Raw genomic sequence first — 106,609 nt, 5'->3', positions numbered from 1 at the left:
TCAAGTTCCTGCATGATCTTGCCGTTACCGCGCACCGGGCCATCGAGGCGCTGCAGGTTGCAGTTGACCACGAAGGTCAGGTTATCGAGCTTCTCGTTGGCGGCAAGCTGGAGGAAGCCACGTGATTCTGGCTCGTCCATTTCGCCATCGCCCAAGAAGGCCCAGACGTGCTGGTCACTGGTGTCCTTGATGCCACGGTTCTGCAGGTAGCGGTTTGACTGCGCTTGGTAGATCGCGTTAGCCGGACCGATGCCCATCGAGACGGTGGGGAATTCCCAGAAGTCCGGAAGTGAGCGCGGGTGCGGGTAAGACGGAAGTGCATGGCCCTTGCGGGACTTTTCCTGACGGAAGCCATCCATGTCTTCTTCCGAGAGACGACCTTCAAGGAAGGCTCGGGCATACATACCCGGTGAAGCGTGGCCCTGGAAGAAGATCTGGTCTCCGCCGCCTTCATGGTTTTTACCACGGAAGAAGTGGTTGAAGCCCACTTCGTACAGGGTTGCGGCGCCGGCATAGGTGGAAATGTGTCCGCCTACCCCAACTCCCGGGCGCTGGCCGCGGTGCACCATGACCGCTGCGTTCCACCGCGCAAAGGCACGGTAGCGACGCTCAATGGCCTCATCGCCCGGGAACTCTGGTTCCTGATCAACCGGAATGGTGTTCACATAATCGGTGGTGTGCACCAGCGGCAAACTCACGCTTGCCTGTCCGGCTCGGCTCATCAGCGAGGTCATAATGCCTTCGGCAGTCTGGGTGCCGCGAGCCTGAACCATTGCGTCGAACGATTCGAGCCATTCGGAGGTTTCTTCCGGGTCGAACGAGGACGCTTGGGAGAACGCATCAACGAGGGTCATGGGTGTTTCCTTCGGAGGTGGGACGGGAGTTGGGTGGCCGGTAAGGAGCACCCTCAAAACAAGTAGATATTCCGCTATACGAAACTCTTCTCTCGCATACTAAGATTAAGTGAACGCTGTCACAAGCCCGAATGTCAATCTTGCGTCATCTAACCAGCGTTCATCGACACCCCGCAAGAAACAAGAAGCCAGTAAAGAAACTCGATGAGCACCTTCCTCACCTCTCCACGTCACTCACCTGCACAAGGCTGTGTTCGGGCACTATGCTCATGATCAATCAGCGAACCCGCAATCCATTGGTTCAGCACTTGCGCCAACATGAGAATCCCGTATCGACAAGGAGCATCAGCCATCATGAGTTCACCACTAGTCCCCAGCCCAGCCCCCATCAACGAGCCACGAACCATTGTTGTGACCGGGGCCGGATCGGGCATTGGTCGGGCGGTTGCCACACGCTTGCTCAGTCATGGGTGGAATGTTGTGTTGGCGGGGCGAAAGGTTGAGCCCTTACGTGAAACCGCTGCGCAACATTCAGCTGCGCTTGTCGTTCCCACAGATGTCACCGATCCCAAAGCGGTCGAGCATCTCTTTGCACAGGCAGTGCGCCATTTTGGTCGGATAGACGTGTTGTTCAATAATGCTGGGGTCTTTGGGCCGGCGGCAAACATTGGAGAATTATCGCCCGAGCAATGGCAGGAAGTATGCGCGGTCAACCTCAGCGGCGCGATGTACTGCGCAGGTTCGGCGTTCAGGCATATGCAGCGCGCCGGTGGCGGTCGAATCATTAATAATGGATCGATCAGCGCCCAGGTTCCGCGCCCGGCGACGGTTGCCTATGCGGTGACGAAGCACGCGATCACGGGATTGACCAAGTCAATTGAACTCGATGGTCGCGAGTATGGAATTACCGCCTCGCAAATCGATATTGGCAATGCGGCTTCCCCCATGATGGCAGATGTCGGAGCAACCTCGGGAGCCTTGCAGGCCGATGGCACGCGGAAGGTGGAGCCCACCTTTGATTTGGAGCAGGCGGCAGCGACCATCGAGTTTATTGCCCAGTCCCCCGCCAATGTTTCGCTCAACCAGGTGACGATAACCGCCGCCGGTATGCCGTTCATTGGCAGGGGTTAGGACTTAGATAAATTCTGCAAAGACTCGTTCGAGTTTATTGAAGCTGGATTCCCACCCTGCACGAGCCGTTTCAATGACTTCAACCGGCAGTGGGCTCTGGGTGACCTTTAGTCGGGTTCCGCCCGGGACATCAAAGAGCTCAACACGCATCTCTATGACCAAATCCAAAGTCATCTCATGTGGCCCATCTTCTCCGACCAACAGCTCGTGTTCACGAACTTCGGTGAACTTGGCCTGTACCGGCGAGGTTTGAGTGGGGTCTTCCAGCGAATGCATGACAAATTGTTGAACCCCGCCCACTCGCGGATCAATGATGCAGGTATCGAGATGGACTCCCCAGCCCTCGGGTCCAAACCATTCGGTAAGGATCTCGGGTTCAATAAATGCGGCCCATAGCGCCGGGCGCGGTACGGAGAATTCGTGTTCGAGTACTAGTTGTCCCATATCCATGCGCACGAGATTATCCTGAAACGTGCTCCGAACCGAATATACGGGCACGTTCGTGGCGCTAAACACCCCGAAACTTGATGACAGGATGGAGTCATGACCGTTCTGAAATCTATTTTGCTCTTTGGTGTTGCCGCTTTGTTGGAAATCGGTGGAGCTTGGATGGTGTGGCAAGGTATCCGCGAGCATCGCGGGTGGTTATGGGTTGGTGCGGGGGCCATTGCCTTGGGACTATATGGTTTTGTTGCAACCCTGCAGCCGGATGCCAACTTTGGTCGAATTCTTGCAGCCTATGGCGGGGTATTCGTTGCCGGTTCACTGGCCTGGGCAATGCTGGTTGATGGGTTTAGGCCGGACCGATGGGATATTGCAGGTGCAGTCATCGCGCTGGTTGGCGTTGGGCTCATTATGTATGGGCCGCGCAGCGCTTAGGGAGCAAAAATAGCAGTACCGGTTTCGTGATCGATGGGCAACGACGTGTGTTCGTGGATGACTTCCCACCTTGCACCATTTTTTGACAGTACAACTGTAAACCTATTGGTTAGTGAGCGCAGCGCTGTCCCATGTGCGTCCAACGCAGTAAAACGCGCAAGTGCAGCGCCAAAAGCCAGTTCTTCGCCAACAGTTGAAAAAACCTCGACAAAATAGACTTCAACTTTTTCGTCGCCGAGGGAACCAAACCAGTGTGTAACCATGGCCCGCCAGGCATCTTGACCGCGGTACTCCTGCTGCGACCAAGCATCAAAAACTCGTACTTCTGGTGCGTAAAGTTTCACGAACGCTTCAATATCTTTGGCTCCCACAGCTGCAACATATGAGGCCATAAACGCTTCAACTGGTTGCTCAAATGAACTCATTTCGCTTCCTTTACGGGGATTATTTGATGGCACGAGATACTTTCTGTTGCTGATGGTACGCCTAGCCGCCACAGGTAGGCTGGGCATATGACTGAGCAACGCACAGATTTCGCTCGCCTGCGGGTCGACGCCGTGCTATTTGATATGGATGGAACCCTCGTTGATTCAACAGCAGCCGTTGAGTCACTCTGGACGGAATTTGCCGTCGAATACGGTTTAGATATTGCCGAGTTGCTGGACTTTTCGCATGGCAGGCAAACCTTAGATACGCTTCGGCGTTTCCTTCCACACGGGCCCAAGGAACTTGCGGCACTGGCTGCGGGCCTTGAAGCCCAGGAAATCACCAACACCGAGGGCATCGTGGAAGTCCCGGGAGCTGCTACGTTCCTTGAATCTTTGGGTCAGACCCCATACGCAGTGGTCACCTCCGCGGGTAGGGCTTTGGCAATTTCTCGTCTGCGTGCCGCCGGGCTTCCAGTTCCCGAAGTGTTGATCGCCGCCGAAGATGTGCTGGCTGGGAAACCCTCGCCCGAAGGCTACTTGTTGGCGGCGTCCGCCTTAGGTGTTGATATCAGCGACTGCGCCGTCTTTGAAGATGCTCCGGCAGGACTGCAGGCAGCAGTGATTTCCGGTGCACAAACCATTGTTGTGGGAACCTATGAATCAACGCTGACCAGATCCCTGGCCCGGATCGGGGATTACACGCAGCTGAGCTTTGAGCACGGATTGCTCCACGGGCATAAAGGTAGCTAAACCACATTGGCATTACCGCCAAGTAGGCCTTGAATTTAACCCTGTTCCAGTGTTGCACTATGTCCCATGGAAAACACCGAGAATACGGTACTGGCCATCGGAACCAAGAAGGGCCTGTGGCTGGCCCGCAGCAATAATCGCACCGATTGGTCGCTGCAGGGCCCGTTCTTCACCACTCTTGAAGTCCCCTCCGTGGCCATCGATACTCGCGGCGGGCGAACCCGGGTTTTTGCCGGGGTCAATGATTGGCATTGGGGACCAACCGTTGTCCACAGCGATGATCTGGGGGCCAACTGGTCCGAGTCCGAGCAGGGAGCAGTGAAGTTCCCAGCCGATACCGATACCGCGCTAGGCCGTGTGTGGCATATTCGCCCGGATACCGCCGAGCGTCCAGATGTTATCTGGGCCGGGTGTGAACCAATCTCAATATTCAAATCCACCGATGGTGGGGAGAACTTCACGCTGAATCGGGGGCTTTGGGATCACCCGCACCGCAGCGAATGGGGCGCTGGTTTTGGTGGGGCCGCAGCACACAGCATCGTGCCGAATGCCGCAGATTCAAATATCATCCACGTGGCCATGAGCACCGGTGGCGTCTATCGAACCAATGATGGGGGCGACTCATGGGAACCAAAAAATAAGGGAATTGGTGCAGATTTCTTCCCCGATCCCGAACCAGAATTTGGCCAATGTGTTCACCGGATCACCGCAGATGCACAAAATCCCGACCGGCTGTACGCGCAAAACCACGGAGGTGTCTACCGCACCGACAATGCCGGAGATCAGTGGGTGAGCATTGCCGGTGGATTACCCGCAGATTTTGGATTCGTCTTCCTCGCGCACCCGCGCACCGCTGGCACCGTATGGACCATCCCGCTCAAGGGTGCCGAAGAACGAAACCCGGTGGGTGGGCGGCTATCTGTCTACCGTTCGAAGGATGCCGGGGAAAGCTGGGAAGAACAACACGAGGGACTCCCAGAACCCGACTACAACGCGGTACTGCGTGACGCTGCGGCAGTTGACGATCATCCGGATTCGGTTGGCGTGTACTTTGGCACCCGTGGCGGAGAAGTGTTTGCAAGCAATGATGAGGGTGAGCACTTTGTTACTGTGGCCAGCCGGCTTCCCGATGTACTCAGCATTCGTGCTGCTGTGGTCGTTGGGGTTTAGGAATGCACGCCATCATTATCGAGGTTCCCTCTGTACTGGCAACTACGTTGGGCGGGAACCGCAAGCTCGAGGCTCATATTCCCACTGGTGCAAGTATTGGCTCCTTGCTAGACGATTTAGGCGAGGCATATCCACTCTTTGCCCGGCGCGTGCGCGATGAGCGAGGTCAGGTTCGCAGATTCGTGAACATTTTCATTGATCACGACAATATCCGTGCGTTGCAGGGGCTTGATACCGTGCTACTGCCAGGTTCTACCGTCATGATCATGCAATCGGTAGCCGGCGGATAGAAAACAACAAGTGGTGAGACAGGTGCGCAACAACGACTAGCGTTGATGGGGAAACCCCGCGCAAGGAGAATTGCATGCCATCAACACCGGCCCAGAGGCGATTAGCACCGCTTGCTGACTACCTGACTCATCATCATGCGCGGTTGGATTCGGTAATTGCCAATCTCCCCTCGGCAGCTTTCTCCTTCGTGATGGCCACCGGAATTCTGTCTACCGGTCTTGATCTAGTTGGACAAACCTTTCTTGCATGGATTTTTTTCTGGATTGCAGTTATCGCCGGAGCGCTACTAACCATTGCCATTTTTTGGCGCGGCATCGTTCATCCAGCACGACTCGTCTCCGATTTGCGCGACCCGGCAAAATCCTTTGGATTCTTCACAATTGTCGCCGCCGCCAATGTCTTGGGATTGCACTATGACATGGCAGGCAACGCGGCTGTCGGCAGAATATTGGCGGTTCTTGCCGGAATCATCTGGTTCGGCTTGAACTACGGAATTCCGGCTTCAATGTTGCTACGCAAACAGCAAAGCCCAGTCCTTCACTCGGCAAATGGTAGCTGGTTCTTATGGGTAGTTGCCACGCAATCGATGGCTACCGCTCTTGCCGTGGTGGGAGAAACTACAACCACTCAATTTGTTGGGGCAGCTGCCACCGGTATGTGGGGCATAGGTCTGATGTTGTACATGATCATTGGCACGCTGGTGACACTGCGCTTATTGGTGGTCCCCAACCGACCAGAAAATCTGAGCCCCACCTACTGGATCTTCATGGGTGCCACCGCTATTACGGTACTCGCTGGTGCCAAAGTCTTGGCAATGCCCGCCGAGTTCCCGGCTGCCATTAGTACTACCCAATTTGTCTCTGGGGCTTCCTATGTTTTGTGGGCGGTCGGCATGTGGTGGATTCCGTTGCTCTTGATCTTTGGCATTTGGCGGCACGGTATTAAACGCTTTCCCTTGCGTTATGAGACAAGCCTGTGGGCCATCGTCTTTCCGCTGGGTATGCTCTCGGCGGCAACAATATTTTTTGGTACCAATGAGGATATTTCGGTCATGGTTCTCACCGGCCAGGTAGGCGTATGGATTGCCGCTGTTGCTTGGATCTTCACCACCGCACTCATGATCCAGCGTTACATCGCATGGCTTACCGAAGGCCGGGGACTTACAAGAAGCAGCTAACGCTCCGAGGCTCAGGAACATCCTCGCCTGTTGAGCGCTCCGGCATTAGTCTTAGGAGCATGAGCAACATGGAAACTACACCGGAAGAACTGGTCTGCAGCGACCATCATGCCTGTGCCGGCATTGAACTACTAACCCCTCGCAACGTTCCGCTCGGCGGACCGCGCGCCATGGACGTTCGCCGTACCTTGCCGCAGAAACAACGTAGCCTCATCGGTGCTTGGTGTTTTCTAGACCACTATGGTCCGGACCCGGTGGGAGATACCGGCGGCATGCGCGTCCCACGCCACCCACACACCGGACTTCAAACAGTTTCATGGTTGTTCACCGGAGAAATTGAGCACCGCGACTCCGCAGGATTCCACGCAATAGTGCGCCCCGGCGAAGTTAATCTCATGACCGCTGGACGTGGCATCAGCCACTCCGAATTCTCCACACCAGAAACCGCTGTATTGCATGGGGCTCAGCTCTGGGTGGCCTTACCCGATAGTGCCCGGCACGTTCTCCCGACGTTTGCTCACCACAAACCAGAACCTATGGGAAACGATCAATGGGAGGTGCGAGTTTTTCTAGGTTCGCTCAGCGTTTCCGAAGGTAACGGGGCCGATCATTATTCGGTGTCCCCGGTGACTACTCACACCGAACTTGTGGGTGCCGAAATCCTCATGGAACCGGGTACCCAACTCAGAATTGCACTCAAATCTCACCATGAACACGGAATCCTTCTAGACTCCGGGGCTCTAAAAGTTGATGCAGATGAACTTCCCAAAGACAATCTTGCGTACCTTCCGGTGGGCTACCAGAGCATCACGCTCACCGCTGGTACCAAGCCGGTACGTGCACTTCTCATTGGTGGGGAACCGCTCCATGAGCAGATCCTCATGTGGTGGAACTTCGTTGGTCGCACTCATGAGGAAGTCGTAAAGTTCCGCCAGCAGTGGCAAGCAGAAATTGGGGCAGAGCCCGGGGACGCAAGTAGCAAACGCTTTGGCGACTTCCCCGAAGGAGAACCAGCTGCACTTCCGGCCCCCGTATTGCCAACAGTGAGGTTACGTCCACGCGATTGATGCGGGACTAAGGATTGATCCCCAATATTCAAGGAGGCCACGATGACGCTTGAAACGGAGCTTGGCAGACTGCGCCGTTCCCTGAACGATCGGGCAGCCATGGGAGAGATGCTCGAGGCCAAACGCGAAATGGAACATTTCGTTTCCTTTACAACTCTGCGCGAAGCCACTGCAGCATGTGCTCATTTTGAACGCGCTGGATTCTCGACCGATGATTCAGCGGGCCAAGACGATGAAGGACGATTCCCTATCCGGGTCTATAGGGAACAATCCATGGATGCTCACAGCGCCGAACAGTCTTTGCGCACGGTGTATGACATCAGCGGAAAACACAATGGAGTTTATGAGGACTTTGGTGCGGTGGTTGTCATGCCCGAAGGAAGCCGCCCTCCAGGATTTTTCAGTCGTCTCTTGGGGCGAGAAACAGAAGATGGAGAAAACCCATGGGTGCAACGATCACCATAGAACAGCGTGCCGAGAGAAAACGCTATGCATTGCTGGACGGCGAAAAATCTATCGGGGCCGCCCACTACCGAGATCTTGAAACCGACCACGGGCTTGAGCGTGTCTTCTTCCATACCGTGGTTGATGAGGAATACGCCGGGCAAGGCTTAGCTTCTAAACTTGCCGCTTTTGCGCTACAAAACACCCTTGCGCAGGGACACAAGATCGTTGCCGTCTGTCCATACATCAAGGCCTACGTGAAAAAGCATGCCGAAGAATATTCGGCTCACCTCGTTGGAACAACCAGTGCGCATCTGGAGATCTTGCCCACGGGCTAAGCGTCAACAAATTCTTCGCGTGCCGCTCTTAATCTCCCAGTTCTACGTCGATTTCTTTGGCAGTTTCTCTCAGGATGCTGATGGCTTTGGGACCGACGCCATGCATGCCCAGCAGCACCTTCTCACCGAGCGCCGCAGCTTGTTCAAGGCTTTGAATGCCACGTGCGGCTAGGGCTCTGGTCGCGGGAGCACCGATTCTTGGGAGTTCATGTTCGTTCATGCCTCGAGTGTATTAGATGCTTCTATGGCGGGTTCTGCTGCCGCGACCGGGCGGGTGCGCGGCGTTAGGATGATCAGCACCAGCCCGATCAGGGTTGTAAAGGCGAAGACAGCAACGAACGAATCGTTGCCACTGAATGCTGCAAAGATCAGCCCGCCAGCGGCCAGGGCCAGGGCCGACCCCATGGCATCGGAGATAGCCAGAGCCGAGGAATTAAACCCTTGGTTCAGGGGCGTTGAAAGCTTGATCATGTGCACGTTCTGCCGTGGAAACACCAGGCCCATGCCGGCTCCACCCAGCGCCCAGACACCGATCGCCACGAAGGCCGGCCAATGTAGGGCCGCGGTTCCCCAAACCACGGCAAGGGCGGCCACTCCAAGTACTGCACCGATGAGCATTGCGTGCTCATTGGCCAACGATTCGCCCATGCGGCCCTGGATCGCCGATCCGATTGACCAGAAAATCGCAGCACCAGTTAGCGCCAAGCCTGCCACCGCAGGTGAAAGGTCGAAGCGGTCCATCAAAAGGTAAGGTAAATACACCTCGGTGCCAAAGAAGGCGGCAGCGGCCAGACCGCGCACTAGGATCGTGGACGGTAAACCGCGCCCGGCCAGCAGAGTCCTGCGTGGAAACAATTGACGCACGGCAATGAGGACGAGCACGAAAGACAAGAGCATCAGCCAGGTTCCTACCCGAGGCAGATCCGCCAGCAGGTTCATGCCAAGCACAGCCACCGCGGCCAGAGTTGCCCAGCCCAGCGGAAGCCATGCAGTCTTGCTCTCCGGGTTCTCACCACCAGAAAGCCCGCGCAGTGATGGAACCACCGCCAGAATGGCCAGTGCCACGAGCCCGACCACCCCTAGGAATACCCAACGCCACCCAATGGTTTGCGCGGCAATCCCAGCGGCAAAGGGACCAATCAGGGATGGAATCACCCAAGCAGCAGCGAAAGCCGCAAAGATTTTAGGGTGCAGTCGCGGTGCATAGACACGGGCTACCACCACGTACAGTGCCACGGTTATCGCTCCACCGCCCAGGCCCTGCACCAACCGGCCCAACACTAACACCTGCATGTTCGGTGAAAGACCGCAGATCAACAGTCCAAGCACGAAGATGATTGACGAGGCATAAAGCGGCCCCGTAGGTCCCCTGCGATCTGACCAACCACCTGCGACAACCATTCCAATGACGCCACTGGCCATGGGTGCTGCGAATGCCAGTGCATACATCGAAGCCCCGTCCAGTTCCCTGCTAACCAGCGGCATGACCGTGGTAACGGCCAATGATTCGAAGGCGACCAGAAACACCAAGGAGAACATTCCTAGGGTGACCCATCGGTATCGGGGAGTAAAAAGACCCATCGACAGGGATTCATCGGGGGCGGTTGCAGGCAACGACATGGTTAGAGCTTAAAGCCTGCACTTTTCTTCCGCGGCATCGGCCCATGTAAATTCTTACCCTCAAGGGTTTTTCTAAGTTTCTTGTATGCCAACATGCGGCCGGTCGCCGGTAGGCTTGCCGGCATGCAATTCTCCCAAGAAATCACCGTGAACCTGCCGCGTGAGCGATTCATTGAACTCTTCGATGATCCCGATAATCTCAAGCTATGGCAGCAGGGGCTGCTTTCCTTTGAGCCGGTATCGGGCACTCCCGGAGAACCCGGAGCAGTTTCTCGTTTGCTCTACAAACAGGGCAAGGGAACCATGGAAATGCTTGAGACGATTACTCGCCGTGAGCTACCCGAAGCATTCGATGGAACCTATGATGCCAAGGGTGTCCATAATATTTGCAAGAACGAGTTCCACGACCTAGCAGGTACCGCGACGCGCTGGGTTGCCCACAATACCTTCGAGTTCAGTGGGTTCATGAAGATCATTGGGCTGCTTTTCGGCTCGATGTTCCCCAAACAGTCATTGCGGATGATGAACAATTTCAAAGATTTCGCCGAAAAGCACGGCTAACGCAAAAGTGTGCCGAAGAGTTTTCTCAGCTTGAGGAAACCCTTCGGCGCACCACAAGGCGAGCTAACTACATGCCGCCTTCTTGCGCCATATTGTTGAAGCGCGAGTAATGGCCTTGGAAGGCAAGCACAATGGTCTTGGTTGGGCCGTTACGGTGCTTAGCAACGATGACGTCTGCTTCGCCGGCACGGGCCGATTCCTTGTCGTAAATATCTTCACGGTGCAACAGGATGACCATGTCGGCATCCTGCTCAATTGAATTGTGCACGGCAATACCGTTGGCGATGAAGTTGTGATTGCCAATCACCGTGGCATCAAAGACTTCTTCTTCGCCGTCGGCTTCGATGGACACGATGTTGTCCCAGAAGATGTCGTTGATGGCTTCAACTTGCATCTCGGCATCATCCAGGACCTCGGCCACGCGACTCAACGGCTGGCGCACAGCAGTCTTGAGCGAGCCTTCGTTCTTTGCATCGTTGGGGTTTTGCTCAAGAATTTCACGGACGTTATTCCATACGTGAAGTGGTGCGGCACCCAACTCAAATGCTTCTTGGTTGGTGATGATTGCATCAAGCAATTCCTGTGCCGCGGCGGTGTGATCACCTTCCACGCCGATCCCCTGCAGGAAGCGTTTCTGGTCATGATCACCAACGATTTCCACCATGCAGGTGTTGGTGGTGTGTTGGCTAATCTTGCAGGTAATACCAAAGCGCAGGAGCAAGCGTGCAATATCGTCCGCCATCTTGCGCGAGTGGGCACGATACTGGATCCGTCCGGAGGTACCGTTGACGCTCACGATTCCGGTACTCGCCCACAGCTGACTTAGGAAGAGCGCGATGCTGGCCTTGGGCAGCGCAAAGACGTCCTCGGGAATGAACTTGAGCAAGTCGCCGAGCATTGCCGGGTCATCGTTATCTATCGGGGTTTCGTTCGCGACCGGGGCATTACCAAGGAATCTGGCAATGGTAGTGACCTGTTCTTCATCCCAATCGACCCGCAACGATGGTCCATCGACGTGGCGTGGGATGCCCAGACGGTCGCCGGCTTGCAAATCCCCGAGCGCCTGCCAGCCTTCGTAGGTGAAGAATGGGTGGTTGTCGGTAGCCCGGATGGTACGACCGGAAGCCAGAGTCATCTTGTAGACGGGTTTTACACCGGTGGAGAAGACGTGGGTGAGGTGGCGTTCTACATAGCGCAGGTTGGCATCCAAGGACCAGACAGGAACGTCCTTGGCACCACTAGCAAAGAGCTCACCCATCGTGGTTTCGGCACCGGTATCCGAGCGCAGGACCTTGGTCTCGGCGGTGAGGCAGCCGGATTCACGAAGGTCAGAAACCATTGGCTTCTTATCCGTACGTTGTTCGGAGCCACGGTTTAGCTGTGACAGCGCGATCAATGGAACATCGAGTTCCTTGGCCAGCAACTTGAGGGAACGTGAGAATTCGGAAACTTCTTGCTGACGCGATTCCACGCGTTTACCCGAGCTCATTAGCTGCAGGTAGTCGAGCAGAATGAGCTTGAGGTCGTGCTTCTGCTTCAAGCGACGGCATTTTGCACGAATTTCCATCAGCGACATGTTCGGAGAGTCGTCGATAAACAGTGGCGCGTCGTTGAGGCGCCCCATGGTGGTGGCAATCTTGGACCATTCGTCGTCCTTGATTGCGCCCTTACGCAGGTTTTGCAACGCGATGCTTGCCTCTGCTGAAAGCAGACGCATGGCAATCTCGTTACGACCCATTTCCAGGGAGAAGAAGACCGAGGTCATATTGTGCTTAATGGATGCTGACCTGGCAAAATCCAGTGCGAACGTGGAGTTGTGTGTGGGGATGAAGGCTTCGCCAGCAAGGAAAAGGTGATCTTCATGAGCAACTTGGATACAGCGCACCGGCACCGAAGCAATTGCACGAACATCAGAAATAAAGCGTGAAGTCCGTTTGCTCGTTGCTCGGGTGTCCCGCTCAACGTGGAGCTGTCGCTTTCGCTCAAGAGCAAAAACTGTATCTGAAGTAGCAAATGTTATGACATAACACGTCGAGGACTCTTCGGTATGGCCGTTAACGCGCTTCTCCGACCAGCCAGTTCTGTATCCGAGGGAATGAACAAGTTCACGGAAGTCTGTCGCAAGCTTCAAACTTGTGACCGCAAACTGTGGGCAGCCACTACCGCTGACAGTTCCATCACTATCTAGTAATCCGGCCAGCAGAGCCCGTCGCTGGGCTTCGCTAGACCTAAGATATTCCATCGGAATGTGCTTGTTATTAAGTAGGCCGCTTCTCCTCAAAATCGCTTGCAGGGATCCATGGTCCAATCGACATGGTTCACAACGTAGCCCACCTGAGCATTCCACCCCACAGTCAATGCAGGTTGATTTGGGAACGGGTTCAGAGACGAAGCGTGCCTTTCCTCCACAAGACTGTGAGCAGCTTCGTACGTGCCGAACCTTAGTAGTGAACTCAACACCACAAACCACGCAGTTCTTCTTGAACTCGAAGGACTCTTGCGGCAAGGACACAGCGTAAGTTATTCCTGCAACGGAAGTTACGGTGTATCCCTCAGCTGCTATCCGAGCAACGACTTCTGGATCCGCAGTCGTAACGCGTGAGGCTGCACTAGCTCCATCACCCAACCAAATTCCCAGCGTATACGGTGCAACTGGCAAAGTTGTTTCCGAGAGCTTGAGCGCTTTTGCCGTTGGGACGGCATGATTTAGACGAGCGTCAGCGGTGTCACAGCGTATTGTTTTAAGGATTTCTGCGGTAGTTCGAATGGACCCTACCTTCATAGCTACAGAGCCATTTGATTCTGCTGATTTAGAGTTTCGACGATCAGCTCGCGAGCTAGTTAGCCACTGGTGTTCAGCATCAGCAACAATCACCGATCCATCGTTGAACTCTACCTCAAAACAAGGTCGGTCGAGCATGACGTCTGTTGCAGCGGTAACGGTGGTTGGGGTGCCATCAGCGGCCAAAACTTCATCGCCTACGTTCACTTCACCCATCGTGGTCCAGCCAGTAGGTGTTGGGATCGGTGTATCAAGCGCAAGGGCCTTGCCCACGGCAGGTCGTGCCGCAATAACGATCATCTGACCGCCATGCAGGCCCTGGGTCAGCTCATCGAGTTCGTAGAATCCGGTGGGAACACCGGTGACTCCCTCACTACGGCTGCCCGCGGCTTCAATCTCATCGACGGTACCTTCAATGATGTCGCGCAGTGCCACGTAGTCTTCTGCGGTTCGGCGTTCGGCTACCTTGTAGACCTCGGCCTGCGCTTCGTTAACGATCGCGTCAACTTCGCCGTCCTGGGAGTAACCCAGCTGAACGATCTTGGTTCCGGCGTCAACAAGACGGCGCAGTACGGCTCGTTCGCGGACGATTTCTGCATAGAAGCCAGCGTTGGCTGCGGTTGGTACCGATTGGAGTAACGTGTGCAGGTATGCAGGCCCACCAACACGGGTGATTTCACCGCGTTTGGTCAGTAAGTCGGAAACGGTGACGGCATCCGCGGGTTCGCCACGTCCGTACAGGTCAATAATTGCGTCGTAGATTGCCTCGTGGGCTGGGCGATAGAAATCTATACCGCGCAGTACTTCAACACAGTCGGCGATTGCATCCTTGGAAAGCATCATGCCGCCGAGCACGCTCTGCTCCGCTACTAAGTCCTGTGGCGGTGTGCGTCCGTATTCAGAATCGGACGAAGTTTCCGTGCTGGAAAGCGACATGAATTTTCCCTTCGAGCTTCGCGGGTTCCCGATTTTCCGCGTCAATACCTACTTCAGTGTCTCAGGGCTAGGCGACCATTTGGTACGTTCAATCTCACGTGTGCCAAAAGACACTGCGAGCCTGTGGAAATAGGTGGGGAACACTGTCACCCTAGACCCGATTTGACGCAAACCCAACACCGTTATCCACAGGGGTTGTGCATAACCTGTGAACCTGTCGGCGTGTCTTGTGCACAGACTGGGGAGAAGTTTGTGGATTACTACACTTTATTTCCAAAAACACGCATCTGACTAGGCTGTTTATAGTTTCATGCCTGTGGATACAAAGTAGTTATCCACAGTAGCTTTCGGTGGAAAACATAGTTATACACACAAAAACCCCTAGATTCCGGGGTTAAATGTGAGTTAATTCCAGAGTTACCCACAAACTATCCACAGCTATCCACAGCATGTGTGAAATTCTGGGGATTGTGAAGCTTGATGAGCGCAGGTTGCACTGGCATACTGGCTCGCATGGCCGCCAACAAGACGCTCCCCACACCCGTTGATCCACACGAGTTCATCGCTGCAGTAGCGCACCCCACGCGGCGTGCCGATGCACAAGTTCTACTGGAAATGATGGAAGAGGTCTCGGGCAAGACGGCAACCATGTGGGGTCCAACCATCGTTGGCTTTGGCAGCTACCACTATAAATATGATTCCGGACGCGAGGGAGATGCTCCTGCTATTGGGTTTTCTCCACGATCGGCAAATCTTGCACTCTACGTTCTCACCGGCACCGATGAGTCCCACGAGCTTCTGGCCCAGCTTGGAAAGCACAAGCGCGGCGCTGCTTGCCTGTACGTCAACAAGCTCGCCGATATCGATCTTAACGTGCTCACCGCGTTGGCTCGGCATGGCTATCAGCACACCATGGCGGAACTACACCATCAGGTGTGAGCATTCGTCAGGCTCATCAAACAAAAAATCCTGCTAGGACTCGTCTTCCCCGAAGTGGGTGACAACAAGTCCTAACAGGATCCCTAAGCTCGTTACAGGTGGGCTAGGAAACCAGCTGTCCGCTCGCTAGCCGACGGAATTCCGATCCGTGGAACACCAGTGGTGAATTGGTCTCTTCGTGCGTGTGGTGCCCGTGCACACGCAATAGCACCACATGATGGTCACCTGCCGGGATCTCTTCCTCAACCGAGCAGTCAAGCCACAGGCTTGCCTGCTCGAGGAATAGCGCGCCCTCGTCCGTTGAATCTAGGCGCAGACCTGCAAATCGATCCCCATCTTTTGAAGCGATCTGACGGCAGACCCCTTCATTCTTTTCGCTGAGTACCGAGACGCCAATACGGGCATTCTGGCGCACAACTGGCCAGGTGCGTGAGGTGTTCTGCACCGCGAACAGCACCAGTGGTGGATCCATTGAAACGCCAACGGTGAACGATGAGGCAACAATTCCTTGGGGTTCACCATCAACGATGGCGCAGAGCGCAGCAATACCCGAGGGGTGCTGGGCAAAAACATTTCGTAAGGTATTTGGGGTGAGATCGGTGGCAAGAGTCATGGCTAAGTCTTTCGGCGTCAAGCTCACTTACGCATGAGGGTGCGCGCAATTGCGCATCGCCCAAACGGGTGTGCGGTACTTGCCCTCCAGGGTTCCGGTGGGCCGAATCGTCACCTGGAGCACCCCACTACCGTGAGAGGGTTGCCGGTCAATGAGCCAGGGCTTTGACATTGACACTCTTGATTCATTACCTACGGTATGAGAAAGATTGCGTTCTCGTCAAAGATTGTTGCGACACAATGGGTCACAGAACGTAAGAATCGAAGATTCTACGATCAAATCTGGCTTTTCTTATTTGCTTGCCATGAAATGCGCAAACCAGTGGCCTTGGATGCAAACGCCACACCGGCGACAAAGCTATGGAATAGTATTGGCTTCCGAACGACACGGGCTCCCACCCGAACCTTCTTTGCATTTAACACCAATAGGGCCCCACCGTTGGTAGGACCCTATTGGTTGATATTCCCCTAGTGGGGCACATCAGAAGTGCAGAGAATTACTTCTTTGCGGCTACAACCTGCAGCGAGATGGTTGCGGATACATCAGCGTGCAGACGCACGGTTGCCGAGTAGTTGCCAGTCGACTTGATGTGATCGTTGATCTCGATGTTGCGCTTGTCAACCGAGCCAACACCAGCGGCTTCAACAGCCTTGGCGATGTCATCGGTCTTCACGGTGCCGAAGAGGCGGCCGGTAGCGCCAGCCTTGACGGTCAGCTTGACCGGCTTGGCTGCGATCGAAGCGGCAAGTGCCTGTGCTTCTTCCAAGGACGCGATAGCGCGAGCAGCACGGGCGGCCTTGATCGACTCAACCTGCTTCTCACCGCCCGGGGTCCAGGTGATGGCGAATGAGCGTGGGAGAAGGTAGTTACGTGCGTAACCGGTCTTCACCTCAACGATGTCGCCTGCGGCACCGAGGCCGGTAACTTCGTGGGTCAGAATGAGCTTTGCCATGTTGGTATACCTTCCTTAGCCGCGGCCAGCGCCGGAGTAAGGCAGCAATGCCACTTCGCGCGCGTTCTTGATAGCCTGTGCGATTTTGCGCTGTTCCTGTACGGAAACGCCGGTTACGCGACGGGCACGGATCTTTCCGCGATCCGAGATGAACTTGCGCAGCAATGCTACGTCCTTGTAGTCGATGACAGTGATGTCAGCGGCCTTCAAGGGGTTGGACTTTGGTTTGGGCTTACGGAGTTCAGCCTTAGCCATCGTGGAGCTCCTTAATTCAGGTGGAGCCCGCAGAATTTTCTGCGGGATGGTGAATATTTTTGTTAGAAGGGTGGTTCGTCAGAACCCGGGTTGCCCCATCCGCCGTTGTTTCCTCCGGCAGGAGCGCCCCATGGATCGGCTGCCGGTGCATTCCAGCCGCCACCGTTGTTTCCGCCGGCGTTACCGCCACCGAAACCACCCTGGCCGCCGGCATTGCCGCCGCCGAATCCGCCAGCGTTGCCGCCAGCATTCTGCTGTTGTCCACCAAAGCCGCCGCCACCAGCGTTATTACGCTGAGTGCGAGTGACCTTTGCGGAAGCGTAACGCAACGACGGACCGATTTCATCGATCTCGAGTTCGGTGACGTTTCGCTTTTCGCCTTCCTTAGTTTCGTAGGAACGCGACTTGAGACGGCCCTGGGCGATGACGCGCATGCCCTTAGTCAACGTCTCAGCGACGTTTTCGGCAGCCTCACGCCACACCGACGCACGGAGGAACAGCGTGTCGCCGTCCTTCCATTCATTGGTCTGGCGGTCGAAGGTTCGCGGGGTGGAAGCAATCGTAAAGTTTGCAACTGCCGACCCTGACGGGGTGAAACGTAGTTCTGGGTCACCGGTTAAGTTTCCGATTACCGTAATAACTGTCTCGCCTGCCATTTGAGCCTCCTAAAGTTTGGTTCTACGAAAAGATCGGGGAAGCAGAATTACTCTGCAACGACCTTTGCCTCTTCCGGGCGGGTGATCTTGGTGCGCATGATGGTCTCATTGAGGCCCAGCTGGCGATCAAGTTCCGCGGAAGTTGCGGGGGTAGCGGTGAAGTTAACTACCGCGTAGATAGCTTCCGACTTCTTCTGAATGTCGTAAGCAAGGCGACGACGGCCCCAGATGTCAACGTTCTCGATGGTTCCACCATCGTTACGGACAACGTCCAGGAACTTACCGAGGGTTGGTTCAACGGTTCGCTCGTCGACCTCGGGGTCGATCAGCACCATCAATTCATAAGCACGCATGTGAACCCACCTCCTTTGGGCTAAACGGTCACGGCATTTCCGCAACAGGAGGTTCTTTGCATTTGCTGTTGTCGTTACCCGATTGCCAGGCACGACAGAAACAGCCTCAACTAGTCTAGCGGAAAAACGTCGACTGCCCAGACGAGTTTTGGTTGCATGCATCACGTATCAAAACCACCACGATGCGACTATTGATCCGCACCGATGACTAACCCGTCCTTGACCAGCAAAGACAGCAGACGGTCGGCAAAAACCGGGGCCAGTGTGTGCATGTAGGTGTCAGAAATATGGTGTTTATCCCTGTAGACAAGCACGTTTCCGATCACTGCCGGGCAGGTTCCAGCCACACAAAATTGATCATTGAAATTCAAAGTATCGACTCGGGGTTCGAGGGCCGCCGCCGCGCTAATGTAGTCGTTGGCTTCAAACCCCTTCTCTTGCGGGGTATCGCATTCCGCAAGATGCTCGGCCCGTGCCACCACACAATCACGTGCATATTCTTTGGTTGCCGGGCGTGGGGTATCAATGATCGGGTACACCCTAATTCCCGCGTCCTCAAGCGTTTTCCAGTACTGAGAAAACCCAGCCTCGGGATCTTGTCCAAATGTTGATCCCGACCAATACGCGGTAAGCACCACGTCAATGTCTCCACGCTGCAAGATTTTTGCCATGGTTTGCCCGTTGGCTTCGGAACAGGAAATACTTCCGGACTCTTCGGCCTTGCGCTTTGCCGCGGTGAATGGACAAGAATTCTTCAGATAGGTGAGAATCTTCCAACCATTGGTTTTCGCACTATCTTCGAGCGCCTTGAACCAGTGGGTGGCATGAGAGTCACCCACTAGGGCAATGGTCAGTGTTCCGGCGTTGTCCCCAAAGGTACATTCCTTGGTGTGTGGCGACTGTGGCTTTTGCACACAGTCCCCCAGCTCCGGGAGATCTTGTGCGGCCAAAGCGGGAACCGGCACGATCTGCCGCGCCTCATCGGTAAAGCTCGGAGCACCTAAGGGAATAGACGCGGCACCAAATCCATTCGGCGGCTGCGCCACGAGCTGCGCCGCGCTGCGTTCCTGAACCACTAATTGCCGCTGAGCAATATTTCCCGGAACCAGTGTCAGCCCGGCAACGATCGACACCGCAAGAACACCCGCTCCCAGTGCTTTCCCGTTGGAGAGAGCCAGGGGTTTGAACCGTCGGGCAGGATTTTCAACCCCGTAGTAGCTGGCAGCGGCGAGGAATACCGAAAGCAAAAGTAATCCGACGCTTTCCAAGGGGCCGGGTCCTGAATGCCGCAACATTAGGAAAAAGATCAGCACCGGCCAATGCCACAGGTACAAAGAAAACGAAATGTTGCCAAACCATTGCACTATTCTTAGATCGCTGAGCCAGCGTAACGAAAACGGGCCGGAACTTTCTCCGGCAAGAATTACCAGCACGGTGCCAAGTACCGGAAGAATCGCGGCAATTCCGGGAAACGGTGTTTGTGGGCCGTAGGCGAAGGACCCTATGCCAATGGCAAGTAAGCCTCCAAGCGCAAGTAGCGATCGAGTATGCCGGCCGGCTAGCCACGAGTTTTTCGTGATCGTGTTTCCGGAATCCGGTATTGCCATGCAAACGGCAAGTAAGCCTCCCGCCGCAAGTTCCCACACACGAGCCTGTGTCACAAAGTATGCCGCCGGATTTCCGGAGCTCACGAGGAAGAATGCGTATGCCAACGAACCTAGGATCAGCAGCGAAAAGCTGATGATCAAAGTCGTGCGCGGCAGAACCCGTGTCGTCTGCCTACGCCCAATGGGGAAACTCTTTCTTGCGCTTACTTTTGAGCCAAGGCTTAGCACTCCAAGCATGAGCACGGGCCAAAAAACATAGAACTGTTCTTCAACACCTAGCGACCAATAATGTTGCAGCGCCGTGGGATTCGCATCCGCGGCCAAGTAATCGATGGAATTGGCCGCAAGCAACCAATTTTCAAGTGAAAAAGTGGAGGCCAGGGCCGCAAAGCCCACCTCCTGCCACTGCGTGCTAGGCATCAGCATCAAGGCCACGGCCAGCACCACGATGATGACCAGCAACGCCACCGGCAAGATTCTGCGCACTCGGGCCGCCCAAAATGCAGTCAGACTAATGCGTCCACTGGTGCGCCATTCACGTAGTAGATGCCCGCTGATCAAGAATCCGGAGATCACAAAGAAAACATCAACACCGACAAAACCTCCGGGGACAAGTCGTGGTTCTAGGTGGTAGGCGACCACCAAAAGCACCGCAAGTGCCCGCAACGCTTGTACTTCGGGAAGGAATCGGCGCTGAGCCATGGTGGGTGGGTTCATGCATCGGATCAGAACACACCAGAGTTAACGACCGATGAATCCTCGATTGCTTCTTAACGCTAAGCACACGTGCACTCGAAGTCAGGAACCAACTGTGGGACGTACATCGGGTGCAAGAATCGACATGAAATGAGCATCAACGAAACGTCCGTCAAAGATCAAAGCATCGCGGCGAGTTCCTTCAAACGTGAATCCTGCGCGTTCATACACATGCACCGCACGCGGATTAAACGCAAAAACCTCGAGTTCTATCCGGTGCAGTTCGGTGGTGGTGAATGCATAATCCAAGATGAGCGAGATTGCTGCGGTTCCCAATCCTCGGTTGCGGCCCTGGGCCCCAATGAGTATTCGGAAACCCGCTACCCGATTGGCCTCATCCAGGTCATTGAGCACAATTTCTCCCACGCAGAGCCCGCTGACGGGATCAATCACCGCTAGATCCAATCGATCGGCTTGCTCATTGCGGGTGAGGTACCAGTTGCGCGTTGCGTGATCCAGCACCGGATGCGCGCTATTTGCCGCCATGGTGGAATTGACCGACCCGGTCAGCTTGAGGACTTCAGGGTCGGACAATATCTGCCCCAGCGACTCTAGGTCTGCTTCGATAAAAGGGCGCAGCAACACCACGGCATTGCCTAGGCTAGGTTTGCTTGAGAAGTCGATGCTCATCTGTTTATTTCAAACCATCCATTCATTCCAAACTCCTATGCGGCGAAGAAAGCCGCTGCCACCTTGGTCAAACGTAGCGGATCTTCAACACCACATAGCTCGCGTGCCGAGTGCATCGACAAGAGGGGGATCCCCACATCAACCGTGCGAATACCCAGACGCGTGGCGGTCAGCGGGCCGATGGTCGATCCGCACGGCATCTGGTTATTTGAGACAAATTCCTGGTACGGCACCTGCGCATGTTCACAAAGGTTCGCGAAGAGCGCGGCCCCCATACCATCCGTTGCATAACGCTGATTGGCATTGATCTTCAGGAGTGGCCCCTTACCCAGCAGCGGGTGATTCGCCGGATCGTGGCGACCCGCATAGTTGGGGTGTACCGAGTGCCCCGCATCCGCGGAGAGGCAGAAAGAATTCGCGTAGGCGCGGTGACGATCTTCGAGACTCCCACCCAGGCCATGCCCGATGCGTTCGAGGATGTCTTGTAGGAATGGTCCGCAGGCGCCGGACCGAGATTCCGAGCCAATTTCCTCGTGATCGAAGGCCGCGAACAGCGCGATATGTTCACCCTGAGCGTTTTCAGCGTGTTCGATCATTGCAACTAGCGATGCGTGTACCGAGGAAAGGTTATCCAGGCGTCCGGAAGCAAAGAATTCATTGTTCCCGCCAAAGACTTCTCCGCGCTGTGCATCGGCAATGACCACGTCATAACCGCCGATCTGGGATGCATCCACGCCTGCGGATTCTGCCAGCACCGCAAGGACATCTGCCTCGGCGGGGTTGCCAATCCCCCAAACCGGGTTCATGTGCACCTGCTTATCAAGGGTCAACCCGTCATTAACACCGCGGTCTAGGTGGATGGCCAGCTGTGGGAAACGAAGCATGGGCGCGGTGCGCGCCAGCACCTGGGTACCGTCCTTGAGCACCAAACGGCCAGCAAGAATCAGTTCACGGTCAAGCCACGAATTCAGTAGCGGTCCACCATAGACTTCTACACCCACCTGCAACCAGCCATGGGCACCGGTGGTCGGCTTGGGCTTGAGCTTGAACGATGGAGAGTCGGTGTGCGATCCAAGAATATGAAAACCGCTGGTAGCCGTCGCGGATTCCGGCTGCACCCAGGCAATGATTGCGCCATCGCGGATCACAAAGTATTTTCCGGTAGCCAGTGTCCAAGCATCGTGTTCTCGTAACTTAGTGAAACCGGCAGCTGATAACCGGCGCGCGGCTTCGGCCGAGGCGTGGAACGAAGACGGAGAAGCCGCCACAAAGGAGGCGAGATCGTTGATGTGCTCTAGTGCTGCTGCGCTGGGCATTAAATACTTCCCTTGCTGTTGAGCCGGAGACTGGCCCGGCTACGAGTAAAACATGGTGGAACCCAAAATTCGTGGCATCCCCAAAGCCTGGGAGCAGGCTATGTTCTGGTGCGAAGAACCGCTGTTACCAGCGAAATCACTCCACAGACGATGCTAGCCCACCCAAGAATTGGCCACGAGAAAACCGAGATCAAGAAAAATCCCACAACGATGAGCACGACCGCCAAGAGCAACCAAGGACTACGTAATAGTTCGCTGTTCATTGCCTGATTACCTTAATAGTCAAGTCCCTGACTAGGGATCACAAGACCCGTCTCATAGGCATAAACAACTGCTTGGACACGGTCACGCAGATGAAGTTTGGTCAAAATTCTCCGCACGTGAGTTTTGACCGTTGCCTCCGACAGGAAAAATTTGTGGGCGATTTCCGCATTCGACAATCCTTCCGCCATGGCACCGAGTACCTCAAGTTCGCGGGGCGTTAGGTCTTCAAGCAACGGGTCTCGCTCGGGAGCAGGGGTTGCTTCACGTGCCGGGGATCCGGCGCGAACATATGTCTCCAGCAACCGGGCGGTCACCCGGGGAGCCACCACTGCATCTCCGCTTGCCACCAGGCGCACCGCGTTGATGAGCTCCGCCGGGGCAACATCCTTGAGCAGGAAGGCCGAGGCTCCGGCTTGCAGTCCGGAGAAGGCATATTCGTCAAGATCAAAGGTGGTGAGGATGATGACCTTGGTACCGCAGAGCTGTTCGGCGATGCGTTTGGTTGCCTCGATACCGTCCATATTAGGCATGCGCACATCCATCAGCACCACATCTGGCTTCAACTCGAGCGCCATTTTTACGCCTTCGGCACCATCGGAGGCTTCACCCAAAATTTCTAGGTCGGGCTCTCCTTCGAGGATGAGCCGAAAACCCATGCGTAGCAGTGGCTGATCATCAACGAGCAACACACCAATCGGCTTTTTTGTACCTTCGAGGGTCTCTGGAGTATCTGCTGGGCTCATGATTTTTCCTAATTCTGCTGGATCTGGATTGCCGAGCTGGCTCGCGTTGTGGTGCCGGAATCGGTCGGACGTGGAAGTTTCATGGTTGCAACAACGCTCCAGCCGCCCTCGGACGATGGACCTGCAACAAGGGTTCCATCAAAGAGTGCTGCACGCTCGCTCATGCCACGGATGCCTTGCGCTGAACCAACGCCTTCTCGACGTGGTCCCACTTGCGTTCCATCGTCGGTGATCTTCACCGACACGTCTTCGCCTTCGCGAGCGATCAGTACATTCACGCGGGTCACGTTGCGTCCGTAGCGCAGCACATTGGTAAGGGACTCTTGAACTATTCTGTGCACCGTGAGCTGGAAGGTTGCATCCTTGGGCAGCGGTGGCCCGGATTGAGTAAAACGCAATGGCAATCCGGCAACGATAAAGCCGTCAAGCATTTTTTCTAGCGAATCCCCTGCCGGTTGGGGTTCAAGTGATGCGCCGTCACCGGTGCGCAATACACCAATAACCCTGCGCATATCTCCCAATGCGTGGCGTCCGGTGGCCGAAAGTTCGGCAAGCACCTCGCCGGCACGTTGTGGGTCGCGCTTGAGCACCACTGCCGCGCCGTCGGAAAGTGCGATCATCACCGATAGTGAATGAGCAACCACGTCATGCATTTCGCGGGCAATCCTATTGCGTTCACGTAATTGGGCAAGGTTTTCGACCCGGGCCGCCCAGTTGGTCAGTTCTGCTTCATGCAATCGGTGGTTTCGAACCGCAGAACCGATGGCAACAAAGAAAATATTTGAGCCAATGAGGAAGGAAAGCACAAGAATCGTCAGGACCGTTTTGCCGCCTAAATCGGCGAGCGCTTGTTGGTCGACATCCGAGGCGGTGAACATGCCTGGAAGCCCGATGGCCGTAAAGATCAGGGCTTGAAGCGCGCTGATCAGGAAAGTTAAGACAAACATGCGTCGGGCGGCATATTGGGTGGCTGCCGTGTAGAGGGCTATCCAAAGCCCGACGCTATTGCCCTGATATGAATTGTCAAAGTATGTTGCCCCGCTATCCACGATGGCCACGAGGAAGAGGATGAGCATGGGCCAGCGGCGCCTGTAGTACAGCAGGATACCGGTGATCAGCAGCAATCCAACGGTCACCCAATGCTGGCTGAGTGCCGAGTCGATGATGCTCGTTAGTGAAAGTAAAAGATAAATGGCTATGACAGCTACATCGACGCAGCGTGGTTTGCTACGCATCCAGGAACGGGTGCGTCCAACTCGCTGGGCCGAAAGCTCGTCAAAGGAGACCTCCGGATTTCCAGTGGCCTCCTTTGACGGGTATTTACTCATGATCCGAGCTTAGCTAGTACCGCTGGTGAATCTAGATATCGCGGCGCTGAAGCACCAACGCGGCGACTGCCAGCGGGATAACGATCCAGCCCGCAACGACCAATCCCGACTGCCAGGTTTCCAATGCACCCTCGGTGCCGGGAGCCTGCATGAGGGCAGTCGCAGCATGGTCTGGCAGGAATCGCATGGCGTCGGCCAACCATGAAACCATGGTGCTAAACCCTGCTACTGCACCGGACACTACAAAGAAGAGTGCCGCAAGTACTACGATGGCCCCTGCCGAGTTGCGTAGCAGGCTGCCCAGTGAAAGGCCAATGAGGGACACCATCACCACGTAAAGCATCCCAAACCATAGATTCCGTTGGAACGCGGCAGACGTGAATTCCAGGTCCATGCTGTAGTTGTCCGCGATGGGCTTGGCCACAACAAACCCAACCAAGATCGAGATCAGGGCAACAAGCGCGGAGACGACAGTGACCATCAGTGTCTTCGCCCAGAACACCAATTGTCTCCGGGGAACAGCAACAAATGTCGATCGGGCCGCACCCGTTGCGAATTCGGAGCTCATGACCATGACGGCCATCGAGCCGATGATCAGCTGGGCGAACGTGAGTCCGCCGACCGGCATAGAGGCAGTGATCTCGTTAAGGTCCCCCATTTGCGCTGTCATTTCAGGGCTTGAGAATGAATCCATCGTGCTGCCGAAGAGCCAGGTTCCCAGTGCGGCAAAGCCGATCATGACCGCCATCGTCGAGAGGATCAAGATCAGGGTGGATGGCAAAGACGCGAATTTAATGAATTCACTGCGCATAACACCAAAGAAGGTGACGTTTCCGCCGCCAGCAGCACCCGGTGTTGCCGAGCGTGGACGGGACATTGCTGCGGTACTCATCTCAAGCCCTGCTTTCCATGGCGCCAACTGGCTGGCTACTGCCAACGTTGGATTGGTATTCAACTTCGTTTTGGGTCAATGCCATGTAGGCCTCTTCCAATGACTGCTTGATTGGAGTCAGCTCATGCACCAGGATCTGCTGATCAAGGGCGCGCTGGGCAATGACGCGGGATTCCAAGCCAATGACCTGAATCGTTTCGGCATCCAGGCGAGTGAGCTGGACATGCTCGGCGGCCAGCGCGTTCATGAGGGATTCAGCTTGGTCGGTCTTGACCTTTGATGTTGGCAGGTTCTGTCCGCCAATGATCTGTTCGATGGGTGCATCGGCAATGATCCGGCCACGGCCAATGACAATCAGGTGATCGGCTGTCAGCGCCATTTCACTCATCAGGTGCGAGGAAATGAATACCGTCTTACCCAATGAGGCCTGATGGCGGGCGAGATTACGTATCCACAACACGCCTTCTGGATCCAGACCGTTAACCGGTTCGTCAAGGAGGAGTGTCTGTGGATCACCAAGTAATGCAACAGCAATTCCCAGGCGCTGGCCCATACCCAGTGAGAAGCCACCGACCTTCTTCTTGGCAACGCCGCCAAGCCCGGTGAGTTCGATGACCTCATCGACTCGAGAGTTCGGGATTGAGTGAGTTGCTGCAAGTGCACGCAGGTGCGTGCGTGCGCTGCGGGATTTGTGGACCGATTTAGCTTCAAGCAACGCACCTACCTCGCGCAGGGGTGCTGAATGTTCGGCGTACTTGCGGCCATTGACGGTGACGGTGCCCGCGGTGGGGCGATCCAGTCCGACAATCATGCGCATGGTTGTTGATTTGCCTGCGCCGTTCGGGCCCAGGAAGCCCGTGACCTTGCCGGGCTGAACGGTGAATGTCACGCCGTCCACTGCGCGCTTGGCGCCGTATACCTTGGTCAATGCTTCTGCTCTGATCATGCATCTAACGCTACTGATCATCGAGCTCGACGTCGCCGCTCCAACGGATGATCTTATAATGTTCCAACGTCAATCTTTTGGCGTACGGGTGAACCCTGAACCCATCCCCTAAGGGACCCACTGCTCTATGTCTAGGACTCAGATTCGTAGACACACAGGGCTACCTGGACCCGGTTATCTAGGTCGAGTTTTTCTAGCACCCTGCCAATATGGGTTTTGACCGTGGCCAGTGAAATAAACATGGTGCCGGCAATTTCCGCATTCGATAAACCTCGGGCCATGGCCGAGGCAATCTCACGTTCACGTTCGGTCAAGCGAGCAAGCTTTTCGATAGCCGCACGTTTGCGTGAATCCTCTGGACTCGGTGAGGCTGCGGCAATAAGTTGTTTGGTGACCACCTCGGAAAGCACAGTATGCCCGCCGGAGACCCGATGAATCGAGGCAACGAGCTCCGCCGGTGGCGTGTCCTTGAGTAAGAATCCGCTGACCCCGGATTTCAGCGCGGTGAGCACCATTTGGTCGGTATTAAAGGTGGTAAGCATCAAAATTTTAAGCTCTGGGTCGCGGGTCAAGAGCTTCTCACTGGCTTCCAAGCCGTCCATGATGGGCATGCGGATATCCATGAGCACCAGATCGGGAACAAGATCGGTGACTGCTTCAAGTGCGTCACGGCCGTTTGCGCATTCGCCCACCACCTCGATGCCGGGATCCCCTTCAAGGATCATCCGTAGTCCCACACGGACAAGATTTTCGTCATCGACCAGCAGGATTCTCACACGCTGAACTATTTCTCCCATGGCAACCATGCTTCCATGTGAAACTCCCCGTTCATGGCATCGTCGAGGATCAGGTCCCCACCCGCCAAACGCAGGCGTTCACCCAGCCCCACGAGCCCCAACCCCGAGCTGGGTAGGGCTTCTGGAGCTCTAGTCTCCGAATGGTTCGGTGCCAGTCGGTTACTCGCCCTCATCCGGATTTCCTTGCCGGGTTTACCACTGAGCATCAGGTTGACCGATTCTCCGGGTGCATGACGTCGTGCGTTGGTCAGCGCTTCTTGAATGACCCGGTACATGTGTCTACCGGTGGTTTCGGGTAGCAACGCAAGCTTTGCTTCAAGACCGGGCTGGATGGTGAATTCGGCAGGAGTACCAATGGCCCGGCTTTGCTCAATCAATCCGGGAAGCTCGGCAAGCGTTGGCTGTGGCCTGTCATGTTCATCGGCAAATAGTGTGTTCGGATCACGCAGCATACCCAACACGTCGCGTAATTCACCCAGCGCCAAATGTGCGTTCTGCCTGATCACTCCGGCAGCTTCACGAGTTTCGGCGGGTGTTAGATCACTCCGATATTCAAGGGCCCCGGCATGCAAGGCAACAAGAGAGAGTCGGTGGGCCAACACATCATGCATCTCGCGGGCAATGCGTGTGCGTTCCCCCGCGCGTGCACCCTGCATGCGAGCTTGTTCCTCACGCTGCGCGCTCATGGCTTGTTCCTGCAGGCTCTGAAAGAGTTGGCGGCGACCACCGACATACAGGCCAATCATCAAGTTGAGCGCAAGCACCACAACCATCACAATGGCATTCTGCCACCACGGCAACGGCTCACCCAGTGGCATTAATAATTCGCCGGTCATTCCAGCGCAAAAGGCAAGAACGAAAACTATTGATATCTCAAGTGGTTTTCGACGGATCGTCAAGGAAACTAGGGCAAGTGCCGTAGTTGCTGCCGAGAAGACAGAGAATGTTGAAAGCAATACGATGGTTCCAACAATCGGCACGGGGAATCGATGCCGAAGCGGATAAAGTCCCAGAGCCAACAAGCCACAGAGCAGATCCAAGAAGATCCGTGCATCGATGAGGCTCGGTTCTCTATTCGCCGGCACATCTAGGAACTGCTCATAGGTGAAGCCGAAAAATACGAATCCCAAAACAAAAGCCAGCAGCATGCGCCAGGAATGTGCCCACAAGGTACGGATCCAGGTCGGCCGTGTCGGCAACTGCAATGAAACGCTCATACATCCAAGGCTATCTAGCTGCGGTGTCTGGGAGTATCGACCGAAAGGACCAATTAGGGCTGCCCTCAGACGAGGGGAAAGATCGTCCTTGCGATGCATGGTTTTCCCGGTTTGCTGGGAAAGAATTAGTGCATGAGCAGCTATCCGCAATACCCGCTTCCCCAAAGCCATCTGCAGCCTCCGTCGCCTATGTACCCGGTGTACCCACCCGTGCAGCAGCGCCCGGCGGAGCCACTTGACTATCATCGTTTGACGCGTACCTATGCGACGTATCGCTGGTGGAAGCCGGTCATGGTCGGGCTGATTGCGCTTGGTCTATACATTGGTGCTTCCATAATCACGACAATTATCTTTATGGTCGCAGTCATAGACGATCCCGCATTAAACCAGAAGTTTAATGAGATGGCGCTCTCCCCGGACACCATCGATATGTCAGACCCGGGTATTTTCGCCTTTACGATGATCTCGCTCATCCTCTTGTTGCCCACCATTTTGATTGCCACACGCATCATGAATGTACAGAAGGTTGGAACGCTCACCTCCGTCACCGGAAAAATGCGCTGGGGCTGGTTGGGTAAGTGCATGCTCGTTGCGTTGAGCATCCTGACGTTGAGCCTTGCACTTTCCTTTGGTGTGGATACCGCCAGTGGAATTCCCTTTGAACCGGATTTTGCGGCACCTAATATGTGGCTTCTGCTCATCCTGACCTTGTTGCTCGTTCCGTTTCAGGCAACCGCCGAGGAGTATATTTTCCGCGGATACCTGATGCAATTGCTAGGTAGCTGGCTACGGCACCCGGCCTTCGCTATTTTGATCCCGGTTCCGTTCTTCATGGCCGGGCACATGTATGACATTTACGGACAACTTGATGTAGGGTTCTTCGCAATTGCCGCCGGTTGGTTGGCCTGGCGCACCGGTGGACTGGAAGCCGCAATCGCCTTGCACGTGGTGAATAACTCGGTGATCTTTGCACTTGGTGCCATTGGTCTTGTTGATGTTTCATCTTCCGAAAGCAATCTGCCAAGTTTAATCGCTTCGATCATCACCACATTGATCTTTGTTGCGGTAGTTGTGTGGTTGGCCAATAAAAATAATATTGAGCGCCGTTCGACTCCTCCGGCGCCGATCGTTCACCAAGCACCACAGTATTACTGGCCGCAGCCTCAAGGCTGGGGTCCTCCCCCGGCTCAATAACTTCATAACGCTTTCAGCCGGCGAGTACCTGGGCATCAGGCTCGTGAGTTGCTGCAGTTCTTTCATAAATGCGGCAACACCCCCAACTGCTAGTTCGTTACCCACTTTCAGCACTGAGCAGGGTACTGTCTTGGCCAAGAGGTGAAATGAGAGGAGGTTTCCCATGGCTCTCCAAGCACAGAAATCCAACAGCATTCGCAGTAAATTTCTGAAGATCGCGACCATCTGGTCAGTATCTTTATTGCTGGCTGGTTGTGTCCCCTTGGATTCCCCCGAACCGAGCGCATCCTCCGTCTCGGCCTTTGAATCTGCGCTCAATTTTCCGCCGGACTCCGTGACACCTCATTCACCCGAAGATGAGTGGAATGCTTGTACCGATCCGGTGATCAAGCCGGGCAAACCAGTCAAGTCGCAGTGGAAGATCATCACGTTGGCCGAGCGGGATACGAGGTCGGGCCTGATCGAAGAGACGTTATTACATGATGAGACTCATTCGATGTCGCTCAGTTTTGATGTGGAAATACCTAACGGTGCCAGATTCAACCAACAAATTTCTGATGCTCTAGAAGCGCCAGTTTCTGGTGAGATTGGTGGCCCCGATCAAATTTGGAATAGTCTTCGAAGCGTTAAGGAATCCAGTGTGCTTCTTGGCTTCAGTGCTTTTAAGCCACTGACCATCCCGTTCAGCATGGGGTGCGAAAACCAATTCACTTTTGGTGAACTCTACACCTGGAATAACAGTGAATTCGGAATCTTAGATTGCTCATTAAAGCCATCAGAATCCGCAGAATCAGCCCCAGCATTCGTCCGTAAAACGTACTGCACTGAGAAGTAACATCAAGGCTACGTATTGACGGTGGAGAATCGACGACCAGCCACTGTTTCATACTCGCAACCCATAATCGAATAAAGGACGCCTTAGCGAATCAACCGATTAGCCCGTGCCCTATCGATGGCTGCGGTGCGGTTATCGACAGCAAGCTTGTCATAAATATGGATCAGGTGGGTTTTGACGGTGGATTGGGAAATAAACAGCTCCGCTGCAATCTCCTTATTGGTCTGACCGCGGGCCAGTAACTGCACTAGCTCTAGCTCGCGTGGGCTCAGTTCGGTCGTGTTTGCACGAGTTTCTGGGTTAATTCGTGCAGCGATATCCGCGGAGATTACCTGCTTACCAGCCGCTGCTGCTTCGACTGCCGCGAGCACATCCGGAAGTGGTGCATCCTTGAGCAAGTAGCCTGCCGCCCCGGCATCCAATGCTGCACGGATATCGGCATCCGAATCATAAGTTGTCAGGATCAGCACCGGTGGTCCCCCGAGGGCACGAATTCTGGTGGTTGCGCTCACCCCGTCCATGCCATCCATCTGCAGGTCCATGAGCACCACATCAACTTTTTCGCCCAAGGTTTCTAAGCGTTCAAGTTGGGCGAGCGCTGCCGCGCCATCGGCGGCTTCGGCAAGCACCGTAAGCCCGCCCTGTTCGGTGAGTACCGCTCGCAGCCCGGCCCGGACCACCGGATGATCGTCTACCAACATGATTTTTAGTTGTGGCATCATGAACTACTTTCGGATTGATCGGAGAAGGGGATGCGGACCGCTAAAACGGTTCCTTCCCCGGGAGAAGATTCAATTTCTAGCGTGCCGTCCAACAGGGCTAAGCGTTCACGCAGCCCGGCTAGGCCGTAGCCGGTTCCATCGGGCCGGGGTTTTTGGGGAAGCTGTTCGGCGTTCATCCCTTCCCCATCATCGAATACGTCTAGGGTGATTGCGTCATTGAGGTAGCCCAGACTTAGTACCGCACGTGTTGCATGTGCATGGGCAGCAATGTTGGCAAGACCCGATTGGGCAGCACGCCAGATGGCGGCCGAGATTTCACCGGGCAGCGGTATCGCGGTGCCATCCTGGCGGAATGCAACCTCGAATCCCTGGCCTGCGGCCTGAGCGGTACGGGCGGTTGAGGCGCACAGCCGACGTAGACGTCCGGCCAACGAACCTGCTCCGCCTCCAGGCGAGGAAAGGTCTGCAACAAAGTCCCGTGCCTCGGCCAGGTTCTCAGATGCTGTGGCACCAATCGTTTCGAGCCGTTCGGCTGCCGCTGCGGTATCTCCTGCTTCAAGTGCCGCGGTTGCGGCACGGGAAACCAGCACAATACTTGAGAGCCCTTGGGCGAGGGTGTCATGGATTTCCCTTGCCAGTCGGGTGCGTTCGGCAAGAGTTCCGGCTCGGTGTTGTTCCTCGGCAAGCGCGGCACGCGTGGCACGCAAAGCGTCCAAGGCAAGGCGTTGATTGACGCCTTCGGTGTAAAGGGCTCGGTAGGCCATTCCCATGATGACGGCAAAAATCGCGCCAACCACCGGGCCAAGAACCTGGGGAAGGGCAATGGTTCCCGAGTGGAACCATCCTGCAGCGATCACCGCACCGGTCAGCAGTGCCACAGCAAAAAGTGAATGTCGGTGTCCCAAGATATGCAGGTGCAGGAAGAACAAGGGGAAGGCCAACCACGAATAGTCTGCGTTTAGGTAAAGCAGCGTTATCCACAGGATCACTACCCCGCCGAGCCACCATTTGGCCCAAGGAACCTTGCTGGGTGCTCGCCCGGTTGTGTGACGTTTTTCTTCAATGGTTCCTACCAAATACAGTGCTGCAAGCAAAAACGTAAGAATTGCGGCCCAGATACGTACCAGCACGCTCGATTCGGATTGCAGCACGCGTAAGAACCCGACGGCTAGCAGCACTGCAAAACCAACGTGCAGTCCTATGCGCAGCACACGCAGCACCATCTCGCCGGCCGGGCCGCCCTGCGTCTCTAATGGTTCAGGGGATATTACTAGTTGTGGTTGTTGGGCAGGATTCGTCACATCACCCAGCGTAGCGCCGTACGTGGGTTCTTTGGCTCCACCAAATGGTTGAGGCACGGTGTGCCCACCGCTTGTTCCTCACGCCGGAACTCTTCCGTGCTCCCGCTTCACACGACCTACCGCATAATCCCAAATTCGTGGCGCAATGCACTGCGAGCCGCAAGATATCCGTTCATTCCGTGGACCGCCGGTCCCGGCGGGGTTGAGCTTGACGCCAGGTAAAGTCCGGCACTCGGGGTGCGCCATGGGTCTGCAGATAGCGTTGGTCTAGCCAACATTCCCGAGATGTCGGTCATGCCACCGGATAGATCCCCGCCCACGAGGTTCGGGTTCTGAGCGGCGAGACCCGGTGCTGTCACCGCTTCCGAATACTCGATCGTGTCAATGAAACCGGGTGCGACATCTTCAATCATCTTGTTCATGATGGCGCTCATGTCGCGAGGATCCCCGTTGGGTACATGGCAGTATGCCCACAACACATGTTTCCCTACCGGAGCTCGTGAGTCATCAAAGGTGCTTGGCTGGGAAACAATCGCATAGGGCGCATCGGAAATCTGGGTGCGAACTATGCGTTCTTGGCGACCAATTTCCTTGGCAGTGCCACCTAAATGAATAGTTCCGGCACCAGCGATCTCTGGGTTTCGCCATGGCACCGGTGAGTTTAATACATAGTGAATCAGGCATGAGCCCGGGGCTCGGCGAGTAGTTTCAAGGGTTTTGCGGTACTTCTGCGGGAGTCTGTCCCCGGCAATCTTTGATAAGGCCTCCGGGGAAGTATCAAAGAGGACTGTTTTTTCGCTGATCTGGGCAATATTGGTTATTTCGGTGTCCAGCTCAATACTGCCGCCGGCAGCGGTAAACATCGCGGCCATCGCATCGGAGATCGCTTGAGAGCCCCCGCGCGGGATGGGCCAGCCCCCCGCATGGGCGGTGGCACCCAGGAATAGCCCTGCTCCGGAAGCTGCCGGGCCACGTCCACCACCTGCGGTGTGTGCACCACAGCCGGCGATCATTGCTGCGGCAAGTTCCCCAGTACCGAGGCCAGGAACCATGAGCTGGAGCGCACGCATACCAAAGACCGCGAGTGCTATCGGGTGCCTCGGCAGGCGAAGCAGTGGATTCAGCAACGTATCTGCTGTGCCGTTAACGCGGTCGACTACCGGGCCAAAGACCCGTTGGTAGCCAGTTCCTTGCGCCCCGAGCTCTTTGACGGTGCGTTCCAAATCGCGGTAAGCAATTCCAGCCCTACCGTCGGCCAGTGGATGCGCAAAGGAAATCTCCGGGACTATGAAATCAACTGCATCGCGTAGCCCTATGAGCTCAAAGAATGGGGAGACCAATGACATCGGATGGACGGCCGATCCCAGATCGTGAATGGCTCCGGGGTACCCAAGTTCGGCGGTCCGGGCCGCCCCACCCACGGTTGCGTTGCGTTCAATGAGCCTTACGCTCAGTCCGGCACGTGCCATGGTCAGTGCCGCGGCCAATCCGTTGGGTCCGGCTCCGATTACTGCAGCATCATGCGCCACGTTTTACTCCTAGAACAAAGTGATCTGTGGTTCCGGCAAAGGCGCCAGCCTGGGGGTCGAGTTGGCCAGTGCGTCGCACCGGATCCAATTCGGGTTTGAACATTGATTCGCTGACCCTGTACATCAGGTAGGCGGTGGCCACTATGTGCGCCAGAACCGCCAGTACGTAGAAAGCGGTAGGGAAGGTATTTGAGGGTTTAATGTCGGCTGTGGAGGCGTAAAGATACATCCAAATGGCCCAAAAGTGCAGCACCTCGAATAGCTGCCAGATCAGGAAATCTTTCCAGTTGGGCCATGCCAACGCCGCCAGCGGGATAAGCCAAACAACAAACTGTGGCGAGTAAACCTTATTGAAAAGGACGAACGCTGCAACTATCAAAAACACCAATTGGCTGAAGCGTGGTGCTACCGGGGCTCGCAATCCTAGATAAAGGATTCCGGCACAACTGGCGGCAAAGAGCCCCAAGGCTAATGCGTTAATCAGGCTTGCATCGATATTTCCCATGCCAGGAACCACTGCTGCGGTGATGTTCCAGATATGCCAGAAGGAGGATAACCCAGCCCCACGATCCTCTGTGAAGGTGAAAAAGTGTTTCCACGCATCAAAGTTCACTAGTGCCAGAGGTAGATTTACAGCTACCCAGGAGAGCGCTGCGCCTCCAAGGGAAACCCACAATGGTTTATAGCGTCCGGAACGGATGGCCAAAACTATTACCGCGCCAAAGAAGAGGATCGGAAACACCTTCATTGCGGTTCCTAAACCGATGAGCACCCCGGCAAGAAATGGATTATTCCGGGACCAAGCAAGCATTGCTAGGGCTAAGAAGGCTACTGCCCACATATCCCAGTTAATAGTTGAGGCAAGGATGATTCCTGGTCCTACCGCGACCATTGCCGCGTCCCAGGGGCGGCGTCCAGCGGTGCGCGCGGTGGCAATGACTACTACCAGCCACAGGCCCACCACCATGAGGAAGTTCAGGTCATAGAAGGCAAGTGCCCTGTTGTATTCACCGGCGGGAATCATCCAAGCGGTCAACGAAGCAACAACAGACATCAAAACCGGGTACTCAAACTCGGCACCCGTTGCAAATGGTGCAAAGGGGTTATCGGCAAAGCCCCGCGCGTGAAAGAGTGAGGTCCAATCCGAATAACAGGCCCAGGCATAGGCATTGGTACCACCCCAGCCGTTCATGCGGCACGCGTTCTTAGAAGCAACGGCAAGAAGCGCCGCAATTACCGTGAGGATGACTAGTACGCGTTCGACAGTAAAGAACCCGGGGCTGATCTTCCCGGGACTCGAATGCCTACCCAGCGGGCCACCAATAATCTCGGTGAATTTACGCAAAAATGCGTCGCTTCGGCTAGGTACCGTAATGCGCACTGGTCCTAGTCGAGGGCCGGGTGGGCCGGGTTTGGTGCTTTGACTCATGGTATTCACCCTAGTTGGTCGGGTGGTTATCACTCTGAACCCACATGCCTATGTCATCCGCCGCTTGGTGAATGAGCAACACAATATGGCGGATCAGTATTTGCGCGCTTCGGTAAAGCGCATGGGAGTGAGTTCTCCGCGGCGGCGCTTGAGGTCTATGGCGTGGGCATCAAGCCTCATGTCTTCTTCCGACTGTGGCGTTAGCTGTGGCACCGTGGCTGCATGGCCAGTTTCGTCGCGCGTGACAAAGATGGTCATGCATTGAGTGGTGTCACGCCATTGGCTCCCCTTGGGGTCCTTGGCTCGCACATGCACAGCAATATGCATAGAGTGCGGGCCGGTATGTATCAGCCGGGCTTCGAGCTCAACGACATCCCCTATATGGATGGGGGAGAGGAAATGAATTCCGCCCGAGTACGCGGCAACCGCGTCCTTGGTGCACCAACTCATGGCGCAGGCACGTGCCACCTCATCAATCCAACGCATCACTATCCCACCGTGAGCGTTTCCTCCCCAGTTCACATCGGTGGGTGCCGCCAAGAATCTAAACACTTCGCGTGGTGCAGTTCCTGCATCGGTGTACTCCTGTTCGCGCATTGCATCGCGAATTTGAGCACGGGCTGCAATGCGCGCTGAGGCGCCAAGACCCAAGGCAACGGTTTCCGGATCGGAAGGTTCAAAGGCCGGGATTTGTTTGGGTTTTCCGTTCTCATCCATCGCGACGAATACCAAGATGCAGTCCATTGCGGGACGGAAAATGCGCTCGCTAATATGTGCTGCATCGACTGTGACAACTACCTGCATGCTGCTTCGCCCGGTATGCACGATGCGGGCGGTGACCTCAATCAGGTCACCGTTGTTAATGGGTCGGGTGAAATGAACATTTCCAACATATGCAGTGACGCAGTAGCCACCCGAGTAGCCCACGGCGCAGGCATAGCCTGCCTTGTCGATCCATTCGAGCACGCGACCGGCTTGAACGGTGATCCCATCTTCGGAGACATCCGTAGGGGCGGCAAGGAATCGCAGAGTCATGACGTCGTTCATGGGCTTCATACTAACCAGCAGTTCGCACTGGCCTCGAAGCCGTGGCGCTTCATGACTTTGAGGTGCCTGGCGATATTGTCCTTAAGTCACCAGCTCAGGAATCGCTCTGATACTTCTTCCGTCTGCATTCAATGCCATTCTTTAGCAAATAGCACACCTTCAATTTTGTTTCGATGATCACATTGAATGCACTAAAATTATGGTCTGCATACTTAATCAACACGAAAACTAATCATTACTTGGTGCACATGGAAGCATTTACTGAGGCTCCTGCACAGGATTCAAATCAATTTTTAACTGCTTTTCCACGCGTCTAAAATAGACTAAATATCATGCAATATTACGTGAGCGCAAATCGATAAAACTTTACCTGCACGTGCCCAACTCGATTAAAATATATACTAATTGCAAAATAAGTTGAATATTAATCTGTAGAAGCTCTGTAAAAAATACGACTTAGTTACAGCCATTAACCGTAATCAAGTCATCAGAAGTTTGTTTGTGTAATATCATCAATTTTATTCAGGCGAATATGCATAGGTCATCAAGTACCTTAGTCCTGTTGAGCATATTGAGATCAGGCCGTCCAAGGAACTAATAAGATGTTGATTTTTTTAGATGATTCTCAAATGCGAGATCGTCGACAAGAAAAGAAATGAACCTAGAGTGGATTGAACTCTGGTCGGGGTTCTATGAGCCGGAAGCCGAGCCAGCGAGACAGAAAAACGAGATGAAGCGGTCGCTCTCGTCAGGCAGGCATGCAAGTGGAGTGAACGCGGAGCAGTACGGTGAGCCGGTGACCCGCCGAGCAAAAATTCAAGAGCTTGTGTGGACAACGACGCTGTCCACACAAGCTCTTGAATGAAAAACGAAAATTCAAGTACCCAAAACGAGATCCCGATTTACAGCTTGGGCGTTACCTCTTCACGGATCTGTTTGCGCAGAATCTTTCCAAGTAGCGATCGAGGCAAGTCCTGGACCGCAACGATGCGTTTAGGCACCTTATAACCGGCCAACTGCGCACGGCAATGCTCCCGCAGGGCTGCCTCGTCAAGCTCAACACCGGGCTCAAGTTCAACAGCGGCAACTACCATTTCGCCGCCACGTTCAAGGCTCTTACCGAACACTGCTGCATCACGCACATCTGGGTGTCCGCGCAGCACAGTTTCAACTTCTGTTGGAGCCACATTGAAACCACCGGTGATGATCAATTCCTTGGCCCGGTCAACGATAGTTGTAAAACCATCGGTATCGACGGTGACTACATCGCCAGTACGCAACCATCCATCGTGAGTAAGTGTCTTGGCGGTTTCTTCGGGATTATTCCAATAGCCGGAAAACACCTGGGGACCCTTGAGCAATAATTCACCCGGCTCCCCCTGGTCAACCTCGACACTTGGATCATCCAGCTCTACGACCTTCATCAGTGTTGAAGGAAACGGAACTCCAATGGTGCCGTTGCGACGTGTGAGGTGGAAAGGGTTTCCAAGTGCCACGGGTGAGGACTCGGTCATTCCATAGCCTTCAACGAGAAGACCACCGGAAACCGATTCCCACAACTCAACCACGTGATCCGGAAGATTCATGGCACCAGAAATACAGTACTTGGCCGAGCGCAGGGAAACCCCGGCTTCCTTCGCTGCCATGGCTGTTCGCTCGTAAATTGGCGGAACCGCGCAATACACGGTGGCCGGAGACTTTTTCATTGCTTCTAAGATCAGCTCAGGATCAAATTTCGGGAAGAGTACCAGTAATCCCTGCTTCTTGATTCCAAAGGTCAGGTACAGCGTCATGCCAAAGGCATGGAACATGGGAAGAATCGCGTAAAGAATTTCTTCGCGCTCCTTAGCTCCTTCCATCCATGCTTCCCCCTGCAGCGCGTTCGAATACAGGTTGTAGTGCGTGAGCATTGCACCCTTGGGTGCCCCGGTGGTGCCCGAGGTGTACTGAATTACCGCAAGGTCGCCCACGCTCGGGAGCGGGTGGTTTGGATCCAAGCGGGCGGATTTCAACAAGTCGCGGAAGGGGATAGTTCCGGGTGCGGCTGCACTAAGTGAAGCCTTGGTCTCGCGAAGCTTCTTCACCGGTAAATTCAAGGCAATACGTTTGATGGTCGGGAATGCTTCGAGAAGATTCACCGAGATCACCTGATCCAGCTGAACGTCCTGCGGGAACTCACGTACCGCAGCAACCGCCTTGTCCCAGGCTATGACAACGCGTGCCTGATGATCCTCGAACTGATGACGAAGTTCCCGCGAGGTGTAGAGCGGGTTGTGTTCAACAACCACGGCGCCCAAACGCAACACCGCATAGAAGGCAACAACATGTTGCGGGCAGTTGGGCAGGATCAGTGCCACACGATCTCCGGCACGCACGCCAAGTTTGCGCAATCCTTCGGCGGCACGAGCCACCTGGTCACCGAGCTCGCGGTAACTGACACGACGCCCAAAAAATTCTGTTGCCGGGAGTTCCCCTGCCTCAGCAACGGAACGTTCAAACATCTTGCTGAGGGATTCGGTGGGTAGTTCAATCTCTGCCGGGACCCCCGGCTGGTAGTTCTTAACCCAAGGCTGTGGTGCGGTGTTGTCCATGGTCACTATCATGCCGGGAAGTACCCGATACTGACGAACTAACAGCTAGGAATCAGTAGCTACAAACGATCATCTTAAAGGGTGCGTGGGTAGCCATGGCGTGCACCGAAGGCACGAGCAAAAAGTCGTCCAAGCCGTTTAAGGGCATGTATGACTCGCTATTCGGTAAATATTGCGAAGGGAGGTGTGTAGAGGCCGTCGGTAGCATCATCAACCGGTTCCACCCCCGGGCGCACTGCCTTGTTCTTATTGCTGACGTGCACCATCACCGGTTCAAAGTTCTTGGCTTCCGCGTCATCCATGCTGGCGTGGGTGAAGACGCTGATGATGTCTCCTACCGAGAGTAGCCGAGTAGCGGTTCCGTTGACCTTCAGCGTTCCGGAGCCTGCCTTTGCTGCAAGCGCATGAGAACGTACCCGAGCGCCGGTAGCGGTATTGACCACGAGGACCAGCTCGCCGGGGAGAATATCTGCCAGGCTCAAGAGATCCTCGTCGATCATCACCGATTCCATTCCCTTGGAATTAGTGGAAGTGATCGTCGCGCGGTGGATCGTCGACTTGAACATGGTTCGTTGCAAGATGGTTCCTGGTGGTGTGTGGAGTTAAAGCATGAAGATTTCGAGCGTTTGGAGGAACGCCGGGCCTGTTACCGAAAACTTCGGTAGCGTCGGATTCCAACATGGTGATTCTAAGCGACTTTCCGTATTTGCGTGAGTAAGACGCGGCCGGAGCCACGCTGAAGTAGTTCCATTCAGCTTGTCCTGGAGCTGTGGCAGGATGAGCCCATGACACCAGAAGAAGAACTACAAAATCAGCGTGAGACGCTCATGATATTGGAAGTCATCATTCAGGCAATTGATAGACATGAAGAAGTTTTCCAAGCAATTGAAAACACCGAAAGTCACGTAGAAGCTCTAGCAGCGCTCAAGGAACTTCTTGGAGTTGGTGACATGCGAGCACGCGTAGTTCTTGATATGCAGGTCCGTCGATTCACAGTTTCCGAACGACGGAATGTTGAAGAACAAATATCACTACTCAAGCAAGAAATTGGAGCCCTCGACTAACTCACTACGCCGTTTCTCTTCCTGCTCGGTGCAAATACATAACCGGTTTCCCTGATGATCCGTGGCAACGACAAATTGTGGTGCGCTGTGCGAATCAAGAATTGCACCCGACTGCCCCAACGCTTCAAGGGTCTTTGCACTCTGATCAAAAGGAATAGTTATATCGAGGTGGAGCCTATTGGGGTTTGGCGTTTCAGTTTCTTGAAACCAAATTGCTGGGCCACGGCCTGACGGGTCGACAAGTGAGCCATCGGCCAATTCACGGTATCCCAATGCGGTTTTCCACATGCTGGAGATTTCTTGGGGTGCATCGGTATCGATTGCTATTTCTACCGTGCGAATCAAATCTGGATGAGCTTTGGCCCCATGTTTCACGGAGTGTGCGGAGATCTCCTGAGCTAGCGAAGTGTCGCGGCCGGTGACTCGAGAACCCACATCATGGGATGTAAGCGTCACGAACAAGGTGTTATAGCGCCAATCAACATCCGGGTGGTGGTTTGCCTGCTGCGCTAACTCGCCAATGGCTGCGAACAGGGACAGTGCGGCTTCGGAGGTTTCGCATTTCAGCACCGTGCGCAGTGAACCCCGCCCGTATCTCCAATCCGGGAGCTGAGTCAGCTTCTCCATGAGTGCTGCGGGTTCTAGGGCATCTTTTGCTTGCATCATGTGCTCCTGGCAGACGACTAGTTCTCTACCCGAGCAAGTCTGCCACCCTGAAGCTGCAGACCATAGGGGTGAGCACTGATGAGTTTTTGAAGCTAGGGGTTTCTGGGTTCAAAGTCATGCAGCTGGGAAAAGTTGGTTGCTCACCGCGCTGTCAGAAGAATGGTGTCATGACGTGGAGCTCCCCGATAGCGATGAATTTAGAACCGTACTTGGTGAGTGATTCGATAGTGCAGGCCTCCGCATCCGAGATCGTTGGTCTTGCACGCCAGCTTCGAACCAACAACCCCGAGGATCTTGCTTTTTTGAAAGCTGCGTTCGAGTGGGTTCGCGACCGTATTAATCACTCATTTGATGTTGCAGATCCTCGAGTTACCTTCACTGCTACCGAAGTCTTAGTTGCGGGAGTCGGCCTTTGCTACGCAAAATCACATTTGCTCGCTGCCCTCCTGCGTAGCGAAGGTATTCCCACGGGGTTTTGCTACCAACGCCTTGCCACCGAGCGTGGGCACGTAATTCATGGGCTCGTAGCCGTGCATGTTAATGGGCAGTGGCGCCGATTGGATCCGCGTGGAAACAATGAGCGGGTCAGCTCTTCTTTTGAGCTCGAGGAAGAGTCGCTGGTCTATCGGCCAAACCCTGAACTAGGGGAAGTCGATTATCCGATGGTCTTTGCGCACCCTGTTCCCGAGGTGGTTATTGCATTTGGTACGGGGAACAATGCATTAGCGATGCGGTTACCTTCGGTACTGAACACCCCGTGAAATGACTGTGGGTCGGACCTTCGAGTTCCCCCGGCGGTCCGACCCACAGTTACAACTCACCGTGAGGCAACCGCTTGCGCGACGCTCATGATGATAAAGACTTTGCGAAAATTTAGCCTTCGCACTCGCGGCAGAACTTCATGCCATTCTTTTCGAGAGCTACCTGGCTGCGGTGACGTACCAAGAAGCATGAGCCACAGGTGAATTCGTCTTCCGCTTCCGGAATAACCTCAACAACGAGTTCGTCAAGAACGATTGCGCCGGGCAGTTCCTGACCTTCTGAGTGGTCGACCTCTTCAAGGTCAGACTGGACACTCTTTGCGGTCGGGGCATCCATGCTCTGGACCTGCTGAAGGGTCTTCTCGGACGCCTCGGCTACGTCTGGTCGTACTTCGTCATAGTCCTGGGCCATGGCCATACCTTTGCTGTTGATGCTGGAATCGTGAGTAATCATAGGCGAGGAAACCTGAAGAAACCTAAACGAAAGTTACCGTTGTGCACGATTTGGCACCAATAATCGGGTATAAGGTGCGCATTTTTGTTAGCTGACCTGCAAATACAGCCGATAACACGCGGAAATGACCAGTGAGCAACCCCACGGGGAACTAGATCACTCTTTGAGATTTACCGCTGGTTAACACGCTTTTTGACCGTTAGTCCCCCATCAGCGGACCCTCAGCTGTGCGCACTTACTGGGAAAACCTTGAGTGTTGACACATAAATTCCTCAAAATGGCAGGTTTTGGGTCTTGCGCAGCCCAGTATCCAGCTTGATCGGCAGATTCTAAGGCGAGAAAAATGATGGTTAAGGCCACTGGGGCCGGGCGGAAAAATCTGCCCGGCCCCAGTTATCGAGGTTGTGTTGCTCCTGCGTATTATCGGTTGGCAACAAAGATGACGTCGTCGGGAGCCTGCGTACCAGCAAGTTCGTGGGCACGTAAGACTCGTCGAGCCCGATCAACCTTCAATCGTTCACGTGGATCACGGCTGGGGCGCTGATCTGCGGGGCCAAAAATAGAGAAGCCCAAAAATTGCAGTCGCCAGCGGAAACGGTAACCACGGCTAAGCCCCGTGATGTCTTCGATAATCGGTAAACGTTTGTCGCTCATGAGCTGTGACGCTTCCTTCTAGGTAGGTGACAATCCGACGGTTAAAGCCCGGAATCACCGGGAATATTACTTGAATTGTAGCCCAACGATTGGTGCACTAACTAATTTCTTGCGGCTCACGTATTTCGAAAAATCCACTTAGTCTTGAATGTGCAGAGCCGCGCCAATAACTTTCTTCATACTTGCGTGAAGGCTCGCCAGCTCCTCGACACCCATATCCAGGCGTCGCATCATCTCCTTGGGGACCGAAAGGGCTAACTGCCGCGCATCATGCCCCTTCTGGGTCAACGCAATTTCCAGCAAACGCTCATCTGTGGCACTCCGCCGCCGCACCACAAAGCCCAATGCCTCAATGCGCTTGACCAGCGGAGAGAGGGTTCCCGGATCTAAATGCAACAGAACACTTAACTCTTTAATGGACAGCGGTTCGTGCTCCCACAGCGTCAGCATGACCAAATACTGCGGATGGGTTAAACCCAATGGTTCAAGCACCGGCTTATATGCGGCAATCACGCTTCGCGATGCCAACGACAGAGCGAAACAGACCTGGTTCTCTAGCGCCAATGGATCTACCAGAGGTTTTTCACTCACTGTATTCCCTACTTCGTCTTTGAGTACGTGCTCTTTCCATCATAGATACCCGGTGCCCGAGAGCAGTCACCACCCCTGGAGCCACTAGGGATGGTGGCTGCTCTCGGGCACCGACGCGAAGTAGTTCCACTTGAGGATGTTTCCCACTGGTCTCTTACCGTTAACCTAATGGCGGGTTAGAGGTCATTTTGCGCCTATAGCGTCCTTAGTTGTGAGCACGAACAGTGAAGCGAAAACCTTAGTCATCATCCCGGCACGGGGTGGTTCCAAGGGCATCCCGCTCAAAAACCTGCGCAGGATCGGCGGCCAAACCTTGTTGGCCCGGGCCATTGAATCCGCTCTTTCCACACCGTCAGTTAGCGACGTTGTGGTCAGCACGGATCACCCGGATATCAAGGCAGAGGCGCTGGCCCACGGTGCAACAGTTATCGACCGCCCGGCAACGATTGCCGGTGATACCGCTAGTAGCGAATCGGTGCTGTTACATGCCCTGAGCACTCTGGACGTACTCCCACAAATTACGGTTTTCATCCAGTGCACCTCCCCACTGATTGATCCTGCCGATCTTCACCAAGCCATTGCGACAGTCGCGATGCGCGACGCAGATGTCAGCTTCTCGGTGGTCCCGGATCATGGATTCCATTGGGGCAGTGATGAAACAGGTGCCGCCCACGCAATAGGTCACGACGAAACCCGGCGACCTCGCCGCCAAGACCGGGAACCACGCTTCCGTGAAACCGGAGCCTTCTACGTCATGGATACCGCCGGATTTATCGAGGCCGAGCACCGGTTCTTCGGCTCCTTGGCTCTGGCGCATGTTCCGCAGGCTCATGGGATCGACATCGATACCGAGGCTGATCTGGACTTCGCTAGGTGGCAAGATTCAAAGTCTGCCTCCGCAGCAGCTCTTGACGTCGATGCGTTAGTCACCGACTTTGATGGAGTCCACACCGCGGACACCGCCTATCTAAGCCAGGATGGCATCGAATCGGTAAGGGTTTCACGCGGGGACGGCATGGGGATTTCTCTGCTCCGCAAGGCCGGGATCCATCTGATGATCCTCTCAAGTGAAACTAACCCGGTAGTTTCCGCCCGCGCCGCAAAACTAGGCATTGACGCGGTGCAAGGAACCACGGATAAGGCAGCAATCCTCACCCAGTGGATGGCAGAGCATGGGCTCAATCCCGCACGCGTCGCCTACCTGGGAAACGACGTCAATGATCTTGCCGCAATGAACGTCGTCGGCTGGCCACTTGCTGTCGCCGACGCTCACCCCACGGTGCTACGAGCGGCACGGCACACACTCACAAAATGTGGCGGTCATGGAGCGGTTCGCGAAGTTGCCGAACTCATCCTAGAAACCCGCACTACCCCACAAGATTCCGGCGCTGCAGTCCTGCTGCAGGAACCGGCGTTGGTCCGCTAAAGGACCCCGAACAAAGTTTAACTAAATAGTTTTCATCCACTGCCCCGCGGCCTTCAACCAAACACACCCAACGGTCCGGGCGTTTCACGAAAGGCATCAATCATGAGCATCACCACCCTTGAATCTTCACCCGTCGCAATCGGCAACCAGCTTCTTGGTGCCGGACAGCAGGTCTACGTGATCGGCGAGATCGGCATCAACCACAACGGCGACATGGAGATCGCCAAGCAGCTGATCGATGTCTCGGCCAAGGCCGGCGCCAACGCCGTGAAGTTCCAGAAGCGCACCCCTGAGATCTCCACCCCGATGGACATGCGCGATAAGATCCGTTCCACCCCGTGGGGCGAGATGACCTACATGGACTACCGCTACCGCGTTGAATTTGATGCAGCCCAGTACAAGGAACTGATCCGCTACGCGGCATCCCAGGGCCTGCATGCCTTCGCCTCCCCATGGGACGTTCCCTCGGTCGAGTTCATGGAGGATCAGGGTGCGGTGACCCACAAGGTCGCCTCGGCCTCGGTCACCGATATCGAATTGCTCAAGGCACTATCTGAAACCGGCAAGCCAATCATCCTCTCCACCGGCATGTCAACGATCGAGCAGATCGACAAGGCCGTGGAAACCCTGGGCACCAACAACTTGGTTCTGATGCACGCTACCTCCACCTACCCACTGCCTCCCGAAGAAGCCAACCTGCGCATGATCACCACGCTGCAGGAGCGCTACCAGGTGCCCGTGGGTTACTCGGGGCACGAGCGCGGCCTGCAGATCTCGCTGGCGGCCGTCGCACTGGGCGCCGTCACCGTCGAACGCCACATCACCCTTGACCGCACCATGTGGGGCTCGGACCAGGCCTCCTCGCTGGAGCCCAAGGGCTTCGAGGCACTGATCCGCGACATCCGCATCCTCGAGCAGGCCATGGGTGACGGCGTCAAGCGCGTCTTCCCGGGCGAGCTGGCACCGCTGAGCCGACTGCGCCGCGTCGACGCCTAAGTAGCGCACCGCAAGGCACCCATGAGCGGCCGGGGATCACCAGTCATTCCTGGTGATCCCCGGCCGCTCACTTTCCCTTCATCTTAGGAAAACCGTTCATCCCCATGCAGCAATTACCCGGACGCATCAGCGTCATTATTCCGGCTAAGGATCAGGCCCCCTTCATCCAGGACTCGCTGGCGAGTTTGGAACGCCAAGTGACAGATCTGCATCGCCTCGAGGTACTGGTGATCGATGATGGATCCTGCGATGGTACCGGGGAGCTCGCCGCCCAGTTCCGGGATCGTCTCCCGGATTTACAGATTATCCGCAATGACACGGCCCGCGGGCTGGCAACGGCCCGTAATCAGGGCCTAGCAGCCTCCACGGCACCACATATTGCCTTCCTGGACGGGGACGATTGGTTTGCCCCCGGACAGCTTGCTCGTTGCAGCGAAGAGCTCGAAGCCCTAGACGTCGATTTTGTGCGCACCGACCATATTCGGGTCACCGGAGGAACCCGCGTGCTGCACCGCACCCCACAGGCTCGCCGCGGCGTCGTATTAGACCCACGCGAGTCAATCCTTCCGGATCATGCCTCGTCCATGGTCGATTACCCCTATGCGTGGGCAGGGATGTTCCAACGTCGCGTTGCCGAGCGTGGCCTGCTGAATTTCCCCGCGGGGTTACATACCGCCGAAGACCGGGCCTGGATCTGGAACCTGCATCTGAATTGTGATTCCTTCGCAATTAGCAACGCCCCAGGAGTCATGTACCGACGAGGGATAGCAACCTCACTGACGCAAATTTTCGATATCCGGCAGCTGGACTTCATCCAGGCTTACAGGTTGACGTTTAACGTCGTGGCAAAAGACCTGGAAGCTGCCCGTTTCTGGCCCAAGGCCATCCGCCAATTCCTTGCCATCTGCGCCCACCATCTATCCCGACGCAACAATATGTCTGCCGAGGTTTCCACCGATCTCGCGCTACGCATTAAAGAACTTTTCCTCGAGCTGCCGGCCGATGAACTACACGCGGCATTCACCGCACTCGACGGGAAACGTGCTGCACTATTGCGCTCGCTGATGCCCGCCGGATATACACGGATGGAACGGAGCCACGCATGATTCAGCTCATCGCGGCATCCACCGCCTACCAAGTTGCCTCGTTAGTTGCCATGATCGATTCCGGGGCACTGCCAGCAACTCGTGGCGAACGTGTGCTGGTCTTGGCCGATGGATCACAGATCCCGGAAATTACCACGCCCATCACCCAGTCCCCCGGCTTTGCACAACTTAGCACCCGTTTTGATCGCGTCGTGGATCTGGGCGAATTGTTGTGGCCCCGACGACCTCAACAATTTTCTCCACGCACCGAAGAGCTTCCCATGTGGGAAACGCTCTTGCGCTCGCATTGGGGGCTGGGATCCCAGCCCATCGAATTGGTTGTCGAATCGATTCAGGTCAATCCCGCCATTGCGCTGTGTCGAATTTTTCATGATGCACCAATTTTCATCCATGCCGATGGGCTTATGTCCTACGGACCAACCCGGAACCGCATCGATCAGGCAATCCTGCAGCGTCTTGAATCATTGATCTACCCCGATCTGATCCCCGGACTCAAGCCCTTGCTCCTGCATGAGGCGGCACCGGATCTTTCCCCCATGAACCCCGCTCACCTGGCCACGGTTTTTAGGTCTTTGGCGAATAGCTGCGTTGATGAACAGCTAGCACGTATCGGAGGAAGCTCCTCCTCCTGCGCCCTCATTTTGGGGCAATATTTGGGTGGGCTCGGCCTACTCGATGAGGCACAGGAACTTGAGTTGCACCGCCAGATGCTTGTGGAAGCCAAAAAAATTGGTGCCCAGCTCATACTTTTCAAACCCCACCCTGCGGCATCGGCTACCTCGGCACTTCGTTTGCTTGAACACGCAGCCGAGCTGGGTATCAACTTAGAAATTTATGCCGGGGACCTTGGCGCCGAGATCGTTGCCTTGAAACTCAAGCCCCTCATGATCTTCAGTGCTTTTTCAACGGCCCTTGCTACCTGCTCCCAACTCTTTGATATGCCGGTACGCGCCTTGGGTACCACCAATCTGCTCAAGGAACTAGCCCCGTACGAGAACAGCAATAGGATCCCCTTGAGCATCGTTGACGCGCTCTATGCCCGAAATCTCCGGCCCGGAGAACAATTACAGGAACTGATCAACGCAATTTCCTATGCCATGCAACCTCAACGGCTGGCTTCATTGCGGACGGAAACTCAGCACTTTCTTGAAACGCACCCGGTGGAACGGGCAAGGTATTTCAAGCAACGCAGGCTACATTCCTTAGCGCTTCCCAATACCTTGCCGCCACGCACGTTGTCCCGGCGACTAGCGGCCCAGCAGTTGCCTCGGCGCCTGCGGCGCGTGGCCAAGCGCGGTGTGCAACGCTCTCTACGCTTTCTACGTCGCCAGCTTGATCGGGTTGATAGTTAAATGTCCGGGCCAGTACCCATGAGACCTCATGTTGCGGTGGATGCGGTAGCACGGCCACGCTTTGGTCACGCCCAGGTCTGGGTTGAATCCCCCTTGCAGCTCCTCTCCGCGGTGGAGGCACACGGCGCAGGGCTCCTGGGGCGCACCAGCACCATTTACCCACGCGGCGGGGGCACCATGCTCGATGCAACGTTGCAAACGCTCATGGCGCAGGCTCCCGATGGAATTAGCTTCGCCAACCCCTCACGCAACCCGCCGCTACCCGGAACTTCTGCTGCGGACCGTTGGGTGGTTGGGGATGCCTATTCGGGCAAGGTACAACGCACCCTGCTCGGCCCGCTAGGACCCGGTGAGCTAATAATTATCGATGATGGTTTAGCAACGCTCGGATTGCTCAAGGCATTAGTCAGCGACGACCCAATCCCCCTGATCCGGCCTCGATCACAGGCCGGAGCAACGCGACGAGCACTTGGTTTAGCTAGTTGGTGGCGCTTAAGAGCGCTGGCACGGGCCTCCCGACTGCTGGTTTTTACTGCCTTGCCGATCGAGCATGACGTTGCAAAGAAGTTCAGGGCCTTGGGCGGGAATCTTGAAGGCCACAGCTTTGAATGGTTGGCGACGCAACCGGTGGGCGAGCCAATCCATGAACCAACTATCGCTATAGGTTCGGCGCTGGCCGCCGATGGTTTGATCCGTATCAAACCATATCTTCGGTGGCTCTCTGAACTCACCGAGGAAGGACCCGTCGCGTACTTCCCGCATCGTCGTGAAACAGCAGATTTTTTGCATGAATTAGATGCTCATCCATTGATCAGCGTGCGAAAACATACGATTCCCATTGAAATGCGACTGCGATCGCTACGCCGTGGTCAGGTGGTCCGCGCCTTACCGTCGACCGCACTGCCATCGCTACGTCTGCTGTTGGGAACCACCGGTGTACGCATCATAGGAAAACCTGTGCCGGAACCCTGGTGGAAACCGACGGCTTCCCCACAACTACGTACGCATCTTTCCTCTTCATTGGAGCTCAACGGATAAATGAATAGCCAAACTTTCCGCCCGCGCATCACGGCAGTTGCAGATTCAGATTCGTACCTCAAACTTGCCTACAGCACGCTCTCGGGATTGGGTTCAGACTGGGACAAGCGGGTGGTTCTGGTACGTACCCCGTTGCTTCCCACCGATGAACAAATTATTTCCGCTTCCCACAACACCTCCTTCGCCGGCACCAGGCCCGAGGTGCTCCCGATGTCATCCTTGACCTTCGACTCATTGGATGCCGATATTATTTTTGCATCATCAACGGGTCCGGTGGTCAGCGAGTTATTCTCAAAACTTTTGCGCTCCACCTCCACGCGCGTACGCCCCGCAGCATTGCTCTCCGCACTGCCCGGGGTCGCCTTCCCGGCAACCACCAAGGGCTGGAACTATCGCCGTGCCGGTGACGGATTTATTGTTCATTCACACGCCGAAGCCCGTGAATTCAGTCAGCTGGCGGAGGAGGAACCCGGGCACAGCCCCACCATTTTGGTTTCCAAACTTCCCTTTCTAGCCACCGCCGGCTTCCCGCAACCAGAGACAAGCCCCATCAACTCCGTGGTGTTCGCGGCCCAAGCCAAAGTTCCGGTCTTACGCACCGAACGTGTCGCAATCCTGCGCGCTCTTGATAAAACTGCATGCCTAAATCCAGCGGTACGCGTGATCGTTAAATTGCGGGCCAAAGCCGGTGAACCACAAACCCATGCCGAGGCACACCCCTTCGATTCACTATGGAACGAACTCGTTGAAGCGGGCAGTGTTAAAGCTCAACATGTGGAATTTACTACCGGTTCCATGGATGCCGTACTCAACGAGGGCGCCGCGCTGCTTACCGTCTCTTCAACTGCCGCGTTAGAAGCATTGGATCGTGGATTACCGGTTCTGGTGCTCACCGATTTTGGTTTCAATGAGGCAATGCTCAACACAGTGTTCCGCGGTTCCGGGCTCCTAGGAACGCTGGAACAAGTTCCGACGCTAGAATTTTCCTCACCCAATAAGGCTTGGCTGCGAGAAAACTATTTCCATCGGAGGGGCCCAGAATTTGGTGTGGCACTTAACCATTACGCATCGCGTGCCAGAGCCGGAGAACTCGAAACTAGCGAAGCCCAACGCTCATTAATCCGCGATATTGCCTTACGCCAACACATTCGTACGGCGCTGCCCCGTCCGGTTCTCTCCTTGCTGCGTAAGCTGCGCAGATCATGGTTAAGGACCTCATAAATACGGGATCAGACACCAGCAATGGGTAGTTTGCAACACCTCGGAGCAGAATCGGGAATAACTGCGCTCTAATCTCACTTAGCATTGTTAAAGAACTGGACGGTGGGTCTTCCCCTGCCCAGAAGTTAACAGTTTGAGGAGACAAGGTGTCGGAAAATCCGATTCGGGTTGCAATCGTTGGTGTGGGTAACTGCGCAACATCGTTGGTTCAGGGTGTCGAGTACTACCGTGAAGCAGATCCACAGACCACCGTGCCCGGTCTGATGCACGTTCAGTTCGGCAAGTACCACGTCAACGACGTACAGTTCGTTGCGGCATTCGACGTTGATGAGAAGAAGGTCGGACTGGATCTGGCAGACGCCATCCTTGCATCCGAAAACAACACCATCAAGATCGCCGACGTTGCGACCACCGGTGTCATCGTGAAGCGCGGTCACACCCTCGATGGTCTTGGCAAGTACTACCGCGAGACCATCGTTGAGTCCGCAGCAGAGCCGGTAGACATGGTCGCCACCTTGAAGGAACTCAAGGTTGATGTCCTGGTTTGCTACCTGCCTGTTGGTTCGGACGCTGCCGCAAAGTTCTACGCACAGGCATGCCTCGACGCCGGCGTTGGCTTTGTCAACGCACTTCCGGTTTTCATTGCCGGAACCAAGGAGTGGGCCGACAAATTCACCGAAGCCGGTGTCCCGATCGTTGGTGATGACATCAAGTCGCAGATCGGCGCGACCATCACCCACCGCGTGATGGCCAAGCTCTTCGAAGACCGCGGCGTGACCCTTGATCGCACCTACCAGCTCAACGTTGGTGGCAACATGGACTTCAAGAACATGCTTGAGCGCGATCGTCTGGAATCCAAGAAGATTTCCAAGACTCAGGCCGTCACCTCCAACACCTCAGCCGAGCTGGGCGAGGACGACGTGCACATTGGCCCGTCGGACTACGTGGCTTGGCTCGATGACCGCAAGTGGGCCTTCGTGCGCCTTGAGGGTCGTAACTTCGGTGATGCCCCGGTCTCGCTTGAATACAAGCTTGAAGTTTGGGATTCACCTAACTCCGCTGGTGTCATCATTGACGCTGTACGTGCGGCAAAGATCGCCCTGGACCGTGGCGTGGGTGGACCGATCCTTTCGGCTTCCTCCTACTTCATGAAGTCCCCGCCGGAGCAGTACAACGACGACATCGCCAAGGAAAAGGTTGAGGCCTTCATCCGCGGAGATATCGAGCGCTAAACCCTTGCTGAGGGGCTGCCTATAGGCGGGCTCTTAACCGACTGTGGCTGGCGTACCTCCCGTTTTGGGAAGTACGCCAGCCACAGTCAGTTAAGTTCGTTTGCCACTGCCAAAAGAACCACGCCCGAGGTAGTTCATTTGTAGCTTCGAGATTCTAAAGAAGGTCTGCGACCTCTCCAGAATCTCGAGCTAGGTGACCGGACCGTTTTCTACGTGCTGACTTTTAGAAAAGTCCTACCGCGTTGCCATTTTCATCGACGTCCATGCGCATGGCGGCCGGGATCTTGGGCAGGCCGGGCATGGTCATGATGGCACCGGTCACCGCAACGATAAATCCTGCCCCGGTTTTCGGAATCAGGTCACGGACCTGCAGTACAAACCCTTCGGGAGCGCCGAGCAGTGCGGCATCATCCGAGAACGAGTACTGAGTCTTTGCCATACATACGGGAAGATTGTCCCACCCATTGTCATGGATCTGGTGCAGCATCCGCTTGGCACTCGCTGAGTATTCAACACCTGTTCCACCGTAAATTTCCTTCACCACGGTGCTGATCTTCTCTTCGGTGCTCAGTTCCAGCCCGTAGAGCGGAGCAAAATCGCTCGGTGCTTCGATGGCGCGCAGCACTGCGGCGGCGAGTTCGGCACCACCGGCGCCTCCCTGACCCCAAACATCAGCAATTGCGCATTCAATGCTCTGCGCTGCCGCCCATTCGGTAACCACTGCAAGTTCCGCATCGGTGTCGAGGGTGAACTTATTGATACCAATTACGGGCTGGATGCCGAACTTTTGAATATTTGTTGCGTGACGCGCAAGGTTTACCAGGCCATCGCGCACCGCCTGCACGTTCTCTGCCTTCAGCTCATTCTTGGCAACCCCACCATGCATTTTGAGCGCACGGATTGTCGCGACAAGAACCACGGCATCCGGGTTTGCACCGGAGAAACGTGCCTTGATGTCCATGAATTTCTCGGCACCCAGATCCGCGCCGAAGCCAGCCTCGGTGATGACGACATCGGCAAGTTTACGAGCGGTGTTTGTGGCAATGACCGAGTTACAGCCGTGCGCAATATTAGCGAAGGGGCCACCATGAATGAACGCCGGGGTGCCGGCCATGGTCTGCACCAGGTTTGGTTTGATTGCGTCCTTGAGCAGCATTGCCATGGCGCCCTGGGCACCAATATCGGCAACAGTGACCGGGGATTTGTCATAGGTGTACCCAATTGTCATCTTAGATAGACGATCCTTGAGGTCATCGATGCCAGTGGCTAGGCAGAATACCGCCATAACTTCGGAGGCCACGGTGATGTCAAAACCTGCCTCGCGTGGCACTCCCTCGGTGGGGCCACCGAGCCCAATGACAATATTGCGCAGTGAGCGGTCATTCATGTCGATGACACGCTTGAAGGTGATCCTGCGCGGATCAATGCCCAAGGCGTTGCCCTGATGAATATGGTTATCAACCAGCGCCATGAGTAAGTTATTGGCACTGGTGATGGCGTGGAAATCACCGGTGAAGTGCATATTGATCTCATCCATGGGCAGCACCTGGGCGTAACCGCCGCCGGTGGCACCGCCCTTCATCCCGAAGATGGGGCCGAGGGATGGTTCGCGCAGTGCAATCATTGTTTTGGTTCCGGTTGCCGCAAGCGCATCGGCAAGCCCCACCGTGACAGTTGATTTTCCTTCCCCTGCAGGGGTCGGAGACATGGCGCTGACCAGCACCACCTTGCCCTGTGTGGACTCCCGCTTGGTGAGCAGAGCAGGATCAACCTTGGCCTTGTACCGGCCATAGGGCTCAAGTGCCACGTCGGGAATTCCCGCGCGTTCTGCGATAGTTGATATCGGTTCGAGCACTGCTCGTGAAGCAATCCCCAGATCGCTCATGTCAGTGGTCGGCGTCGTTGTCATGCTAAGTTTCCCCTTGTCTGGAGTCCCTGCGCGGGAGTCTCGAAAAAACCGGGGTTTCCGGCCTTCTTCAATACAACCTTCAAACTATCATCGCCGGAGGAATGGGCACAGGAATGGCAGGCCGAAAAACCCAGTTCATACCAACTATTCCTGTACCGATGGATCGTGATTACTTTCATCATTTGTTATGAGGATTCTTTGCTTTGCACACTCGATGGGAGAATCGAACCCATGCACACAACCCCTGCCTTTGCCTTGCTGCTTGATGTCGACGGTCCCATCGCATCCCCGGAAACCCGCGATGTTAACCCGGAGATCATTGAACTCATGCTCGATTTGGCCACCGCCGGGATCCCCGTAGTTTTTAATACCGGACGCTCCGATGAATTCATCAAACGTCAGGTCATGGAACCAATGCTTGCGGTTGGGATTCCCCAGGGGCTGAAATTTCATGCTATCTGTGAAAAGGGAGCCACGTGGTTTAGCTTTTCGCAATCGGGTGCCGGGGAAATTTATGTTGATACCGATTTGGCAGTACCTGTCGAATATTCTGCCGAAGTTCGAGAGCTGGTTAATTCCCGCTTTGCCAAGTACATGTTCTTCGATGAGACCAAACTAGCCATGGTTTCGGTTGAACAGCATATTGAAGCAAATAACACCGAGTACCGCACGGTTCAGGAAGATTTTGATGTTGCTGCCATCGAGGCCATGAAACGTCACGATCTGGGCGTTGAACGTCTCGACAAGCAGTACCCGGATAGCGATTGTGCGATTTCCTACAGAGTTGACCCAACGATTATTTCTACAGATGTTGAGTCGGTTCAGCTCGGGAAAGATTTGGGCGCACGGCGTACCCTTGAACTCCTTGCAGTTGACTCAATAGTTCCAATGCAATGGTTCACCGTTGGTGATTCACGCACGGACTATGCCATGGCAGACTGGCTTGCCGAGCATGGGCATCAGGTCAGCCACGTGGATGTACGCCCCTCAGACGGGATTCCAGCCGGAAAGCCTTACCCGGTGCTCACGGCCGAGGATCTCGGTCTTGCTGCAGACATCATTCATGACCATGCTGGTCTGGCGTTCTTACGACATTGGCGTGCTCAACTTAGTGAACCACTGGCGATTCACTAACTAAGTTCTTTTATCGCTCCCCATTTTAAGCGGCAAAGCCCGCCGGTGAAGCCGGCGGGCTTTGCACAACGTGGGTCAATATCATTCATCATGCATCTCCAAAATCGGTGAGTGTTTTGAATTCCAGATCATCCCCGTGAGACGGGGTGATCCTAATACACTCAGCGGATGCGGAACTGCATGTCCATCGGGAGATGGTTTCGCAATTCCCGCTGCCGATGCGTCGGGTTGTATTGGGTTTCGAGCCAAAGATTTTTCTTTGCCTTACGTTGCTTTGAGTTCACGGTTCTTACCTCCCCTCAGTCGGATTGGAGGAGCGAAAACTTGTCTGTTCTACTGTCTTCGAGGCGCGAGCGCGTAACGATTCAGGGCCCGTGAAAATGAATTCAGCGGAGCGAACAGCTGGGGTTGTGATCGAGGTGATCGAAGTAGACATGATGAAAATTCCTCAAGGATTTGGTCGAAAAATGACTCATCAGCCTCGGGAATTTTATGTTGCTAGAAAAAAACTAGCAGGGCGCCATTCCAGAGGCAGGAGAAGTGGACATCGGGGCAAAGCCGCCAAAGCCGAACCGGGGCACATAGAAGCCCGTAAAATTCATTGAAATAATCATCATTCCCACCTCCTTTTCTGGAAGAACTTGCCAGACGAATCCGGCGCCAATATTTGTCTAGTGGATCTCGATGTCTCATTGAGACTTCTCAATCACAAGTTCCACCATACACAGCGTTACTTGGGTGCGCCACCTTTTGTGCAAAAAACCCATGCAAAAAGCCCTGGGTGCGGCGTGTCTTCAAAGACACGCCGAACCCAGAGCAAAATCCTCAGAAGCTTTCACTGTCGAGGGATGTAGTTCCCTCCATTCACAAGCCGCTGACGAGAATAAGTGACAAGCTCGAAAATTAGCCTTCTTGAGATTCGGGTTGTTGCTCCCACCAAGCACGAAGTGCTGCCTCAGCGGCCTCGGGTTCGGTCGGCCCCTCATCTAGTCGGCGCTCAAGTAAGAAGTTGTAGGCGCGTCCCACCACCGGGCCGGGCTTGATGCCCAGTAATTCCATGATCTGGGCTCCATTGAGATCGGGTCGCACGGCGGCCATCTCTTCTTGCTCCCCGATTTCCTTGATACGTGTTTCAAGGTCGTCATAGGCGAAAGCAAGCCGTTCGGCCTTCTTTCGGTTTCGGGTGGTGACATCCGAGCGTGTGAGCCTGTGCAGGCGCTCCAACAGGTCCCCTGCATCGTGCACGTACCGGCGTACCGCTGAATCGCTCCACCCCGCGTCCCCATAGCCGTAGAAGCGCATATGAAGCTCCACCAGGCGGGCAACGGCCTTGATGGTGTCATTATCAAAGCGAAGCGCTCGCATGCGCGCCTTGACCTGTTTGGCACCTACGACGTCGTGGTGTCTGAAGCTCACGGCACCGCTCGGTTCAAATTTGCGCGTTGCCGGCTTACCAATGTCATGCATCAGTGCAGCAAAACGCAGCACAAAATCCGGGCCCGGAACCGGGCCCGCGACATCAGTCTCGTACTCCATTGCCTGTTCAAGAACCGTGAGCGAGTGTTGGTAGACGTCCTTGTGCCGGTGGTGCTCATCCATTTCTAGGCGCAGAGCGGAAACTTCAGGTAACACCAAATCCGCGAGACCCGTGTCCACCAACAAATCAATGCCCGAACGTGGATCGATGCCATTGATGAGCTTGATCAATTCATCGCGCACGCGTTCGGCAGAGATGATTTCAATGCGGTTAGCCATTTCTGTCATGGCTGCACGCACATCTTCGGCCACGGTAACACCAAGCTGCGAGGCAAAGCGGGCGGCACGCATCATGCGCAGCGGGTCATCGGAAAATGACATCGACGGGGCGCCGGGAGTGCGGACCTGTCCGGCGGCAAGATCCCTGGCACCGTTATAGGGATCCACAAGTTCAAGGCTCGGTAAACGCAGTGCCATGGCATTCATGGTGAAGTCACGGCGGTAGAGGTCATCTTCGAGCTTGTCACCAAAGGCAACTATTGGTTTACGTGATGAAGGATCATACGCATCGGCTCGATACGTTGTTACTTCAATAGTGTCATCACCCTTGCGCAAGGCAATGGTGCCAAAGTCACGCCCGACTTCCCAGGTGGCATCGGCCCAACCGGCAACCGTAGCCAACGTTTCATCGGGGCTTGCGCTGGTGGTGAAGTCCAAATCGGGTGAGACCCGGCCAAGGAAGAGGTCACGAACCGGACCGCCAACCAACGATAGTTCAAAGCCAGCGTCAACAAAGAGCTGCCCCAGGTCAAAAACGACGGAGGGCAAAAGTTCGGAAAGGACCTGGCTGGAGGGAAGCTGCTGCATAGTCCTTTAAGGGTGCCAGATTTTCTGGATAGTGCCATGCTCAAAGTCGCTACCACCCATAGTTAGCTCCGACACTGCGCTATTCGTTTGTGTCCTGGCCCGGACCCAAGGCCCACCGACTGGCGGGGCAAGCCCCTATCTGCGGCAAAAGATCGCTAGAGTAGTTTCTATGGCCTATCCAGTTCCCAGCGCCCCGAAGCGCACGCCGTTGACCGCGTCAATGGCGCATGCGCAAGCGCAAACGGGTTCGGGGCATCAGCCACTGCCCACAGTTGAGGAAGTTTCAGCCGGCGGCGTAGTCATCGACACGTCTTTGCCGTCCCTCCCCGTGGCAATCATTGCCCGCTACAACCGTGGCGGCCGCCTTGAATGGTGCTTACCCAAGGGCCACCCCGAGGGTATTGAAACCAACGAAGAAGCCGCAATCCGTGAGATCGAGGAAGAAACCGGTATTGCCGGACGCATCTTGGCTCCGCTGGGTTCGGTTGATTACTGGTTTACGGTCACTAATTACCGGGTACACAAAACAGTTCACCATTTCCTGCTCTCTGCCACCGGCGGCGAGCTGACCATTGAAAACGATCCCGACCACGAAGCAGTAGACGTGGCATGGGTTCCTCTGCTTGATCTTGGCAAGCGCCTGTCCTTCCCCAACGAACGGCGCATTGCCGATCTAGCGCGCGAAGTACTCCCAAATTATGTCCCAGGTATCTAATCACCCAGCAAAGCCCAGTAGCCCTCCCAAGGTGCCGCAGCAGCCAAGCGATCAACAAGCCAGCCGCCAGTCCAAGGCCTATGCCCTTATGGCCTCGGGCACCTTGGTATCTCGAATTCTTGGTTTCATCAGAACCGCGCTACTGGCTGTTGCCATCGGCTCCACGACGATGGGCGACATCTTCGAGAAGGCGAACGTCATCCCGACGATCATCTTCATGTTGTTGGCCGGCGGAATTTTCAATGTCATCTTGGTTCCGCAGCTGATCAAGGCTTCTAAGGCATCAGACAAGGGCTCGGCCTACACCTCCAAGCTGGTGACCCTCACGGTGGTGGTCATGGGGCTTGCAACGGTATTACTGACTTTGCTTGCTGGTCCACTGATCAAGATGCTGACGCTGGACTGGACACCGCCAATGCTGGCCATGGGAACCACCTTTGCGTATTGGTGTCTACCGCAGGTCTTCTTCTATGGGGTTTTTGCGGTCTTCGGGCAGGTACTAAACGCCCACGGACGCTTTGCCGCATATATGTGGGCTCCAGTGGTTAACAACGTGGTGCAAATCTTCACCATTGGCGCATATATTTTGCTCTTTGGTGCTTACGCTGGCGGCAACGACCAACTGGAAACCTGGACTACCGGACAAACCATCCTGCTGGCGGGTGGCTCCACGCTGGGCATTGTTATTCAGGCCGTTGCCTTGTTTTATCCCCTGCGCCGTTTGGGAATGAATCTACGCCTTGATTTCTCCTGGCGCGGCATGGGCCTGCGCCACGTGGGCAAGCTTGCTGCTTGGACTCTGGGCTCGATGATGGTTGGCAATATCGCTTCCTTGGTGAACTCAAAGTTCGTCTCGGCGGCCGCCGCATCTCGTGAAGGCATGCCATTTGGTGGTGCTGATATTCCCGGTGAGTACGCGCTAAATACCTCGCAATTGATCACTGTACTTCCGCACTCAATCTTTGCGTTGACCTTGGCAACCATCCTCTTTAACGAGTTCACCAAGGCCTTCCAAGAGAAGCGCCGGGAAGATATTGCTCCACTGCTTTCCAAGGGTTTACGCACCACAGCGGTTCCCATTGTGTTCGCTACCGTTGCATTCATCGTGCTTGCTGGCCCGTTGGGGCGCCTTTTTGCCGGCAGCTCCTCAACAGCAATGATGCAGGGGGCGGCAATCGGTCAATTGTTGCTTTTGACCGCACTTGGTTTGCCCTTCAAATCGGCTCATTTTTTCATGATTCGGGTGTTCTTTGCCGAGGAAGACACCAAGACTCCAATGCTGATTCAAACATTCATTGCGGTACTTGGAATCGGGCTTTCACTCAGTGCTGTCGTGCTGCTACCAGACAGTGAAATAGCTCGGGCCATGGCGCTGATTTACGGTGTCACAAATGTACTTTCCGCTGTCATTGCCCATCATTTGGTGGTCCGCCGCTATGGGGATTATGGCAGCGTCAAGGTCATCGATGCATACATTCGTATTGCGTTCATGGCGACCCTTTCCGGTCTTGTGGGAATGGCAGTCCTCTGGTTCTTCGGTGGCTACAACTGGGGTTTCGCCATGGAATCGATCCCCGGGGCAATAATTTCAATCTCCGTCGTGGGTTCAATTATGGCCGTTGTTTACATCGTGCTGTTGCGTTTGAGCCGTTCCGAGGAACTCGATAATTTCCTTGGCCCACTAGCCCGGCGCATTCCCCAGCTACGCAAATAGTGCTGACTTATTCCTGCTAAAGCCCCGTGAACGGGCCCCGCGCCGACATCGTTTCCCAAAAAAAGCTATCCACCCCGGTACGATGGAACGGGGCAGCTATAAGGCTGCCGGCATCACAAAGCAATCCCGGGAGGGAACCGTGTCTCAGCCCATCGAAGTTGGAGCCATGTTTGGAGGCCGTTACCAGGTCACTGAAATGGTGATGACCTCTGCGGATGGTGATGACATCCTTGTCTGCTTTGACAAGGTACTCAACCGCCAGGTCAGTGTCCTGCTCGGCTCCCCCGCGAATTCTCCACAGCTGACGAATAATGCACGTGAAATCGCCACGGGTGAACGCTATGGTGCCGTGCAGGTCTTGGATCTAGGTTCAACCGAGGACCGTTCCTATGTGGTGACCAATCTTGCCGAGCCGGCAGATCTCTTCGACATCCTCATTTTGCAAGATGCCCCCTACGTTGAGCCGTTCTACACCGACACCCTGGGTACCGAAATCTTTGGCGTCTCACGTTCCGCAGTCCCTAATACCTATGAGGATGACGCGGAGTACTACGAGGATCTGCAGGCTCAGGAAGACGGCCGCCCCGCAGTTCTTGGCAAACTTCCAGAGATCAACCTCAATGAAAAAATCTCTGGTCTCAAGGGGCGCTTCGGTCGTTCTAAACAGACCCCGGCAGAAGCCGCTGCCCCGGTGGCCCCACCAACAATCGTTGGTTCAAGCACCGAGCAGGCTCCCGCTGTCCCCGCTCAAGCACCAGCTGCCAATCAGTACCAGACACCCCCGGTTGAGGCTCCAACCTCACAGGCTCGGCCTGCAGTAACACCTGCAGCGCCAAGCCCTAAGGTCACGCGTTTGGATCCTGTCACAACAGGTTCAGAACCCGTTGTGACCTCTGCTGCAGCCTTGGCCGCTGCACAGAAATCACGCGGAGTAAAAATCGATGATGAAACCGGCCAACGCGTGGCCTCCAGCTTCCCTGCTGCCGCGCAGAGCTACACGGAAGTCGAGTACGACGATCCAGAGACCGACGAGCAACAAGAAGGCGGCGGAAAGAAGACAACCCGCCTACTAGTTGGTGCAGTAGTGTGTGCCGTATTGGTTGGTGGCGTGATCTTTGCCTACAACACTCTGGGTGGAAACACCCCGCCACCGGTTGCCGTCAGCTCGACGCCTGCAACGAATAGTGGTGGAGGCGGAGCATCGGAATCGGGCTCCGAGTCCCCTTCGGCCCAGGCAGTGAAGCCTAAGATTGCCGGGCTTACCCGTTTAGTTCCGGGTAACCAAGACTTGAACGCCGATACCGATAACACCTTGGTTAAAGCCATCGATGGAAATCCGGCGAGCCTTTACAAGTCGTTCTCCTTTACCTCAGCAAAATTCGGTGGTTTTGCCTCCAATATGGTGTTCGTCGTTGAGCTCAAGGAACTCTCGGACATTTCCGAAGTCCAACTTGAGGGGCTTAACGGAACCGGTGGCGATTTTGAGATCCGTGTGGGAACCACAGATAACCTCTCCGAGGCCAAGCAGGTGACAACCGGATCGTTCACCGGCCCAACTGTCACGGTTCCGGTCAGTGGAGATAATGGTGACACTGTTAAGGGACAGTATGTTTTCTTGAACGTCACAGAACTCCCCCGCCGGGCATCCGGTGCCAATCCTTCACGCCCTTATGGTCTGCAGATCGGTGAATTCCGCGTTTCCTAGTGCCTCGTCGCCGGGAATACCTACGCGGGTTCTACCGTTATGCCACTTAGATCCCCCAATACTCGCGGTCTTGGAAATTGAGCCCGCACATTACGAAAGGTTCGCTTCCTCGTGGCCACAGAAGTAAACGACGTCGTCCGTAACGTCATCATCATCGGTTCGGGTCCTGCCGGCTACACCGCAGCGGTCTACACAGCACGTGCAAACCTGCATCCGTTGGTCATTGCGGGTTCGGTAACCGCCGGTGGCGAGCTTATGAACACCACCGATGTGGAAAACTTCCCGGGTTTCCCTGAAGGAATCATGGGTCCGGATCTCATGGACAACATGCAAAAGCAGGCCGAACGTTTCGGTGCCGAGATCCTCTTTGACGATGTCACAGCCGTAGATCTGTCCGGAGAGATCAAGGTTGTTACCCTTGGCGACGGTACCACCTACCGGGCTCATGCAGTGATCATCTCCACCGGTTCCGCCTACCGTGAGCTGGGTCTTGAAGATGAAAAGCGTCTGGTCGGCCACGGCGTCTCGTGGTGTGCAACCTGCGATGGTTTCTTCTTCCGCGATCAGGAAATTGCTGTCATCGGTGGTGGCGACTCGGCAATGGAAGAGGCACTCTTCCTGACCAAATTCGCGTCAAAGGTTACCGTTGTACACCGCCGTGATTCACTGCGTGCTTCGAAGATCATGGCCGACCGTGCGTTGGCTCACCCGAAGATCGAATTCATTTGGGACTCCGAAGTTATCGGCATCAAGGGCGATAAGAAGGTTGAGGGCATGCGCCTGCGCAACCTGAAGAGCGCTGCCGAGCAGGAAGTTGCAGTCACCGGCATCTTCGTGGCCATCGGTAACGATCCTCGCGTAGACCTCGTCAAGGGTCAGGTCGAGCTGACTGCCGAGGGCACCATTGCCGTTGACGGCCGTACCTCCAAGACCAACCTGCCGGGTGTCTTTGCAGCAGGTGACGTCATTGACGCATCCTACCGCCAGGCGATCACCGCAGCAGGCTCCGGTTGTGCAGCAGCACTCGACGTTGAGCACTACCTTGCCGATGTTGAAGCAGCCGCTACTGAAGCAGCTGTAGCAGTCTCCAACTAACTGAAGTTTCCTTCCTTCGAAGAAACAGCACTCAAACGAAAGGTGCAGGCCATGAGCCAGACCAAAGATGTAACTGACGCTACTTTCCAGGCAGAGGTCCTCGAGGCCTCTAAGCCGGTCATCGTGGACTTCTGGGCCGAGTGGTGCGGTCCTTGCCGCCAGCTGACTCCGATCCTCGAACAGATGGCTGCTGAGCACGCCGAGAAGGTTGACATCGTCAAGGTCAACGTTGATGACAACCCGGGCATTGCCGCGAAGTTTGGCATCACCAGCATTCCTGCTGTTTATGTGTTCAAGGATGGCGAGCACGTTGCTACCTCGATCGGTGCAAAGCCTAAGGCAGTTCTTGAAAAAGAGTTCGCTGCTTTCCTCTAAGGATTACAGCTAAAGATGCACCGGGTGTGGCCCCGAGTCTTTTATAGGCTCGGGGCCACACCTATTTTTCCCCTAGCTCGACCCAAGGTTGCGCTGAGGAAGATGATAGGGCGTCTACACACGATGACCATCATAAACATCTGATAAACATTGTTTTTCATTCTGGTGATGTCACTAATCCAGAAAATTGATGGACGACGTAAAAGAGTCGTCAGAGTTCTATTGGAATCAAAAAAATCTGCTCACGGGCATGAGTCATAGTTACACTTCTGCGCGAAAAATTCTGCAGTCTTCAAAAATGCTAGAAAATCGAAAATCTTTCTGCTAGATTTCTTCACGATCAAGAGTTTCTCTTTGCTTCGTGTTACCCGCACTGCGGCATTCTCTGAAGCAAAGATCTTGGGTTCGTTACTATTTTTCTACTCCTGCTAGCGAGCAATAGCTACCTGCATGAGACTGGAACTCTTGGCTGGCCGACAATTGTTGAGACTGAGGTTCAGGCGATTTAAATACCGTTGGTACTCGGTGTCAGCCGAGTGGTGGGTGTCCTGATACTGCGTTCCTTTGAACCGATTCTTGCTCTTTCATCTGCCGAGTTTTAAGGATCCATTCGTCGGCACCGGACAATGCAAGGTGGCTTTCTCTAGCTCCGGACAATGCTAGCCTTGCTTTCTTTGCTCTTTGCCAGTTCATCTCCGCCTAGTCATGGTGAAGGATTCGTGTGATCACCACGGTTAGAGCCTTCATGAGAACAACTATTCGTTGAGCCCACCTCCGGATTGATAAGCGTTTGATTGGGATCGGCTGCCGCTTAGTGCTTCAGTTATTTTAGGAACACGGCTGTTGGTTGCGGACCATCCAGCAGCGTGTTACTTCCTCAACAGCTGGCTGGTCTTTATTCTGTAAGGCGGTCCGATTTCACGAACGTACCTTCCGATGACTGAATATTTTCATTGTAGGGCTAGCAATATTGTGGTTGGCTGGCAGTTCGGCCTATCGAGACTCTTGTCTTTTGGAGCCACCTGCAGCGCTCGTGCGAGCCAGATATCAGCTCCTTTCCCTCGGCTACAGATCCCAGATAGTAATGCCATCGACCGATCCCCTGGCGGCATAGAACATCGCTGTAGATGAATCCAGACGGAGTTCTACGAGCGGTGTTGGAAACAAAATTGCACCAAAACATCATTTCTGGCACCCGGCCATTGCCATTATTCACAACGTCAGCTGAACTCAGTGGCAACCGCAAGAGGGCTTCTGGCTCCCAAGCGCATTAATGGGTGGTACTCAAAACAGTGAATAGTCATCATGGAGATATTCTTATCGTGGGGTCAGCCGGACACTGAATATTCGTCGGTTTGAGAGCCGCCAGAAATTGCCGTTGGAGGCCAGTGGTTTCCACCGGGTCCGTCTATTCTGAACAGCGCCGATCTTCTCACGCATGTTGCGGCTTCCGGTATCGATCAAGATGCTCTCGTGGATGACCCGGTCCATCACCGCGTCGGTATGGATGCCGGTGCCGAGCAACTGCTGCCGGTCCGTCCTTAGACACTATAGGCAGAATGCCATCGAGCCGCAGCGGCGATGCATGAGTCAAGCAGCATGCCGAGACACGTCCCTGGTGGTGTACTCCGATAACGACCCACCCATCGGCGGCAGGATTGAAGCCGCCATGCTCTTCAGGAAACTTCACCGTACCCATCGACTCGTCCAGGCAATCGATCTGGCTCCCGGCATGGGCGGCCACCTGTCGACGGCAAAGCGGCTCCCCGCAATGCTACTGGTGGCTCCCAACGCGAATATTCTTGTTTCTCCGAAGGCGGTCCCCACACAATATCAATGGCTCTCACATGAACAAATATTCATACAATCACTTCAAAGCCGGCATTGAACGAACAGCCCAGTTCACTATGTTCGGCAAACAAGCTGACCGCATACGACAAGAAGTCTCCAACTTAGAAGCATCCGGCTCAAACCTGCTTTCAGCCATTGGCTTTCCGGCTTCCGTTTGCGTGAGTCGCTTATCTTGGCTCGTAAGACATCAAGTATCCCCGCAACTAGTTTCGCTTCGAGACCGCTCAATCCGATTTCGAAGTTGTCGATTTCTATGTACTTCCGATCAGCCTCAGCTCTTGAATGCGGATCCGTTCCAGAGAGCTAAGCTGCCAGATTGGCATAGCGCGGAACGTGCCCCCGGAGCAGGGTTCCTCGACAACATGCGCTTACCGATACGGATAGAGGTTGAAGTTCCGCTTACATCAATGAGGAACCAGTATTGCTGCCCTCGGTCACCGCGGCTGCCGCAAGTGGTCATTATCAGTTGCGTGCTTGGTCGGCTTCAGAGGCTAGTCCCCGTGCTTCTCCGAAGAATATCAATGTAGAACCGATGGGCTTTGCCTGCGACGTTGGCTAAGTTTTATCGCTCGTTGCATGCTGCCGTGTGTTGATGTTTCACGTGAAACATCATGTTTTAGTTTCTTGCTGCCTCGTACTAGCTTCTGGATGAAGGTTAGTTTTCTGAAATGTTTCACGTGAAACACGATTGATACGTTGTCCCACTTTCAGAACCTTTCCTTCCAAGGGCCTGGTTGAGCAGCCAACGAACGAAAGGAAGTCTTTTGCCGTCGGCATATCACGAGCAGGACAGCCGAATGCAGCGAGTTGTCCCGGTGAAGGTGTCCGCCCGTGGAGTTCCCGTAACCTTCCCGATGCTCATTTCAACGACATTTTCGTCCTATTGCCATCACACCATGAGCGACCTTCGATGGCATCACGCTTCTACACGGCCATGAACTTCGGAGCAGTTGTTAGCCATGGAACCGGCAGGAAACGGCCATAACCGAGCTTTGGAAGGCACTCATCATCCGTATTTGCTCCTTCGAACTCTCCACTTTGACGGACTAAAATTTCGCTATTGAGAGGCCCATTTCCGGCCACAACCATCCCTGGTCGGTGAGAGAATTCCAATCGTGTTCAGTCTGGCAGAGGAGCGCTGGGACTACCAGAAATGGCCCACTGGCCCGAGATTCGTGTGCCGAGATTCTCAATCTCTAGGTCGATTAAATCCGGCAACTGACGCTTTGGTATCTATTGTTAATTCTCGACCACGAGGGCAGTGCCGCCGTGCTGACTATGCAACTGGAACTGGATATCCGCTTTTATCAAGCCTCTGGGGCGATGCTGCGCCAACTGAGGCATGCACGGAACCACCTGTAATCGTTGATGGTGACAGGCACTGGGGCTAGCTGGCAAAGAGTGGTACTGGTTCCTCCGATCAGGTGTGACTCGTGAATCGTCTGACCCCTGTGGGGGTCATTTCCGGGATCTGTCCATCTGGTCGCAAGAGCCGGCGCAGCCCTGCCCACCACGATGGCTTAAGTAGCCTGCCCCTCCCTTGAGATTATGACCCCTTTACAAGCATGCCTCGTAGTGAGGCATCTCCCGGGCCAACGACGGTCACGACGTCCGCTCATTCGAAGGAGACACAGCATTGTCTATCACTTCAGATCACTATCGATTCATCGTCGGCGTGGATACACCTGCCACAACCCATACCTACGCACTCCTGGAATCGCCCTCGGGAAGACTTCTGGCTCAGGAGACCTCTCCAACGACCACGGCTGGTTTGGCACGTGCGGCATCCTCGATCGGTCGCCGCACCGAAGGCGGCGTCGATGAATTCCTGATCTCAGCCGAGTACACAGGATCCTACGGTGCCGTCATGGCCGGCCGGCTATCGCGTGGTTGAGGCTCACATACCATCAACCAAACGCCTGCGGGCAAACGAGAAGATACCTTGGATGCTGTGTGTGATCGACTAACTGTAGGCCGTTTGATCTAAGGAATCCTGCCGAGTGAGTGGTTGGTTTCCTGCCACATGAGCGGTAAGAATCAGGCCAGTATTTCTTTCCAAGAATCTGTGCCTGGAAGTGGTCTGCAGTTAGTGATCATCGCGTGTGGCGGTTCTGTCCTGAGGCTAAAGGGACATGGGGCCGCCACCTCAGATAGGTTCCTTAAGGTGCCATCTGGAATAGGCTAACCACCCGCCACGTTGAGTGCAGTTGGATTGACTCCCTACACACCGTGCAGGTCATCTCTTGCATCCACAGCATGAGCGTGGCCAACTTCTCCACGGCATTCTTCTAGCTCACCGCGGCGAGCAACACGTCTTGTCCTGAGTGCGAACCTGACCGTGTGGGACGGGACAGAGCTCTTCGGCCTCTTCGAACAGAGCAAGGTAGCCGTCGGCATCCGCGGATGCCCGTTCACACACTCTGCACTCGATATTCGACGGTCTTGGCCGGCTGCGCCAAGCGTAGGGCTTGGAGCAGTTCCACGACATTTGACCAGCCTTATCGCCGAGACTGAGCAGGAAGAAGGAATCGTTCAGGTGAAATCGATTGCCGTAAGGCTAGCCTCGTGGGCGAGAACGACATTTGCTTCCGACCAGATCCTCAACGAAACAAATTTTATAAACACTGACCACCTACATCGCCTACTCTGAAGTTCCTCCCAAAGACCCTCCAGAAAAACACCATGAAGAATTTCTTTCGGCCATTGAGCTGAATTTACGCTAGGGGTTTTACAGATGCCCAGCTGAGCGCACTCAGGTGTCCGCTAGGTTCACTCCCCCAGTTTTGCAGTGCGAACGAACCGCACAGCAGTTCCTGAAAGGCCCGCAGTGTCGACCGATAGGTCGCCCGTAAATTTTGTATCCTTACACTGATTTCAGATAATCCCTGAACTTCTGAGTCACGGACTGTTCGTCATTGCGCTCAGCAAGAAAGTCGCTTTGGTTTCCCTGAGCGTGCCCATGCCTCGCATCGAAACGCCACCGGCCCTTGTAACTACTCCCCGAGGTACGCTTCTTGTGTGTTCGCTAGTGTGGGAGCAACTCGCCGTCTTTCTAAAGGTACCGCATCCGATCTAGAGCGCTCGGTGAGCACGCTACATTCACCATTCACCGGGAATACCTACACCGCGCATCGCGCAAGATCAATTGATTTCTTTCCTCGTGAATTGCTTCCGCGTCGTGTTAGCGCACATTTAGCTCTCACAGTACGATTCGCCCTATTCGGGAACAGCGGTTCTGAATCTAATGCTCGGCTAGTGCTGCGAGAGTCGTGAATGTGTTTGTAGCTAGGTGCCCACTATTCCAATCCCAGCGCTGATGTCCCTTTGGGGAAGGTTGCATGATTGGCGCGTAACGTCATTACCCCATGAAGAAACTTCTCTCACGATGTCGACTAAAAAGAATGATGATCTCCTCAAGCTGTGGTGGTCTCGATTAAGTCAGGGGCATCCCGTTGTCTGATGCAGACTCTTCCGCATCCGCAGCCCACGAGCGCGCTAATCCTCGTACTTGAGGCGCGCAGACTGCAGCCCGTTACCGGGCTACCAGACAAATGTTTCACGTGAAACACGCACGCTCCGGAGTCGATTGGCATGTTTCCAATTTGCTGAATGGACTTTTCCTGCCAACTTCCAACATTTTCGTTGAGCTTCGGGTCCATCGAGTTATCTGTATTTCACTTCTGCACCTCCTGAATTCCCTTTGGACACCTGACTCCAGTAAGACATTGCGGGCATCAGTGCGCCAACTCAAAGTCCTCTCACGTACGTAGTTTTAACTCAACAGACTAAGCTCTGTTCACTAAATGCCTTGTAGACTCAAGGCCGCGATCTTTGGGGAGCCTGCGGTGAGGGTGTTTGTGCCATAGAAAAGGCAGTGTTTCACGTGAAACACTGCCTTTCAAGGTGTTCATTCCAGGATGCATCACGTGAAACATCCTGCGCGTGGATCCATATTCTGATTGTTCCGCCTTGCCATTGTTGTCTTATCTGGCCTCTACCAGGTTTGTCTATCTGACGAAACCGTTTTATTGACTGAGCTAACTCCCTCTTAATGCCGAACAAATATATTCACTGATTACTGATGTTATTACTCAAGCCAATCTCTGAGTGCTCGTAGTTTGGAAGGGCCGCCCGACAATTGCGATTGGAGAACGGGAAATCGTGGGGGCCGGGCTATTCTCTGGACTAACCGCGAACCCGGCTCTCCAATACAATTTGGGGCTCTTTTGAAGGCTTCGAACGGCTGTGATTACCATAAGGGCACTCAAGTCGCAGTGGGGCACCTCCGAGAGAAAATTCGGTGCAGCTCGACAATTATGCGGAGATTGATGAAGCCTCAGGCATCACTGTTCGGAACCAATATGCTTGCCGCAAAAAACTGTCACGTCCCCGCAATGCCTTCACCGACTCTCAACAACTTCGTCCAGCTAATACCCGCTGAGGTTTTCGTTCCCATAGTATGGCTAGCGGCAGCGACCCAGCTCGAATTTTGAACAACTGGACCCATGCTCGCGACGACATTAACCGCAGTACCGAGCGTGCTCTTTCAAACCTACGGCGGGCCCTGTATGCAGCACATCATCGTGCTCAACCAGTACCTCCAATGGCGTCCACAACTACGCTCACTTCAGCACGGGCCAAGGGCATCCGTCTTCGTATTGATTCCCCTCCCCCTTCCAACATTGTTTCACCCAAGTGCCGCTAGAAGCCATTAACCTCGTTTGCCATAGATCTCAAAGACCCACGCTAGGTGGCTCCACAAGACAATATTCTTGGGCTTCAAAGTGTCAAGCACTCGACTCTGGTCCTCTGCTGCGGCATGAAACCTAGCGAATGTCCTCTGACTCTTAGCGCTCTTATTTCCCTGTGGCTGCGAACGATACTACGGTCAGGATCAAAACAGATGTATCGGGACAGTAATCGTCATGGCCAGCGTTCCTCGCTTCAGAACCAAGGCCATCGTCCCAATTCCATTTTCTGTGCAGACAGAAGCGAAGCGGTAGCGCAGCGACAACTGACTCGTTCTCTACGCGTATAGAGCATCGTTAGTGATTGTTCTAGAGGTTCTCTTCTAGCTTGAGCAGAAAACGGTCGGATCTAATTTCTCTCCTTCCTGATCTCATTCCGGCGCCTTCATGATTCACAACAGCCATCTCAGCAGCGACGTTGAAACTAATAGCTGCAGCGTAAAGAGGAGTTCGGCGACTCCCAGATTAACTGACAACACCGTTAGAAATTATTGGCTCCATAAAGCAGCACCTGATCCCAACGGTAATACTTGCAGGCACTCAAACTCCGAATTCTCGGGCTATGGCAGCACGAACCATCACCAACCGAGCGGCAGGGCTGGCGATGAGCCCACTCGAGCCACCTAGCTTGGCATCGGATCGCAATCTGCTTTACCTTTCTACGTTTGTGGGCATACACAGCGCCATTCGACTGTCAGGAGTCTCAGCAGTCCTGCAGCTGTGGTTGCATGTCGTCACGGTACAACAGCCAGAAGACACGTCGAAGAGCCATTGCTACGGGTCTAAGTTCCGTTATGGAAGAGCTGAGGTGGGTCAGGCCGCCCCAGGTTTATGTGCTCATCTCGGTATCGAACTGTGGAGTCGGTATAGATCTACAGTTCCTCGCGTTCGGTCCCAGCCTTACGGCTCGTGTCGATAACTCATGACGATGAGTATTCGGCGTCTTGGGGCCATTCTTCTCCCGCATGTTGCAGCGTCCTGCATCCATACAAATGGTGTCGTGGGCGGGACGGCCCATGACAGAATCTTCGAGAGGCCGGATTTCAGGCACCGGCTCACTGTAATGAGCATTGCGTTCTCCACACCGTCGTCTAGAGCGTCGTGAGAGTTGTTCGAAGAGCTAAGCAGGCGCCTTCCTGTGTACGGGCCCCCAGCAGCCGTTCTACACCTTTAGAACCAGTCCTACCAGTTCGTCCACAGCGCACAGTGCCCATTTATTGTCCCTGTTCGAGCGATCCGCTTATGTCCCGACCGACTCACGGCACGGGAACGGGAACCTCTCGACGGCCATGTAGATTCCGGCAATGCCGCGGAATATTCACTCATTGTCCTGGGATAGCCCCCACCGACAATATTACTGGCTGGGTATTCGAGGGTTTGGGAGCAGCCCTTTATTGTGGTTGGGAGCCACTGATATTGCCCATGGGAGCCAGTCTCGTCGGTAATGGGAGCAACTGACCTCTAACGGGTCTAGCCATTCCGCAGCGATGCCAATCTTCTCGCTCAGGTTTTGGCATCGGGTCTCGATCCAAATGGTGTTGTAGATGATTCAGTGCACGCTCGCGTCGCTTCGGATGCCGGACCCGAGCCGTTGGTTCCCGCTGTTCTGCGGCAGTTGCTTGCACAACAACACCGTGCGGGCTGGGTTGTGGCGATGTTCCACATGCTCGAGTAGCTTCCTGCGGAACTTCGTGGTGCCCAGCGGTTTGCCTTCGGCTTGGGACTCGTTCCACCGCCAGGTAAGGCTGGCACATGTCGCGGGAACGGCTCTTGTCTTCGGAAGGTGGCTCCCAATGACGTTGTTGGTGGCCCTGAACGAGAATATCCGCATTTTAGTGGGGTGGCTCTGAACGGCAATATTTGTGGCTCTCAAAGAGTCAAATATTCACTCTGGATACCAACAGTGGAATTGTTTGGAGCTTCCTTGCCGCAGTCAGAAGGTCACCATGTGCAGTGAGTCAATGCTGTTTGGGAGCGATCTAGGTCTAGCGCGAACCATGGAACATGGTAAATTTCCGGAAGAGTGCGGCGGCTTCAAGGTGGAATTCATGGATCGTTCATTGAAGGAGTGCTCCACTGGGACGTCTCTGCGCAGACGGTTTGAGCATATGGAATGCTGCTGCGGTGCAACGCCATTTGTGTAAAGTATCTGAAGATGTGCACGCACGAATCTTTCGGCACCGGCGGCGAAGCAAGGCACCTGATTATCCAGATCAATAATAGAAGCAACAGCATGCTTGAGATGAACAGGGCATTAAAGCGTTAGGCAGACCCTCTAGCAACCAGTGGATCTGCTGTAGGTAGCAATTGGCTCTCAACGGCAATAAGAGGGTGATCTCCAAGGCGTTGAATGCTCAGTGCGATCAGAAAGCCGTTGAACATATTCTTCATTCCGGCCCCTCCCCCGCGTCTCCAAATTCGGACAAAGGCGACGTGTCCGCCATCTCGGCTAATAATATTCAGTCGACAGCAGGGGAGGTAGATGGCGTTTTCGCTCTTCAATCCCATAGTCAAGATTCAAAATGGTTTGAGGATTTCAGCATTCCGTAGAATGTACGAAAGGGAGTGTTTCACGTGAAACACTCCCTTTCGAGGTACAAAAATAGGCCTAGTTTTCGGAGCCTTCAGGTGTCAAGACCGTCATAATCCGGTTCAGATCATCCACGCTAGCGAACTCGATGCTGACCTTCCCCTTGCGTGCTCCGAGAGTAATCTTGACGTTAGTATCAAGCTTGTCGGAGAGCGAATTGGCAAGGAAGTCGAGACGTTCGTGCCGTGCGGTCTGTTTCGGGGCAATCGGTTTCTTGACCTTATGTTGCCCATCGCTAAGTGCTACGGCTTCTTCGGTAGCACGAACCGACATGCCTTCGTTGATGATGCGCTGGGCCAACTGCTCAATGGCAACAGCATCAGCGAGACCAAGCAATGCACGGGCATGGCCCGCTGAGATTATCCCGGCGGCTACACGACGCTGTACTAGGGCAGGCAACTTCATTAGACGAATGGTATTAGAGATCTGCGATCGTGAACGGCCGATACGCTCAGAAAGTACTTCCTGGGTGCATTCGAATTCGCTCAAAAGCTGCTGATACGCAGCAGCTTCTTCTAGCGGGTTCAGCTGTGACCGGTGAAGGTTTTCAAGAAGTGCATCACGTAGAAGATCGACATCTTGAGTGTCACGTATGATTGCCGGAATCGTGGTCAGCCCGGCGGCCTGAGTTGCACGCCAACGGCGTTCACCCATTACAAGTTCATAAGGGGCATCGTCCTTCTCGCGAGAAGGACGAACCACAATTGGCTGAAGAAGTCCGACTTCACGAATGGAGTGGACGAGTTCTTCCATATGCTCTTCGTCGAAATAGGAACGAGGTTGCTTACGGTTTGGGTGGATCTGCTCGACTGAGATCTCAGCGAAAGACGCTCCAGGAACAGCAACCAGATCGTCAATTTCAACTTCTTCAACTTCGGCACCGGCGCGGCCACCAGATGCGGCGATCAAACCAGGCATCTGAGCTCGACGCTTTTTTGCAGCAGCCGAGGATGCATTCAATTTAGCACTCCCCTGTTTCTCCGCTGCAGCCTCTTCTTCGGTTTTCCCCGGGACGAAAAACATGTCAACCGGACGAACCTTTTTTGCGTGAGTTGTAGCACTGGCGAGCTTCCGTTTTGCCGCAGCTGTTTCACTTGCAGTTGTCTTCACCGGAGTCGACTTCTGAGATGTTTCACGTGAAACATCCGATAGCGCTTCATCCTCGGAACTAACGACGGGGCTACTTGAAATCAGAGCACCAAGACCTCGTCCTAAACCACGTCGTTTTTCCGACATTGGATGTTTCTCCCTTTCGACACAATGACAACCTTGACCCAAGGCAATTGTACTTGCAAGCGTTAAATATTTTTGGACGTCAACCGCTGGGTGTGGCCTTCAAGAGGGGCCTAGGTTGCTAGTTTTGCCCCCTATCCCGGGTAGGGACAGGGCGGCTCCGCGCTTAGAATCATCCTTCAAGCAAATACGTGCTTAGGTAACCTGATGTGGTTGATTTCCATTATGAACGAATCAAGAATACTGAATTGAGGTCGTGAAGATGGTCACTTGTATCTTCACGACCTCAAAAGAGGTTTAAGAGTTGTTTCCTCGCTCGGCAATCTCTGCCGCAGCTTCCAAATAGGAAAGAGCACCCGTCGAGCTTGAATCGTATGTGATCACAGTCTGCTGGTAACTTGGCGCTTCAGAGATTCGCACGCTTCGTGGAATCAACGCTTGAAGTACCTGGTCAGGGAAGTGTTCACGGACTTCACTAGCAACTTGTGCTGCTAGGTTTGTGCGCCCGTCATACATGGTTAACAGAATGGTTGAAACCGTCAGATCGGCATTCAGGTGTTTCTGGATCATTTCAATATTCTTGAGTAGCTGGCTCAAGCCCTCGAGTGCATAATATTCACACTGGATAGGAATCAAAACTTCGCGTGCAGCAACAAATGCATTCACTGTTAGCAGGCCAAGGCTTGGCGGGCAGTCGATAAACACATAGTCCAAACGATCCATGCCATTCTCATCACGGTACTTTGCGTACTGATCGAGGGCCCGGCGAAGTCGCTGCTCACGGGCGACCAATGAAACAAGTTCAATTTCTGCACCGGCTAAGTGAATGGTTGCCGGTGCCACCGTTAGGTTTTCAATGTTCGGGCAAGTAGCGACTACGTCCGAAAGTGCCAGGTCATTGATCAGAACATCGTAGATGCTGTCAACGTCAGCATGATGTTCAATGCCAAGCGCCGTCGAAGCATTTCCCTGTGGATCGATATCAATAACCAAGACATTGAGGCCTGCAATAGCCAAAGCCGCAGCAATGTTTACGGTGGTCGTTGTCTTACCAACGCCACCCTTCTGGTTGCTCACAGTCATGTAGCGAGTGGTCGTCGGCTTGGGCAACTTGCGACCGCTCAGGCGTTCACGACGCTTGTGTTCGCTCGCCAGCTGGCTCGCAAGCGGTGAGCTGTCGTCAGTGGTATCGAAAACGTTTGGTGCTGGCGTAGGTTCCCTCGTCACCACTGTGTCCTCTCCATCGGAGTCAGTCAGCTCGACCGATTCCGCCTCATCAAGCTCCAGATGCGTTGAAAAAGATGTTTCACGTGAAACATTCTCATTCTCAGGTAAAACAACCTCTTCAGGATGTTCTTTAGTATCCGATGAACTGAATGAAGCGAAAAGGGCTGCAAACGGTGGAATCTTGTTAACGCTTCGCTTCAAAACGGTTCTTTCTACTAACCCTGGTAGATGGCGTTATGCCACCTCATACAGCCTACGCTAAAGCGTTCAGGCTACGTTGATACGGACAACCGTCGTTGGTTCTTCAAGGATGTCGGCTCCAACTGTAACTACTTCGGTGCTCTTGCCACCCAGACGGCGAATAATCTTCGCTGCCTTGTCTACTTCCTCTGCCGCTGACCGTCCCTTAATTGCCAATACGGTTCCCTTGCCATGCAAGAGCGGAATTGTCAGACCAGCCAAATTGGTCAGCGCCGAGACAGCACGTGCTGTAGCAAAGTCCGCATTCACGTGCTCTACAACCTGCTCCGCACGCCCACGCATAATTGTGACATTTTCAAGACCAAGGTCTTCGACTACCTCGTGTAACCAAATGCAACGTCGTTCAAGCGGTTCAATGAGCGTTAGTTCAAGGTCGGCACGAGCGAGCGCCAGGGTCAACCCTGGCAAGCCCGCACCGCTACCTACGTCTGCAACGTGGGCACCTTCATCAATGAGATTGGCAACTACAGCGCAGTTCAACACATGGCGAGACCACAGGCGCGGAACTTCACGTGGACCTAATAGGCCACGCTCCATTCCAGAGGTTGCTAGGTGCTGAACATAGCGCTCAGCGAGGGGCAAACGGTCACCAAAAACGGTGATCGCTGCGGTGCGTTCCTCACCGGTAAGTTCTACTTCGTTGCTCATGAAGATGCTTCCTTGATTCTGTGCTTAAGAGTCGTCGTTTGATACGACGATGTGGCGACGTGGACCTTCGCCATCGGATTCACTGTGCATGCCAAGGCCTGCAACGCAGTCGTGTACGAGCTTGCGTTCGTAAGCGCTCATGGGATCAAGTGCTACCGGCTCACCTGTTTCACGAACCTTTGCAACGGCTTCTTCCGCAATGCTCCTGAGCTGGGTGGCACGACCCTCTCGGTAACCAGTAATGTCCAAAACCAGACGTGAGCGGTTGCCAGTAGCCGTAAGAACGGCAAGGCGGGTGAGCTCCTGGAGCGAGTCAAGGATTTCGCCCTTGGCACCTACCAAACGCTGCAATGCCTTAGCATCTTCTTCTTCGCCAACGATAGAAATGTAGGTACGTCCGCCACGAACTTCAATGTCGATATCGCCATCGAGATCGGCAATGTCTAGCAGCTCTTCGAGGTAGTCGGCAGCGATGTCGCCTTCTTCTTCAATGCTGCTTACTGAGTCTTCCAACTCTTCAACTTCGATGCTTTCAGGCTCTGAAACCGTGCTCTGATCAATCTTGCTCATGGCTACTTCTTCTTCCTGTTCTTACGCTGAGGCTGTACGCGCTGTACCTTCGGCTCTTCAACAACAGCAGTAGCTGCATCTTCTTCGGCCTTCTTCTGACCTACCGGAGGCAGACCCTTAGCGGCGCGACGTTCGTTGAGTTCGCGTTCGGCAGCGGAACCCGGAGTCGGGTTGTTGCGAATGACGTAGTACTGCTGACCCAGGGTCCACAAGTTGGTTGCGGTCCAGTAAATCAGAACACCGATTGGGAAGTTGATGCCACCGATGCCGAAGACCAACGGAAGGATGTAGAGCATGATCTTCTGCTGCTGCATGAAGGGGCCCTCAAGGGCTTCCTTTGTCATGTTCTTGGACATGATCTGCTTCTGCGTAATGAACTGCGAAGCTGTCATGGCAAGGATCATGATGATGGCAACAATGATGACCGCGCCATTGACCGGACCATCTGAGTTAATGGTGCCCAGGAAAGTCTCGGAAAGACGAGCGCCAAAGATAGAGGACGCGTCAAAGCTCTTAATGTGCTCGGCGGTAAGCTTGCCAACACCCTCGCCGGCTGCGCTCGACTGGGAAGCGCTGTTCAGCACGCGGAAGAGTGCAAAGAAGAACGGCATCTGAATCAGCATCGGCAAGCAGGAAGACAGCGGATTGGTCTTGTGCTTCTTGAACAGTGCACGCTGCTCGGCAATCATCGCCTGCTGTGAGAGCTGGTCCTTCTTGCCCTTGTACTTGGCCTGAAGCTTTCGCAGATCCGGCTGCAACGCCTGCATGGCACGCTGCGCCTTGATCTGTTTGACGAAGACCGGGATCAAAGCCGTACGAATCAACAGCACTAGGAAGACGATTGAGAGCGTCCAGGTCCAGCCCGAGTCAGGATTCATGCCAATGAGCGTGAACAGCTCGTGGAAGGCCCACAGAATCCAAGAGACTACGTACCGAAAGGGGCTCAGTATCATGTCAAGAAAGTTCATTACCGGTCATGCTCCTCAGGCCGCGTCTGCGGCGTCTTCGTCGGCGGGAATCGGAGGATGATTCAACACCATGATCTTGGGGGTCTTGCCTTCTGGCCAAATTCGTCTGCCTTCGGGAACGTAATCGATCCCGCCATGACTGAACGGATTACATCTTAAGACACGCCAGGACGTTAGCCCGATGCCTTTGATTGCGCCGTGCACCGTGACTGCTTCGAGGCCATAGGCCGAGCAGCTTGGGAAATATCTGCACACATCACCATAAATTGGCGAAATGATCTTGCGGTAAACCATGAGGAACACAATCAGAAGGTTCCTTGGGATATCTATCAAGAACCAGATGATGCCGGTTCGAGGTTTAGGGTCCTTTTTCATGTTTTTCACCTGCCTTGCGAACAACCGAGACAAGTCCCGAGGAGACTTGTTGATTTAGCTCATCCCACTCTATTTCGGCAGCCCCAGGCAAAGCTCGGAACACGAAATCGAGACCGTTGGCGTTCGCAGGAATCTGCGCGGCCAATGCACGCATTCGTCGTTTAACGAGATTGCGGTGCACGGCATTGCCAACGGCCTTGGAAACTATGAAACCAAAACGGTTATTGCCCTGAGGATCGTTTATACGAACCCGTGCATATAGCACTACGTTCCGGCGCCCAGTTCGGGCGCCGGAACGTACAGTAGCTGTAAAGTCCTGCGGAAGGCGCAGTCGGTGATTCTTTGGCAACACGACGTCACACGTCGAGTCTGAAAAACAAAGAACCCACAATAACCTGCGCTAGTCCAGGACAGTAGTGCTTAATGGTTATGCAGAAAGTTCGGTACGGCCCTTGGCACGGCGGGTTGCCAAAATGGCACGGCCTGCACGGGTACGCATACGAAGTCGGAAACCGTGCTTCTTGGCACGACGACGGTTATTCGGCTGAAAAGTCCGCTTGCTCACGGTAGTAACTCCAAGACGATCATGTGATGCGCCTTACCCGTTGCTACTAAAAAGGGAAGAACAGGCCGACGCTCGTATTCAGGTGGCGCATTCCGCTCAACTGCTGTTTACGCGGTACATATAAGAACCGTGCAAACATCATGCAGTGTCGAAAGTGCACACATAGGACTACACAACGATAGGGGAGCTTTGGAGGGTACGTCAAATTGGGGTCACCAAAGGCCCTTGGGAACCCTGTGTATATAGCTAACTAAGTTGTGGATAGCTCGGTGGATAATTCCACATTTGGCACCCATACTTGCCCTAACACGCACATTCTAGAACTCAATTTTTACTTGGATAACCGCAGATTTGCAAGCCCTATTGCGTTATCCACCACAAGTTATCCACCGACTGTGCATAACGCTGTGGATGACCGCTAGAATCTATTCGTTGGGGTTCGGCAATATTAGTCCCCCATTCATCGGCTGTTTCGTCGATGAAACGGATTGAAGGGGCCAAAATATGAGCACGGACGAATCGAATAGCGTCGGTAGTGCCTGGCGCCAGGTAGTACGCCATATCGAACAAGATGACCGCGTGACTCCCATGCAACGAGCCTTCGCCGCTCTGGCACAGCCACAGGGGCTCATTGGTTCTACCCTTTTGTTGGCAGTCCCCAACGAACTAACCCGAGATGTTCTGCAGACTCAGCTCAAAGAACCTCTCGAAGAATCGTTGAAGTTAGTTTTTCAGTCCGATATTCGGTGCGCATTCAGCATTGACTCGGATCTGCTTCCCGAAGAGACAGTTGTTGCTCCCGTCGAAGCACCACCGGTACCCAAGGCGCGTCTCAACGAAATTTCTCCTCAGCCCGCTCCCCCATCAAATTCTCAAGAATTTGGCCGGCTGAACCCCAAGTACATTTTTGACACTTTTGTGATTGGCTCTTCCAACCGTTTTGCTCATGCAGCAGCCGTTGCAGTTGCTGAGGCGCCAGCAAAGGCCTACAACCCACTGTTTATCTATGGGGATTCGGGGCTAGGCAAAACTCACTTGCTTCACGCGATCGGTCATTATGCCCGCCACCTCTACAACGGAATTCGCGTTAGATACGTGAACTCGGAAGAGTTCACCAATGATTTCATCAACTCGATCCGAGACGATGAAGGTGCAAGCTTCAAGCAGACTTACCGCAACGTGGACATTCTCCTGATTGACGACATCCAATTCTTGGCTAACAAGGACGCTACCCAGGAAGAGTTCTTCCACACTTTTAACGCCCTTCACAACCACAACAAACAGGTAGTCATCACCTCTGATTTGCCACCCAAACAACTTTCGGGCTTTGAAGACCGCATGCGTTCACGCTTCGAGTGGGGTCTTTTGACCGATATTCAACCGCCAGAGCTTGAAACGCGTATCGCGATTCTACGTAAGAAGGCCACCGCAGAGAATCTCTCGGCACCCGATGAGGTCATGGAATACATTGCTTCCAAGATCTCCACGAATATACGTGAACTCGAGGGTGCGCTAATTCGAGTCACGGCTTTTGCATCGTTGAATAACCAAACGGTTGATATGAGCCTTGCCGAGACGGTACTTAAGGACTTGATCACCGACGAAGGTGCCCAGGAAATCACCCCGGCAACCATCGTTGCGCAGACCGCCGAGTACTTTAACCTCACAATCGAGGAACTCAACAGCAAATCACGAACAAGAACTTTGGTGACTGCTCGGCAAATTGCCATGTATCTATTGCGTGAACTCACAGACATGTCTTTGCCAAAAATTGGTCAAGAACTCGGTGGCCGCGACCATACGACTGTTATTCATGCGGACCGCAAGATTCGCGAACTTATGGCTGAGCGTCGTGCCATCTTCAATCAGGTGACTGAACTGACTAACCGCATCAAGCAAAGGCAGCGCGAGGGCTAAAACCCTCTAAACACGTTAACCACAGGTGTGGATAAACCTGTGGATGATTAAGTGGACTACCCCCTAAAGCCTGCGGATAACTATGGGTACTCCTGTGGATCCCTTAATTCACGCGGAAAGTTGTCCACCGACACGTGACACTGAGTCTCACGTCCAATCACATGTTGTGCACATGCATAATTGGCGTACTGTTGCGGGCTGGCGGGGTTATCCACAGTATCCACAGGGGTTATTAACACTACTAATCCCCCTTTTCTTCTTCATCCAAATAACAAGTCCTCTTTCACCACGAACTAGCCAAACGGCCCAAAATCGAAATTTTGGTTCCCGTTACCGGTAGACGACCGGGGGGATCATTGGTGCGATTTTTTGTACCAGCGGATGAGAGTCAAGATCGAGAACTAGCTGCCCTGCAGGAGCCTAGAAATTTTGGAAATCCATAAAGTAAGTTTTCAACTCATCCCAGGACACGGACCACGTCCCAAGAATTTTTTTAAAGTCGGTAGTTACCGAAAATACAAACATTTCTTGCTACCGCGGATCAGTGACTTCGGATCAGGAGCAGCGTCGGGACGTGAGTTCTGACTCGTTAAAGTTTTAGATTCAGTTGCTGAGTGGTTCTTCAGCAAATAACGTGCCAACTTCGGAACCGAAAAGCCGGTAAGCTCAAACATCGTGTTGTCACTGAACTCAAGAATCTTCACCTGAGATTTCAGAAATCGGCAGCACGGAATCGTTTCCAGGATTCAAGCAGTGCGGTTCCTTAGCTAAGAAACCGCTAAGCTTGCTTCCAGTACTGTCGACTTCGTCTTGAAAGGCGGACTATTTCGTGAAGTTCAGCGTTGAAAAGGATGTTTTGGCCGAGGCCGTATCCTGGACCGCCCGTTCACTGTCTCAACGTCCGCCTTCCCCAGTACTTTCTGGCATTCTGATCACCGCCACAAGCGGAACAGTTTCGCTAGCTGGATTTGATTACGAAATTTCTGCTCACCTTGAGATCGCCGCAGATGTAGCCGAAGAGGGAACCATCCTTGTTTCGGGTAGATTGCTCGCAGAAATTTGCCGCAGTCTGCCACAAGCAACAGCCACCATCGAGACCGATGGCACTAAAGTCACACTGACCTGTGGTCGAAGCCGATTCCACTTGGCGACAATGCCCGTAGCAGAATATCCGGAACTTCCAGTACTTCCGGAGGTGACCGGCGTAGTTGATGGCGAAGCTTTCGCACACGCGATTAACCAGGTCATCGTCGCAGCCTCCAAGGACGACACCCTCCCGATTCTCACTGGTGTGAAGATGGAAATTGAAGATGATCTGATCACCTTCCTCGCCACCGACCGTTACCGGTTAGCCATGCGCGAAGTCCATTGGAAGCCTTCAACACCAGGGATTTCAACCTCAGCATTGGTCAAGGCCAAGACACTCAACGAGGTTGCTAAAACCTTGGGCTCCGCCGGCGAATTGAAGATTGCACTGAGCGAAGGCAATGAACTTATTGGGTTCGAAAGCGGAAGCCGCCGAACAACTTCGTTGCTCGTTGATGGGGACTACCCGAAGATTCGATCACTTTTCCCAGAAAACACGCCGATTCACGCAACGGTTCGAACTTCTGCGTTAATTGAAGCAGTGCGTCGAGTTGCTGTTGTAGCCGAACGCAACACTCCAGTTCGGCTTTCATTCACCGGTGGTCAGCTCTCCCTTGACGCCGGAACCGGTGAAGATGCTCAAGCCGAAGAAGCAATTGAGGCTCAGATTGATGGCGAAGAGATTACCGTCGCTTTCAACCCGGCTTATTTGAGCGAAGGTCTCAACGCCTTCAATTCCGAATACGTTCGTTTTTCCTTCACCAGCGCACCTAAACCCGCAATGATGACGGCTCAGTCCTCACTTGATGGTTCAGATAGTGACGAATATCGTTACCTGGTTATGCCGGTTCGTCTTCCAAGCTTGCCCAACTAGATCGCACGCGGAAATTATTCCGCTTGATGGTCGCGTGTTCGACCGTTCCACGTTCGCTCCACCCGGAACGGTCGAACACAACTTTTGGGTAATTCCACATTTTTATCCTGCGGCTCTTGTTTCAAGAACTGCAGGCCCATAGCAGGACGTTTAGGTGTACATTTCTCATGTCTCTCTCACCGACTTTCGCTCATATGCGCAAGCCGATGTTGAGCTGGGACCTGGCACAAATGTCTTAGTCGGTTCCAACGGTGTGGGTAAAACCAATATCGTTGAAGCCATCGGGTACTTAGCGAACCTTTCCTCGCATCGGGTCAGCAATGACGCTCCACTTTTGCGTTTTGGAACTGAAAGAGCACTAGTCAGAGCAAGAATTCAACGAGCTAAACTCGTCACAACTATTGAAGTTGAGATTACTGCGGGGAAAAGTAACAGAGCTCGGATCAACCGTGCAAACCCCGTACGTGCACGAGAAATCCTTGGCATTGTTCGTACAGTACTTTTTGCCCCCGAAGACCTAGCGCTAGTCAAGGGTGATCCCTCAAATCGACGCCGTTTCTTAGATGAATTACTCGTTGTTTTGCGTCCGGGAGAAGCCGCAACTCGAAGTGATTATGAGCGGGTGCTCAAACAACGCAATGCGTTGCTAAAGTCTGCGCGAGCCGGCGGAAAGCTTTCTACCGCACACGAATCAACTCTTGATGTTTGGGACACACATTTGGCCCAAACCGGTGCAAGACTCCTGCGCGGCAGGCTCGATATGCTCGAACTGCTCTCCCCCTATATGGCTGCTGCCTATGCCTCGCTTGCCGATGCAAATAAAGTTGCTTCGGCATTCTACGAATCAACTATCATTGGCGATTTTGACGAAGAGACTAGCGGTGATCGTCAAGAACCGATGCGGGATCCAAACCTCGTGGCTCCAACGGCATTACTTGAGGCCACTCAGCCCGAGCTTGAAGAAATGTTTCTTGAAGCATTGTTGAAAAAACGTGCCAAGGAACTTGAACGAGGCGTGACTCTGGTGGGGCCACACCGTGATGATATTGCGCTTCATCTGGGCACGGCACCGGCCAAGGGCTACGCATCACACGGCGAAACTTGGTCGCTATGTTTGGCCTTGCGCTTAGCAGCCTATAAAGTTTTTGGTCAGGACGATCCGCGCCCGGGAGCCGGCCCCATCCTGATTCTTGATGACGTTTTTGCCGAACTTGATGCCACCCGACGTAGTCGGTTGGCATCGATCATTGCCGGTGCCGAACAAGTAATTGTCACAGCAGCGGTTGCCAGTGATGTGCCCGAAGAATTAGGTGGGACTTTCCTGAAAGTGAGTCCCGGACAGGTTCACGCATGAGTGAAGAAGATCCACACAAGCCAGAAGCATTAGATGCTGCGCGTGCGATCTTAAACCGAATGCGAGAATCGGCAATCAGTCGTGGCGAAGCACGAATAGATGCGGCAAAAGCAGCAAAATTTGAGGAAAATGCGGCGGCTCGCAAGGCGCGCCGACGCGACAGCAGCGCACCCCCCAAATATTCTGATGGCCGAGATCCCCAAGAAATTGGAAACCTTTTCGGCAAGATTGTGCGTGACCGCGGATGGAGCGCACCGGTTGCCGTTGGTTCGGTACTCTCGCGCTGGAATGAGCTTGTTGGACCGCAAATTGCCGAGCACTGCAGCCCAGAATCTTTCGAAGATTCAACGGTAGTTGTACGTTGTGATTCAACAACCTGGGCCACCCAAATTCGGTTACTTTCACATGAACTGCTTAAGCATTTTGATCGCGAGCTTGGGCAAGGAGTTATTACCGTTATTCGGGTCCTTGGGCCTTCTGCACCAAGTTGGCGCCATGGCGGGCGCTCGGTTAAGGGACGCGGTCCACGCGATACCTACGGGTAAAAATGTTGAACGCGTAGCGGGCTCACTGGCGCACTGGGAGCCCTCAGGGTACATAGCCCCCCGCGTCGGGTTGAATAAAACGGTTCTACGCATGATTAGCGGCTATTGACGGCATGTTGTGTACGCTCAATCACGTCAAAATTTGGTCGGACACGGTAGAATTAGGGTAGGGCGTTTCCCTATGCGGGGAAACGCTGGTTCATGATCGGCCACCCACCGGTGTCCGGCCTTCCACTGTTTGAGGAGTCTGTAGCACCTGTGTCTACCGATAACACCACACCCCAGGAACCAACCGAATCCTTACAGGACGGTGCGGCTCCGGCGGCCGAAGCACCCGAGGAACATGTCAACGGACGGGTTGAACACACCTACGGTGCTCAAGACATTACGGTGCTTGAAGGCCTAGAAGCTGTCCGCAAACGTCCGGGTATGTACATCGGTTCAACCTCGGCCCGTGGCCTGCACCACTTGGTCTATGAGGTAGTCGATAACTCTGTAGATGAGGCTCTGGCCGGTCACTGTGACCACATTAAGATCAATTTGCAGGCCGATGGCGGTGTCCGCGTTGAAGATAACGGCCGTGGCATCCCCGTAGACATGCACCCCACCGAGGGCAAGCCAACGGTAGAGGTCGTCATGACGATCCTGCACGCCGGCGGTAAGTTCGGTGGCGGCGGCTACGCGGTTTCCGGTGGCCTACACGGCGTTGGTATCTCGGTAGTCAACGCGCTTTCCTCAAAGGTCAACACCGAAATTCGACGTCAAGGCAGCGCTTGGCGCATGACCTTCGTCGATGGTGGTAAACCTCAGGGCACCCTGGTCAAGGGCGAAGACACCGATGCCACGGGCACCACCCAGACGTTCTACCCGGACGCAACAATCTTTGACACCGTCGAATTCGATTTTGAAACCCTGCGCGCCCGCTTCCAGCAGATGGCCTTCCTGAACAAGGGCCTGCGCATTACGCTCACAGATGAGCGAGTCTTTGCCGATGATGGCGATGAAATTGCCACCGACGCCGATGAAGAAAACGATGCAACTCCCAAGCACCGGATGGTTGATTACCTCTACAAGGACGGCCTGCTCGACTACGTCAAGCACCTGAACTCCTCCAAGAAGGTAGAACTGGTTCACGAGGACGTTATTGCCTTCGAATCGGAAGACACCGCCAAGGGCATCAGCGTTGAAATTGCCATGCAGTGGACCAACTCGTACTCCGAATCGGTACACACCTACGCCAACACCATCAACACTCATGAGGGCGGCACCCACGAAGAGGGTTTCCGTGCCGCAATGACCTCGCTGATGAACCGTTACGCGCGTGAAAAGAATATTCTGCGCGAAAAGGATGAGAACCTCACCGGTGATGACATCCGTGAAGGCCTCACCGCGGTCGTCTCGGTCAAGCTTTCCGAACCGCAGTTCGAGGGCCAGACCAAGACCAAGCTCGGCAACTCGATGGCCAAGGGCTTTGTTCAAGGTGTAGTCAACGACGAGCTTGGTGACTGGCTCGAACGCAACCCGAACACCGCACGCGACATCATTCGCAAGGCCCAGCTGGCTTCCCAGGCACGCATGGCCGCGCGTAAGGCCCGCGATAATGCGCGCCGCAAGTCTCCGCTGGAATCCTTTGGCATGCCCGGCAAACTTTCGGACTGCTCCTCAAAGAACCCCGTTGAGTGTGAGGTCTTCATTGTGGAGGGCGACTCCGCAGGCGGCTCGGCCAAGCGCGGACGTAACCCACACACCCAGGCCATCCTGCCGCTGCGCGGCAAGATCCTGAACGTCGAGCGTGCACGCCTCGACCGCGCGCTGGGTAACAGCGAAGTTCAGTCGATGATCACCGCCTTTGGCACAGGTATCGGTGAAGAATTCGACATGGCCAAGCTGCGCTATCACAAGATCGTGCTGATGGCCGATGCCGACGTCGATGGCCAGCACATTACAACGCTGCTACTGACCCTGCTCTTCCGCTTCATGCGCCCACTGATCGAAAACGGTTACGTGTACCTTGCCATGCCGCCGCTGTACCGCATCAAGTGGTCAAACGCGCAGCACGAATACGTGTACTCGGATAAGGAACGCGATGACGCGTTGACCGCCGGCGCCGCAAAGAACAAGCGTCTGCCCAAGGACAACGGCATCCAGCGCTACAAGGGCCTGGGCGAGATGGACTACTCGGAACTCTGGGACACCACCATGGATCCGGAGCACCGCACGCTGCGCCAGATCACCGTCGATGATGCTGCCGCGGCAGACCAGATCTTCTCCGTGCTGATGGGCGAGGACGTTGAATCGCGTCGAAACTTCATCCAGCAAAACGCCAAGGACGTGCGCTTCTTGGACATCTAGTCCACAGATATCTGCACTTTTAGCGTTTTATACACAGACTTTTGACTAGAGGAAGAAATCGATGAGCGATCAGACTCCCGAAAACCCGCAGGAACCAACGCCAGGCAACGAATCAATCGTTGAGGGCGAGGTCATTGACGACGTCGAGGTTCGCATCGGCCACGACAAAATCGACCAGATCGACCTGCAGACCGAAATGCAGCGCTCCTACCTTGACTACGCCATGGCGGTCATCGTGGGCCGTGCACTACCGGACGTGCGCGATGGCCTAAAGCCAGTACACCGCCGCGTGATCTACGCGATGTACGACGGCGGCTACCGCCCGGAGCGCTCGTACAACAAGTGTGCCCGCGTGGTCGGCGAAGTCATGGGCCAGTACCACCCACACGGCGACACTGCCATCTACGATGCGCTGGTACGTTTGATCCAGGACTGGACCATGCGTTACCCGCTGGCACTGGGCCAAGGTAACTTCGGCTCCCCGGGCAATGATGGTGCCGCTGCACCGCGTTACACCGAAACCAAGATGTCCCAGCTGGCCATGGAAATGGTCCGCGATATCAACGAAGACACCGTTGATTTCCAGGACAACTACGACGGCAAAAACCAGGAACCAACCATCCTGCCGGCCCGTTTCCCGAACCTGTTGGTCAACGGCTCTTCAGGCATTGCCGTGGGTATGGCCACCAACATTCCGCCGCACAACCTGCGCGAAGTCGCAAGCGGAGTGCAGTGGTACCTGGAGAACCCGGAAGCAACCCGTGAGGAATTGCTCGAAGAATTGATGCTGCGCATCAAGGGCCCGGACTTCCCCACCGGGGCGATGATTCTTGGCACCAAGGGCATTGCCGATGCCTACCGCACGGGTCGTGGCTCCATCACCATGCGCGCGGTTGTCTCCGTGGAAGAACTTCAGGGCCGCACCTGCCTAGTTGTCACCGAGCTGCCGTACCAGGCCAACCCGGATAACCTGGCCGTGAAGATCGCCGAGCTGGTCAAGGACGGCAAGGTCGCCGGCATTGCGGATCTACGCGATGAGACCTCGGGCCGTACCGGTCAGCGTTTGGTTATCGTGCTCAAGCGCGATGCCGTGGCCAAGGTTGTGCTCAACAACCTGTACAAGCACACCGAGCTGCAGTCCAACTTCTCCGCGAATATGCTCGCGATCGTTGACGGAGTGCCACGTACCCTTTCGGTTGACGCATTTATCCGTCACTGGGTTAACCACCAGATGGAAGTCATTGCCCGCCGCACGGCCTTCCGCCTGCGCAAGGCCGAGGACGAAGCCCACATTCTGCGTGGTCTGCTCAAGGCACTTGACGCGCTCGATGAGGTCATTGCGTTGATCCGCCGTTCCTCCACCACCGAGGCCGCACGTGACGGGCTGATGGAATTACTGTCCATTGACGAAATTCAGGCGCGTGCCATCCTCGACATGCAGCTGCGCCGCCTGGCAGCCCTGGAACGCCAGAAGATTCAAGACCGCCACAGCGAATTGGAACTGGAAATCGCCGAATACAAGGCGATTCTGGCCGATCCGCAGCGCCAGCGCACCATCATCTCCGAGGAACTCGCGGAGATCGTCGACAAGCACGGCGATGACCGCCGCACCAAGGTGCTGATGGGCTACGACGGCGACATGAGCGTCGAGGACCTAATCCCCGAAGAGGAAATGGTCGTCACCATCACCCGCGGCGGCTACGTCAAGCGCACCCGTTCGGATAACTACCGCTCGCAGCACCGCGGCGGCAAGGGCATCAAGGGCGCACAGCTGCGCGGGGATGACGTCGTTGAGCACTTCTTCGTCACCACCACGCACAACTGGCTGCTGTTCTTCACCAACCACGGCCGCGTGTACCGCACCAAGTGCTACGAGCTTGCCGAGGCAGGCCGCGACGCCAAGGGCCAGCACGTGGCAAACGTGATGGCCTTCCAGCCGGATGAGCACATTGCTCAGGTCCTTGATCTGCGTACCTACGACGATGCCCCGTACTTGGTGCTTGCCACCCGCAATGGCCTGGTCAAGAAGACTCGCCTGGCGGATTATGACACCAACCGCACCGCCGGCGTGATCGCTATCAACCTGCGTGAAGGCGACGAGCTTGTCTCAGCACAGCTGATTTCCGACACCGACGATTTGATGCTCGTTTCCCGCAAGGGCCAGTCGGTGCGCTTCACCGCCACGGATGAGGCACTGCGCCCCATGGGCCGTGCCACGTCCGGTGTGACGGGCATGAAGTTCCGTAACGAGGATGAATTGTTGGCAGCGGATGTTGTCACCGAAGATTCTTATGTGTTTGTTGTCACAGAGGCGGGTTATGCCAAGCGCACCTCGGTCGCCGAATATCGTGTGCAGTCCCGCGGCGGCATTGGTATCAAGGTGGCCAAGCTCGCCGAAGAGCGTGGCGACTTGGTTGGCGCACTAATTGTCAATGATGAGGACGAGGTTCTTGTGGTCATGGAGGGCGGCAAGGTTGTCCGCTCCGATGTGAACCAGGTCCCGGCCAAGGGTCGTGACACCATGGGTGTCATCTTTGCCAAGCCAGATAAGAAGGACCGCATCATTGCGGTGGCAAAGAATACTGAACGCGGACTCGGAGAGAATCCCGAGGAAGATGCAGTACCGTTGAACGCGGAAAAGACACAAGACATGGCCTCCGACGCTCCTGCAGCAGAAGAATCGGCTGTTGAAACCCAAGCGATCATTGGGGAAAACGACGAGGTCACCAACGACGGAGGTAACGCGTGAGCACCCCGAACACCCCCCGCCCCGCGGGCGGCACTGGTGGCACCCGTCCCGCAGCGCCACGACAGGCCCCGGTAGGCGCCCCGCGTCCGGCGGGCTCGGCACCGCGGCCCGGCACCGCACAGCGCCCAGCAGGTACGCGTCCAGCGGGTCAGCGTCCGGCAGGGCAGCGCCCCGCGGGAGCTCCCGCGGGTTCCCGCCCGCAGCAATTGGTGCGTCCTGCACCCAAGGCGAAGGTTCGCAAGGCGCGCCTGCTCATCTCCAAGGTTGACCCCTGGTCGGTGCTGAAGATGGCATTCCTGCTCTCCGTCGCGCTGGGCATTGTTACGGTCGTCGCGACCGTGGTGTTCTGGACTGTTCTGGATCTGACCGGAATCTTTGGCACCATCAACACGCTGCTTGCGGAGATCATTGGCACCGAATTTGATCTTGCGAAACTTGCCTCGCTGGGCCAGGTTGCGTCCTTCGCAACCATCATTGCCGTAGTGAATGTGGTGCTACTCACAGCACTCTCAATGCTTGCTGCGGTGCTTTATAACCTTTCATCAACCCTTGTTGGTGGCATTGGCGTAACTCTCACGGACGATTAATCCCCGGAAATACGCCAAATTCGGCCCCCGCAGCACTTTGAAAGAAGCCGCAGCGGGGGCCGATTTGTTTGTTTGGGCAATTGTCATGTAAAGTTTTATCTCGTTCCCAGCAGGAACAAAGAGGGCGTATAGCTCAGGCGGTTAGAGCGCGTCGCTGATAACGACGAGGTCCCTGGTTCAAGTCCAGGTACGCCCACGGATTCCCTCATCCGATAGGTAGTTGAAAGGAAGTATCCATGCGGAAACTTCTGGTGTTTGCGGCAATAGCCGTCGGCATTATAGGCTATCGTAAGATGAAGAAATCATCGGCCGATAAGGCCAGCTGGAGTCAGGGTACCGATAAGGTAAGCTGAATTCATACGGGGACTTAGCTCAGTTGGTAGAGCGGTAGCTTTGCAAGCTTCAGGTCAGGGGTTCGACCCCCCTAGTCTCCACAGTAGCGAAAGGCCCGGAACACATGTTCCGGGCCTTTCGCGTTCCCCAAAGACTCCAAAATTATACACGGCGTCTATAGTTGGCTCATTTCCGGCATTTAAAGATGGACTCGTGAATTTTCTTTTAGCGTTAATCGGTGTCCTAGGTGTTGCAGCCTCCGGACCGATCATTGCTGCATTTCCGGCGGTCCCGGTACTTGCCATGGCCTTTTGGCGTAATGCCATTGGCACGGCAGTCATGGCAGTACCAGCAGCCATTAACAATCCTCGCTCATTCGCTCAGCTACGCAAACGTGAATGGGGTTGGAGCACCGTTGCTGCGTTTGCGTTGGCATTGCACTTTGTATGCTTCATGATTTCAATCCGAATGACTACCGTCGCCGCCTCAACTGCGTTGGTCTGCCTGCAGGCCGTATGGATTGCCTTATTCCAAACAATGCGCGGTACCCGCTATGGCTGGCGTGTGGGACTTGGCATTGTGCTGTCATTCACAGGCGTTGTTGTCATTACCGGATTCGATATTGGATCCGGACAAGAGGCCTTGATCGGGGATGGGCTTGCCGTAATTGGCGGAATTCTTGCTGCCGCCTACACCATGGCCGGCTCCAAGGCACGAGCACCAATGAGCACCAGCACCTACACGACGTTGTGCTATGGAATGACCTCGATCATTCTCTTAGGAATCTGCCTTGCTTTTAATATCCCTCTCTGGGGTTTTGATGCACGAGGCTGGGTAGGAATTATTGCCCTTGCGGTCTTCGCCCAGATTTTAGGCCACTCGGCATTCAACCATTTAGTTTCAAGCCTTGGCCCGCTGACGGTTTCAACATTGATTCTTTTAGAAATTCCTGGTGCTGCACTCCTCGCCGCACTTTTCCTGGGCCAGGTATTACCTGCGGGAACAATCATTGGCCTGGCTGTCATTCTTGCCGGGCTGGTCTTCGTTGTGCGAGGCCAAGGCAAGGCTAAGGCAATGACAACCAGCCTGAAGGCCACCAGAAGCACCTGAGACGCCTTGGTGGGCAATCTTGTGCACGAGAGGCGCGCTGGGCATTACAAAGGCGGTGCGCGTCCCACACGGCTTCAACTAAAGAGCCGGAGTTGAAGCGCACCGCCTCAAAAAAATTTTTCTACTATTTATTTATTACTGCTTTTTGGTGTGCGGTGCAGGCTTAGGAATCGCTGACTTAGTTTCTTCTAGAGTCTCTGAAACCTTGGCAGCAGCATCGTGCGCTGCCTCTTCTGCCTTGTGCTTGGCCTGGCTAATCGCCTCGGAAGCGTTCTCGGGGAGATCCGAAGCGGCTTCCTTCACTTTTTCTCCCGCAGTAGCGGCGGCATCCCCCACCGTCTTTTTAGCTTCGGCTGCTGAAGCTGCTACTTCTTCACGAACCTCTTCAACCGTTGCCTTGGTTTCTGTAGGAATATTTGCACGGATCACAGTTGGTTCAACCGGAGCAGGGGTCTTCCACGGGTCATCGATCGGTTTTGAGGCTCGCCATGCGGCAACCGCAGCGGTACCGGCAGCTGCGATGATCGCGAAGATCAGCAGTCCCTTTTTCTTTTTGGCAGGTTTTGGCACGGCTTGAAGCTCCTTGCTTGTCTTATCAATGGCTGCTGTGGCCGCGTGTTGAAGTCTTTCAAGAGTCTGCGGCTCGGGGGTCAATGACTCAACAATATTTTCCACTGCAGCTGGCAGCTGAACTTCGTCAAGCTTGCGTGTAGTGAAATCGGCAGCCTGTCCCAACTTTTCCTGGGCAGCCGGAAGATAGTCGTTGACCACAAGATCACGTGCATGCAGTAGGGCAGGCGAGGCCTTGTCTATTGCATCGTGTAGGGCCGGAGTTGCCCTATCCACTGCTTTTTGAACTCGAGGGGTGGCCTCATCAATTGCCGAAGAGATCTTGGGCCCCACGCGTTCAAGGGATTCTTGAAGCATCGGTGTTACCTTCGATACCGTTTCGGAAAGTTCGTGAGCGGCCCAATTTAGCCCCTCCTGAATTTTCGGTGATGCGGTCTCGATGCCCTTTTCAATCCGCGGTACTGCCCATTTCACTGCAGTGTCAATCTTCGGTGCAGCCCAATCCAGTGCCTGTTCCGCACCCGTAGCAATACTTTCACCGAAGTCGCGTCCAATACGTTCTGACTTCACAATGAACCCCTCTATCGTTTTGGTGGCTTTTTCCTAGCCTACGGTGTCCAAAGTCATAGAGCTATTACCGAGCAGGTATATATGGGTGGTCTTAGGCGGTGTTCACTGAACGCGTAGCCATTGGCTTACGGGCTTGCTGGGGTCATGGAAGAATGAATTTATGACTGCAATCCCTACGCACACAGCGACCATCCACACCAACCTGGGCGACATCGTCGTCAACCTCTTCGGCAATCATGCACCGAAGACGGTTGCGAACTTCGTTGGCCTCTCAAACGGCGAACAGACCTGGACCGACCCGAAGAGCGGCGAAGAGAAGGTCAACACCCCGTTGTACAACGGCACCATTTTCCACCGCATCATCTCCGATTTCATGATCCAGGGCGGCGATCCGCTGGGACAGGGCATTGGTGGCCCGGGCTATAACTTTGATGACGAAATCAACCCGGATCTAGACTTCCGCGAATCGTACAAGCTGGCAATGGCCAACGCCGGTACCCGTGGCGGCAAGGGCACCAACGGCTCCCAGTTCTTCATCACCTCGGTTCCGACCACCTGGCTGCAGGGCAAGCACACCATCTTTGGTGACGTCACCGAAGAAGCTTCCCGCAAGGTTGTTGACGCGCTGAACGCAACAGCAACCGATGGTCGCGACAAGCCACTTGAAGACGTAGTAATCTCCAGCATCGACATCGTCAAGCTCTAGAGGTTCGGCTCAGCTGCGGGATATCCCCCGTAGAGGGCTAGACAACGGCTCCGACTACCTAAACCGCTATCAGCGGCGGTACTCGGAGCCGTTTTGCTTAAAGCATGCAACTTAACGCACCCACCAAGGCACAATCACTACTTATTTTCGATCTTGGTAAGGCATCATATTCTCAGGCCCCCGATATTCCCGGTGGATGAGCAAACACGCAGGAGAACTTTCCAATGTCTTATGGCATTTCCAATCAGGACCAGGCACTCTCGGCGCCGGTATGTCCTCGCCACCCCGAGAGAATTTCCTATGTCACCTGTCAGCGTTGCGGACGCCCGGCCTGCGCCGAGTGCCAGGTAACTGCGGCCGTCGGCACACAGTGCGTTGATTGTGTTCGTGAAGCAAATAAGAACATCCCCAGCACCAAGACGCTTTTTGGTGGCAAAGCTACCGACGGACGACCACTGATCACCTATATCCTCATAGGTATAAACGTAGTGGTCTTTGGGTTACAGATGGCCATTTCCGGATTGACCAATGACCTGATGTACGCGGGCATCTACACAAGCCCTTTTGGGCCATCGGAACCATGGCGCATGCTGACCTCAGCCTTTGCCCACTCCCCCTCATTTATTGGGCACATAGCCTTTAATATGTACGCGCTCTACATCTGTGGCCGAGTCATTGAACCGATGCTGGGCAGGGCACGATTCTTGGCGCTCTATCTGATTTCCGCCATGGGCGGATCAGTAGCCGTGTTGTTGTTCTCCAGCCCGCTTTCGCCAGTAGTAGGTGCCTCGGGTGCCGTCTTTGGCCTGTTTGCCGCACTCTTTGTGTTGATGCGTTCGCGTGGAGTTCCAGTAGTGCAGATCGGCATTTTGATGGCGGTCAACCTCGCCATTGGATTCATTTTTCCCGGAATCTCGTGGCAGGCACACGTTGGCGGACTAATTATTGGCGCAGCATCGGCGGCAATTTTTGCATATGCACCCAAAGGAACACAACGGGCTCTAATGCAATGGCTGGGCACAGCTCTACTCGTAGCGATTCTTGTTGCTTTGACGCTCTGGGGCTCTACTACAGTGGCTCTTCGGCTCTAAAAGACGAACAAGACTTGATAATTATCCACAGGAGTTATCCACACTGTTAATAACTCACAACCATGTAATTCACTTGGGGAAAGCCGTCGACAAGACCGAGATTGCGCAGATTTAATCCTCAAATTTCCGAGTTATCCAATCTATGCACAATTTCATCCACACCTGTGGATAACTTAGTGCACAAGCTGTTGGTAGGGGTGGATTCCGAATGGTCGGGCCCAGGGTGGGAGTGATTCGAAAGTTTGACCGAATCAGCGAGTTCCCGCGGAAAAGCGACCTCTACCAACCCCTGCGAACAAGGGTTGTCCACACAGGTTGTCCACAATGTTAATAACTTGCACCAGGGGGCCCGGAGGCACCAGGTCCCGCGCTATCGGGCCGGAGCTGGCGCCAAATGGGAGGTAACCCACAGCCTTATCCCCACCTGTGGATAACTCCTGTGCACAGCATGTTACTAAGTCACTCGGGTGATTCTCCGACGTTTGTATGGAATTTTTTGAGAAGAAACGGAATTGCAAGCCGATTCAATCCGCTTAGCGCCATATATTGAGAACCATCGGATTCACACGGGTAGTGAACGATTTATAACACAGTGAAAAGGAATTTGAGGATGAACTTAACTTTTGGATGGATTCGAGACGAGGATATCCACGCATGGGCAAAACTCACCAATCAGCTGGCGCTGATCGATGACTCAGATGAGTTTTACACGGCAGAAGATTTGCTTGAAGAGTTACTCGAGCCTGGTCTAGATCCCAAACTCGATACAGTGGCAATTTGGGCTGCCGACGAGATGATCGGGTACGGGCAGATTCGTGTAGGACAGCAATTGCGCGATGAAATGTGCAGAGTTTCGTTGGGTGGCGGGCTTCTACCGGCTTTCAGACGGCAAGGGTTAGGAACGAAACTGCTAGAAATTCTCGAGGCACGTGGGATTTCCAAGGCAACTGCTCTACATCCAGCTACAGCACTGGCCTTTGATATGTGGGGCCATAGCGTGGGACATGGCGCCGGAATCCTGGCAGAAAGTATGGGATATACAGTTGCTCGATATTTTCAGGATATGGAGATAACTTCAGAGAATTTTAGGCAAGAAACCGAGAACTGGAACCAAACAGAAAACCTGCGCGTACTGCCATTCTCCGAAGGATATTCCGAACGGGTGCGAGTGCTGGATAACGAGGCATTTTCTGATCATTGGGGTTCGACGCCTAAAACCATCGATGAGTGGAACGCTATGACCTCGGCGCGAACATTTAGTGCCGAGCGATCACAGATTCTCGTGGGGGAAATAGAGCCGAACGGGCCCGAACAAGTTCTTTCCTATATCTTGGCTTCAGAATGGACTCCCGGGGAGCTATACGTGGCACGAGTAGGAACAGGACGCGCCTCACGAGGAAAGGGATACGCGGCCAAATTACTTTCCAGCGTAGTGCTAAACGCGTTCAGCCATGGTTACACCAAGGCAGATTTAAGTGTTGATGCCCAAAGCCCCACCGGAGCGGTGGGCTTGTACCAGCGCCTAGGCTTTTCGGTCACTCGAACCGGGGCCATGTATAGAAAAATTGTCTCGGTGAAAGAAATTGATTCTCGGATGCACGCTCCCAGCGCCACGCTTGAGCATGGATAACATCTCGTGCTATCCAAACAGCGGTATTACAAGCATGATTGCCAGCAATAACATCACCAATGCGATAACACCATCGAGGATTCGCCACGATACCGGATTTGCAAAGAAGCCTCGCAGGTGACGGGCTCCGAAACCTAAGGAGCTAAACCACAACACACTGCCCAGGGCAGCACCCGTACCGAAAAGCCAGCGACCGTTGGGGCCCTGTGCCGCCGCAATGGAGCCAAGCAATACCACGGTGTCCAAATAGACATGCGGGTTGAGCCATGTCAGAGCGAGCGTTGTGAGAACCACAGATTTCAGTGTGCTCCCTGATTCATCGACCGAATGTGTCAAAGACTGCGGGTTCGCTGCCCGCCGGGCAGCAAATATTGCATAGGCAACTAGGAATACAGCTCCACCGAGTCGTGCCACGGTGATGAACCAAGGCGCAATACTGAGTAGCGCCCCAAGCCCTGTGATTCCTGCAAAAATCAGAACAATATCCGAGGTCATACATATCAATACCGCCGCACGAACGTGTTCTTGGCGGATACCTTGACGTAAGACAAAAGCGTTTTGAGCACCGATTGCCACTATTAGCGATAGGCCCGTGGCTAGGCCGGTAAACAGAGGTAGAAGAGTCACCCTTTGAACTTATTTGAGCACAGCTATAGTGTCCAACTAATTATTCTAAGGATTCATTAGAATCTCTTAATATGGAACTACTTGGTGACCACCTACGAACCTTCAAAGTCGTCTTGGAATCAGGGACGCTCGAAAGTGCGGCACGTGAACTCAGCGTCACGCCCTCGGCAGTCAGCCAACGACTCAAATCATTGGAGAGGCAAGTCGGAAGCGTGCTTTTTATCCGTTCTCGACCCATCCGGGCCACGGCCAGCGGAAATGTATTGTTGCGCTTGGCACGAGAAACGGAGCTACTGGCGGCGGAAGCTCGAGCAGAGCTAGGACTTCCCAACGAGACTTCCCAACGTGTCGAGCCTTCGAAAATCTGTATCTCGGTAAATGCAGATTCATTGGCCAGCTGGTTTACTCCGGTACTACACGGATTGGCCCAAACGGATCATATTGTCTGTGAGATTCTTCGGCACGATGAAGCACACTCCACCGAATTACTTCGTTCGGGTCAGGTGATGGGAGCGGTAACCACCAAGAGTATGCCGGTGCAAGGGTGTACCTCGGTGCCATTAGGAGTCATGACCTATCGAGCCATGGCAACGTCCGAATTCATAGAAAAGTGGTTACCGGGAGAAGACCCACACCACGAGTTTGCCCAAGCTCCCATGGTGAGCTTTGATCGGAATGATGATCTGCAATTGGGGTTGCGCCGTCGGATTCTTGGAAAGAATAGTAATTTGTCCGTCAGTGAACATTTTGTTCCAGACTCGGTGCAATATGTTGAAGCGGTTAGAGCTTCGCTTGGTTGGGGAATGATCCTTGATTTTCAAGATCCACAGGATGGGTCGTTGATGGCGCTGAACCCTATGTGGCAAAGTCACATCAGCTTGTATTGGCAGCGCTGGAAAATCCCATCAACGGTACTCGATACGCTCAGCAACCTCGTCTGTGACGCCGCACAGCGTGCAGGCATGCTTACTAACGAATATTCCCCGCTGTAATCCTACTGAAAGGTAACAAGCAGGACTAAGCTCTGAGTATGAGCTCACCCGACTCCGTGAAACTGAAGCCTAAGGCCTCAATCCTCAATAGTTTTCGACTAATGATCCCAAAGGTTGCCGGAAATCCGCGGGTAGTAAAACATGGGATGTCATTGTGGCCACCCTTTTGGGGAGCTGGGATCGAGGTCAAGGAAATTTCCGCCGACTGGCGTTCTGCCACGGTAATCATGCGGCAACGACCCTGGAATATGAACTATGTGGGCACACACTTTGGTGGCTCACTATTCTCCATGACCGACCCTTTTTGGATGATGATGGTTCTGCACAATATCGGTGAGGGACACATAGTGTGGGATAAATCAGCTGAGATTAGCTTCCTAAAACCAGGTCACGGAACTCTGCGCTGTAATTTTCGCCTTGATGAAGCAAAACTGAGTGACCTTAGAAATCTCTTGACGGCTCAGGGCAAGGCAACGATGTGGTTTGAGGTAGAAATTATCGACGCGACAGGTGATGCGGTGGCACGGGTACGCAAGGAAGTATATGTGCGCACAAAAAACCCGGCTCCGCCGAAACCAAATGCAGCGAAGCCGGGATATCAATAAGAATGTTTAGCGCGGACCACCCGGCGGACCGATAATCAGCAGGACCGTGGTGATAGCAGCAACCAAAACAACGCCAACTATCGCCGAAAGCCATGGACGACGCAGCGCAGTAGCCTGAATAGTTTCGATAACACCTACGGGAGTATCCCCACCCTGAGCTAATCGCCAAGAATCACTAAGCAGTCCCCGTTTGAGGACCGAGCGTTCAAAGGGCAGTGTGGCAAAGGGAATGATCGCGGTCGCGATTCCAGCGATTCCACGGCCAACGCTCCAACGTTCATTGACCCATACAAAGATGGTGACCAAACCATAAGAAATGAACACCACACCGTGCATCATGCCAAAGATCCTGACAAATGCCGGCTGCTCAAACCCGTATTTCATGACCATGGCAAAGATCAGCAACGCCCACGTGACCATCTCGGCTGCTGCAAGAAAACCATAGAGTTTCTTCGGAGATAGCTTTGACACTGAGGACGTTTGACCTGCGGGTGAAACCGTTGAGGGCTCTGGGCGAACCATGGGTATGGGACCTTTCGTGGGAGTTGTAAATTTCCAGATCAACCTTGTGATTGGTTAAGCTGGATGGGTTGGAACGAAGATTTGTTCCCCGGACGATGCAGCCGTACCCAGACAGCGACAAGACGGCCATCGAAAGGAACCGGTGAACCATTTTGTCTTGGATCATTTTGATTATTTCTGGTGTATTTGAAGCAGTATGGGCCGTTGCCCTTGGAGCTACTGCCGGATTCACCAAACTTGTCCCAACAATTACTTTTGGTGTCGGACTCGTCATCAGCATGATTGGTCTTGCCTGGGCCATGAAAGAAATTCCTACGGGAACCGCCTACGTGGTGTGGGTTGGAATCGGAGCAACCCTAGCCGTGATCTACGGAATGATCTTTGGTGGCGAAACAATCAGTCCGATTAAAATTGCTTTGATCATTGGATTTATTGGCTGCATCATCGGGCTAAAAACCGTGAGTTAACGCCAACCGGTGGTCATGAAGAAACCCACCATGGCGAAGCCAAAGCCAACCACGATGTTCCAGCCGCCAATGATGGGGATTGGAAACAACGTTTGCGAAATGTAGTAGACCATGATCCAGACAAGCCCCAGCAACATCAAACCGAACATTACCGGTTTGTACCACTTAGGCATCGGCTTATCGTTGGCTACTGCCGCACCGTTGTTCTGCGGCTTGCGGTTCTTCCGACGTGTCTTGGATTCAGGCACGGTGCGTCTCCTTGAGTCTTCTTCGCGTCGACACGATCCAACGAGTTGGTGTCCGAACGGTAGGCTAGAGGGTGGACGGTATTGGAAAATACCAATACCGTCCACATCTAATACTATCTGCTCACACTGGAGGTTGCCCGGTTCGCGGTTTCCTTCATCTGAGGCGAGGAAACACCATGACACAAGTTGCTACCCGGCGCCGAAGAAAACCTTCGGTGGGTCAACGACTATTGGGCGGATTGGGTGAAATACTCATCACGCTTGGCATCGTTTTATTGTTGTTCGTCGCGTGGGAGTTGTGGTGGACGAATCTCGATGCCAATAAGGCACAGCAAGAAGTCACAGCACAGTTTGCTCAGGGCTTGGAAGTCGGACCTGCACTAGATGAAGACAAGGACTTCGGTCCGGCACCCATTGCCAAGATCCCTGATAATGAAACCTTCGGAATCTTCTATATTCCGCGTTTCGGCAAGGACTTTGCTCATCCTGTAACAAACGGTGTTGGCATGGATGTCTTGAACACCGTGGGTATTGGACACTACCCGGATACTCAAGCACCGGGTGAGCTTGGAAATTTCGCCGTCGCTGCACACAGACAAACTCACGGTCAAGTTTTTTGGGATATTGATAAGTTCCAAACGGGCGACAAAATCTATTTGCAGACCGCTGAGGGTTTCTACACCTACGAATGGCGCAACACCGAGATCGTTGAACCGTCTCAGGGCGAAGTTCTACTACCGGTCCCCCACGAACCGGGTAGTGAACCCACAACTTCAATCCTGACGATGACCAGCTGCCACCCACCTTTCACCACAAGATTGCGCATTATTGCGTATTCGGAGCTCACCTCCTGGCGCCCAGCCGATGCCGGCCCTCCACGTGAGATTGCCGATCTTGTAGCCAAGACAATGAAGAACTAAGAAAGGGAGAGCCAAGAACATGTACGCGTGGATTTTTAGGAACCTTCCTGGCCCCCTGTGGTTCCGTATCATTCTGGCACTTGGCCTGATTGTTGGGGCCGTACTATTGCTCATGAACTATGTTTTCCCGTGGCTGAGCCAATACAGCCCGTGGACCGAATCAACGATTGGCCTGATGCTGCTGTGAATGCCCCCAAAATTTTAGTCATCGACAACTATGACAGCTTCGTTTACACACTCGTTGGGTATCTTCAAGAGCTCGGCGCTAAAACCACTGTCATCCGCAATGACGATTTGAGCGTGCCCGAAGTCATCGAACTTGCCGAAGCCCACGACGGTGTCTTGGTCTCCCCCGGTCCGGGAAATCCGGCCGAAGCCGGTGTATGTATTGAAACGATCTTGTGGTGTGGTGAGCACTCTAAACCAATGCTAGGTGTCTGCCTAGGTCACCAAGCACTAGCTGAGGCCTATGGTGGAGTCGTGACGCATGCCGAGGAGCTCATGCACGGCAAGACCTCCCCCGTGACCCACACAAATCACCCAATTTTTGTAAACATCCCCAGCCCGTTTACCGCGACTCGCTACCATTCCTTGGCAGCAGTGCGCTCAAGTATCCCCAAATGCTTAGAGATCACTGCCGAAACCGCAAACGGCGTCATCATGGGGCTTTCACACAAACAAGCACCGCTGTGGGGTGTGCAATTCCACCCCGAATCGGTGCTGACCGAGGGCGGCTATCAGATGCTTGGAAATTGGCTAGAATTCCTAGGCTTTTCCGGTGCCGCAGATCATGCATCAACACTGAGCCCACTGATCCGGGCGAACAGCAACTAGTAAATTTTCTACCGCCTTTCTAAAAGAAATAGGTGCGTTGTTCACGATCCTTAGACCGTGAGCAACGCACCTATTCTTTGTTAAGTGCGTGGCAGAACTAATCGTCTTGCTGATTCCCAGACTCATCGGTGCTATTCGATGATGTGGAGCTAGAATCCGAGCTCTTGGTTCCGGGTGTGCTACTGGGCTCAGAAGAAGATTCGGTGCTTGGCTGTTCGCTTGGGGATTCTTCCTCAACAGGGGGTGGTTCAACCACTGGAGCTTTTGCTACATACACCGTTACACTGCTGCCCTGTTGCACAGCTGCACCCCTGCTGGGGGACTGATCAATAATGGTGCCTGGTGTAGCAATTTCGTTTTCTTCTTCAACAACATTGATCCGCAAACCTACACCTGGTGCCGTCAGCACGTTGGTTGCTTCTGGAACCTTAAGCTCAATGAGTTCTGGCACCGTAACCATTCCGGTGGAAATGATCAGGTCGATAGAACTCCCAGATTTCACTTGTTCCCCGAGAGCCGGAACCGTTTCAATGAGCGATCCAGAGGGGATCTGCGCATCATTTTTGGTGGTTACATTTCCGACAACGAATCCCAGTTCGGATAGAGTCGCCCGAACGGTAGCCTCAGAAGAGCCTTCGAGAGTTGCTGGAATTTTGAGGTTTTCAGGGCCCTTAGATATCAGTAACTGAACAGTGGAACCCTTAACTACCTGCGTGTTTGCCGAAGGATCTGAAGAGACCACGGAACCAGGTTTGACCGAATCATCAAATGTATCTTCGGAACGCGGAACAAGTTCCAGATTCCGAACTGTTGATTCGGCTTCAGCCTTAGTCATTGTTGAAAGCTGGGGGACCGTGACAAGTGCGTTGCGTGCGGCTTCGGCCTGTATCCAGTTATAGAAGAAGAACCCACCAACGGCCAAAGCGATCACTATAAAGACGGAAATTACCACCGTCCAAGCCGTCTTGGATCTAGCACGATATGGATCTGCTGGAACAGGGTCATCGTGTTGCCACTCGGGATCCTCATCCCAAGATTCTTCCGGCGCTATTGCATCCAAATGCCCGGTAGCTGACATTTGAGCAGGTTCGCCAGACGGAGCAGCAAAAGATTGCGGCAACGAAGCAGGAATATTCTGCGGAATGAGTTCGGTTATTTGCTCGGCAGGCAGCGGGATTCCATTGCGCGCATTACGCAGTGCTTGAGCAAAAGCATGAGCATCAACATAACGGTCTTCGCGGTCCTTGGCCAGTGCCTTGAGCACCACATTGTCAAAGATTTCCGGCAGTGTAGAAACGACGGCGCTGGGCGGATCGGCTTTTTCTCCAACGTGCTGGTAAGCCACAGCCAGTGGTGAGTCCCCGATAAACGGTGGTCTGCCGGTGAGCAGTTCATAGAGCAGACAACCAGTTGAATATAGGTCGGTGCGGGCATCAACAAGTTCACCGCGAGCTTGCTCCGGTGAAAGATATTGGGCTGTGCCCACAACCGTTTGAGTTTGCGTCATGGTGCTTGAGGAATCTGCCATGGCTCGGGCAATACCAAAGTCCATGACCTTAAGCGCGCCCTTGGTAGTCACCATGATGTTTGCGGGTTTGATGTCGCGGTGAACAATTCCCATTGAGTGTGAATGCGCTAAGGCCTCTAAGACCCCGAGAACATAATCAATGGCCAGCTCAACGGTGATCTCACCGGCCTTATGCATATCGCGCAATGTTCGTCCGCAGACATATTCCATCACGATATAGGGAAGTGAAATGCTTGATCCATCGATCTCGCGTTCTTCTTCACCGGTATCGAACACCGAAACGATGTTCGGATGATTTAGTCCGGCAACCGCCTTGGCTTCACGCCGAAAACGAGTCTGAACCATAGGGTCCCGCGCCATTTCCGGGCGCAACAGCTTAATTGCAACCTTGCGGCCGAGTATTTTATCCACGCCCAAATGGACATCGGCCATTCCGCCGCGTCCAATGAGTTCTTCAACGATGTAGCGACCGTCGAGAATACGTTCGGTGCTCACCGTTTACTTCCTTTCAGCATTTACTGGCCCGTTGATTGGGTAGTCGGCGTAGTAACTGGCTTATCTTTGATGACTCCACCAGGAATTCCGGCATCCGGATCGGAGCTATCGGTGCTAGGCGCCGTCGATTCGGTTGGCGACTGGCTCGGTTTCTCCGAAACAGTCTCTGGACCAAGTGATATTACGTACGTGACGACCGTGCCTGGCTCCACATTGGTGCCTGCTACGGGGTCCTGACTCAGCACGGTACCGGCAGGTAAGGAATTGTGAATGGAGGATCCAAGACTTGCCTGAAGACCGGCTGCCTTGAGCTCTGCAACGGCAGCGGCCTGCTGAGCCTTAACAATATTCGGAACCGTAAGCATCCCTTCGGAAACCGTCAGCGTAATTTTGGATCCGGCAGGTTGCGCACCGGTGGGACTGATATCAATCACCGTTCCAAGTTTGCTGTTGTTCGGAACTGTCACAGTTGAAACTTCAAAGCCAAGATCGCGAAGCTTCTGTGCAGCGGTTTCCACGTCGCGTCCAACATACGAGGCCCTATTCACATCAACTGTTGCAGGTGCTGTAGTGCTTGGGGCAGTGGTGCTCGGGGAAGGTGACTGCGAAGGAGACTCGGAGGGCGTTTCGCTAGATTCCGTGGGTGAGCTGCTGATACTGCTTGCCGGAGGCGGCGTGGACTCGCTGGGAGTCTTATTGCCGGTGAGTATTGGCAACATGAGGGCGCCAACAATTGCAACAACTACCAAGACCAACAAGACAATCAGCGGTGTAGTCCAGGGACTACGACGCTTAGTTGCAGGAGTACGGCGGTCAGCCTCTTCGTAGACTGGTTCTTCATCGGGTTCCCAGGGCTGTGAAGCACCGAGTAATGAATCAAAGTTCTGTGCCTGTGTCGGTTCCGAATCCGCGACAGGGATCTGCGGCATTGCATTAGTTGCCGGAGCAGGAGCAGAAATCGTTTGGTCTACCGGTTCAAAAGCAACGGTCTGATCCCCCGCGGCGGGTGTCTGCCCAAGCGCCTGAGTCGCTGCATCCGATCCGGTGAAGAGCAACATGCCAGGTACTGCCATGGTTGCTGTTTCGGGGTTTCCAGAACGAATCGCATCGGCGGCAACCGCCAGAGCCTCGGCGTCGGCGGGACGATCGGAAGGATCCTTGGCGAGCATGGACATGACAAGCGCACGCACGGATTCCGGGATTGATTCCGGAAGTGGTGGTGGTGCGTCATTAACCTGAGCCAACGCAATGGCAATCTGAGATTCACCGGTGAAGGGTCGTCGACCAGCCAAAAGCTCATAACCAATAACGCCCAGGGCATAGATGTCCGAGCTACCGGTTGCCTGCTGTCCAGTTGCCTGCTCCGGAGCAAGATACTGTGCGGTTCCCATGACCTGACCGGTTGCGGTCAGCGGTACCTGGTCGGCAATGCGAGCGATACCGAAGTCGGTGATTTTCACGCGGCCGTCGGGAAGCACAAGAATATTTCCCGGCTTCACATCGCGGTGCACGAGTCCCTGCACGTGTGCCGCGGCAAGTGCCTTGGCGGTCTGCGAAATAATCGACAGAGTGCGGTCAGGGGAGAGCACACGCTCGCGCTCGATGATTGTAGACAGCGGCTGACCCGGAACGAGTTCCATGACCAAATAGGCTGAGCCTTCTTCTTCACCGTAGTCAAAGACGCTGGCGATACCATTGTGGTTCAACAGGGCAGTATGCCGGGCCTCAACGCGGAATCGTTGGAGGAATCCGGGATCCCCGGTGTATTCCTCCTTGAGGATCTTGATTGCTACCAGACGGCCAAGGACCTGGTCCCGTGCCCTCCACACCTCACCCATACCGCCAATGGCAATACGGTCGGTCAATTTGTATCGCCCGCCCAGGGTGATACCGGAAATTGGCCTCACTGGTTGAACACCGCCTCTAGAATCTTCTTCATGTTGGGACTGGTCAGTGACGAGCCAGTCGAATAATCAATTCGTTCAAAAACAATAGTTATAGCAACTTGTGGATCATCTGCCGGGGCAAACCCGGTGATCCACGAGTTCACTTCGGCAGCGCCCTTACCGAGTGTTGCGGTGCCGGTCTTAGCAGCAATATCGAGGCCTGGCACAGCGGCCCGCTTCGCGGTTCCGGTCTTGACCGGGCCACGCATTAGATCGGTGATCTGATCCGCGATTTCCTTGGAGGTAGCCGTGCTAAATTCCTTGGGTTTCGCCTCGGAAAGAACCTTGAGATCCGGGGCAATGACGCGCTTGACCAGATTTGGTTCCATGATGACTCCATCATTGGCGATACCCATAGCAACCATGTTCATTTGCAGGGCCGTTGTCATAACATCGAACCCGCCAATGGAAGCCTGTGCGAGTTCTCCCGGAGTCATGTTCGGTGGGAAAACACTCGGCTGAACCTTCAATGGAATATTTAGCTGCTGCCCAAAGCCAAAGCGTTCGGTGACGTTTTCATACGCTTCACGCCCCAGTTCCTTGCTCATCAAGGCAAAGGGAGTGTTACAGCTCTGCGCGACGATGAAACTGAGCGTGGCCTCGGGCTTTGATGCGCAGATACCTTCGTTAAAGTTGGTCATCTTCACCGGGTCGGTGATGCTCTCCGGGTTATCTAGCACCGTCTCGGCGTTGTATTTGCCGGATTCAAGCCCTGCCACCAGGTCCAATATCTTGAACGAGGAGCCAGGATTCATGATGTTAGAGATTGCAGGGTTTCGATAAAGATTCAGTTTCGGGTTCTCGGCGATGAGTTTCTTCATGTTTGCCGCGGCCTGTTTTGAGCTATGAACCGCCAAAAGGTTGGTATCGTAGCTCGGCTTTGAAGCCATAGCCAAAATATTTCCGGTCTTAGGTTCGGAAACAATGATTGAACCTTGTGTCCCGTCAGGAATCAGATCGTAAATAAACTTCTGCAGCTTGCCATCGATGGTGAGCTCAACCGAGGCACCCTCATTTTCCTTGCCAGAGACAAGATTAATAATTCTGTCGAAGAACTGATCCTGACTCTTACCCGTCAGTTCGGGGTTCATTACCGATTCAAGCTGAGTGGAGCCATTGGCCAAGGAATAGAAGCCAGTCAGATGCGCATAAAGATTCGGATCCTTATACACACGCTGGTACTTAAACTGGCCGTCCGATGGAACAGACTCGGCAATGGGTTTGCCATCAACAAGAATGGCACCGCGTGGAAGATCAAAATCTCTGAAGAGCTGACGTTTATTCAACGCGTTCTCATTGAGGTTTTTGGAATTGAAGAACTGAACGTACGACAAGGCGCCTAAGCACAAGACAAAGAGCAACATGACTGCAATCCAGGTGTTACGAATTGCTTGGTTCATCGCTGTGACTCCTTTCGTGCACTGAGTAGTCCTCGTGAATGATCCGGTGCCTTGGTGGCAACCTCCGCGGTAGCCGAAACTCCAGCGGTCATGGGACGTCGAGAATTATGTGAAATTAAGAGCAACAGGGCGACAATAATCCAGTTTGAAAGCAGAGAGGAACCACCGGCTGCCATGAACGGTGTTGTTAACCCGGTTAGGGGGATTAGACGGGTCACGCCGCCAATGACCACGAAGCACTGCAAACCAATCGTGAAGGAGAACCCGGCGGCCAGCAATTTGCCAAACGAATCACGCGAACCCAATGCTGCGCGCATTCCACGGCTAATGAGGATCAAGAACAACAACACGATTGCTGTGAGGCCGATGAGTCCTAGTTCTTCGCCAAGCGACGCGACGATCATGTCACTATTGGCCAAAGGAACCATATAGGGGCTTCCATTACCAAGACCGGTACCAACTAACCCACCGTTGGCGAGACCAAAGAGACCCTCAACGATCTGTCGGCTACCACCTATCGCATTATAAATTTCTGGGTCAAACGCATTGATCCAGCCATCGATGCGTCGGGTTACGTGGCTCATGGTGAGGTACGCAAAGACACCGCCAGCAACAAGCATTGAC

General features: G+C 54.4%; 97 protein-coding genes, 2 tRNA genes, 1 pseudogene and 2 riboswitches (1 of these 102 running past the window's edge). Of the genes and pseudogenes, 51 read left to right on the top strand and 49 right to left on the bottom strand.

Features of this window, described 5'->3' with window-relative positions; all coding sequences use genetic code 11:
• Nucleotides 1-854 (bottom strand): annotated as a pseudogene (locus CQ018_RS15220) (pyruvate dehydrogenase (acetyl-transferring), homodimeric type); the annotation flags it as partial.
• 354 nt (nt 855-1,208) lie between these two features.
• Between CQ018_RS15220 and CQ018_RS15215 the strand changes: the two are divergent.
• Nucleotides 1,209-1,985 carry an SDR family oxidoreductase gene (locus CQ018_RS15215; protein WP_105550866.1) on the top strand — a complete coding sequence of 259 codons (777 nt, stop codon included), beginning with the start codon at nt 1,209-1,211 and terminating at the stop codon, nt 1,983-1,985.
• 3 nt (nt 1,986-1,988) lie between these two features.
• Here the strand turns inward: CQ018_RS15215 and CQ018_RS15210 are convergent, their stop codons facing one another.
• Nucleotides 1,989-2,435: an SRPBCC domain-containing protein gene (locus CQ018_RS15210; RefSeq protein ID WP_258142641.1), complete on the bottom strand. Its 447-nt coding sequence runs from the start codon at nt 2,433-2,435 to the stop codon at nt 1,989-1,991.
• Nucleotides 2,436-2,528: 93 nt separating this feature from the next.
• On the opposite strand from CQ018_RS15210, the gene CQ018_RS15205 reads away from it, so the two are divergent.
• A complete protein-coding gene (locus tag CQ018_RS15205) occupies nt 2,529-2,864 on the top strand; it encodes a YnfA family protein (protein ID WP_105550877.1) in 336 nt (111 codons plus the stop codon).
• Here CQ018_RS15205 and CQ018_RS15200 read toward each other — a convergent pair.
• Nucleotides 2,861-3,322 carry a nuclear transport factor 2 family protein gene (locus tag CQ018_RS15200; protein WP_181149917.1) on the bottom strand — a complete coding sequence of 154 codons (462 nt, stop codon included), beginning with the start codon at nt 3,320-3,322 and terminating at the stop codon, nt 2,861-2,863. The genes CQ018_RS15205 and CQ018_RS15200 overlap by 4 nt on opposite strands.
• Nucleotides 3,323-3,376: 54 nt before the next feature.
• On the opposite strand from CQ018_RS15200, the gene CQ018_RS15195 reads away from it, so the two are divergent.
• The 7 genes from CQ018_RS15195 (at nt 3,377) to CQ018_RS15165 (ending at nt 8,529) form a co-directional block, all read left to right on the top strand.
• Nucleotides 3,377-4,042, top strand: a complete 666-nt coding sequence (locus CQ018_RS15195; RefSeq protein WP_258142638.1) for an HAD-IA family hydrolase — start codon at nt 3,377-3,379, stop codon at nt 4,040-4,042.
• A gap of 66 nt (nt 4,043-4,108) precedes the next feature.
• Nucleotides 4,109-5,212, top strand: a complete 1,104-nt coding sequence (locus CQ018_RS15190) for a glycosyl hydrolase (protein WP_105550863.1) — start codon at nt 4,109-4,111, stop codon at nt 5,210-5,212.
• A gap of 2 nt (nt 5,213-5,214) precedes the next feature.
• Nucleotides 5,215-5,502, top strand: a complete 288-nt coding sequence (locus tag CQ018_RS15185; RefSeq protein WP_105550862.1) for a MoaD/ThiS family protein — start codon at nt 5,215-5,217, stop codon at nt 5,500-5,502.
• 74 nt (nt 5,503-5,576) lie between these two features.
• Entirely contained in the window at nt 5,577-6,680 is a 1,104-nt protein-coding gene (locus CQ018_RS15180; protein ID WP_105550861.1) for a tellurite resistance/C4-dicarboxylate transporter family protein, read from the top strand.
• Between the two features lie 59 nt (nt 6,681-6,739).
• A complete protein-coding gene (locus CQ018_RS15175) occupies nt 6,740-7,747 on the top strand; it encodes a pirin family protein (protein WP_105550860.1) in 1,008 nt (335 codons plus the stop codon).
• Between the two features lie 42 nt (nt 7,748-7,789).
• A complete protein-coding gene (locus CQ018_RS15170) occupies nt 7,790-8,212 on the top strand; it encodes a ribonuclease E inhibitor RraB (protein ID WP_105550859.1) in 423 nt (140 codons plus the stop codon).
• Nucleotides 8,191-8,529, top strand: a complete 339-nt coding sequence (locus CQ018_RS15165; RefSeq protein WP_105550858.1) for a GNAT family N-acetyltransferase — start codon at nt 8,191-8,193, stop codon at nt 8,527-8,529. The genes CQ018_RS15170 and CQ018_RS15165 overlap by 22 nt, the downstream gene beginning before the upstream one ends.
• A 28-nt stretch (nt 8,530-8,557) precedes the next feature.
• Here the strand turns inward: CQ018_RS15165 and CQ018_RS15160 are convergent, their stop codons facing one another.
• Both CQ018_RS15160 and CQ018_RS15155 read right to left on the bottom strand, forming a co-directional pair.
• The gene (locus CQ018_RS15160; RefSeq protein ID WP_105550857.1) at nt 8,558-8,749 is read right to left on the bottom strand and encodes a DNA-binding protein; all 192 of its coding nucleotides are present in this window, start codon (nt 8,747-8,749) and stop codon (nt 8,558-8,560) included.
• Nucleotides 8,746-10,149, bottom strand: coding sequence for an MFS transporter (locus tag CQ018_RS15155; RefSeq protein ID WP_374954209.1), 1,404 nt, complete (start codon nt 10,147-10,149; stop codon nt 8,746-8,748). Before CQ018_RS15155 ends, CQ018_RS15160 begins: the two co-directional genes overlap by 4 nt.
• Before the next feature lie 123 nt (nt 10,150-10,272).
• On the opposite strand from CQ018_RS15155, the gene CQ018_RS15150 reads away from it, so the two are divergent.
• Nucleotides 10,273-10,710, top strand: coding sequence for an SRPBCC family protein (locus CQ018_RS15150; RefSeq protein ID WP_105550874.1), 438 nt, complete (start codon nt 10,273-10,275; stop codon nt 10,708-10,710).
• 67 nt (nt 10,711-10,777) lie between these two features.
• On the opposite strand, the gene dnaB is transcribed toward CQ018_RS15150, so the two are convergent.
• Nucleotides 10,778-14,428, bottom strand: a complete 3,651-nt coding sequence (gene dnaB / locus CQ018_RS15145; protein ID WP_105550856.1) for a replicative DNA helicase — start codon at nt 14,426-14,428, stop codon at nt 10,778-10,780.
• A 513-nt stretch (nt 14,429-14,941) separates the two neighbouring features.
• On the opposite strand from dnaB, the gene CQ018_RS15140 reads away from it, so the two are divergent.
• Nucleotides 14,942-15,367 (top strand): DUF1801 domain-containing protein, encoded by a 426-nt coding sequence (locus CQ018_RS15140; RefSeq protein WP_105550855.1) that lies wholly within the window; start codon nt 14,942-14,944, stop codon nt 15,365-15,367.
• Between the two features lie 103 nt (nt 15,368-15,470).
• Here the strand turns inward: CQ018_RS15140 and CQ018_RS15135 are convergent, their stop codons facing one another.
• The 14 genes from CQ018_RS15135 to CQ018_RS15070 all read right to left on the bottom strand — a co-directional run bounded on the left by CQ018_RS15135 (nt 15,471) and on the right by CQ018_RS15070 (nt 28,692).
• Nucleotides 15,471-15,980 carry a flavin reductase family protein gene (locus CQ018_RS15135; RefSeq protein ID WP_105550854.1) on the bottom strand — a complete coding sequence of 170 codons (510 nt, stop codon included), beginning with the start codon at nt 15,978-15,980 and terminating at the stop codon, nt 15,471-15,473.
• A 70-nt stretch (nt 15,981-16,050) separates the two neighbouring features.
• Nucleotides 16,051-16,165, bottom strand: a riboswitch (SAM riboswitch).
• Nucleotides 16,166-16,476: 311 nt separating this feature from the next.
• A complete protein-coding gene (rplI, locus tag CQ018_RS15130; RefSeq protein WP_105550853.1) occupies nt 16,477-16,932 on the bottom strand; it encodes a 50S ribosomal protein L9 in 456 nt (151 codons plus the stop codon).
• 15 nt (nt 16,933-16,947) lie between these two features.
• On the bottom strand, nt 16,948-17,187 hold the full coding sequence (gene rpsR, locus CQ018_RS15125) for a 30S ribosomal protein S18 (protein ID WP_007269381.1): 240 nt from the start codon (nt 17,185-17,187) through the stop codon (nt 16,948-16,950).
• A gap of 62 nt (nt 17,188-17,249) precedes the next feature.
• Entirely contained in the window at nt 17,250-17,843 is a 594-nt protein-coding gene (locus CQ018_RS15120) for a single-stranded DNA-binding protein (protein ID WP_105550852.1), read from the bottom strand.
• Between the two features lie 47 nt (nt 17,844-17,890).
• Nucleotides 17,891-18,196 carry a 30S ribosomal protein S6 gene (gene rpsF, locus CQ018_RS15115; RefSeq protein ID WP_105550851.1) on the bottom strand — a complete coding sequence of 102 codons (306 nt, stop codon included), beginning with the start codon at nt 18,194-18,196 and terminating at the stop codon, nt 17,891-17,893.
• A 188-nt stretch (nt 18,197-18,384) separates the two neighbouring features.
• Complete coding sequence (locus tag CQ018_RS15110; RefSeq protein ID WP_105550850.1) at nt 18,385-20,520, bottom strand: acyltransferase family protein; 2,136 nt, start codon at nt 20,518-20,520, stop codon at nt 18,385-18,387.
• An 81-nt stretch (nt 20,521-20,601) separates the two neighbouring features.
• Complete coding sequence (locus CQ018_RS15105; RefSeq protein WP_105550849.1) at nt 20,602-21,189, bottom strand: GNAT family N-acetyltransferase; 588 nt, start codon at nt 21,187-21,189, stop codon at nt 20,602-20,604.
• Between the two features lie 35 nt (nt 21,190-21,224).
• Nucleotides 21,225-22,505, bottom strand: a complete 1,281-nt coding sequence (locus tag CQ018_RS15100) for a M18 family aminopeptidase (protein ID WP_105550848.1) — start codon at nt 22,503-22,505, stop codon at nt 21,225-21,227.
• 275 nt (nt 22,506-22,780) lie between these two features.
• The gene (locus CQ018_RS15095; protein WP_105550847.1) at nt 22,781-23,512 is read right to left on the bottom strand and encodes a response regulator transcription factor; all 732 of its coding nucleotides are present in this window, start codon (nt 23,510-23,512) and stop codon (nt 22,781-22,783) included.
• Nucleotides 23,513-23,520: 8 nt separating this feature from the next.
• On the bottom strand, nt 23,521-24,840 hold the full coding sequence (locus CQ018_RS15090) for a sensor histidine kinase (RefSeq protein ID WP_105550846.1): 1,320 nt from the start codon (nt 24,838-24,840) through the stop codon (nt 23,521-23,523).
• Nucleotides 24,841-24,871: 31 nt separating this feature from the next.
• Nucleotides 24,872-25,732: an ABC transporter permease gene (locus CQ018_RS15085; RefSeq protein ID WP_105550845.1), complete on the bottom strand. Its 861-nt coding sequence runs from the start codon at nt 25,730-25,732 to the stop codon at nt 24,872-24,874.
• Between the two features lies 1 nt (nt 25,733).
• Nucleotides 25,734-26,678 carry an ABC transporter ATP-binding protein gene (locus CQ018_RS15080; protein ID WP_105550844.1) on the bottom strand — a complete coding sequence of 315 codons (945 nt, stop codon included), beginning with the start codon at nt 26,676-26,678 and terminating at the stop codon, nt 25,734-25,736.
• A gap of 131 nt (nt 26,679-26,809) precedes the next feature.
• Entirely contained in the window at nt 26,810-27,475 is a 666-nt protein-coding gene (locus CQ018_RS15075; RefSeq protein ID WP_105550873.1) for a response regulator transcription factor, read from the bottom strand.
• Nucleotides 27,463-28,692: a sensor histidine kinase gene (locus CQ018_RS15070; RefSeq protein ID WP_181149916.1), complete on the bottom strand. Its 1,230-nt coding sequence runs from the start codon at nt 28,690-28,692 to the stop codon at nt 27,463-27,465. Before CQ018_RS15070 ends, CQ018_RS15075 begins: the two co-directional genes overlap by 13 nt.
• A gap of 132 nt (nt 28,693-28,824) precedes the next feature.
• Here CQ018_RS15070 and CQ018_RS15065 point away from each other — a divergent pair, with 132 nt between their 5' ends.
• Both CQ018_RS15065 and CQ018_RS15060 read left to right on the top strand, forming a co-directional pair.
• Nucleotides 28,825-29,886 (top strand): CPBP family intramembrane glutamic endopeptidase, encoded by a 1,062-nt coding sequence (locus CQ018_RS15065; protein WP_105550842.1) that lies wholly within the window; start codon nt 28,825-28,827, stop codon nt 29,884-29,886.
• Nucleotides 29,887-30,049: 163 nt separating this feature from the next.
• Nucleotides 30,050-30,721, top strand: a complete 672-nt coding sequence (locus CQ018_RS15060) for a hypothetical protein (protein ID WP_105550841.1) — start codon at nt 30,050-30,052, stop codon at nt 30,719-30,721.
• Between the two features lie 83 nt (nt 30,722-30,804).
• Here the strand turns inward: CQ018_RS15060 and CQ018_RS15055 are convergent, their stop codons facing one another.
• The 7 genes from CQ018_RS15055 to CQ018_RS15020 form a co-directional block, all read right to left on the bottom strand.
• Complete coding sequence (locus CQ018_RS15055) at nt 30,805-31,440, bottom strand: response regulator transcription factor (protein ID WP_105550840.1); 636 nt, start codon at nt 31,438-31,440, stop codon at nt 30,805-30,807.
• A complete protein-coding gene (locus CQ018_RS15050) occupies nt 31,440-32,801 on the bottom strand; it encodes a sensor histidine kinase (RefSeq protein WP_308729210.1) in 1,362 nt (453 codons plus the stop codon). The genes CQ018_RS15055 and CQ018_RS15050 overlap by 1 nt, the downstream gene beginning before the upstream one ends.
• 59 nt (nt 32,802-32,860) lie before the next feature.
• Entirely contained in the window at nt 32,861-34,273 is a 1,413-nt protein-coding gene (locus tag CQ018_RS15045; RefSeq protein WP_105550838.1) for an NAD(P)/FAD-dependent oxidoreductase, read from the bottom strand.
• Nucleotides 34,263-35,702, bottom strand: a complete 1,440-nt coding sequence (locus tag CQ018_RS15040) for a glycosyltransferase family 87 protein (protein WP_105550837.1) — start codon at nt 35,700-35,702, stop codon at nt 34,263-34,265. The genes CQ018_RS15045 and CQ018_RS15040 overlap by 11 nt, the downstream gene beginning before the upstream one ends.
• Before the next feature lie 93 nt (nt 35,703-35,795).
• On the bottom strand, nt 35,796-36,749 hold the full coding sequence (locus tag CQ018_RS15035; RefSeq protein WP_105550836.1) for an acyl-CoA thioesterase: 954 nt from the start codon (nt 36,747-36,749) through the stop codon (nt 35,796-35,798).
• A 902-nt stretch (nt 36,750-37,651) separates the two neighbouring features.
• The gene (locus tag CQ018_RS15025; RefSeq protein ID WP_105550834.1) at nt 37,652-39,340 is read right to left on the bottom strand and encodes a long-chain-fatty-acid--CoA ligase; all 1,689 of its coding nucleotides are present in this window, start codon (nt 39,338-39,340) and stop codon (nt 37,652-37,654) included.
• 158 nt (nt 39,341-39,498) lie between these two features.
• Complete coding sequence (locus tag CQ018_RS15020; protein WP_146111928.1) at nt 39,499-39,918, bottom strand: aspartate 1-decarboxylase; 420 nt, start codon at nt 39,916-39,918, stop codon at nt 39,499-39,501.
• A gap of 207 nt (nt 39,919-40,125) precedes the next feature.
• Between CQ018_RS15020 and CQ018_RS15015 the strand changes: the two genes are divergently transcribed.
• Nucleotides 40,126-40,404 carry a DNA gyrase subunit A gene (locus tag CQ018_RS15015; protein WP_105550832.1) on the top strand — a complete coding sequence of 93 codons (279 nt, stop codon included), beginning with the start codon at nt 40,126-40,128 and terminating at the stop codon, nt 40,402-40,404.
• Here CQ018_RS15015 and CQ018_RS15010 read toward each other — a convergent pair.
• Nucleotides 40,372-41,070, bottom strand: a complete 699-nt coding sequence (locus tag CQ018_RS15010; protein WP_258142637.1) for a 4a-hydroxytetrahydrobiopterin dehydratase — start codon at nt 41,068-41,070, stop codon at nt 40,372-40,374. The genes CQ018_RS15015 and CQ018_RS15010 overlap by 33 nt on opposite strands.
• A 167-nt stretch (nt 41,071-41,237) precedes the next feature.
• Here CQ018_RS15010 and CQ018_RS15005 point away from each other — a divergent pair, with 167 nt between their 5' ends.
• The gene (locus CQ018_RS15005; protein ID WP_105550830.1) at nt 41,238-41,831 is read left to right on the top strand and encodes a transglutaminase family protein; all 594 of its coding nucleotides are present in this window, start codon (nt 41,238-41,240) and stop codon (nt 41,829-41,831) included.
• 112 nt (nt 41,832-41,943) lie between these two features.
• Here CQ018_RS15005 and CQ018_RS15000 read toward each other — a convergent pair whose 3' ends face one another.
• The 3 genes from CQ018_RS15000 to CQ018_RS14990 all read right to left on the bottom strand — a co-directional run bounded on the left by CQ018_RS15000 (nt 41,944) and on the right by CQ018_RS14990 (nt 43,530).
• Nucleotides 41,944-42,243 carry a DUF4193 family protein gene (locus CQ018_RS15000; protein ID WP_105550872.1) on the bottom strand — a complete coding sequence of 100 codons (300 nt, stop codon included), beginning with the start codon at nt 42,241-42,243 and terminating at the stop codon, nt 41,944-41,946.
• Nucleotides 42,244-42,705: 462 nt separating this feature from the next.
• On the bottom strand, nt 42,706-42,939 hold the full coding sequence (locus tag CQ018_RS14995) for a hypothetical protein (RefSeq protein ID WP_105550829.1): 234 nt from the start codon (nt 42,937-42,939) through the stop codon (nt 42,706-42,708).
• 138 nt (nt 42,940-43,077) lie between these two features.
• Nucleotides 43,078-43,530 carry a MarR family winged helix-turn-helix transcriptional regulator gene (locus CQ018_RS14990; protein ID WP_105550828.1) on the bottom strand — a complete coding sequence of 151 codons (453 nt, stop codon included), beginning with the start codon at nt 43,528-43,530 and terminating at the stop codon, nt 43,078-43,080.
• Nucleotides 43,531-43,741: 211 nt separating this feature from the next.
• Between CQ018_RS14990 and CQ018_RS14985 the strand changes: the two genes are divergently transcribed.
• From CQ018_RS14985 to CQ018_RS14955, 7 genes are all read left to right on the top strand, one after another.
• Nucleotides 43,742-44,956 (top strand): acylneuraminate cytidylyltransferase, encoded by a 1,215-nt coding sequence (locus CQ018_RS14985; protein ID WP_105550827.1) that lies wholly within the window; start codon nt 43,742-43,744, stop codon nt 44,954-44,956.
• A gap of 102 nt (nt 44,957-45,058) precedes the next feature.
• A complete protein-coding gene (locus tag CQ018_RS14980) occupies nt 45,059-45,952 on the top strand; it encodes an N-acetylneuraminate synthase family protein (RefSeq protein WP_105550826.1) in 894 nt (297 codons plus the stop codon).
• A 104-nt stretch (nt 45,953-46,056) separates the two neighbouring features.
• Complete coding sequence (locus CQ018_RS14975) at nt 46,057-47,058, top strand: glycosyltransferase family 2 protein (protein ID WP_105550825.1); 1,002 nt, start codon at nt 46,057-46,059, stop codon at nt 47,056-47,058.
• The gene (locus CQ018_RS14970) at nt 47,055-48,410 is read left to right on the top strand and encodes a polysialyltransferase family glycosyltransferase (RefSeq protein ID WP_105550824.1); all 1,356 of its coding nucleotides are present in this window, start codon (nt 47,055-47,057) and stop codon (nt 48,408-48,410) included. The genes CQ018_RS14975 and CQ018_RS14970 overlap by 4 nt, the downstream gene beginning before the upstream one ends.
• A gap of 18 nt (nt 48,411-48,428) precedes the next feature.
• Nucleotides 48,429-49,448 carry a hypothetical protein gene (locus CQ018_RS14965; protein ID WP_105550871.1) on the top strand — a complete coding sequence of 340 codons (1,020 nt, stop codon included), beginning with the start codon at nt 48,429-48,431 and terminating at the stop codon, nt 49,446-49,448.
• Nucleotides 49,449-50,669 (top strand): DUF6716 putative glycosyltransferase, encoded by a 1,221-nt coding sequence (locus CQ018_RS14960; RefSeq protein ID WP_105550823.1) that lies wholly within the window; start codon nt 49,449-49,451, stop codon nt 50,667-50,669. It abuts the gene before it with no gap.
• Between the two features lie 146 nt (nt 50,670-50,815).
• On the top strand, nt 50,816-51,901 hold the full coding sequence (locus tag CQ018_RS14955; protein WP_105550822.1) for an inositol-3-phosphate synthase: 1,086 nt from the start codon (nt 50,816-50,818) through the stop codon (nt 51,899-51,901).
• 223 nt (nt 51,902-52,124) lie between these two features.
• Here the strand turns inward: CQ018_RS14955 and CQ018_RS14950 are convergent, their stop codons facing one another.
• Complete coding sequence (locus CQ018_RS14950; protein WP_105550821.1) at nt 52,125-53,810, bottom strand: formate--tetrahydrofolate ligase; 1,686 nt, start codon at nt 53,808-53,810, stop codon at nt 52,125-52,127.
• Nucleotides 53,811-54,041: 231 nt separating this feature from the next.
• On the opposite strand from CQ018_RS14950, the gene CQ018_RS14940 reads away from it, so the two are divergent.
• Together CQ018_RS14940 and CQ018_RS19915 are read left to right on the top strand one after the other, a co-directional pair.
• Complete coding sequence (locus CQ018_RS14940) at nt 54,042-54,944, top strand: hypothetical protein (protein ID WP_105550819.1); 903 nt, start codon at nt 54,042-54,044, stop codon at nt 54,942-54,944.
• A gap of 374 nt (nt 54,945-55,318) precedes the next feature.
• A complete protein-coding gene (locus CQ018_RS19915; RefSeq protein ID WP_146111927.1) occupies nt 55,319-55,549 on the top strand; it encodes a hypothetical protein in 231 nt (76 codons plus the stop codon).
• A gap of 298 nt (nt 55,550-55,847) precedes the next feature.
• Here the strand turns inward: CQ018_RS19915 and CQ018_RS14935 are convergent, their stop codons facing one another.
• Nucleotides 55,848-57,287, bottom strand: a complete 1,440-nt coding sequence (locus CQ018_RS14935; protein WP_105550818.1) for a CCA tRNA nucleotidyltransferase — start codon at nt 57,285-57,287, stop codon at nt 55,848-55,850.
• A 169-nt stretch (nt 57,288-57,456) separates the two neighbouring features.
• Between CQ018_RS14935 and CQ018_RS14930 the strand changes: the two genes are divergently transcribed.
• The 7 genes from CQ018_RS14930 (at nt 57,457) to CQ018_RS14895 (ending at nt 66,636) form a co-directional block, all read left to right on the top strand.
• A complete protein-coding gene (locus CQ018_RS14930; RefSeq protein ID WP_105550817.1) occupies nt 57,457-58,002 on the top strand; it encodes an NUDIX hydrolase in 546 nt (181 codons plus the stop codon).
• A 31-nt stretch (nt 58,003-58,033) separates the two neighbouring features.
• Complete coding sequence (gene murJ, locus CQ018_RS14925) at nt 58,034-59,716, top strand: murein biosynthesis integral membrane protein MurJ (protein WP_258142636.1); 1,683 nt, start codon at nt 58,034-58,036, stop codon at nt 59,714-59,716.
• A 139-nt stretch (nt 59,717-59,855) separates the two neighbouring features.
• Complete coding sequence (locus tag CQ018_RS14920; RefSeq protein ID WP_146111926.1) at nt 59,856-61,421, top strand: hypothetical protein; 1,566 nt, start codon at nt 59,856-59,858, stop codon at nt 61,419-61,421.
• Nucleotides 61,422-61,532: 111 nt separating this feature from the next.
• Nucleotides 61,533-62,516 carry a thioredoxin-disulfide reductase gene (gene trxB / locus CQ018_RS14915; RefSeq protein WP_105550814.1) on the top strand — a complete coding sequence of 328 codons (984 nt, stop codon included), beginning with the start codon at nt 61,533-61,535 and terminating at the stop codon, nt 62,514-62,516.
• 42 nt (nt 62,517-62,558) lie between these two features.
• Entirely contained in the window at nt 62,559-62,891 is a 333-nt protein-coding gene (trxA, locus tag CQ018_RS14910; protein WP_374954208.1) for a thioredoxin, read from the top strand.
• A gap of 1,585 nt (nt 62,892-64,476) precedes the next feature.
• Nucleotides 64,477-64,779 carry a hypothetical protein gene (locus CQ018_RS14900; protein WP_146111925.1) on the top strand — a complete coding sequence of 101 codons (303 nt, stop codon included), beginning with the start codon at nt 64,477-64,479 and terminating at the stop codon, nt 64,777-64,779.
• A gap of 1,599 nt (nt 64,780-66,378) precedes the next feature.
• Nucleotides 66,379-66,636 (top strand): hypothetical protein, encoded by a 258-nt coding sequence (locus tag CQ018_RS14895; protein WP_105550810.1) that lies wholly within the window; start codon nt 66,379-66,381, stop codon nt 66,634-66,636.
• A 5,462-nt stretch (nt 66,637-72,098) separates the two neighbouring features.
• Here CQ018_RS14895 and CQ018_RS14890 read toward each other — a convergent pair.
• From CQ018_RS14890 to rpmH, 8 genes are all read right to left on the bottom strand, one after another.
• Nucleotides 72,099-73,316: a ParB/RepB/Spo0J family partition protein gene (locus tag CQ018_RS14890; RefSeq protein ID WP_105550809.1), complete on the bottom strand. Its 1,218-nt coding sequence runs from the start codon at nt 73,314-73,316 to the stop codon at nt 72,099-72,101.
• A 294-nt stretch (nt 73,317-73,610) separates the two neighbouring features.
• Complete coding sequence (locus CQ018_RS14885; protein WP_374954210.1) at nt 73,611-74,543, bottom strand: ParA family protein; 933 nt, start codon at nt 74,541-74,543, stop codon at nt 73,611-73,613.
• A 264-nt stretch (nt 74,544-74,807) separates the two neighbouring features.
• Nucleotides 74,808-75,449, bottom strand: coding sequence for a 16S rRNA (guanine(527)-N(7))-methyltransferase RsmG (rsmG, locus tag CQ018_RS14880; protein WP_105550808.1), 642 nt, complete (start codon nt 75,447-75,449; stop codon nt 74,808-74,810).
• Between the two features lie 24 nt (nt 75,450-75,473).
• Nucleotides 75,474-76,019 carry a R3H domain-containing nucleic acid-binding protein gene (locus CQ018_RS14875; RefSeq protein WP_105550807.1) on the bottom strand — a complete coding sequence of 182 codons (546 nt, stop codon included), beginning with the start codon at nt 76,017-76,019 and terminating at the stop codon, nt 75,474-75,476.
• Nucleotides 76,020-76,021: 2 nt separating this feature from the next.
• Nucleotides 76,022-76,987, bottom strand: coding sequence for a membrane protein insertase YidC (gene yidC / locus CQ018_RS14870; RefSeq protein WP_105550806.1), 966 nt, complete (start codon nt 76,985-76,987; stop codon nt 76,022-76,024).
• A 15-nt stretch (nt 76,988-77,002) separates the two neighbouring features.
• Entirely contained in the window at nt 77,003-77,362 is a 360-nt protein-coding gene (gene yidD / locus CQ018_RS14865; RefSeq protein WP_105550805.1) for a membrane protein insertion efficiency factor YidD, read from the bottom strand.
• On the bottom strand, nt 77,346-77,714 hold the full coding sequence (gene rnpA / locus CQ018_RS14860) for a ribonuclease P protein component (protein WP_105550804.1): 369 nt from the start codon (nt 77,712-77,714) through the stop codon (nt 77,346-77,348). The genes yidD and rnpA overlap by 17 nt, the downstream gene beginning before the upstream one ends.
• Before the next feature lie 75 nt (nt 77,715-77,789).
• Nucleotides 77,790-77,927 carry a 50S ribosomal protein L34 gene (rpmH, locus tag CQ018_RS14855; protein ID WP_084382356.1) on the bottom strand — a complete coding sequence of 46 codons (138 nt, stop codon included), beginning with the start codon at nt 77,925-77,927 and terminating at the stop codon, nt 77,790-77,792.
• Nucleotides 77,928-78,431: 504 nt separating this feature from the next.
• Between rpmH and dnaA the strand changes: the two genes are divergently transcribed.
• From dnaA to CQ018_RS14805, 11 genes are all read left to right on the top strand, one after another.
• Complete coding sequence (dnaA, locus tag CQ018_RS14850; RefSeq protein WP_105550803.1) at nt 78,432-79,844, top strand: chromosomal replication initiator protein DnaA; 1,413 nt, start codon at nt 78,432-78,434, stop codon at nt 79,842-79,844.
• Between the two features lie 829 nt (nt 79,845-80,673).
• Complete coding sequence (gene dnaN, locus CQ018_RS14845; protein ID WP_105550802.1) at nt 80,674-81,804, top strand: DNA polymerase III subunit beta; 1,131 nt, start codon at nt 80,674-80,676, stop codon at nt 81,802-81,804.
• Between the two features lie 154 nt (nt 81,805-81,958).
• The gene (gene recF / locus CQ018_RS14840; protein ID WP_105550801.1) at nt 81,959-83,158 is read left to right on the top strand and encodes a DNA replication/repair protein RecF; all 1,200 of its coding nucleotides are present in this window, start codon (nt 81,959-81,961) and stop codon (nt 83,156-83,158) included.
• On the top strand, nt 83,155-83,703 hold the full coding sequence (locus CQ018_RS14835) for a DUF721 domain-containing protein (protein WP_105550800.1): 549 nt from the start codon (nt 83,155-83,157) through the stop codon (nt 83,701-83,703). The genes recF and CQ018_RS14835 overlap by 4 nt, the downstream gene beginning before the upstream one ends.
• Nucleotides 83,704-83,961: 258 nt before the next feature.
• A complete protein-coding gene (gene gyrB, locus CQ018_RS14830; protein ID WP_105550799.1) occupies nt 83,962-86,055 on the top strand; it encodes a DNA topoisomerase (ATP-hydrolyzing) subunit B in 2,094 nt (697 codons plus the stop codon).
• A 61-nt stretch (nt 86,056-86,116) separates the two neighbouring features.
• Nucleotides 86,117-88,804 (top strand): DNA gyrase subunit A, encoded by a 2,688-nt coding sequence (gene gyrA / locus CQ018_RS14825; RefSeq protein WP_105550798.1) that lies wholly within the window; start codon nt 86,117-86,119, stop codon nt 88,802-88,804.
• A complete protein-coding gene (locus tag CQ018_RS14820) occupies nt 88,801-89,391 on the top strand; it encodes a DUF3566 domain-containing protein (protein ID WP_105550797.1) in 591 nt (196 codons plus the stop codon). The genes gyrA and CQ018_RS14820 overlap by 4 nt, the downstream gene beginning before the upstream one ends.
• Before the next feature lie 122 nt (nt 89,392-89,513).
• Nucleotides 89,514-89,587: transfer RNA gene (locus CQ018_RS14815), tRNA-Ile, on the top strand.
• 40 nt (nt 89,588-89,627) lie between these two features.
• Complete coding sequence (locus CQ018_RS20335) at nt 89,628-89,744, top strand: DLW-39 family protein (RefSeq protein ID WP_219844066.1); 117 nt, start codon at nt 89,628-89,630, stop codon at nt 89,742-89,744.
• Nucleotides 89,745-89,752: 8 nt separating this feature from the next.
• A tRNA-Ala gene (locus tag CQ018_RS14810) sits at nt 89,753-89,825 on the top strand.
• A gap of 112 nt (nt 89,826-89,937) precedes the next feature.
• A complete protein-coding gene (locus CQ018_RS14805) occupies nt 89,938-90,834 on the top strand; it encodes a DMT family transporter (RefSeq protein WP_105550796.1) in 897 nt (298 codons plus the stop codon).
• 135 nt (nt 90,835-90,969) lie between these two features.
• Here CQ018_RS14805 and CQ018_RS14800 read toward each other — a convergent pair whose 3' ends face one another.
• A complete protein-coding gene (locus CQ018_RS14800) occupies nt 90,970-91,974 on the bottom strand; it encodes a hypothetical protein (protein WP_105550795.1) in 1,005 nt (334 codons plus the stop codon).
• Nucleotides 91,975-92,134: 160 nt separating this feature from the next.
• Between CQ018_RS14800 and CQ018_RS14795 the strand changes: the two genes are divergently transcribed.
• The 3 genes from CQ018_RS14795 (at nt 92,135) to CQ018_RS14785 (ending at nt 95,401) form a co-directional block, all read left to right on the top strand.
• Nucleotides 92,135-92,680 (top strand): peptidylprolyl isomerase, encoded by a 546-nt coding sequence (locus CQ018_RS14795; protein ID WP_105550794.1) that lies wholly within the window; start codon nt 92,135-92,137, stop codon nt 92,678-92,680.
• 224 nt (nt 92,681-92,904) lie between these two features.
• Nucleotides 92,905-93,771 carry a rhomboid family intramembrane serine protease gene (locus CQ018_RS14790; protein WP_105550793.1) on the top strand — a complete coding sequence of 289 codons (867 nt, stop codon included), beginning with the start codon at nt 92,905-92,907 and terminating at the stop codon, nt 93,769-93,771.
• Nucleotides 93,772-94,381: 610 nt separating this feature from the next.
• Nucleotides 94,382-95,401, top strand: a complete 1,020-nt coding sequence (locus CQ018_RS14785) for a GNAT family N-acetyltransferase (RefSeq protein WP_105550792.1) — start codon at nt 94,382-94,384, stop codon at nt 95,399-95,401.
• A 9-nt stretch (nt 95,402-95,410) separates the two neighbouring features.
• Here the strand turns inward: CQ018_RS14785 and CQ018_RS14780 are convergent, their stop codons facing one another.
• Nucleotides 95,411-96,028, bottom strand: coding sequence for a LysE/ArgO family amino acid transporter (locus CQ018_RS14780; RefSeq protein WP_105550791.1), 618 nt, complete (start codon nt 96,026-96,028; stop codon nt 95,411-95,413).
• A gap of 71 nt (nt 96,029-96,099) precedes the next feature.
• Between CQ018_RS14780 and CQ018_RS14775 the strand changes: the two genes are divergently transcribed.
• Nucleotides 96,100-97,020: an ArgP/LysG family DNA-binding transcriptional regulator gene (locus tag CQ018_RS14775; protein WP_105550790.1), complete on the top strand. Its 921-nt coding sequence runs from the start codon at nt 96,100-96,102 to the stop codon at nt 97,018-97,020.
• A gap of 38 nt (nt 97,021-97,058) precedes the next feature.
• Nucleotides 97,059-97,625, top strand: a complete 567-nt coding sequence (locus CQ018_RS14770) for a YiiD C-terminal domain-containing protein (protein WP_105550789.1) — start codon at nt 97,059-97,061, stop codon at nt 97,623-97,625.
• A gap of 6 nt (nt 97,626-97,631) precedes the next feature.
• Here the strand turns inward: CQ018_RS14770 and CQ018_RS14765 are convergent, their stop codons facing one another.
• Nucleotides 97,632-98,096 carry a DUF3817 domain-containing protein gene (locus CQ018_RS14765; protein ID WP_258142635.1) on the bottom strand — a complete coding sequence of 155 codons (465 nt, stop codon included), beginning with the start codon at nt 98,094-98,096 and terminating at the stop codon, nt 97,632-97,634.
• A gap of 118 nt (nt 98,097-98,214) precedes the next feature.
• Nucleotides 98,215-98,278: riboswitch (guanidine-III (ykkC-III) riboswitch) on the top strand.
• A 21-nt stretch (nt 98,279-98,299) separates the two neighbouring features.
• Between CQ018_RS14765 and CQ018_RS14760 the strand changes: the two genes are divergently transcribed.
• A complete protein-coding gene (locus tag CQ018_RS14760; protein ID WP_105550787.1) occupies nt 98,300-98,614 on the top strand; it encodes a multidrug efflux SMR transporter in 315 nt (104 codons plus the stop codon).
• Here CQ018_RS14760 and CQ018_RS14755 read toward each other — a convergent pair.
• Nucleotides 98,611-98,862, bottom strand: coding sequence for a cell division protein CrgA (locus CQ018_RS14755; protein ID WP_105550786.1), 252 nt, complete (start codon nt 98,860-98,862; stop codon nt 98,611-98,613). The genes CQ018_RS14760 and CQ018_RS14755 overlap by 4 nt on opposite strands.
• A 176-nt stretch (nt 98,863-99,038) precedes the next feature.
• Here CQ018_RS14755 and CQ018_RS14750 point away from each other — a divergent pair, with 176 nt between their 5' ends.
• Genes CQ018_RS14750 through CQ018_RS14745 form a run of 3 tightly spaced genes read left to right on the top strand, consistent with a single transcriptional unit; the run spans nt 99,039 to nt 100,616 of the window.
• Nucleotides 99,039-99,782, top strand: a complete 744-nt coding sequence (locus CQ018_RS14750) for a class E sortase (RefSeq protein WP_105550785.1) — start codon at nt 99,039-99,041, stop codon at nt 99,780-99,782.
• Nucleotides 99,783-99,801: 19 nt separating this feature from the next.
• Nucleotides 99,802-99,969, top strand: coding sequence for a hypothetical protein (locus CQ018_RS20100; RefSeq protein WP_181149915.1), 168 nt, complete (start codon nt 99,802-99,804; stop codon nt 99,967-99,969).
• Nucleotides 99,966-100,616: an aminodeoxychorismate/anthranilate synthase component II gene (locus CQ018_RS14745; protein ID WP_105550784.1), complete on the top strand. Its 651-nt coding sequence runs from the start codon at nt 99,966-99,968 to the stop codon at nt 100,614-100,616. Before CQ018_RS20100 ends, CQ018_RS14745 begins: the two co-directional genes overlap by 4 nt.
• A gap of 97 nt (nt 100,617-100,713) precedes the next feature.
• On the opposite strand, the gene pknB is transcribed toward CQ018_RS14745, so the two are convergent.
• The 4 genes in view from pknB to CQ018_RS14725 are tightly spaced (at most 20 nt apart) and all read right to left on the bottom strand, a layout consistent with a single transcriptional unit that may run on beyond the window.
• On the bottom strand, nt 100,714-102,639 hold the full coding sequence (pknB, locus tag CQ018_RS14740; RefSeq protein WP_105550783.1) for a Stk1 family PASTA domain-containing Ser/Thr kinase: 1,926 nt from the start codon (nt 102,637-102,639) through the stop codon (nt 100,714-100,716).
• Nucleotides 102,640-102,659: 20 nt separating this feature from the next.
• Nucleotides 102,660-104,546, bottom strand: coding sequence for a protein kinase (locus tag CQ018_RS14735; protein WP_105550782.1), 1,887 nt, complete (start codon nt 104,544-104,546; stop codon nt 102,660-102,662).
• Nucleotides 104,543-105,985 carry a penicillin-binding protein 2 gene (locus CQ018_RS14730; protein WP_105550781.1) on the bottom strand — a complete coding sequence of 481 codons (1,443 nt, stop codon included), beginning with the start codon at nt 105,983-105,985 and terminating at the stop codon, nt 104,543-104,545. The genes CQ018_RS14735 and CQ018_RS14730 overlap by 4 nt, the downstream gene beginning before the upstream one ends.
• On the bottom strand, nt 105,982-106,609 hold the 3' end of the coding sequence (locus CQ018_RS14725) for an FtsW/RodA/SpoVE family cell cycle protein (protein ID WP_105550780.1). It continues 791 nt past the right edge of the window; only the last 628 of its 1,419 coding nucleotides appear in the window; its start codon lies beyond the right edge, outside the window — the gene reads right to left on this strand; the stop codon is at nt 105,982-105,984. The genes CQ018_RS14730 and CQ018_RS14725 overlap by 4 nt, the downstream gene beginning before the upstream one ends.

Origin of the sequence: Arthrobacter sp. MYb227 (assembly GCF_002975435.1) — a bacterium.
Lineage (GTDB): Bacteria > Actinomycetota > Actinomycetes > Actinomycetales > Micrococcaceae > Paeniglutamicibacter.
This window is presented reverse-complemented; position numbering and strand designations above follow the sequence as displayed.

What these genes read in the sequence shown, in the direction of transcription:
- CQ018_RS15215 (WP_105550866.1), top strand. Translation starts at nt 1,209, where the DNA reads ATGAGTTCACCACTAGTCCCCAGCCCAGCCCCCATCAACGAGCCACGA.
- CQ018_RS15210 (WP_258142641.1), bottom strand. Translation starts at nt 2,435, where the DNA reads ATGGATATGGGACAACTAGTACTCGAACACGAATTCTCCGTACCGCGC.
- CQ018_RS15205 (WP_105550877.1), top strand. Translation starts at nt 2,529, where the DNA reads ATGACCGTTCTGAAATCTATTTTGCTCTTTGGTGTTGCCGCTTTGTTG.
- CQ018_RS15195 (WP_258142638.1), top strand. Translation starts at nt 3,377, where the DNA reads ATGACTGAGCAACGCACAGATTTCGCTCGCCTGCGGGTCGACGCCGTG.
- CQ018_RS15190 (WP_105550863.1), top strand. Translation starts at nt 4,109, where the DNA reads ATGGAAAACACCGAGAATACGGTACTGGCCATCGGAACCAAGAAGGGC.
- CQ018_RS15185 (WP_105550862.1), top strand. Translation starts at nt 5,215, where the DNA reads ATGCACGCCATCATTATCGAGGTTCCCTCTGTACTGGCAACTACGTTG.
- CQ018_RS15180 (WP_105550861.1), top strand. Translation starts at nt 5,577, where the DNA reads ATGCCATCAACACCGGCCCAGAGGCGATTAGCACCGCTTGCTGACTAC.
- CQ018_RS15175 (WP_105550860.1), top strand. Translation starts at nt 6,740, where the DNA reads ATGAGCAACATGGAAACTACACCGGAAGAACTGGTCTGCAGCGACCAT.
- CQ018_RS15170 (WP_105550859.1), top strand. Translation starts at nt 7,790, where the DNA reads ATGACGCTTGAAACGGAGCTTGGCAGACTGCGCCGTTCCCTGAACGAT.
- CQ018_RS15165 (WP_105550858.1), top strand. Translation starts at nt 8,191, where the DNA reads ATGGGTGCAACGATCACCATAGAACAGCGTGCCGAGAGAAAACGCTAT.
- CQ018_RS15160 (WP_105550857.1), bottom strand. Translation starts at nt 8,749, where the DNA reads ATGAACGAACATGAACTCCCAAGAATCGGTGCTCCCGCGACCAGAGCC.
- CQ018_RS15155 (WP_374954209.1), bottom strand. Translation starts at nt 10,149, where the DNA reads ATGTCGTTGCCTGCAACCGCCCCCGATGAATCCCTGTCGATGGGTCTT.
- CQ018_RS15150 (WP_105550874.1), top strand. Translation starts at nt 10,273, where the DNA reads ATGCAATTCTCCCAAGAAATCACCGTGAACCTGCCGCGTGAGCGATTC.
- dnaB (WP_105550856.1), bottom strand. Translation starts at nt 14,428, where the DNA reads ATGTCGCTTTCCAGCACGGAAACTTCGTCCGATTCTGAATACGGACGC.
- CQ018_RS15140 (WP_105550855.1), top strand. Translation starts at nt 14,942, where the DNA reads ATGGCCGCCAACAAGACGCTCCCCACACCCGTTGATCCACACGAGTTC.
- CQ018_RS15135 (WP_105550854.1), bottom strand. Translation starts at nt 15,980, where the DNA reads ATGACTCTTGCCACCGATCTCACCCCAAATACCTTACGAAATGTTTTT.
- rplI (WP_105550853.1), bottom strand. Translation starts at nt 16,932, where the DNA reads ATGGCAAAGCTCATTCTGACCCACGAAGTTACCGGCCTCGGTGCCGCA.
- rpsR (WP_007269381.1), bottom strand. Translation starts at nt 17,187, where the DNA reads ATGGCTAAGGCTGAACTCCGTAAGCCCAAACCAAAGTCCAACCCCTTG.
- CQ018_RS15120 (WP_105550852.1), bottom strand. Translation starts at nt 17,843, where the DNA reads ATGGCAGGCGAGACAGTTATTACGGTAATCGGAAACTTAACCGGTGAC.
- rpsF (WP_105550851.1), bottom strand. Translation starts at nt 18,196, where the DNA reads ATGCGTGCTTATGAATTGATGGTGCTGATCGACCCCGAGGTCGACGAG.
- CQ018_RS15110 (WP_105550850.1), bottom strand. Translation starts at nt 20,520, where the DNA reads ATGAACCCACCCACCATGGCTCAGCGCCGATTCCTTCCCGAAGTACAA.
- CQ018_RS15105 (WP_105550849.1), bottom strand. Translation starts at nt 21,189, where the DNA reads ATGAGCATCGACTTCTCAAGCAAACCTAGCCTAGGCAATGCCGTGGTG.
- CQ018_RS15100 (WP_105550848.1), bottom strand. Translation starts at nt 22,505, where the DNA reads ATGCCCAGCGCAGCAGCACTAGAGCACATCAACGATCTCGCCTCCTTT.
- CQ018_RS15095 (WP_105550847.1), bottom strand. Translation starts at nt 23,512, where the DNA reads ATGAGCCCAGCAGATACTCCAGAGACCCTCGAAGGTACAAAAAAGCCG.
- CQ018_RS15090 (WP_105550846.1), bottom strand. Translation starts at nt 24,840, where the DNA reads ATGAGTAAATACCCGTCAAAGGAGGCCACTGGAAATCCGGAGGTCTCC.
- CQ018_RS15085 (WP_105550845.1), bottom strand. Translation starts at nt 25,732, where the DNA reads ATGAGTACCGCAGCAATGTCCCGTCCACGCTCGGCAACACCGGGTGCT.
- CQ018_RS15080 (WP_105550844.1), bottom strand. Translation starts at nt 26,678, where the DNA reads ATGATCAGAGCAGAAGCATTGACCAAGGTATACGGCGCCAAGCGCGCA.
- CQ018_RS15075 (WP_105550873.1), bottom strand. Translation starts at nt 27,475, where the DNA reads ATGGGAGAAATAGTTCAGCGTGTGAGAATCCTGCTGGTCGATGACGAA.
- CQ018_RS15070 (WP_181149916.1), bottom strand. Translation starts at nt 28,692, where the DNA reads ATGAGCGTTTCATTGCAGTTGCCGACACGGCCGACCTGGATCCGTACC.
- CQ018_RS15065 (WP_105550842.1), top strand. Translation starts at nt 28,825, where the DNA reads ATGAGCAGCTATCCGCAATACCCGCTTCCCCAAAGCCATCTGCAGCCT.
- CQ018_RS15060 (WP_105550841.1), top strand. Translation starts at nt 30,050, where the DNA reads ATGGCTCTCCAAGCACAGAAATCCAACAGCATTCGCAGTAAATTTCTG.
- CQ018_RS15055 (WP_105550840.1), bottom strand. Translation starts at nt 31,440, where the DNA reads ATGCCACAACTAAAAATCATGTTGGTAGACGATCATCCGGTGGTCCGG.
- CQ018_RS15040 (WP_105550837.1), bottom strand. Translation starts at nt 35,702, where the DNA reads ATGAGTCAAAGCACCAAACCCGGCCCACCCGGCCCTCGACTAGGACCA.
- CQ018_RS15035 (WP_105550836.1), bottom strand. Translation starts at nt 36,749, where the DNA reads ATGAACGACGTCATGACTCTGCGATTCCTTGCCGCCCCTACGGATGTC.
- CQ018_RS15025 (WP_105550834.1), bottom strand. Translation starts at nt 39,340, where the DNA reads ATGGACAACACCGCACCACAGCCTTGGGTTAAGAACTACCAGCCGGGG.
- CQ018_RS15015 (WP_105550832.1), top strand. Translation starts at nt 40,126, where the DNA reads ATGACACCAGAAGAAGAACTACAAAATCAGCGTGAGACGCTCATGATA.
- CQ018_RS15010 (WP_258142637.1), bottom strand. Translation starts at nt 41,070, where the DNA reads ATGATGCAAGCAAAAGATGCCCTAGAACCCGCAGCACTCATGGAGAAG.
- CQ018_RS15005 (WP_105550830.1), top strand. Translation starts at nt 41,238, where the DNA reads ATGACGTGGAGCTCCCCGATAGCGATGAATTTAGAACCGTACTTGGTG.
- CQ018_RS15000 (WP_105550872.1), bottom strand. Translation starts at nt 42,243, where the DNA reads ATGGCCCAGGACTATGACGAAGTACGACCAGACGTAGCCGAGGCGTCC.
- CQ018_RS14995 (WP_105550829.1), bottom strand. Translation starts at nt 42,939, where the DNA reads ATGAGCGACAAACGTTTACCGATTATCGAAGACATCACGGGGCTTAGC.
- CQ018_RS14980 (WP_105550826.1), top strand. Translation starts at nt 45,059, where the DNA reads ATGAGCATCACCACCCTTGAATCTTCACCCGTCGCAATCGGCAACCAG.
- CQ018_RS14975 (WP_105550825.1), top strand. Translation starts at nt 46,057, where the DNA reads ATGCAGCAATTACCCGGACGCATCAGCGTCATTATTCCGGCTAAGGAT.
- CQ018_RS14970 (WP_105550824.1), top strand. Translation starts at nt 47,055, where the DNA reads ATGATTCAGCTCATCGCGGCATCCACCGCCTACCAAGTTGCCTCGTTA.
- CQ018_RS14965 (WP_105550871.1), top strand. Translation starts at nt 48,429, where the DNA reads ATGAGACCTCATGTTGCGGTGGATGCGGTAGCACGGCCACGCTTTGGT.
- CQ018_RS14960 (WP_105550823.1), top strand. Translation starts at nt 49,449, where the DNA reads ATGAATAGCCAAACTTTCCGCCCGCGCATCACGGCAGTTGCAGATTCA.
- CQ018_RS14950 (WP_105550821.1), bottom strand. Translation starts at nt 53,810, where the DNA reads ATGACAACGACGCCGACCACTGACATGAGCGATCTGGGGATTGCTTCA.
- CQ018_RS14940 (WP_105550819.1), top strand. Translation starts at nt 54,042, where the DNA reads ATGCACACAACCCCTGCCTTTGCCTTGCTGCTTGATGTCGACGGTCCC.
- CQ018_RS14935 (WP_105550818.1), bottom strand. Translation starts at nt 57,287, where the DNA reads ATGCAGCAGCTTCCCTCCAGCCAGGTCCTTTCCGAACTTTTGCCCTCC.
- CQ018_RS14930 (WP_105550817.1), top strand. Translation starts at nt 57,457, where the DNA reads ATGGCCTATCCAGTTCCCAGCGCCCCGAAGCGCACGCCGTTGACCGCG.
- CQ018_RS14900 (WP_146111925.1), top strand. Translation starts at nt 64,477, where the DNA reads ATGAGTCAAGCAGCATGCCGAGACACGTCCCTGGTGGTGTACTCCGAT.
- CQ018_RS14890 (WP_105550809.1), bottom strand. Translation starts at nt 73,316, where the DNA reads ATGTCGGAAAAACGACGTGGTTTAGGACGAGGTCTTGGTGCTCTGATT.
- rsmG (WP_105550808.1), bottom strand. Translation starts at nt 75,449, where the DNA reads ATGAGCAACGAAGTAGAACTTACCGGTGAGGAACGCACCGCAGCGATC.
- CQ018_RS14875 (WP_105550807.1), bottom strand. Translation starts at nt 76,019, where the DNA reads ATGAGCAAGATTGATCAGAGCACGGTTTCAGAGCCTGAAAGCATCGAA.
- yidC (WP_105550806.1), bottom strand. Translation starts at nt 76,987, where the DNA reads ATGAACTTTCTTGACATGATACTGAGCCCCTTTCGGTACGTAGTCTCT.
- yidD (WP_105550805.1), bottom strand. Translation starts at nt 77,362, where the DNA reads ATGAAAAAGGACCCTAAACCTCGAACCGGCATCATCTGGTTCTTGATA.
- dnaA (WP_105550803.1), top strand. Translation starts at nt 78,432, where the DNA reads ATGAGCACGGACGAATCGAATAGCGTCGGTAGTGCCTGGCGCCAGGTA.
- CQ018_RS14835 (WP_105550800.1), top strand. Translation starts at nt 83,155, where the DNA reads ATGAGTGAAGAAGATCCACACAAGCCAGAAGCATTAGATGCTGCGCGT.
- gyrA (WP_105550798.1), top strand. Translation starts at nt 86,117, where the DNA reads ATGAGCGATCAGACTCCCGAAAACCCGCAGGAACCAACGCCAGGCAAC.
- CQ018_RS20335 (WP_219844066.1), top strand. Translation starts at nt 89,628, where the DNA reads ATGCGGAAACTTCTGGTGTTTGCGGCAATAGCCGTCGGCATTATAGGC.
- CQ018_RS14795 (WP_105550794.1), top strand. Translation starts at nt 92,135, where the DNA reads ATGACTGCAATCCCTACGCACACAGCGACCATCCACACCAACCTGGGC.
- CQ018_RS14790 (WP_105550793.1), top strand. Translation starts at nt 92,905, where the DNA reads ATGTCTTATGGCATTTCCAATCAGGACCAGGCACTCTCGGCGCCGGTA.
- CQ018_RS14785 (WP_105550792.1), top strand. Translation starts at nt 94,382, where the DNA reads ATGAACTTAACTTTTGGATGGATTCGAGACGAGGATATCCACGCATGG.
- CQ018_RS14775 (WP_105550790.1), top strand. Translation starts at nt 96,100, where the DNA reads ATGGAACTACTTGGTGACCACCTACGAACCTTCAAAGTCGTCTTGGAA.
- CQ018_RS14770 (WP_105550789.1), top strand. Translation starts at nt 97,059, where the DNA reads ATGAGCTCACCCGACTCCGTGAAACTGAAGCCTAAGGCCTCAATCCTC.
- CQ018_RS14750 (WP_105550785.1), top strand. Translation starts at nt 99,039, where the DNA reads ATGACACAAGTTGCTACCCGGCGCCGAAGAAAACCTTCGGTGGGTCAA.
- CQ018_RS20100 (WP_181149915.1), top strand. Translation starts at nt 99,802, where the DNA reads ATGTACGCGTGGATTTTTAGGAACCTTCCTGGCCCCCTGTGGTTCCGT.
- CQ018_RS14730 (WP_105550781.1), bottom strand. Translation starts at nt 105,985, where the DNA reads ATGAACCAAGCAATTCGTAACACCTGGATTGCAGTCATGTTGCTCTTT.